This is a genomic window from Shewanella sp. OMA3-2 (assembly GCF_021513195.1).
GTDB lineage: Bacteria > Pseudomonadota > Gammaproteobacteria > Enterobacterales > Shewanellaceae > Shewanella.
Window position 1 is genome coordinate 2,682,196 of the sequence record NZ_CP090974.1, and the last position, 115,343, is coordinate 2,797,538.

The 115,343-nt window shown below is 40.6% G+C and carries 87 protein-coding genes, 4 tRNA genes and 4 pseudogenes (2 of these 95 only partly in view); 30 read left to right on the plus strand and 65 right to left on the minus strand.

Going from position 1 to position 115,343, the window contains the following annotated elements:
- Both L0B17_RS11895 and aguA read right to left on the minus strand, forming a co-directional pair.
- Positions 1-658, minus strand: partial view of an amidase gene (locus L0B17_RS11895; RefSeq protein ID WP_235085057.1) — the 5' portion only. Its footprint begins 1,049 nt before the window's first position; only the first 658 of its 1,707 coding nucleotides appear in the window; its start codon is at positions 656-658; its stop codon lies beyond the left edge, outside the window.
- 80 nt (positions 659-738) lie between these two features.
- Positions 739-1,851, minus strand: a complete 1,113-nt coding sequence (gene aguA, locus L0B17_RS11900; protein WP_235085059.1) for an agmatine deiminase — start codon at positions 1,849-1,851, stop codon at positions 739-741.
- Positions 1,852-2,306: 455 nt separating this feature from the next.
- On the opposite strand from aguA, the gene L0B17_RS11905 reads away from it, so the two are divergent.
- Complete coding sequence (locus L0B17_RS11905; protein WP_235085061.1) at positions 2,307-2,537, plus strand: hypothetical protein; 231 nt, start codon at positions 2,307-2,309, stop codon at positions 2,535-2,537.
- 74 nt (positions 2,538-2,611) lie between these two features.
- Here the strand turns inward: L0B17_RS11905 and L0B17_RS11910 are convergent, their stop codons facing one another.
- A complete protein-coding gene (locus L0B17_RS11910) occupies positions 2,612-4,003 on the minus strand; it encodes a DEAD/DEAH box helicase (protein ID WP_235085063.1) in 1,392 nt (463 codons plus the stop codon).
- A 347-nt stretch (positions 4,004-4,350) separates the two neighbouring features.
- Here L0B17_RS11910 and dmeF point away from each other — a divergent pair, with 347 nt between their 5' ends.
- Positions 4,351-5,319 carry a CDF family Co(II)/Ni(II) efflux transporter DmeF gene (gene dmeF / locus L0B17_RS11915; protein WP_235089795.1) on the plus strand — a complete coding sequence of 323 codons (969 nt, stop codon included), beginning with the start codon at positions 4,351-4,353 and terminating at the stop codon, positions 5,317-5,319.
- A gap of 146 nt (positions 5,320-5,465) precedes the next feature.
- The gene (locus tag L0B17_RS11920) at positions 5,466-5,735 is read left to right on the plus strand and encodes a MarR family winged helix-turn-helix transcriptional regulator (RefSeq protein ID WP_443019891.1); all 270 of its coding nucleotides are present in this window, start codon (positions 5,466-5,468) and stop codon (positions 5,733-5,735) included.
- A gap of 158 nt (positions 5,736-5,893) precedes the next feature.
- Here L0B17_RS11920 and L0B17_RS11925 read toward each other — a convergent pair whose 3' ends face one another.
- From L0B17_RS11925 to L0B17_RS11980, 12 genes and pseudogenes are all read right to left on the minus strand, one after another.
- Complete coding sequence (locus L0B17_RS11925) at positions 5,894-6,385, minus strand: YybH family protein (protein WP_235085066.1); 492 nt, start codon at positions 6,383-6,385, stop codon at positions 5,894-5,896.
- Between the two features lie 64 nt (positions 6,386-6,449).
- Complete coding sequence (locus L0B17_RS11930; RefSeq protein WP_235085068.1) at positions 6,450-7,370, minus strand: copper resistance D family protein; 921 nt, start codon at positions 7,368-7,370, stop codon at positions 6,450-6,452.
- A 14-nt stretch (positions 7,371-7,384) separates the two neighbouring features.
- Positions 7,385-7,807, minus strand: a complete 423-nt coding sequence (locus L0B17_RS11935; protein ID WP_235085070.1) for a copper resistance CopC family protein — start codon at positions 7,805-7,807, stop codon at positions 7,385-7,387.
- A gap of 114 nt (positions 7,808-7,921) precedes the next feature.
- A complete protein-coding gene (locus L0B17_RS11940) occupies positions 7,922-8,635 on the minus strand; it encodes a copper resistance protein B (RefSeq protein ID WP_235085072.1) in 714 nt (237 codons plus the stop codon).
- 11 nt (positions 8,636-8,646) lie between these two features.
- Positions 8,647-10,709 (minus strand): annotated as a pseudogene (locus L0B17_RS11945) (copper resistance system multicopper oxidase).
- On the minus strand, positions 10,706-11,221 hold the full coding sequence (locus tag L0B17_RS11950; RefSeq protein WP_235085074.1) for a DUF411 domain-containing protein: 516 nt from the start codon (positions 11,219-11,221) through the stop codon (positions 10,706-10,708). Before L0B17_RS11950 ends, L0B17_RS11945 begins: the two are co-directional and overlap by 4 nt.
- Before the next feature lie 137 nt (positions 11,222-11,358).
- On the minus strand, positions 11,359-11,730 hold the full coding sequence (locus L0B17_RS11955) for a hypothetical protein (protein WP_235085076.1): 372 nt from the start codon (positions 11,728-11,730) through the stop codon (positions 11,359-11,361).
- Between the two features lie 196 nt (positions 11,731-11,926).
- Positions 11,927-12,277 carry a cupredoxin domain-containing protein gene (locus L0B17_RS11960; protein ID WP_235085078.1) on the minus strand — a complete coding sequence of 117 codons (351 nt, stop codon included), beginning with the start codon at positions 12,275-12,277 and terminating at the stop codon, positions 11,927-11,929.
- Positions 12,278-12,287: 10 nt separating this feature from the next.
- Positions 12,288-14,534, minus strand: a complete 2,247-nt coding sequence (locus L0B17_RS11965) for a heavy metal translocating P-type ATPase (RefSeq protein WP_235085080.1) — start codon at positions 14,532-14,534, stop codon at positions 12,288-12,290.
- Positions 14,534-15,004, minus strand: coding sequence for a MerR family transcriptional regulator (locus L0B17_RS11970; RefSeq protein WP_235085081.1), 471 nt, complete (start codon positions 15,002-15,004; stop codon positions 14,534-14,536). Before L0B17_RS11970 ends, L0B17_RS11965 begins: the two co-directional genes overlap by 1 nt.
- A 434-nt stretch (positions 15,005-15,438) precedes the next feature.
- Positions 15,439-15,526, minus strand: a tRNA-Ser gene (locus tag L0B17_RS11975).
- 122 nt (positions 15,527-15,648) lie between these two features.
- Positions 15,649-16,272: a YchE family NAAT transporter gene (locus L0B17_RS11980; RefSeq protein WP_443019949.1), complete on the minus strand. Its 624-nt coding sequence runs from the start codon at positions 16,270-16,272 to the stop codon at positions 15,649-15,651.
- A gap of 374 nt (positions 16,273-16,646) precedes the next feature.
- Here L0B17_RS11980 and L0B17_RS11985 point away from each other — a divergent pair, with 374 nt between their 5' ends.
- The gene (locus tag L0B17_RS11985) at positions 16,647-16,802 is read left to right on the plus strand and encodes a hypothetical protein (RefSeq protein WP_235085085.1); all 156 of its coding nucleotides are present in this window, start codon (positions 16,647-16,649) and stop codon (positions 16,800-16,802) included.
- Positions 16,803-16,869: 67 nt separating this feature from the next.
- Here the strand turns inward: L0B17_RS11985 and L0B17_RS11990 are convergent, their stop codons facing one another.
- Together L0B17_RS11990 and L0B17_RS11995 are read right to left on the minus strand one after the other, a co-directional pair.
- A complete protein-coding gene (locus L0B17_RS11990) occupies positions 16,870-18,915 on the minus strand; it encodes a S9 family peptidase (RefSeq protein WP_235085087.1) in 2,046 nt (681 codons plus the stop codon).
- 127 nt (positions 18,916-19,042) lie between these two features.
- Entirely contained in the window at positions 19,043-20,590 is a 1,548-nt protein-coding gene (locus tag L0B17_RS11995) for a fumarate hydratase (protein WP_235085088.1), read from the minus strand.
- A 162-nt stretch (positions 20,591-20,752) separates the two neighbouring features.
- On the opposite strand from L0B17_RS11995, the gene pabB reads away from it, so the two are divergent.
- The gene (gene pabB, locus L0B17_RS12000; RefSeq protein WP_235085090.1) at positions 20,753-22,207 is read left to right on the plus strand and encodes an aminodeoxychorismate synthase component I; all 1,455 of its coding nucleotides are present in this window, start codon (positions 20,753-20,755) and stop codon (positions 22,205-22,207) included.
- A 91-nt stretch (positions 22,208-22,298) separates the two neighbouring features.
- Here the strand turns inward: pabB and L0B17_RS12005 are convergent, their stop codons facing one another.
- The 4 genes and pseudogenes from L0B17_RS12005 to zwf form a co-directional block, all read right to left on the minus strand.
- Entirely contained in the window at positions 22,299-22,940 is a 642-nt protein-coding gene (locus L0B17_RS12005) for a bifunctional 4-hydroxy-2-oxoglutarate aldolase/2-dehydro-3-deoxy-phosphogluconate aldolase (protein ID WP_235085092.1), read from the minus strand.
- 17 nt (positions 22,941-22,957) lie between these two features.
- A pseudogene (edd, locus tag L0B17_RS12010) lies at positions 22,958-24,783 on the minus strand (phosphogluconate dehydratase).
- Positions 24,784-24,795: 12 nt separating this feature from the next.
- The gene (gene pgl / locus L0B17_RS12015) at positions 24,796-25,494 is read right to left on the minus strand and encodes a 6-phosphogluconolactonase (RefSeq protein WP_235085093.1); all 699 of its coding nucleotides are present in this window, start codon (positions 25,492-25,494) and stop codon (positions 24,796-24,798) included.
- Positions 25,495-25,504: 10 nt separating this feature from the next.
- A complete protein-coding gene (gene zwf / locus L0B17_RS12020; RefSeq protein WP_235085095.1) occupies positions 25,505-26,974 on the minus strand; it encodes a glucose-6-phosphate dehydrogenase in 1,470 nt (489 codons plus the stop codon).
- A gap of 323 nt (positions 26,975-27,297) precedes the next feature.
- Between zwf and L0B17_RS12025 the strand changes: the two genes are divergently transcribed.
- The gene (locus tag L0B17_RS12025) at positions 27,298-28,152 is read left to right on the plus strand and encodes a MurR/RpiR family transcriptional regulator (protein ID WP_226415929.1); all 855 of its coding nucleotides are present in this window, start codon (positions 27,298-27,300) and stop codon (positions 28,150-28,152) included.
- Positions 28,153-28,472: 320 nt separating this feature from the next.
- Positions 28,473-29,912 carry a pyruvate kinase gene (gene pyk / locus L0B17_RS12030; RefSeq protein ID WP_235085096.1) on the plus strand — a complete coding sequence of 480 codons (1,440 nt, stop codon included), beginning with the start codon at positions 28,473-28,475 and terminating at the stop codon, positions 29,910-29,912.
- Between the two features lie 148 nt (positions 29,913-30,060).
- Here the strand turns inward: pyk and L0B17_RS12035 are convergent, their stop codons facing one another.
- The 4 genes from L0B17_RS12035 to L0B17_RS12050 all read right to left on the minus strand — a co-directional run bounded on the left by L0B17_RS12035 (position 30,061) and on the right by L0B17_RS12050 (position 34,282).
- Entirely contained in the window at positions 30,061-30,663 is a 603-nt protein-coding gene (locus tag L0B17_RS12035) for a GGDEF domain-containing protein (protein WP_235085098.1), read from the minus strand.
- Between the two features lie 56 nt (positions 30,664-30,719).
- On the minus strand, positions 30,720-31,031 hold the full coding sequence (locus L0B17_RS12040) for a hypothetical protein (RefSeq protein WP_235085099.1): 312 nt from the start codon (positions 31,029-31,031) through the stop codon (positions 30,720-30,722).
- A gap of 310 nt (positions 31,032-31,341) precedes the next feature.
- Complete coding sequence (locus tag L0B17_RS12045) at positions 31,342-33,618, minus strand: acyl-CoA dehydrogenase (RefSeq protein WP_235085100.1); 2,277 nt, start codon at positions 33,616-33,618, stop codon at positions 31,342-31,344.
- A gap of 22 nt (positions 33,619-33,640) precedes the next feature.
- On the minus strand, positions 33,641-34,282 hold the full coding sequence (locus tag L0B17_RS12050) for a TetR/AcrR family transcriptional regulator (RefSeq protein WP_235085102.1): 642 nt from the start codon (positions 34,280-34,282) through the stop codon (positions 33,641-33,643).
- A 193-nt stretch (positions 34,283-34,475) separates the two neighbouring features.
- Between L0B17_RS12050 and L0B17_RS12055 the strand changes: the two genes are divergently transcribed.
- Complete coding sequence (locus L0B17_RS12055) at positions 34,476-36,344, plus strand: M2 family metallopeptidase (protein WP_235085104.1); 1,869 nt, start codon at positions 34,476-34,478, stop codon at positions 36,342-36,344.
- Positions 36,345-36,433: 89 nt separating this feature from the next.
- Here the strand turns inward: L0B17_RS12055 and L0B17_RS12060 are convergent, their stop codons facing one another.
- Entirely contained in the window at positions 36,434-36,586 is a 153-nt protein-coding gene (locus L0B17_RS12060) for a Smr/MutS family protein (protein ID WP_235085105.1), read from the minus strand.
- 378 nt (positions 36,587-36,964) lie between these two features.
- Between L0B17_RS12060 and L0B17_RS12065 the strand changes: the two genes are divergently transcribed.
- Both L0B17_RS12065 and L0B17_RS12070 read left to right on the plus strand, forming a co-directional pair.
- Entirely contained in the window at positions 36,965-37,540 is a 576-nt protein-coding gene (locus L0B17_RS12065) for a DUF4440 domain-containing protein (protein ID WP_235085107.1), read from the plus strand.
- On the plus strand, positions 37,537-38,055 hold the full coding sequence (locus tag L0B17_RS12070; RefSeq protein WP_235085109.1) for a YchJ family protein: 519 nt from the start codon (positions 37,537-37,539) through the stop codon (positions 38,053-38,055). Before L0B17_RS12065 ends, L0B17_RS12070 begins: the two co-directional genes overlap by 4 nt.
- A 75-nt stretch (positions 38,056-38,130) precedes the next feature.
- On the opposite strand, the gene L0B17_RS12075 is transcribed toward L0B17_RS12070, so the two are convergent.
- The 3 genes from L0B17_RS12075 to L0B17_RS12085 all read right to left on the minus strand — a co-directional run bounded on the left by L0B17_RS12075 (position 38,131) and on the right by L0B17_RS12085 (position 41,490).
- Entirely contained in the window at positions 38,131-40,350 is a 2,220-nt protein-coding gene (locus L0B17_RS12075) for a sensor domain-containing phosphodiesterase (protein WP_235085111.1), read from the minus strand.
- A gap of 213 nt (positions 40,351-40,563) precedes the next feature.
- The gene (locus L0B17_RS12080; protein WP_235085112.1) at positions 40,564-40,851 is read right to left on the minus strand and encodes a DUF406 family protein; all 288 of its coding nucleotides are present in this window, start codon (positions 40,849-40,851) and stop codon (positions 40,564-40,566) included.
- 141 nt (positions 40,852-40,992) lie between these two features.
- Positions 40,993-41,490, minus strand: coding sequence for a VC2046/SO_2500 family protein (locus tag L0B17_RS12085; RefSeq protein WP_235085114.1), 498 nt, complete (start codon positions 41,488-41,490; stop codon positions 40,993-40,995).
- Between the two features lie 125 nt (positions 41,491-41,615).
- On the opposite strand from L0B17_RS12085, the gene L0B17_RS12090 reads away from it, so the two are divergent.
- From L0B17_RS12090 to L0B17_RS12105, 4 genes are all read left to right on the plus strand, one after another.
- Positions 41,616-41,700 (plus strand) — tRNA-Tyr (locus L0B17_RS12090).
- Positions 41,701-41,738: 38 nt separating this feature from the next.
- Positions 41,739-41,823, plus strand: a tRNA-Tyr gene (locus L0B17_RS12095).
- A 29-nt stretch (positions 41,824-41,852) separates the two neighbouring features.
- Positions 41,853-41,937, plus strand: a tRNA-Tyr gene (locus L0B17_RS12100).
- 187 nt (positions 41,938-42,124) lie between these two features.
- Positions 42,125-43,198, plus strand: coding sequence for a PLP-dependent cysteine synthase family protein (locus L0B17_RS12105; RefSeq protein WP_235085116.1), 1,074 nt, complete (start codon positions 42,125-42,127; stop codon positions 43,196-43,198).
- A gap of 42 nt (positions 43,199-43,240) precedes the next feature.
- On the opposite strand, the gene queE is transcribed toward L0B17_RS12105, so the two are convergent.
- Positions 43,241-43,909 carry a 7-carboxy-7-deazaguanine synthase QueE gene (gene queE, locus L0B17_RS12110; protein ID WP_235085118.1) on the minus strand — a complete coding sequence of 223 codons (669 nt, stop codon included), beginning with the start codon at positions 43,907-43,909 and terminating at the stop codon, positions 43,241-43,243.
- A gap of 185 nt (positions 43,910-44,094) precedes the next feature.
- Here queE and queC point away from each other — a divergent pair, with 185 nt between their 5' ends.
- A complete protein-coding gene (gene queC / locus L0B17_RS12115) occupies positions 44,095-44,808 on the plus strand; it encodes a 7-cyano-7-deazaguanine synthase QueC (RefSeq protein ID WP_235085120.1) in 714 nt (237 codons plus the stop codon).
- Positions 44,809-44,816: 8 nt separating this feature from the next.
- Positions 44,817-45,439 (plus strand): annotated as a pseudogene (rrtA, locus tag L0B17_RS12120) (rhombosortase).
- A 30-nt stretch (positions 45,440-45,469) separates the two neighbouring features.
- Here rrtA and L0B17_RS12125 read toward each other — a convergent pair.
- Complete coding sequence (locus L0B17_RS12125; RefSeq protein WP_235085121.1) at positions 45,470-46,465, minus strand: hypothetical protein; 996 nt, start codon at positions 46,463-46,465, stop codon at positions 45,470-45,472.
- A gap of 201 nt (positions 46,466-46,666) precedes the next feature.
- On the opposite strand from L0B17_RS12125, the gene trhA reads away from it, so the two are divergent.
- The 3 genes from trhA to L0B17_RS12140 all read left to right on the plus strand — a co-directional run bounded on the left by trhA (position 46,667) and on the right by L0B17_RS12140 (position 48,856).
- Positions 46,667-47,347 carry a PAQR family membrane homeostasis protein TrhA gene (gene trhA / locus L0B17_RS12130; RefSeq protein ID WP_235085122.1) on the plus strand — a complete coding sequence of 227 codons (681 nt, stop codon included), beginning with the start codon at positions 46,667-46,669 and terminating at the stop codon, positions 47,345-47,347.
- 97 nt (positions 47,348-47,444) lie between these two features.
- Complete coding sequence (locus L0B17_RS12135; RefSeq protein ID WP_235089796.1) at positions 47,445-47,816, plus strand: MGMT family protein; 372 nt, start codon at positions 47,445-47,447, stop codon at positions 47,814-47,816.
- A 26-nt stretch (positions 47,817-47,842) separates the two neighbouring features.
- Positions 47,843-48,856 carry a DUF3108 domain-containing protein gene (locus tag L0B17_RS12140; protein ID WP_235085124.1) on the plus strand — a complete coding sequence of 338 codons (1,014 nt, stop codon included), beginning with the start codon at positions 47,843-47,845 and terminating at the stop codon, positions 48,854-48,856.
- Between the two features lie 68 nt (positions 48,857-48,924).
- Here the strand turns inward: L0B17_RS12140 and L0B17_RS12145 are convergent, their stop codons facing one another.
- Positions 48,925-49,713 (minus strand): class II glutamine amidotransferase, encoded by a 789-nt coding sequence (locus tag L0B17_RS12145; RefSeq protein WP_235085126.1) that lies wholly within the window; start codon positions 49,711-49,713, stop codon positions 48,925-48,927.
- A 245-nt stretch (positions 49,714-49,958) separates the two neighbouring features.
- Here L0B17_RS12145 and fadE point away from each other — a divergent pair, with 245 nt between their 5' ends.
- Both fadE and L0B17_RS12155 read left to right on the plus strand, forming a co-directional pair.
- The gene (fadE, locus tag L0B17_RS12150) at positions 49,959-52,406 is read left to right on the plus strand and encodes an acyl-CoA dehydrogenase FadE (RefSeq protein ID WP_235085128.1); all 2,448 of its coding nucleotides are present in this window, start codon (positions 49,959-49,961) and stop codon (positions 52,404-52,406) included.
- Positions 52,407-52,475: 69 nt separating this feature from the next.
- Positions 52,476-52,907, plus strand: a complete 432-nt coding sequence (locus L0B17_RS12155; protein WP_235085129.1) for a PaaI family thioesterase — start codon at positions 52,476-52,478, stop codon at positions 52,905-52,907.
- A 99-nt stretch (positions 52,908-53,006) separates the two neighbouring features.
- On the opposite strand, the gene L0B17_RS12160 is transcribed toward L0B17_RS12155, so the two are convergent.
- The 4 genes and pseudogenes from L0B17_RS12160 to dapA all read right to left on the minus strand — a co-directional run bounded on the left by L0B17_RS12160 (position 53,007) and on the right by dapA (position 59,535).
- Positions 53,007-56,099 (minus strand): efflux RND transporter permease subunit, encoded by a 3,093-nt coding sequence (locus L0B17_RS12160; RefSeq protein ID WP_235085131.1) that lies wholly within the window; start codon positions 56,097-56,099, stop codon positions 53,007-53,009.
- Positions 56,096-57,177, minus strand: a pseudogene (locus tag L0B17_RS12165) (efflux RND transporter periplasmic adaptor subunit). Before L0B17_RS12165 ends, L0B17_RS12160 begins: the two are co-directional and overlap by 4 nt.
- Positions 57,178-57,546: 369 nt before the next feature.
- Complete coding sequence (bamC, locus tag L0B17_RS12170) at positions 57,547-58,647, minus strand: outer membrane protein assembly factor BamC (protein ID WP_235085133.1); 1,101 nt, start codon at positions 58,645-58,647, stop codon at positions 57,547-57,549.
- 3 nt (positions 58,648-58,650) lie between these two features.
- Complete coding sequence (dapA, locus tag L0B17_RS12175) at positions 58,651-59,535, minus strand: 4-hydroxy-tetrahydrodipicolinate synthase (protein WP_235085135.1); 885 nt, start codon at positions 59,533-59,535, stop codon at positions 58,651-58,653.
- Between the two features lie 349 nt (positions 59,536-59,884).
- Between dapA and L0B17_RS12180 the strand changes: the two genes are divergently transcribed.
- Together L0B17_RS12180 and bcp are read left to right on the plus strand one after the other, a co-directional pair.
- Complete coding sequence (locus tag L0B17_RS12180) at positions 59,885-60,424, plus strand: glycine cleavage system protein R (protein ID WP_235085137.1); 540 nt, start codon at positions 59,885-59,887, stop codon at positions 60,422-60,424.
- A gap of 90 nt (positions 60,425-60,514) precedes the next feature.
- Entirely contained in the window at positions 60,515-60,979 is a 465-nt protein-coding gene (bcp, locus tag L0B17_RS12185) for a thioredoxin-dependent thiol peroxidase (RefSeq protein ID WP_235085139.1), read from the plus strand.
- A 108-nt stretch (positions 60,980-61,087) separates the two neighbouring features.
- Here the strand turns inward: bcp and L0B17_RS12190 are convergent, their stop codons facing one another.
- From L0B17_RS12190 to L0B17_RS12215, 6 genes are all read right to left on the minus strand, one after another.
- Positions 61,088-63,235 (minus strand): cation:proton antiporter domain-containing protein, encoded by a 2,148-nt coding sequence (locus L0B17_RS12190; protein WP_235085141.1) that lies wholly within the window; start codon positions 63,233-63,235, stop codon positions 61,088-61,090.
- 451 nt (positions 63,236-63,686) lie between these two features.
- Complete coding sequence (gene prpF / locus L0B17_RS12195) at positions 63,687-64,859, minus strand: 2-methylaconitate cis-trans isomerase PrpF (protein WP_235085142.1); 1,173 nt, start codon at positions 64,857-64,859, stop codon at positions 63,687-63,689.
- Between the two features lie 74 nt (positions 64,860-64,933).
- Positions 64,934-67,534: a Fe/S-dependent 2-methylisocitrate dehydratase AcnD gene (acnD, locus tag L0B17_RS12200; protein ID WP_235085144.1), complete on the minus strand. Its 2,601-nt coding sequence runs from the start codon at positions 67,532-67,534 to the stop codon at positions 64,934-64,936.
- Positions 67,535-67,671: 137 nt separating this feature from the next.
- Positions 67,672-68,796 carry a bifunctional 2-methylcitrate synthase/citrate synthase gene (prpC, locus tag L0B17_RS12205; protein ID WP_235085146.1) on the minus strand — a complete coding sequence of 375 codons (1,125 nt, stop codon included), beginning with the start codon at positions 68,794-68,796 and terminating at the stop codon, positions 67,672-67,674.
- Positions 68,797-68,900: 104 nt separating this feature from the next.
- On the minus strand, positions 68,901-69,779 hold the full coding sequence (prpB, locus tag L0B17_RS12210; RefSeq protein ID WP_235085148.1) for a methylisocitrate lyase: 879 nt from the start codon (positions 69,777-69,779) through the stop codon (positions 68,901-68,903).
- A gap of 76 nt (positions 69,780-69,855) precedes the next feature.
- A complete protein-coding gene (locus tag L0B17_RS12215; protein ID WP_235085150.1) occupies positions 69,856-70,512 on the minus strand; it encodes a GntR family transcriptional regulator in 657 nt (218 codons plus the stop codon).
- Between the two features lie 506 nt (positions 70,513-71,018).
- Between L0B17_RS12215 and L0B17_RS12220 the strand changes: the two genes are divergently transcribed.
- Positions 71,019-71,768 (plus strand): SDR family oxidoreductase, encoded by a 750-nt coding sequence (locus L0B17_RS12220; protein WP_235085152.1) that lies wholly within the window; start codon positions 71,019-71,021, stop codon positions 71,766-71,768.
- Positions 71,769-71,920: 152 nt separating this feature from the next.
- Here L0B17_RS12220 and L0B17_RS12225 read toward each other — a convergent pair whose 3' ends face one another.
- The 13 genes from L0B17_RS12225 to L0B17_RS12285 form a co-directional block, all read right to left on the minus strand.
- The gene (locus L0B17_RS12225; protein ID WP_235085154.1) at positions 71,921-72,454 is read right to left on the minus strand and encodes a cell division protein ZapC; all 534 of its coding nucleotides are present in this window, start codon (positions 72,452-72,454) and stop codon (positions 71,921-71,923) included.
- Between the two features lie 170 nt (positions 72,455-72,624).
- Entirely contained in the window at positions 72,625-73,644 is a 1,020-nt protein-coding gene (gene pyrD, locus L0B17_RS12230) for a quinone-dependent dihydroorotate dehydrogenase (protein WP_235085156.1), read from the minus strand.
- Positions 73,645-73,706: 62 nt separating this feature from the next.
- Complete coding sequence (locus tag L0B17_RS12235; protein WP_235085157.1) at positions 73,707-78,551, minus strand: NAD-glutamate dehydrogenase; 4,845 nt, start codon at positions 78,549-78,551, stop codon at positions 73,707-73,709.
- Positions 78,552-78,820: 269 nt separating this feature from the next.
- Positions 78,821-81,130, minus strand: coding sequence for an efflux RND transporter permease subunit (locus L0B17_RS12240; RefSeq protein WP_235085159.1), 2,310 nt, complete (start codon positions 81,128-81,130; stop codon positions 78,821-78,823).
- A 40-nt stretch (positions 81,131-81,170) separates the two neighbouring features.
- Positions 81,171-82,178, minus strand: coding sequence for a WD40/YVTN/BNR-like repeat-containing protein (locus tag L0B17_RS12245; RefSeq protein WP_235085161.1), 1,008 nt, complete (start codon positions 82,176-82,178; stop codon positions 81,171-81,173).
- 103 nt (positions 82,179-82,281) lie between these two features.
- On the minus strand, positions 82,282-83,646 hold the full coding sequence (locus L0B17_RS12250; RefSeq protein WP_235085162.1) for a DUF1329 domain-containing protein: 1,365 nt from the start codon (positions 83,644-83,646) through the stop codon (positions 82,282-82,284).
- Positions 83,647-83,659: 13 nt separating this feature from the next.
- The gene (locus L0B17_RS12255) at positions 83,660-85,696 is read right to left on the minus strand and encodes a DUF1302 domain-containing protein (protein ID WP_235085164.1); all 2,037 of its coding nucleotides are present in this window, start codon (positions 85,694-85,696) and stop codon (positions 83,660-83,662) included.
- Between the two features lie 311 nt (positions 85,697-86,007).
- Positions 86,008-86,226 (minus strand): DUF2835 family protein, encoded by a 219-nt coding sequence (locus L0B17_RS12260; protein WP_235085165.1) that lies wholly within the window; start codon positions 86,224-86,226, stop codon positions 86,008-86,010.
- Positions 86,227-86,305: 79 nt separating this feature from the next.
- The gene (gene pepN, locus L0B17_RS12265) at positions 86,306-88,864 is read right to left on the minus strand and encodes an aminopeptidase N (protein WP_235089798.1); all 2,559 of its coding nucleotides are present in this window, start codon (positions 88,862-88,864) and stop codon (positions 86,306-86,308) included.
- Between the two features lie 73 nt (positions 88,865-88,937).
- Entirely contained in the window at positions 88,938-90,989 is a 2,052-nt protein-coding gene (gene prc, locus L0B17_RS12270; protein ID WP_235085167.1) for a carboxy terminal-processing peptidase, read from the minus strand.
- Between the two features lie 22 nt (positions 90,990-91,011).
- A complete protein-coding gene (proQ, locus tag L0B17_RS12275) occupies positions 91,012-91,635 on the minus strand; it encodes an RNA chaperone ProQ (RefSeq protein ID WP_235085169.1) in 624 nt (207 codons plus the stop codon).
- Between the two features lie 276 nt (positions 91,636-91,911).
- The gene (locus L0B17_RS12280) at positions 91,912-92,370 is read right to left on the minus strand and encodes a GAF domain-containing protein (protein WP_235085170.1); all 459 of its coding nucleotides are present in this window, start codon (positions 92,368-92,370) and stop codon (positions 91,912-91,914) included.
- 75 nt (positions 92,371-92,445) lie between these two features.
- On the minus strand, positions 92,446-92,730 hold the full coding sequence (locus L0B17_RS12285; protein WP_235085172.1) for a YebG family protein: 285 nt from the start codon (positions 92,728-92,730) through the stop codon (positions 92,446-92,448).
- A 183-nt stretch (positions 92,731-92,913) separates the two neighbouring features.
- Here L0B17_RS12285 and L0B17_RS12290 point away from each other — a divergent pair, with 183 nt between their 5' ends.
- The 4 genes from L0B17_RS12290 to can all read left to right on the plus strand — a co-directional run bounded on the left by L0B17_RS12290 (position 92,914) and on the right by can (position 97,675).
- Entirely contained in the window at positions 92,914-93,540 is a 627-nt protein-coding gene (locus L0B17_RS12290; RefSeq protein WP_235085174.1) for a paraquat-inducible protein A, read from the plus strand.
- A gap of 88 nt (positions 93,541-93,628) precedes the next feature.
- Positions 93,629-94,225 (plus strand): paraquat-inducible protein A, encoded by a 597-nt coding sequence (locus tag L0B17_RS12295; RefSeq protein ID WP_235089800.1) that lies wholly within the window; start codon positions 93,629-93,631, stop codon positions 94,223-94,225.
- Positions 94,212-96,884: a PqiB family protein gene (locus L0B17_RS12300; protein WP_235085176.1), complete on the plus strand. Its 2,673-nt coding sequence runs from the start codon at positions 94,212-94,214 to the stop codon at positions 96,882-96,884. Before L0B17_RS12295 ends, L0B17_RS12300 begins: the two co-directional genes overlap by 14 nt.
- A gap of 179 nt (positions 96,885-97,063) precedes the next feature.
- Positions 97,064-97,675, plus strand: coding sequence for a carbonate dehydratase (gene can / locus L0B17_RS12305; protein WP_235085177.1), 612 nt, complete (start codon positions 97,064-97,066; stop codon positions 97,673-97,675).
- Positions 97,676-98,007: 332 nt separating this feature from the next.
- Here can and serS read toward each other — a convergent pair whose 3' ends face one another.
- The 6 genes from serS to lrp all read right to left on the minus strand — a co-directional run bounded on the left by serS (position 98,008) and on the right by lrp (position 105,185).
- Complete coding sequence (gene serS / locus L0B17_RS12310; protein ID WP_235085179.1) at positions 98,008-99,294, minus strand: serine--tRNA ligase; 1,287 nt, start codon at positions 99,292-99,294, stop codon at positions 98,008-98,010.
- Positions 99,295-99,312: 18 nt separating this feature from the next.
- Entirely contained in the window at positions 99,313-99,687 is a 375-nt protein-coding gene (gene crcB / locus L0B17_RS12315) for a fluoride efflux transporter CrcB (RefSeq protein WP_235085180.1), read from the minus strand.
- Positions 99,680-100,957, minus strand: coding sequence for a replication-associated recombination protein A (locus L0B17_RS12320; RefSeq protein WP_443019950.1), 1,278 nt, complete (start codon positions 100,955-100,957; stop codon positions 99,680-99,682). Before L0B17_RS12320 ends, crcB begins: the two co-directional genes overlap by 8 nt.
- A 60-nt stretch (positions 100,958-101,017) precedes the next feature.
- A complete protein-coding gene (gene lolA, locus L0B17_RS12325) occupies positions 101,018-101,650 on the minus strand; it encodes an outer membrane lipoprotein chaperone LolA (protein ID WP_235089801.1) in 633 nt (210 codons plus the stop codon).
- 20 nt (positions 101,651-101,670) lie between these two features.
- Positions 101,671-104,406: a DNA translocase FtsK 4TM domain-containing protein gene (locus L0B17_RS12330; RefSeq protein WP_235085183.1), complete on the minus strand. Its 2,736-nt coding sequence runs from the start codon at positions 104,404-104,406 to the stop codon at positions 101,671-101,673.
- A 278-nt stretch (positions 104,407-104,684) separates the two neighbouring features.
- Positions 104,685-105,185, minus strand: coding sequence for a leucine-responsive transcriptional regulator Lrp (gene lrp, locus L0B17_RS12335; protein WP_235085185.1), 501 nt, complete (start codon positions 105,183-105,185; stop codon positions 104,685-104,687).
- A 218-nt stretch (positions 105,186-105,403) separates the two neighbouring features.
- On the opposite strand from lrp, the gene ald reads away from it, so the two are divergent.
- Positions 105,404-106,519 carry an alanine dehydrogenase gene (gene ald / locus L0B17_RS12340; protein ID WP_235085186.1) on the plus strand — a complete coding sequence of 372 codons (1,116 nt, stop codon included), beginning with the start codon at positions 105,404-105,406 and terminating at the stop codon, positions 106,517-106,519.
- Between the two features lie 160 nt (positions 106,520-106,679).
- Here the strand turns inward: ald and L0B17_RS12345 are convergent, their stop codons facing one another.
- The 4 genes from L0B17_RS12345 to L0B17_RS12360 form a co-directional block, all read right to left on the minus strand.
- Entirely contained in the window at positions 106,680-108,923 is a 2,244-nt protein-coding gene (locus L0B17_RS12345) for a sensor domain-containing phosphodiesterase (RefSeq protein WP_235085188.1), read from the minus strand.
- 131 nt (positions 108,924-109,054) lie between these two features.
- A complete protein-coding gene (locus L0B17_RS12350; RefSeq protein ID WP_235085190.1) occupies positions 109,055-110,269 on the minus strand; it encodes an RsmB/NOP family class I SAM-dependent RNA methyltransferase in 1,215 nt (404 codons plus the stop codon).
- Positions 110,270-110,415: 146 nt separating this feature from the next.
- Positions 110,416-111,684, minus strand: a complete 1,269-nt coding sequence (locus L0B17_RS12355) for a sugar MFS transporter (protein WP_235085192.1) — start codon at positions 111,682-111,684, stop codon at positions 110,416-110,418.
- A 108-nt stretch (positions 111,685-111,792) separates the two neighbouring features.
- The gene (locus tag L0B17_RS12360) at positions 111,793-113,448 is read right to left on the minus strand and encodes an alpha-glucosidase (RefSeq protein ID WP_235085193.1); all 1,656 of its coding nucleotides are present in this window, start codon (positions 113,446-113,448) and stop codon (positions 111,793-111,795) included.
- Positions 113,449-113,948: 500 nt separating this feature from the next.
- Here L0B17_RS12360 and L0B17_RS12365 point away from each other — a divergent pair, with 500 nt between their 5' ends.
- A protein-coding gene (locus L0B17_RS12365; RefSeq protein WP_235085195.1) for a TonB-dependent receptor crosses the window boundary here: on the plus strand, positions 113,949-115,343 show its 5' portion. It continues 1,329 nt past the right edge of the window; the window shows 1,395 of its 2,724 coding nt (coding positions 1-1,395); it begins with the start codon at positions 113,949-113,951; its stop codon lies off the right edge, out of view.

Consider the following 115,343-nt stretch of genomic DNA (forward strand, 5'->3'; position numbering starts at 1 on the left):
CATCCATGGTCGGTGTTAACGGCCAGTTGCCACGTACAGAAATCACCCCTCGTGACGGAGTATAGGCACACAGACCATTATTTGATGCTGGGCCTCGACCACTTGACCATGTCTCTTCGGCCAATCCAAAGGCTGAATAACTTGCCGCGGTACCAGTACCTGCGCCATTAGACGAACCCGAAGCAAAAGGTGCGGTAAGATAGTTTGCGTTGTATGGACTTTCTGCACGACCATAATGACCACGCTGCATACCACCATTAGCCATAGGCGGCATGTTGGTTTTGCCTATGCAGATAGCACCCGCTTTACGTAACTGCTCAACAGCAAATGCATCATATTGGGCCACCAAATCTTTAAAGGCTGGGCTGCCCGAAGCCGCCGTTAGCCCTTTAACAAGGTAACTATCTTTGGTTGTGTAAGGAATACCATCAAGTGGGCTAAGTGTTTCACCACTAGCTCGGCGCGCATCAGAAGCCTCGGCTTCTTTTAGCGCATCTTGATTACGCACCACCAATGCATTTAACTTGGTTTGTGTCGCTGGGCCGTCATAAGCATCAACTCGAGCTAGATAAGACTTCACCAGTTCAACCGCTGTAGTACGGCCTGATTCGAGTGCAGCACGCAACTCGGAAATAGAAATTTCAGTGACTTCGAACATGTGTTACGACCTCTTATTGAAAGCCAATTGCGTTGCAACAACAGTGACACAAATGGTCACTGTGTTCGTCATGGTTTTACTTACTGTCCTGAAGGGATTTGTTGGGTAATACAGTGGATGTTACCGCCACCTAATAATATTTCACGCGCAGGCACACCCACAATTTCATACTCAGGAAAAATTTCCTGCAGTTTTTGTGCGGCAATATCATCGGTTGTCGGGTCAAGTAACGGGAAAACAATGCGATTGTTGGTGATTAAAAAGTTTACATAAGAACCCGCTAAACGCTCACCCGCCGTGCGTGGTACACCGGTCCCCACCTCTACACCTTGCGCTTCTTCTTCGGTGCAATACAAAGGGCCTGGTTGTGGCATTAAATGGATTTTTAACTTACGACCTTTTGCGTCTACCGCATTTTGTAACACATCTAAGGCCGCTTTTGAGCGAGGATACTGCGGATCATTTTGATCATCAGTCCAATGTAAAATCACTTCACCAGGGCGAGCAAAACAGCACATATTATCAATGTGTCCGTCGGTTTCATCCATGTACACGCCTTCTTCCAACCAAATAAACTGCTGCACATTTAAATAATCAGACAGTAATGCTTCTATCTGTGCACGAGTCAAATCAGGGTTACGGTTACTGTTAAGTAAACACTCAGCACTGGTCATGCAAGTGCCTTCACCATCGACATGAATTGAACCACCTTCAAGAATAAGCGGCGCGCGATACCCCTCTAAACCATGTTGCGCGTTCATCTGTTGCGCCACTTGCTCGTCTTTATCCCATGGAGAGTACAAACCACCGTTATGACCGCCCCAGGCATTAAAACCCCAGTCGATACCACGGCATTCGCCCTTGGCATTTACCACGACTGTTGGGCCTGTATCACGAGCCCAGCAATCATTACTATCAATTTCAACCAAAGTAACGTGGGAAGGCATAACCGTTTTGGCCTGTACCAAAAATGCTTTAGGTACCCCCATATAAACAGGTGTAGCTGCACCTATGGCATCAGCCACCTTGGCAAACGTTGCCTGAGCATAAGCCCCTGCAGAGCGCCAGTTGTCCGGACGATATGGCCAAAGCATCCACACAGCTTGCTGCGCCGCCCATTCTGCGGGCATATGAAAACCATCTTCAGATGGCTTAGTGGTTAACTGTGTGGCATCCATATTCGCGTTTGTCATTAATTTTGTCTCCAGAAATGCTGAAAAAACATAAAAGTGTGCGCCCTAACATAGGACGACAGAAAAAATACAGTTCATACCATTCAAATAAAAATCGATTTATCGCATTTATCACGTGGATAGTTAGGCCGACTTGACCAAGTCTTCACTAGATGAGTATTAGCTTGGTTGCAATATATTGGCATATCATATCATTTAAGACGGTTTACGCTAAAGACTTGTATGTCTACCAGTTACCTAAATATAACCGTTTTTGAGTGTATCTACTGCAGCAAGATTAAGACTAATGGTCAAGAATATAACCAGAGGTAATCTTAATATTAAGGTTATTTGCCCTTCAATGTAGCTAATGACGTCATCAAATAAATGCATTTTTGGTGACAAATGTCACTGGTTAAAGCAATTGAATACAATCAATATATGAATATAAATAACAAGATCAATTAGGAAATATTATGAATACAGGTAGTTTAGCGTTACTTATCCCTATTTTAGCCATTTTAGGCAGCTTTATTGTCAGTATAATGAAACTCAGAGAGCGCCAAATACGCGCAGCCAGTGAACATGACAGCCATAATAACTCATTACTGAAGGAAGTAAGCGCACTGCGGGATCGTGTTGAAGTTTTAGAGCGGCTTGTCACAGACGATTCATATGGCTTAACACAAAAAATCAACAACGCTTAACTTATATTGGCGCAACAACTGCCTGTGTTTGTTATTGCGCCCTGTTGAATATTTAACCGTTATCGTTTTTAAGCTTAACCTTTTGGTAAGCCCCATGGATTTAACGGTAACGGCTTATTCGCATTACTTGACGATTCAGTACTTGAAACCGATGAAGACTGAGATGTCACACTATTATTATTGCGACTAGGTTCGCTACTGAAGTTAGGTGCTGAACGCCCTCTTGCCGACTCTTTACCTTTATTTAAAGCTAAGCTTACTTGAGGTGCTTTATCTTTATTGGCTTGATGACGCGCTTGAGGAACAAAGTTCAATACTGAAATAGGGATAGGTCTTTTCGGTTCAAAACCTGCTATGACTCTACGTTCAATTAGCTCACCCAAACGGCTTTCAATCATACACAGGTTCTTAAAGTCATCGTTCGATACTAACGAAATCGCTAAGCCACTTGCACCTGCTCGGCCTGTTCGGCCAATACGGTGAATATAATCGTCAGCAGGAAAAGGTAGGTCGTAGTTAACAACAACGGGCAAATCATCAATATCAATACCACGCGCTGCGACACCCGTAGCGACAAGATATTGAATATTGCCCTGTTTAAAATCAGCAAGCAGTTGTTCGCGCACAACCTGACTGCGTCCACCGTGAATACATTCAGCAATAATGTCACGTTTAGCAAGTTGACTCACAAGCTTTGCAGCACCTTGCTTAGTCTCAATAAAGATTAAGGCTTGTGGCCATTGCTGTTCTTGTATCAAATGGCTTAACAGTGCTGACTTTTTATCTTTATCAACTGTAGTCAACCATTGCTCAATTTTTGGCTTAGTGGCGACTTGCTTATTCAGAGTTATTTCAACTGCATTACGTACCGCAGTTTTGGCTAGCACTCTAACTTGATTTGACAGTGTGGCTGAAAATAATAAGTTTTGTCTGTCTTCAGGCAGCTTTGCCAAAATCTTATTAATGTCTTCAATAAAGCCCATATCAAGCATACGATCAGCTTCATCAAGCACTAACACTTCTAGCTCATCAAAATGTAATGCGCGTTGAGTATACAAGTCTAATAAACGACCTGGCGTTGCCACCACAATATCGACACCATCAAGCAATGCCGCTTTTTGCTCTTTACTGTCAATGCCACCATACATAGCCATAGCACGCAGCGACAAACCTTGCGCGTAACCTTCAATATTTTGATGCACTTGGGATACTAGTTCACGGGTGGGCGCTAATATCAGCGCACGCATTCTTTTTTTACGACCCGTTTCGCCTTTGGCTAATTTATCTAAAATGGGCAATACAAAACTGGCCGTTTTACCCGTACCGGTTTGTGCCGCCGCTATAACATTTTTACCATTAAGGATTTCAGGGATCGCTTTTTGTTGAATAGCGGTCGGTGTCTCATAACCTAACTTTGCTAGGTTAGCGACGATGCTGGGGTGTAACCCAAGAGATAAAAATGTCATAGAAAAGTGCTCGAACAAGGTGATTGGCAAGAATTGAAGTCATTATAAACAAAAAAGACGCCCAAGAACGCCTTTCTTTTAGAATATGGCGAAAGAGGCTATCGACGGATGCATTTCAACACTTAGAATGGCTAGGAAAACTGGTAAAAAATTGAAAATGATGATCTATAGGGCCGGTTGATCTTTCAAGGTTGTTTTGGCAGCGAATTGTTCGACCAGCAAAGATCAGTAGACCCTAGTGGTACAAAGATATTTTCCGTATATGTATTATTGAGTAATCACAATCATTTACCTTGATTATCAAATAATATATATTGAACCATTATTTGATAATCAAACTATTAACCATGAAAACGATTGCTGAAAAATATATCCATCAACATAACTTCGCATCTGTTAATGAACAAAATGTAAGACGAACATGGTATGTACTTATCATCACAGTCATCACCATGGTCATCGAAGTTATAGCCGGCACTGTTTATGGTTCTATGGCCTTACTCGCTGATGGCTGGCACATGGGAACTCATGCCGCAGCCTTTTGCATCACACTGTTCACCTATAGCTATGCCAAAAAGCATGCGAGTAGTAACAAGTTCTCTTTCGGTGTGGGCAAAGTTGGCGTGCTCGGCGGCTATACCAGTGCAATAGCATTAGGTATTGTCGCTATCATAATGCTAGCTGAATCTTTACATCGTCTACTATCACCTATTGAAATCCAATTTAATCAATCCATTCTTGTTGCTATCGTCGGACTCATCGTCAATATCGCCAGTATGTTTATATTGGGTCATGAACATCACGGCCATGACCACAGTGACCACCATAGTCATGAACATGAGCATAAACATGAGCATGAACATGAGCATGAGCATGAACACCATGATCATCATAGTGGTCACGATCATAATCTCAAGGCTGCTTACTTCCATGTACTTGCTGACGCATTAACCTCGGTGTTAGCCATTTGTGCACTTCTAGTCGGAAAATTCCTTGGATGGTATTGGTTAGATCCCATTATGGGCGTCGTTGGTGCGGTGATTATAACTAAATGGGCATTGGGTCTTATGAAGCAGACAAGCCCAATTCTTTTAGATGAAAACATCGACAAAGAATATCAACTAGACATCATTAACACGATTAATGATGAGCACACTAAAGTTACTGATATCCATATCTGGAAAATTAGCGCTGATCATTATTCTGCTTCAATAGCATTGTGCACAACAACAGATACCAGTGTTGAAACATTTAAACACTCTTTGAATAAGTTTGATAAGCTAAGCCACTTAACCCTCGAAGTGAATTACTGCTAAGGCCTTTTATGCATTCTTTGAATAACTTAATTATCGAGTTTTACGACAAACTGTCTTCTTGGGAGCAGTCTGTCGTTAAAGATACCAGGTATTCACTAGCGCAAGTACACACTATAGAGGTGTTAGGCTCTCATGGACCGATGAGAATGAAGGAGTTAGCAGATAGACTTGGAATTACTACAGGTACGTTAACTGTTCAGGTAGAGAAGCTGGTAAAATTTGGATTAATTACCCGCTCTCCACACGAAGACGACAGGCGCTCAATACTCGTTGGACTAACAACTGAAGGGATTGAGCTTCATACACACCATAATCGTATGCATATCCAACTGACTGAGGACATTACGCGTAACTTAGATGAAAGCTCAATTGAGGTGCTAACAGAATGTTTCGCCAAAATGAACCGGGAGTTCTAATTGCAGAGTGGAATTGACACAGAATTTGATACCAGGCCGAATTGCTTTACACACAGCCCCATATATCTCTAGATAGTATGAGTCTGTGTGATTATATTGAGAATATCCACAAGGTCACGCTATTAAATAGAGATATCGCGACCTGCAGGTTTAGATAGTTACGACCAATGCACGTGGGTTATTTTCCAACTGCCATCGCCTTGTTTGGTTAATACCAGGGTTTCCATGTTGATTGAGTCGACAACTTTGCCCTTATACTCTCCTTGAGAGTGGCTAATTGCTGTAGAAATAGCAATATCACCGGTTATGCTTACTTGATGCTCTTTTAGGGTAACGGTTAACCCTTTAAGGTATGCCATATCAGCATGTAAGTGATGGCTGGCATACTCAACCAATGAACGTTCCACTTTACCACCTTCATAAATTTGCACATTTTCAGCGAGTGATAACCTAACAATGGTTTCATTTCCGGTTTGTAAGGCATTATGAAACTGCTTAACAAGCTGGCCTGCAGCGGAATCTACGCCGATAAACTGAGCCTTTTCGACGACATGGGTTTCATCTCCATGGGCCAAACTTAAGCCACTGTACCCTGCTGATATCAGTAACATCGCGCCCGTTAGTATTACAGCTACCTGTCTATTTTTCATTATTCTTCCTTTACTTTTCATTATTACCCCTTAGTTCTATTTATCGATTAGTTCTATTTATCGATTACCCGAGACTAATAGGGCCTAACACACTAGAGAGTACTGCAGTTGTCGCTAATATAAATATGCCAACTAGCGCCTCTAACCCTATCGATTTTTGTAATGCTTTTTTAGCGTGCGATGTGGTCGCAATCGTTAACTTAGGCACTAAAACCCATTTATGCCATGCCGCTATAAGCAAAATGATAACCACCAAACTTAGCTTGATGGTGACCGCTATACCATAATTGGTACTGAGTAATTCAGTGGGACTATCAAACAACATCCACACCATTCCCATGCCTGAAAGCAACACTAGAATGACAATCACTATGCCTAAACGACCAAATGTATCCATGACATTTTTTATGACGCGGTTATCATAGACGTTGTCATTACTGTGGTCATCGGTGCTGCATAATTTCCATAATGGATAAAAAGCGCCTATCCAACTACCAATGATCAACACGTGTATCAGTATTAAGCCTTGAGCAAGTAATCCAACTTCAGTGCTGTGGCCAATAAAAGTAAACGTGACAGCCATTAACAGACAGCTGAGAATCGCTAATACCGCAGAAAACGTTTTGATATAGCGGTTCTTATGTAACCGTAAACCACTGGCCACTAGCATTAAACCAAAACCGATTAAGCGCCAAAGTACCGTTTGCCCTACCTGGGTTGGCCAAAGAAACGCATGCATCTGCGCATCAAATATTCCCATCAAGCCGCTTTCAGCAAAAGCGCCTACTTGAGCAAAATAATTGACACTCACGGCAATCAAGCCCAAAACGGCACCTAGGCCGGTATATTTTGCAACGCTAATGCTGAGATTACGTTGACCCTTAATGAGATATTGCATCAATGTGCCGCCAATAACGGCGGCAACACTCAGATAAATAACCCATTTAGATATCAACACCGATATTTCAAATACGGTTAATATCATGTTTACTCATCCATTTATTGGTGTGCAGTGTGCTCGCTAATCTCATGCTCCATTTTCATAGGCGGTGCACTGCGAGAGTTCATGCCAGAGTCGTGAAGCATAAAGCTAAAGTTGCCTTTCATCTTATGACCGTCGTCACCCATGATCATCCAGTTAACCGTGTAATTAGCTGCGCTTAATGATGGTAGGGCGAATGAAAATGCTGCTTGGCTGCTCGTGCTTGCCGGTAATGTTAGCGGTACGCTTTGCTGCTTGTCATCTTGCATTGTTAATTTGACCAAACGCACCGGAGCCGTAAAGGTCAGTTCAAGTGTTGTTGGGGCTTGACTTAGCATAGCGCCGTTAGCGGGCATTGAACTGCCCAGTCCGACATGAGCAAATGCTGAAGCACTCAGCAATAGACTTGCTACGACTAAAACGTTGTTAAATAATTTCATGATATTTCCTTTTATATTGTTTATAACGAACGAAAACGGTTCACATAAATGATTAAATATTGGCTTAGCTAACCTCTTGGCGCCAAGCCTTCAACTAAGTGTACGAACGAGGTCTTAGAACCACGCGCTAAAACCAATGACAAACTGGGTTTCTTGTGTTTCTTCCCCTTCACTTCGGGCATAATCGGCGGTATTACCCAGTTTCTGACGCCAATCGACACCGATATAGGGCGCGAACTCTCGAACAATCTCGTATCTCAATCTCAGCCCTGCACTGACGTCTGATATGCCAGAGCCAATTCCAAGTTCTGCATCGTCCTTACCAAATAAATTAACTTCTACTTCAGGTGTTAATATCCACTTTTGAGTGATTAACAGTTCATATTCCGCACTTAAACGCATGGCCGTACGGCCTTGTTCACCTATGAATAAGGCCGCGTCAATATCAAAGAAATATGGCGCTAACCCTTGAACCCCAATAACAGCCCAATTACGGGTCGGCGTCGGTTTGATATCGGTTTTAATACCGAATTGTACATCCCAGTATGGTGCGATGGGCTTACTGTAAAGAGTCTGTATTTCAAGGTCTTGCTTATCACTATTTGCATATTCACCTTCGGTTTTAAGCCACAACTTGTGCAAATCGTAACCGAGCCAGGCTTGTGCACTAAATTGGGTGGGATCGTGCGATTCCACGCCTTTTTCAAATTGATCCAGCATGACTTTTGTTAATAGAGGGTCATCATTACCGCCGGCAAACACCGCTGAGCTGGTCAATGTGGCGCCTAGGCTCAACAGCCCCAAGGCCATTAAATTCGTTTTATTCATTTGTATTGCCCTTATTTCACCACGACTTTTCTGAACATGCCTGGCATGTGGAATAACAAGTGGCAATGATATGCCCATTGCCCTTTTGCATCGGCTGTGACCAAATAACTGATCTTAGAACCTGGCTGAACTAATACCGTGTGCTTACGTGGAATAAAATCAGGGTCGCCTGTCTCTAACTCACTCCACATACCATGCAAATGCATAGGGTGAGTCATCATAGTGTCGTTCACTAAGGTGATCCGCAGTCTTTCACCGTATTCAAACTCTAATGGCGCGGCGTCCATAAATTTCACCCCATTCACAGACCACATATATCGGTTCATATTGCCGGTTAAATGCAGTTGAATTTCGCGGCTAGGTTGGCGCGTGTCGTAAGTAGGATGTAAGCCTTTAATATCGCCATAGGTTAATACTTTACGGTTGAATTGCTGTTGATGGTCACGCAGCCCAATCCGGGATCGTGTAAGCCACTTTTTGGCGCATCGGCACGCATATCCACTTGTGGGCCGAACTCAGTTTCAATGTGTTTAATTTCATTGTTACTGCCAAAGCCTGCAAGCCCTAATCCTGATACTGTCGCTTTCGCAGCGCCCATCGCCATCTTGCTGTGATCCATACCTGACATATCACCGCCGCCCATGTCCATTTTGCTATGATCCATGCCTGACATGTCACCTGCGCCCATGTCCATCTTGCTATGATCCATACCTGACATATCACCGCCGCCCATGTCCATTTTGCTATGATCCATGCCTGACATATCACCGCCGCCCATGTCCATTTTGCTATGATCCATGCCTGACATATCACCAGCGCCCATGTCCATTTTGCTATGATCCATGCCTGACATATCACCAGCGCCCATGTCCATTTTGCTATGATCCATACCATTCATGTCCATGTCACTCATGTCCATGCCCATATCACTGTGGCCAAGCACTGGCCTAGGATCCATTGGCGGAATAGGCGCATGTAAATTGGCATCTGAGGTGAGATTACCTACCGTAAAGCCGGTGCGGTCAATACTCTGCGCGAAAATACAGTAGGCATTGTCAACCTCAGGCTCAATAACCACATCGTAGGTTTCGGCGACGCCTATTCGAAATTCATCCACCAAAACGGGTTGAATGTTCTGACCATCACTGGCAACAACACTCATCTTAAGGCCCGGTATGCGCACATCAAATATGGTCATAGCAGAACTATTTATAACGCGTAAGCGTACTTTCTCACCTTGTTTAAACAACCCTTGCCAGCCCTGTTGCGGAGGGTTGCCATTCATTAAATAGGTGTAAGTTGAGCCAGTCACATCAGAAATATCGCTGTCACTCATGCGCGCGTTGTTCCACATCGAACGGGCGTTCCAGGTATTGGCTAAGCCATCTTTATTCACGTCAGAGAAAAAATCCATTATCGTACGCTCACGATAATTATAGTAATCGGCTTGTTTCTTTAATTTCGCATAAATATTTTCAGGGGCTTCGTCAGACCAATCAGACAGCATGATCACATAATCACGGTCATATATGACCGGATCGGGGCTCGCAGGATCTATCACAATAGCGCCAAATAAACCGGTTTGTTCTTGATAACCTGAATGACTGTGATACCAATAAGTGCCACTTTGCTGGACGGTAAATTGATACTCAAATGTTTCACCGGGTTTTATGCCATCAAAGCTAAAGCCAGGCACACCGTCCATTTCGGTGGGTAAAATAATACCGTGCCAGTGAATAGAACTATCATGATCGAGATTATTTTTCACTCTTAAGGTGACTGTTTCACCTTCTTTCCAACGTAATAACGGCGCGGGCAGTAATTGGTTTACCACAGTGGCCCGAGCAGATTTTCCGGTAAAATTAACCATCTTATAGTCAATTGATAAGTCGAACACTTTGCCAGAAAGCTGGCTCAACGATTGGCTTAACGCATTAGCGAAGGCATTTTTAGGGAAAGGGATCGACATCAATGCCAACATGGCGGATGCACCAAACACAAACCGGCGTCGACTGTTATTGGGTTCACTGTTTGTCGTTTGAATCATGGGTTTTATCATATATTGAGATTTCATTGCACAGACTCCTCAAGCGAGTTTACTTGGGCGTAAACTTGGCTACTGCCATCTTTTTTCAACAGTATCACTTGGTACGGCATAAATTTATCTTGGTACTCCATACCAGGGCTGCCCACAGGCATAGCGGGTACGGTTAGGCCGATAGCATCTTTAGGGGGTGTTGCTAAAAAACGACTAATGAATTTTGCAGGGATATGCCCTTCAAACACATAACCTTGTGATGACACTGCGGTATGACAAGATTGCATTGAAGCAGGAATACCCTTTGATTGTTTAAACTTATAAAGGTTGTCAATATTGTGGACATTAACACTAAAGCCACGCTCACTAATATACGTTAGCCATTTCTCACAACAGCCACAATTGGCATCTTTATAAACAGTGAGTAATGGCGCTGCAGAGTCAGGTTCCGTTGCATGGGCAGGTAACATCCCTCCCATAATTTGCAGAATAAAAACAGTGCCTATAACACCAAAAAAACGAATAGCATTGCGATATAAATCAGACATAATATTGCCTCCAAATCAAATTTCGTCACATTAAACAACGCGGTTTAATGCCAGTTTATTAACCGAAAAAGTTAAAAAATTGAAACTACATGATTGGCTAGGACAGTTAGCAAAAAAAAGGCGTAACTGTGCCTATGTTAGACAAATATGGGAGGACGGTATAAAGAAGAACGATGCTGAGGCATAATTGCTGAGGTAAACATTGTTGTAGCATTAAATAGACTGACTTCTGATTTAAGCGTTGGCATAGCCATTGTTAAAGCAACAGATAAGCATGAACCGACAGGACAATGGCAAGTTTGATCACAACAATCATCACTTATATTGTCATTGCTCTCTGCCATCATGTTCATTTGCATATTGGTTTCATGACATGCACTGCCATTACCTTTATCGGCAGCTATATTTGAGGTCGTCATAGGCATAAAGCATGGCAAAATCACAGATGCAAAAGTTTGACCGACAAACGTCAGTAAAACAAACATCATGATTAAGTGAACTTTACGCATTGAGACTCCAAAAGAAACTGTAAATAGGATAGTGAAATATAGCTTGTTAAACAAGAGTTAGTTATTTAAGGCGTTATTTAGTTCGCGCATATAACATTACAGCTTTAGCTTAATACGACACTTTCCTGATATATCACCACTGGCCTATTTTTTTATAATGGGGTTTTATTAACCCCATTAGTAACTATGGTAATACTTACTCAACAATCAACACGCCTTGATACATTTTCATCTGACAATGAAATGGATACTCCCCCTTTTCCAGGGCCGGTAAGGCTATTGTCGTTGGCTTATCCAGCGCTAAGTCCTGGCTAATTTCCAAGTCGGGTAGCAAGACTGTGGCTGAACATCCTGATTTGTCTTGGCGTAAAAAGGTTATTTTTGTTGGTGTATTAGCCGCAATCTTAATTCGTGCTGGCGAATACACACCGTCTTTAACCAGTATCGATGTGCTAGCGTCAACACTCGCACCGTTTGCCGGTTTATATAACCAAAACCACCAAATGATAAAACCGATTAATGCGATACACAGTAAATTAATTAACATGTTAAACCTCCTAGTGTTGTTTCGCTTTAAACAAACGTAAACGGTTAGCATTACTCACTACTGTTAGTGATGAAAAGGCCATCGCAGCACCGGCAATCACTGGATTAAGCAAAATTCCAAATACTGGAAAAAGCACACCCGCGGCTAAGGGAATACCGGCGATGTTGTAAATAAATGCGCCAAACAAGTTTTGTTTAATGTTGCGCAGCGTTGCTTTACTAATGGCTATCGCATCTGCTAAGCCATGAAGAGAGCCACGCATTAAGGTAATATCAGCGCTTTCTATCGCCACATCTGTGCCTGTTCCAATAGCAAAGCCGACATCGGCTAACGCTAATGCGGGGGCGTCATTAATGCCATCGCCGGTCATACCAACCACTTCATTTTGTTGCTGAAGTTCTGCCACTTTATTGGCTTTATCTTCTGGCATGACTTCTGCGAAAAAGTCATCAATACCGACTTTTTTAGCCACTGCTGCTGCGGTCGCTTTATTGTCCCCAGTTAACATAATCACTTTGATGCCACTGCGTTTCAGTCTCGCTATCGCTTCGATTGAGTCAGGCTTTATTGGATCTGATACCGCTATAATGGCCAGTAACTTCCCCGCAAGTGCCAAATACATTGGTGTTTTAGCTTCTTCTGCTAATATTTGAGCTTTTGCTTCATGAAGATCAATATCAATGTGTTTGTCATGCATCAGTTTTTTATTACCAAATAATAATATCTGGCTATCCACTTCAGCTTCGACACCTTTGCCTGAAATGGCAGTAAAGTGTTCTGTGTTAATCGCATCAACGCCTCTAGCATGTGCGCTTTCAACAATGGCTTGGGCTAATGGGTGTTCTGAGTGACTTTCAATCCCAGCGGCCAGCCCAAGTACCTGCTCTTCACTGTCGGCATTGACCAGAATAATATCGGTAACCTGCGGTTTACCTTCGGTAATAGTGCCAGTTTTATCTAATATCATGGCGGTGATTTTAGACGCGGTTTGCAATGCTTCACCGTTACGAATAAGCACCCCTGATTCAGCCGCCTTACCTACGCCGACCATGACTGACATTGGCGTTGCGAGTCCTAGCGCACAAGGACAAGCAATAATTAATATCGTTGTAGCAGACACGATGGCAAATACGCTCGATGGCTCAGGGCCAAAGTTAAACCACACCATGGCACTGACTATCGCGATAATCATAATCGCTGGCACAAAGTAAGCGGCTATGGCATCAGCTAAACGTCCAATCGGCGGCTTAGAGTTTTGCGCCCGTTTGACCATGCTAATAATGCGCGCCAGTGCGGTATCTTTACCTACTCGAGTGGCTTTAAATATGATTGAGCCTGATTTATTTAAGGTGCCAGTGACCACATCATCACCGAGTACTTTTTCAACCGGCATTGGCTCACCGGTCAACATTGATTCATCAATGGTGCTGTTACCTTCAATAACCACTCCATCTACGGGGATTTTTTCGCCTGGGCGAACTCTAACGTGATCGTTAAGTAATACATGGGCAATGTCGATATCGAGGTCTTTTCCATCACGGATAACCCGAGCTGTTTTGGCTTGCAAGCCAATGAGACGCTTAATGGCTTCTGAGGTTTTACCGCGTGCTTTAACTTCGAGTGCTAAACCAAGATTAATTAAACCAATAATCATTGCGGTCGCTTCAAAGTATACATGCCTTGCCATCTCGGGAAATAGTTGTGGAAATGCAACAATCAACATCGAGTAAACCCAAGCTGTTCCAGTTCCTAAGGCAATAAGGGTATCCATATTGGCGTTATGGTTTAAAAATGATTTCCAGGCGCCAATATAAAAATGCCGACCGGAGATCAACATAATGGCCAGAGTCATCACACCAACCAACCCCCACACCACTTGCTCTGATAGGGTTGATACCGTCATTTCGCCAATAAACAGTCCATAAACCATCAACGGAATACCGACGGACAACGCGATAAAGGTATGGCGCAATAAACTTTTATAATGTTGTAAATCAGCCTGTTCTTTCTCATTCATGGCATCTTCTGCCGACTCGGCCTGTATTTGAGTGGCGTTATAACCGGCGCTTTCTACCGCTTTGATAATCAACTCGGCAGATGCTTTACCCGTAACCAGTACCGTTCTGTCGGCAAAGTTCATCTCGGCCGAATCAACGCCTTGCACGCTGTTAATCGCTTTTTCAATTTTGCCTACACAACTGGCGCAACCTGCGCCGAGGATATTGAGTTGCATAGGTGAGTGTGTCGTATGATCCATTACTTAACCTCCGTTGGTGTTAAGTTAACCTTGTTATGCTGAGGAACACTTGCTGTAGGAAGGTTAGCTTGATGAGTGCCTTCAATCAAATGACACACCATGTTTCCTGTCGGCAGGTTATCTGGCATGGTTGACCATTGTTCTACAGCCTGTGAAAGTCGTGATCTGAGCTTCAGCATTTCATTAAATTGTTGCTCTGTTTCATCGAGCTTTTGTTTTACTAATGCCCGCACAAGGTGACATGCACTTTCACCATGATCGGTTTTTGAAAAAATCACTTTAATTTCATCAACTGAAAAATCAAGTTTACGAGCGCTTAAAATAAATTGCATACGCGACTTATCTTTGTCGTTATAGATTTTATAACCATTAACGGGTGATTTATTGGGATTAAGCAATCCACTACGAGTGTAAAATCGCACTGTGTCAGCGGTAATACCTAATTCATTAGCAAGTTGACTCACTTTCATATTGTCTCCCAAAGCTAAGATTAACCGTTACGATAGCTTGACTATAAACCTATGTGTTACACACAGGTCAAGCAAGGTTTGAATATTAAAATAATAGGCCGCATTTGAACGCCCTATTATTAGAAGATTACTGATCACAGCAAGAGCATGCACGTTCGTGTTATTGATCAATGATGTTGAGCTTAAAACGTTCATGACCTTGCTGTGGTAGATATCCTAGCCATGATGTACCACTGGGAATTTAAGTTTATCAGACACTCAATGTACCACTGGCCTGCCAGTGGTACATTCATTTTATCTGGTGGTACATTGAATGGGACTAAGATGTGTGGATGCTAAAAAACACTATTGGATGTTTAAAAGTCATTAAATTATATACTTTCAAAAATTTAGGCACAAAAAAAGACGTCCTAGGACGTCTTCGTTTGAGAATATGGCGGTGACGGAGAGATTCGAACTCTCGAAAGGTTGCCCTTTACACACTTTCCAGGCGTGCTCCTTCAGCCACTCGGACACGTCACCTTAAGATTGTTTTATAGAGTCAATCACTCTGCGGCCGCTACTTTACGCAAATGGCGATGTTGGGTCAAGTTAAAAAGCCAACCACTCTAGCGTTTGCACAAATGCTGTGCAACATTAAGTATTTAGCCCATAAGTTGAGGGAACAAGCCTTTAACACCCGCAGCAATAACTTCAATACCTAAAGATAACATTAACAACCCCATTAAACGTGTAATCACGTTGATACCGGTTTTGCCCAATAGTTTGAAAATGGCTGGAGCCATGTTAAACAATGACCAACTCAATAAACCAAAAAACAGTACTGTACCGAACATACCAACAAAATCGATTAAAGTATTGTGTTCAGCGGCAAATACGATGACTGAACTAATTGCACCAGGACCTGCCATTAAAGGCAATGCTAATGGCACAACCGCAACAGATTCCATACCCGATGACTCACGATCTTCTTCTTGATTTCGTTTAACTTCACTGATTTTACCTTGCAGCATCGACATAGCAATAATACAGATCAAACTACCGCCGGCAATTCGAAACGCTGACAGTGAAATACTGAACATGTTTAAAATATGCTGACCCGCAATAATAGTGACAAATAAGATAACCACTACGGCAAAGTTAGCCACTCTGTTAGTGTGTTTTCGTTCTAAGTCGGTCTGATGGCTGGTTAAACTGACAAAAACAGGCAGCAGACCAACAGGATTAATAATCGCTAAAAGCCCTAAAAAGAACTTGATGTAAAGCATGTAATCCAATGAGATACCCTCTAAATAGATTGTTTTTAAAGCACATAAAAAAAGAGCGCTACTGTAATGTAAGTTGTCTGTTTATAGAAGTGATATTTTCAATAAAATCACAAGTTTTTCATGGGTTTTATTGATATCCCTTAATAATCATTAATTAAGCACAATTTTGTAACTAAGCAACCACAAATGTACAACCGCAAACCATTAAAACATTGCTAACACTACAGGTGAATATTATTCAACCAAAAAATGACGTTATAATGTAATTTTACCAAAATAACTGTACTGTCAATGTGTTTTAAAATCGACATTAAGGTACAATGTTTTATATTAAAAATGATTTAAGTTTAATAGAAATATTTATAAGGATTTCTATGGCAGTGCGTAATAAAGTTTGCCAAAAAAATAATAGTCGTAAATTCAGTAGTTCGCGAAGAAGAATGACGTATTTTTTATGGATAACTAAGCCATATCAAGACAAAGAGTTTGATGCAGCTGAACTGGCTAACGCTCAAAAGAAGTCCGCTTAATTTATTACCAAGATAAAAAAAATGTGGGTCATTTCTGACACCACATCTTATTTCACATTATCTAAGCTTATTTTGCAGTCCAGCGATCCATCCAGCGGAACACATTCTGATACCATTGCTGTAAATTATCTTGATTTAAGATCCAATGATTTTCATCTGGAAACATGAGTAATTCAGATGGAATACCTTGACGTTGCATAAAGCTAAATGCGGCTAAACCTTGACCATAAGGTACACGGAAGTCTTTTTCACCGTGAATAACTAGCATAGGTGTTTTCCAGTTTTCAACATAGTTAACTGGGTTAAACTTCTCGTACAAGTCTTTGTTGTCGTGATAAGTTCCACCAAATTCATATTCTGGGAACCACAGCTCTTCTGTCACATAATACATTGAGCGCATATCAAATAAACCAGCATGGTTTATCAAACACTTGAAGCCGTCATTCCAATGACCTTGGAACCAGTTCATCATGTAGCCGCCATATGAACCACCAAGTGCACAGGCATTATTTGCATCTAACCAAGGTTGTTGCTCAGTGACTGCTGCCATGCCTTTTTTCAAATCTTCTAATGGCTTTCCGCCCCAATCCTGACTGATAGAGTCGGTAAATGCTTGGCCATAACCGGTAGAACCATGGAAATCAACCATCACCACACCATAACCGGCTCCAGCCCATAACTGAGCGTTCCAACGACCACTGAATGAGTTACCAAATGATCCCTGTGGGCCGCCGTGGACTAAATATGCTATCGGATATTTTTCACCCTCTTTGTAATTTGAAGGTTTTATCCAGTAACCATGCACAGTCTCATCATTCCAGCCTTTAAACTTAAACTGTTCAAATTCACCGAATTTAATATCAGCCAGTTTATCTTGGTTAACATGGGTTAAACGTTTTAGATTTTCACCTTCTAAGCTGATGGTGTACAAATCACCTGGTTCAACTAGTGAGGCATTTTTAAAGATGATTTTATTATTGGTGACCGCAACAATACTGTTGCTGCCATCATTATAGATTGGACGCACATCACCAAACTGCGGATTAACTTCAAATATTGATACCTGACCAACATCTTGGGCAGTGACATAAAGCGTACGTCCATCTTTGCTGAAGTTAATTGAACTTGGGCTTCTGTCCCATAAAGGAGCAACTTCTTTTTCCTGCCCGGTTACCGTATCCAGTAACATTAATCGATAGCGGTCAGCTTCAAATCCAGGTTTTGTCATCGCCAGATATGCCATATAACGGCCGTCGGCTGAATAAGTCGGCTGGGCATCCCAGGCTTTATTGGCTTCAGTTAAGTTAACCGTTTTGCCACCAGCGACAGGTACTTGCCATAAATCGTAATTAGTTGTCCAAGATTGATCTGCACTCGGCGCCTTGGCACTGTATACGATAAACTTGCCATCTGGGGTAAAGGTCACTTCTTCCATGCCTGAAAATGGCTTTGGTGGGGTTTCAGTGTCACGACCTTGGGTCACGTTAACGGCATCGGTAATTTTAGTGCCGTTAAGGTTAGCGACAAATAAGTGATTACGGGCATGATCTTCCCATGTATCCCAATGACGCACCATAAGCTGTTTGTATTCACGGCCAGTGGTTTTACGCTCTTGCTCTGCTGCAAACTTTTCTTTAGAACATACTAAGTCTTTACACTCTGGAAATACCCGCAGAGTCATCACAACTTGTTTGCCATCTTGCGACAATTTATAGCCATTAACATCAAGAGGTAAATCACTCACCTGCTGCGCTTCGCCGCCATTTAGCGGTAACTGATATAGTTGGCTACTGCCATTGCGGTCTGCTAAAAAGTAAATACTTTTACTGTCAGCAGAAAAACTGACCTCATGTTCGGTACCTGAGGCTGACGTTAGCTGCTTAGGTGTGGCTGTTTTACTGCTTAAATCCAATGAATAAAGATCTGAGCTTGCTTCACCTTGAGCATCAACCACTTTAACGCCGTAAACTAGGGTGTTGCCGTCATGTGATACCGCATATGAATGAAGTTTATTCATATTAACTAAGTGCTGAACTGTAAAAGGCTCAGCTGAATGCACTGATGTTGCCATTCCTGCGGCAACCAATGCAAAAAGCACTGAAGAAGTTTTCATATTATTGATTATCTCTTGTTATGTTTATTTATTGGCAGATTAACGAAAGCAAAACGCTCAAGCAACCTTTAAACAATAAAGACGCTTGAGCGTTTAAGTCACATTAGTTTACAGTGACAAGCTTAAATTAAGCTTTACTATTGGCAATGTTAATTTTCCAAATAGCGGGCCCGGTTTCATGGGCATTTACCCCATTAGAATCAACCGCTACTGTTACTGGCATGTCTTGAACTTCAAATTCGTATATCGCTTCCATGCCCAACTCTTCAAAGGCAACTACGCGAGATTTTTTAATCGCTTTTGACACTAGATAGGCTGCGCCGCCAACAGCCATTAAGTAAACGGCTTTGTGTTTCTTAATCGAAGCAACGGTTTCTGGTCCACGTTCAGATTTACCAATCATGCCCATTAATCCGGTTTTTTCCAGCATCATATCGGTAAACTTGTCCATACGGGTGGCTGTAGTTGGCCCCGCTGGACCGACGACTTCATCGCCAACAGGATCAACTGGACCAACGTAATAAATAAACTTACCTTTAAAGTCAACTCCAGCCGGTAAACCTTCACCTGAATCTAGTAGGGTTTGAATGCGTTTGTGCGCCGCATCACGACCGGTGAGCATTTTACCGTTCAGTAATAAGGTATCACCACTCTTCCAGGTTTCTATTTCAGCTTGAGTAATGTTGTCTAAATTCACTCTATGGGTATTCTCACCCGCTTCACGGGTGATTTCTGGCCAGTCTGCTAATGATGGTGGCACTAAATCTGCTGGGCCTGTACCGTCTAAATGAAAATGTACATGGCGAGTTGCTGCACAGTTGGGGATCATCACCACAGGCTTAGAAGCTGCATGGGTTGGCGCTGATTTAATTTTAATGTCTAAAACCGTGGTTAATCCGCCTAAACCTTGTGCGCCTATACCTAGATTGTTAGCACGTTCGAAAATATCTAAGCGCAGTTTTTCTTCAGTGGTTTCAGCGCCTTTAGCGATTAACTCATGAATATCAACCGGGTCCATTAACGATTCTTTTGCCATTACAGCCGCTTTTTCAGCTGTGCCGCCAATACCTATTCCCAACATGCCTGGTGGACACCAGCCTGCGCCCATAGTCGGCAAAGTTTTTTCTACCCAAGCAGCAATATCATCTGATGGATTTAGCATCGCCATTTTAGATTTATTTTCTGATCCGCCGCCTTTAGCCGCAATCATCACTTCAACATGATTGCCCGCAACCATATCAATATGCACAACCGATGGTGTGTTATCACGGGTGTTTTTACGGGCACCGGCAGGGTCTGCCACAATAGAGGCACGTAATGGGTTGTCTGGATTGGTGTATGCACGGCGCACACCTTCATCAACCATTTCCTGAACGGTCATGTCGGTTTTATCCCAACTCACATTCATACCAATTTTAACAAATGTGGTCACAATGCCGGTATCTTGGCAAAGTGGACGCTTACCCTCTGCAGACATACGTGAGTTAATTAAGATTTGTGCAATAGCATCTTTTGCCGCAACACTTTGCTCGCGCTGATATGCAGCATACATAGCGTCAACAAAATCTTTAGGGTGATAGTAAGAAATGTACTGTAGAGAATCTTCAATACTTTCAATAAAATCTGCCTGTTTAATCACTACAGGTGAAGATGAATTGTGGGTGTTCATAGACATAATGGGGCGCTCCAGCAGCCATGCGGCCTAACTTATTTATCGTTTTTATGTAAAGTTGATCAAATCAACGTTATTTTGGGTTTTGGTATAATTCTTTTATGGCCAATATGATACTCTTTCCATCCTTTTTGAGCTACAGCACATTTTATTTAAGGGTAATTGATGAAACCGCGTGGTGACAATGCATTAATGATTACGCCATTAACTTGGACTTATTCTAGCCAGTATTTATTTGAATTAGTCAGTCATCTACCTTGGTCAATGTTTCTCGATTCTGCTAATGCTACGCATCAAGATGCCCGTTTTGATATTATCGTTTTTAATCCTATTGCGACTCTAATCAGTCATAATAATGTGCTTTGTTTTGAACCCAGATTAGCAGATGAACATCAGCAAACGCTATCGACTCAGTTTAGTGATATTCAGCAGCGTTTTTTGAATAATCCCCAAAGCCCATTTGATAGCTTAAAATATTGTTTAACGCAGTTATATCCAATAAAACACCCTTGTATTTATCCATTTAGTGGTGGCGCATTGGGGGCACTAAGTTATGATCTTGGCCGCTCAGTTGAACACATTACAGAAAAAGCCACTAAAGACATTGATTTTAGTGAGCTCAGTATTGGCTTTTACGATCAATGCTTAGTTTATGATTATGTAAATAAGAATTGGGTTCATATTGCCTATGATGGCGCGGCGCAATCACACTCTATTGCTGCGACCATTGAGCAGTTAATACGGCTTAAATCGTTACCACCCGCATCTTGCCCAAGTGACACATTTTCATTAACGACTGATTGGCACAATCAAACAAGTAAGCAAACCTATTTAAGCCACTTTAATCGAGTCCAAGAGTATTTATTAAGTGGTGATTGCTATCAAATTAACTTAACCCAACGATTCGAAGCTCAATACCAAGGTAATGAGTGGCAAGCTTATTGTCAGTTAACGCAAGCGAATAAAGCCCCCTTCTCAGCCTTTATACGTTTGCCAAAACACACGATATTATCTATTTCTCCAGAACGCTTCATACAATTGCATGGTGATAATATTCAAACTAAGCCGATTAAAGGTACATTACCCAGAGTAGACGACACTGTTTTAGATAAACAACAAGCGGCTAAATTACAGTTATCTGAAAAAGATCGCGCTGAAAATGTCATGATAGTGGATCTGCTGCGTAATGATATTGGCAAAGTCGCAGCCCCTGGCAGTGTCGCTGTACCGCAGCTGTTTGCGATTGAAAGCTTTCCCGCTGTGCATCATTTAGTCAGCACTGTTACTGCTACTTTAGCCTCTGCTTACAGTGCAACTGATTTATTAAAAGCTTGTTTCCCTGGCGGGTCAATTACTGGCGCGCCCAAAATACGGGCAATGGAAATTATTGAAGAGTTAGAGCCTTCTAGGCGCAGTATGTATTGCGGCAGTATTGGTTATATCAGTCAAGATGGCACTATGGACACCAGTATTACCATTAGAACCTTAGTCACTGAAAATAATCGCATTTACTGTTGGGCTGGCGGTGGCGTGGTAGCAGACTCAAATGCCGAAGCAGAATATCAAGAGTGTTTTGACAAAGTCAGTAAAATACTGCCTTTACTTAAAGTTATAAGATAATAAATAGTTAGTGCTTAGTATGAGTGTTAAGTGAAAAGTTAACCACAAAAAAGCCAGCAAATCATTGCTGGCTTTTTGTTTATTAAACGGTTTACAGGCCGTTTAACGCTTCTTTACACAGCTGGGTAATACGTGCCCAATCTTCAGAGTCAACAGCATCTGTTGGTGCTATCCAACTACCGCCAATACAGTCAACATTACTTAATGCTAAGTAGTCTTTATATGTGGCTGGACTAATTCCGCCCGTAGGACAAAAACGAATATTGGCTAAAGGGCCAGAGAATGACTTAAGCGCATTCACGCCACCTGAAGCTTCTGCTGGAAAGAATTTAAAATGGGTATAACCCAATTCCATGCCTACCATAACCTCAGAAATACTCGCCACACCTGGAATTAAAGGCACTTTGCCTTTTTTAGCCGCTTTAAGTAAATCAACAGTGGCACCTGGGGTGATAATAAACTGTGATCCAGCATCAACGGCTTGCTTTAATTGAGCTTCATTTAAAATAGTACCTGCACCGATTAGCGCTTCAGGGACTTCTTTGGCAATTTTAGCTATTGCTTCAAGTGCGCAAGGGGTACGTAAAGTCACTTCTAAAACACTAATGCCACCCGCTACAAGTGCTCTTGCTAAAGGCACAGCATGCTCGATTTTATTGATAACCATTACAGGTACAATAGGACTACGCTTAAACACATCTTGTGGTTGAAGCGACCAGTTATTGTCAGACATTCGTTACTTTTCCTTAATTAGTAAATTTCGTCAATAGCACTGGTGCTTCTTGCACCGGTTTCTGGGCTGCTTAAACTGCGGCGTAAAGCACCAAACAGCTCACGACCCATGCCATAACTTGAATGATGTAAATCAACCACGCTAGCTTCGCGCGCATTGAGAACGGCTGCATCAACCAATAATGTCAATTCACCTGTATTAGCATTAACACGAATTAAATCGCCATCTTGAACTTTGGCAATCATTCCGCCATCTAGTGCTTCTGGTGTTAAATGAATAGCGGCTGGCACTTTGCCTGATGCACCAGACATACGACCGTCGGTGACTAATGCCACTTTAAAACCTTTATCCTGCAAACTGCCTAGGAAGGAGTCAGCTTATGTAGCTCAGGCATACCATTGGCTTTAGGGCCTTGACCTTTAACTACAACCACGCAATCTCGGTCTAAAGCACCGGCTTTAAATAACGCATCAATGTCATTTTGATCGTTAATTACAATCGCAGGACCTTCAACTATTCGGTTGTTATCTGGCACAGCTGAGACTTTAATCACTGCACGGCCTAAATTACCTTTGAGTAATTTAAGTCCGCCATTAGCTTGAAAAGGTGTGGCTAAATGCGTTAACACTTCTTTATCTAATGATTCGGAAATACCATCAACCCAAAGCAATTGACCATCAATCAGCTTCGGCTCTTGGGTGTATTTACGTAAGCCAAAACCAGCAACGGTATTGACATCTTCATGTAATAATCCGCCATCCAGTAATTCTTTTACGAGTAAGGCCATTCCGCCTGCTGCATGAAAGTGATTAATATCAGCATGACCATTAGGATAAACACGGGCCAGTAAAGGCACTGCATCAGATAAATCTGAGAAGTCATCCCAATTAACGATAATGCCAGCGGCGCGAGCGGCGGCAACAATGTGCATGGTTAAGTTAGTTGAACCACCTGTTGCCAGTATGCCAACGATACCGTTTACAACTGATTTTTCACAAACCACTTCACCAATTGGAGTGTACTGCGTGCCCATTTCAGTTAAACGACATATTTGCTTCGCTGCCATTTTGCTTAATACTTCACGAAGTGGATCATCAGGGTTAACAAACGATGACCCAGGCAACTGTAAACCCATGATTTCAAGCATTAATTGGTTAGAGTTAGCTGTACCATAGAAAGTACATGTACCCGCACTGTGGTAAGATGCTGATTCAGCTGCTAATAACTCATCACGACCGATTAGGCCTTGGGCAAACTTTTGGCGAACGCGGGCTTTCTCTTTATTGGGTATACCTGACTTCATTGGACCTGCCGGCACAAACATCATCGGCAAGTGGCCAAAACTTAATGCACCGATCAGTAGACCTGGTACAATTTTGTCACAAATACCCAGTAATAAAGCACCATCAAACATGTTGTGTGACAAGCCTACCGCAGTTGCCATCGCAATCACTTCACGGCTTAATAAGCTTAGCTCCATACCTGGCTGACCTTGGGTCACACCATCACACATTGCAGGAACACCCGCAGCAACTTGGGCAACACTGCCAACTTCTTCACAGGCTTGCTTTAATAGCTTAGGGTAATCTTCATAGGGTTGATGTGCTGAAAGCATGTCGTTAAACGAGGTGACAATACCTATATTAGCTTTCGTAAACTGACGTAACGAATCTTTTTCCGCAGGTTTACAAGCCGCAAAGCCATGGGCTAAGTTGCCGCAGCTTAACGCACTGCGATGAACACCTTTGGCTTTAGCCTCTTCAATTGCTGCTAAATAGTTTTTACGTGAATTTTTACTACGTTCAATAATTCTATCAGTAACCGACTGGACAACTGAGTGCATGTGACAACTCCTTTATGCGCTGTAGAACACGTCAACGGGCGTTTTATGTTGCGCTAAAACGGCTCTAATGGGCATTTTTGTTACATCATCACTCTCAAGAGCTTGATGATAAACGGCTAATTTTGCTTCACCAACCAGATGTAAATAAATCTGACGGCTGTTTAAAATGGCGTCTTTAGATAAGGTAATTCTGGCATGCGGAGCCGTAGTCGGATTAACCGCGGCGCACACCTCTTGGGTAGTTAATGCGTTATCTAATTCTGTACTACAAGGGAACCATGAACAGGTATGTCCATCGGTACCCATGCCTAAAATGACGACGTCAAATGGACGTGGAAAATTCGCTAACGACTCCCCTGCCATTGCCGCGCCGGCTTCTGGGCTAGCAAACATATTCTTAAGACCACGAAATTTAGCGTTAGCGGCCCGATTTTGTAATAAATGCTCACGCACTAAACGCTCATTCGAGTCATTTTCATCAGCTTCAACCCAACGCTCATCGGCAAGAGTGATATAGACTTCACTCCACTCTAAGGTTTTATGACTGAGTAATTGAAATAATTTCAGTGGAGTAGAACCGCCTGATACCACCAAGCTGGCTTTACCGCGATTATCTATCGCATCTTGTAATTGATTAGCAATTTTATCTGCTAAGCTCGATTCAAGACATGCAGGTGTTTCGAATGATTTAAATACGCTTTCTTTAATCATGTTACTTTCCTTATTCATCCCAAGAGCGACCATCTTTAGTGATCAAGGCAACCGAGGCTACAGGCCCCCATGTTCCAGCTGGATATGACTTAGGACGCTCGCCACTTAGCTCCCAAGATTGAATAATGCCATCAACCCACTTCCAAGCTTGTTCGACTTCATCACGGCGCACAAACAATGCTTGATTACCTAGCATAGCTTCCAGCAATAAACGTTCATAAGCATCAGCAATGCGCTCGTTTTTGAAGGTATCAGAAAAACTTAAATCTAACTTGGTGGTTTGCAAGCGCTGTTTTTGCTCCAGACCTGGGACTTTATTCATCATCTGGATCTCAACCCCTTCATGGGGTTGTAAACGAATAGTCAACTTATTCGGTGGCAAATTTCGGTAGCTTGCACGGTACAGGTTATGCGGCGGATTTTTGAAATAAACCACAATTTCACTGCTTTTGAACGGCATACGCTTACCACTGCGTAAGTAAAACGGTACGCCAGCCCAACGCCAGTTATCAATATCAACCCGTAATGCCACAAATGTTTCAGTATTAGATTTCTGATTAGCATCCTCTTCTTCCAAATAACCCGGAACAGGAGAGCCTTTCAAAAAGCCTGCACTGTATTGACCACGAACGGTATTTTCATACACATTGTCTTGATTAATTGGTCGTAGCGATTTAAGCACTTTTACTTTTTCATCGCGAATGCTGTCAGCATCTAAGTTAACTGGCGGGTCCATTGCCACAAGTGTTAACACCTGCAATAAATGGTTTTGGATCATATCGCGCATTTGACCTGCGCCGTCAAAATATCCCCAACGCCCTTCAATCCCAACTTCTTCTGCTACAGTGATCTGTACATGATCAATCGTGCGGTTGTCCCACTTAGACGAAAATAATGAATTAGCAAAACGCAGTGCAATCAAATTCTGCACCGTTTCTTTACCTAAATAATGATCGATACGGTAAACCTGATTCTCATTAAAGAACTCTGCAACTTGATCATTAATAACGTGAGACGATTCTAAATCAGTACCTATCGGTTTTTCTAACACCACACGGGTATCAGCATGAATTAATTTTTGCTCATTAAGACAGCGACAGATAGCACCAAAAATTGAAGGCGGCGTAGCAAAGTAATTCACCATCACTCGCTTTGTCGGTTCTAATAAATCATGGAATGCCGCATAACCTTCAGGCTCAGTAAAATTAGTGCCTATGTAATGACAACGGCCTAAGAAACGCCCAAGTGTCTCCGGACAAATTTCATCCTTTACAAAAGTGTTTAACGCCTTGGTGACAAGCTCGATGAATTGTTCCTGAGTAAAGGCATCTTTAGCAACACCGATAACTTTGGTGTCCTTATCTAATAACTCAGCTTTATCTAGTTGGTACAGAGAAGGTAATAGTTTACGTCTTGCAAGGTCCCCTTTGGTTCCAAACAATACAAAATCACACGCCTTCGCACTTGATGATTTGCCCATTGGTGACGACTCTCCTTTATTATTTTGTGTTTGAATCGTTCTAAACGATGAATAAAAACACACTTTTGTTGTAATATAACAACAGAATTTGATTTATGCATCTATATTTTGCAATTAATCTCTTGATAGCTATATAGTCATTTTGATACGTTATCTGCTATGATTTTCTCCACTCACAGACAGTGACAGAAGTTTTGTCAATTCAAGAACTACTGAAAATTTACTACAATTGACTTTCAGAGGTAAAAAAACAACTTAATTTCCTCTATTAAATAAACTTCTGATTTAAAATTACATTACCCTATATTGGCGGATGCATGATTATGAATACACTTGAAAAGGTTCAAAACAACCTTGCGAAATTTAGTAAGTCGGAGCGTAAGGTCGCCGAAGTTATCTTGGCTTCACCACAAACAGCTATCCATTCCAGCATTGCTACTTTAGCAAAGATGGCCGATGTCAGTGAACCTACGGTTAATCGTTTCTGCCGCCGTTTAGACACCAAGGGCTTCCCTGATTTTAAGTTACATTTAGCTCAAAGTCTTGCTAATGGCACACCTTATGTCAGTCGCCATGTTGAAGAAGATGACACCCCAGAGTCCTATACAACAAAAATATTCGAATCTTCAATGGCATCGCTTGATACCGCCCGCCAAAGCTTAGATATAGCGGCAATAAATAAAGCAGTTGATATACTCACTCAAGCTAAAACAATCTCATTTTTTGGCCTAGGCGCCTCTGCATCGGTAGCGCATGATGCCCAAAATAAGTTTTTCCGCTTCAATGTACCCGTCATCTGTTTTGATGATGTACTCATGCAACGCATGAGCTGTATTAACTGCAATGAAGGTGATGTCGTGGTGTTGATTTCACACACAGGCAGGACTAAATCACTAATAGAAATAGCCCGCATCGCTCGTGAAAATGGCGCGGCCGTCATAGGAATAACCGCCCGAAACTCCCCGCTTTCACTTGAATGCACGCTTCCTGTGACCATGGAAGTACCAGAAGACACTGATTTATACTTACCAATGGCTTCTCGTTTAGCACAGCTTGTCACCATAGATGTGCTCGCCACAGGGTTTACTTTACGCCGCGGCCCGCGTTTTCGCGATAATTTGAAGCGTGTAAAAGAAGTACTAAAAGAGTCTCGTGTAAACCGAGATATGACCATTTAAACCCTATTTGTGCTCATTATGAATGTGACTTACAACAAAATTATTAAATAATAACGGCTAAATTTAGCTGTTATTCTTTTGTTTAAAAGGCTAGAGACTGGTGTCTTTTAGCCTTTTTTTTACTAAAAATGATTTATCTGTCACAAAAAACACACATTAAACACTGACTATTTGTTGGTAACTTTACTACATTTTAAAAGAATGTCTGTTACTATATATACATCATTTTTAGTACCCAGTTTTGGCGTACTTTTAATAACCTAATTTTTTACAAAAACTTTAAATCTTTAAAACTTTCCTTTTATATAACGGAGTATGTCATGTTCCGCAGAACAAAAATCGTTACAACTTTAGGTCCAGCTACTGATCGCGATGATAATTTACGTAAAATTATTATAGCTGGCGCCAACGTGGTTCGAATGAACTTTTCACACGGTTCAGCTGAAGATCACCTAAAACGCGCCAATGATGTTCGCGCTATCGCCAAAGAGCTTGGTCTACACGTCGCCATTTTAGGCGATTTACAAGGGCCTAAAATTCGTGTTTCTACCTTTAAAGACAACATGAAAATTAAGCTGACTTTAGGGGATAAATTTATCCTTGATGCCGATTTAGGCAAAGGTGAAGGCGATCAACAGCAAGTGGGTATCGACTATAAAGAATTACCAAGAGATGTGGTGATTGGCGATATCTTAATGCTGGATGATGGTCGTGTTCAGCTTCGAGTTGACAGCGTTGAAGGTAATAAAGTTTTTACAACAGTTACTGTTGCAGGTCCTTTATCAAATAATAAAGGCATCAACAAAAAAGGGGGTGGTTTAACTGCGCCAGCATTGACTGAAAAAGACATGGCCGACATCAAAACAGCGGCATTAATCAATGTTGACTATTTAGCTGTGTCGTTCCCACGTACTGGTGCTGATTTAGATCTAGCCCGTAAATTGGCTGTTGAAGCCGGTAGTCATGCCCTTATTGTTGCTAAAGTTGAGCGTGCTGAAGCGGTTGCAACTGACGAAGCAATGGATGATGTGATCAGAGCATCAGATGTGGTCATGGTTGCCCGTGGTGACTTAGGTGTTGAAATTGGTGATGCTGCACTGGTTGCGGTTCAAAAACGTTTAATTCAACGTTCACGTCAATTGAATAAAGCAGTTATTACTGCAACTCAAATGATGGAATCAATGATTTCTAGCCCAATGCCTACCCGTGCAGAAGTGATGGACGTAGCAAACGCCGTGCTTGATGGTACTGATGCGGTGATGTTGTCTGCTGAAACTGCTGCAGGTGACTTCCCTGAAGAAACCGTTAGAGCAATGGCCAATGTCTGTCTTGGTGCTGAGTCACACCCAAGTGTGATGGTGTCTAAGCATCGTTTAGAGCAAAACTTTACTTCTATTGAAGAAACAATTGCACTGTCTACTATGTATGCAGCAAACCACCTTGAAGGTGTAAAAGCGATTATTTCATTAACAGAATCTGGTGCAACGGCAAAACTAATGTCTCGTATTAGTTCTGCATTGCCAATATTTGCCCTTTCTCGTCATCAGAAAACCTTAGCAACAATGGCATTATACCGTGGTGTACAACCTATGTATTTTGATTCAACGGCATACAGCGCCGATGAATTGGCACGTGAGGCATTAAACACTATGGTTGCTGCAGGTTACTTAAGCAGTGGTGACATGGTATTAATGACCAAAGGTGATGCAATGGAAACCATTGGCGGTACTAATACTTGTAAAGTGTTAGTCGTCGCTTAATCTTAATCGCGCGGCATTAGCCAAATTCATTTAAAACGCCAATCATATGATTGGCGTTTTTGTTATTTGGTTTGGTTTGGTTTGGTTTGGTAAACTATATAAAAAATACCGTTCGCGAACAAACCTGTGATGATGTTAACACACCAAGCTAATCATCATTATACACAGCGCAGTCACGTCCCTTTTCCTTAGCAAGATAAAGCGCCACATCAGCACGCTTTAACCAAGTATCGATTGTGGTTCCAGGCAGCCACTTAGCCACACCATATGATACAGTTATGATTTTACCATCTGGCGTTTTTAACTCCTTTTTAATCGCCGCCATAAGAGCCGTTATATAAGTAGATTGATCAGTATAATTTGGGACCAATAATACAAACTCTTCTCCACCGAATCGATAAAGTCTGTCATTTTTACCAATATGTGATGTAGTTATACGGACAAAATCTTTAAGTACTTGATCACCAACAGCATGACCGTAATTATCATTTACCTTTTTAAAGTAATCCATATCTAGAATGGCTAATAGCTGTTGAGTATCATTATTTTCAGCATCAGACAATGCAGCTTGCATACCGGTTCTCATGGCTCGTCGATTAAACGCACCAGTAAGCTCATCAACACTATTCAGCGTTTTCAGTAATAGAAACTGCTTAGCACTGTGGTTAGCATATATAAACACGCACATCGACAACATTAAAATAGTGACAGCATAGGAGTCTAGTGAGACGGAGTCCAAAATATCAGACATAGTCACAATAGAAATTCCAGCGATAATATTGAGCAATAAAGCTTCAACTGGTTTAATTAAAAAAAAGTACTGGCAAAAACAGGGTAAACCCATAGAAAGCTATCTAGCCCATTCTTAATGACAATAGCGACTACACCCATGTTGATAAATAATGCAATTGCTGCACTCACAAGCCTAATTTTTTTCGAGTGATATGCATAAGCGACTAACACTATAATACCCAGCACTAGCATCATATCAATCATTGCTGCGACGAAATTTCCTGCAAGATAACGGGTAATGACGAATGGAAAAACACCCAATATTGCTACAACACTAAGTAATAACAATAAAGACAGTTGATACTTTATCTGCAGTTGATTGATCATAGGGTTCTCATCATGAACTTATTTATATTGATACCTGTCGAATATACTTACAAGCTGTCAGTTTTATTGCTTAATAATATCGAAATCACACGCTTGTTAAATGTAAGTTATTTTACCAGTATAGGCTATACAAACTGCATTTGAATAAGACTAAGAGTGGATTCTAATACGACTGTTGTTCTCTGAATATGGCCATTTTGCGTGAGTAGAGTGACTTGCATAGGTTTATATGGTTACAGCTATAACAACACTAAAAAAAAACGCTGAACAATATCAGCGTTTTTTGATGATAAGCTAAAAAATTAAACGATTAGAGCTTTTCAAAGTCATTTACATTGATGGCGGCTAAACGTTTTTTATCCGCTTCAAGTAACTGCTGGAATTCAGCTTCGGTAATAATATCTTTCTTTAACGCCACATCAAATAACTCAAGCATAGGCAGCTTAGATTTTATATGACCACTACGTTGAGCTTTCTTAAGCTTTTTGTACAGATCTCTTGCGGCATATTTTGCAAGAAACGCATCTTCAACTTCAGCAATGCCGCTGGTATCGCCTTCAAACTCGCCACATAAGAATGTGATACGATCACGTGCTGGGCTTGGTTTAAGCATACCTTTAACCAATTCAACAGCGGCTTTATCACTTGGCGCATTGAAGTGATTACCTAATGGAAAAATAAGCACACGTAACAATATACCCGCTATTTTACTTGGGAAGTTACGTATAGCATCTTCCAATGCTTTGGCAGCAAAGTGTAAACGCTGTGACATGACATAATGAACACTTGGTAAGTCATCTTGTTGACGACCATTATCTTCATAGAACTTTAAGGTCGCTGATGCTAAATACAGCTGACTTAATACATCACCCATACGGGCAGAAATCATTTCTTTACGCTTTAAATCGCCGCCCATTATTAACATCGACAAGTCAGTCATAATCGCTAATGAAGACGATATACGATTCATATCACGATAATACTTTTGGGTTGGACCGCTGACAGGCGAAGATGAGAATCGACTACCAGTGAGTGCATTAGCAAATGAACTCAATGCATTACGAGTAGCATAACCCATATGGCCTAATAGCAGTTGATCAAAGCGATCTACCGCCGCCGTTTCATCTTCCATTCCAGCGGCTTCCATTTCGGCAAGCACATATGGATGGCAACGTGTAGCCCCTTGTCCAAAAATCATCAACGAGCGGGTTAAAATATTCGCACCCTCGACGGTAATTGAAATTGGGTTTGCCATAAACGCATGACCTAAATAATTTTTAGGTCCTAGCTGAATGCCTTTACCAGACTGAATATCCATAGCATCTTCTAACACATCACGACCAAGTTCAGTCATGTGATATTTAGCAATTGCGGTAACCACTGACGGCTTAACATTTGCATCAATACCCGTAGTGGTTAGACGGCGTGCTGCTTCTAATTGATATGTGTTGGCAATGATGCGAGCCAGCGCTTCTTGCACACCTTCAAAGTTACCAATTGGCATACCAAATTGTTGACGAACATAACTATAAGCCGTTGTTGTCTTGGTGGTAATATGGCCTGATGCGGTTGCTAAAGCGGGTAAAGAAATACCGCGACCAGCTGACAGACATTCAACTAACATTCTCCAACCTTTACCGGCATATTGTGGACCACCAATGATCCAGTCTAATGGGATAAACACATCTTTGCCGCTTGTGGTGCCGTTCATAAAGGCCATCATTAATGGATTATGACGACGTCCAATTTCAACACCTGGGTGATCAGTTGGAATAAGTGCACAGGTAATACCCAGGTTTTTCTTATCACCTAATAGTTTATCAGGATCGCGCATTTGAAATGCTAAACCTAACACAGTAGCAACAGGCGCTAGGGTAATATAACGTTTGTTCCACGTTAGACTCAGACCTAAAGTCTCTTCGCCTTCAAACTCTTGACGACACACCACACCGATATCGGGAATAGCGCCAGCATCACTGCCCGCCTCAGGACCGGTTAATGCAAAACACGGAATATCTTTACCTACAGCTAAAGACGGTAACCAACGATCTTTCTGCTCTTGAGTACCATAATGGGTTAATAGCTCGCCAGGGCCTAAAGAGTTAGGCACCATAACCGTCACCGCGGCACTTACACTGCGAGTCGCTATTTTCGCCACTATGGTTGAGTTAGCAAAAGCAGAAAACTCACGACCGCCATATTTTTTAGGAATAATTAGCGCAAAAAAGCCCTCTTCCTTAAAGTATTGCCACAGTTCAGGTGGTAAGTCTTTACGATTATGCACAATGTCATAGTCGTCAATCATAGTTAATGCAGTTTGAACTTGATTGTCTAAAAAGCTCTGTTCGTCAGCAGTTAAGGTCGGTTTTGCGTAACCATGTAATTTATTCCAATCCGGTTTACCGCGAAATAGCTCACCTTCCCACCATACATCACCCGCTTCCATAGCTTCTTTTTCAGTGCTAGATAACGGAGGAAGTACTTTTTTAAAAAACGCAAATGCAGGACGCGTAATAACTTGCATCCTGATATTTCGCACTCCGAAGAGCACTATGATTGCAATAATAAGCAATATGATGATACTCATTTTTAACCTTCTTAAGTTTTAACTAGTTGGACATTACTGGCACGGCAACACCCGCTGCCATATAGGGAATAACTTTTCTTATAATTGCTTCAATATTATTGTGTTCGCCGTAATCTGAAGCGGCAATTTCATTTAATGCATCGGCTGATGCCATAGTGAATACCATAGTGCCAAGCGTAAAGTGCAAACGCCAAAACATTTCAACCTGAGGTATGTGCGGCACGCTGGCGGTGACAGCTTGTACAAAGGTAGTCAAATATTGCCCATAATGCGTAGTGATAAACCAACGTAAATGTCCTTGGCTTTCAATATAGCCACGACCAAGCAACTGCAGGAATATAATAGTGCCGCCATTTCTCACCTTATTAAGTTCTAATAATGGTTTGATTAAGCATGAAAAAATATCATTAAGCGAGGCATGTTCTGGCGCTAGATGTAAACGCTTTATCTCATTTGCCGCAGCAGGCATAAACACGTCAAGATAACGCGCTAATACTGCTCTAATTAACTCTTTTTTGGAACCGAAATGATAATTAACCGAAGCTAAATTAACCTCAGCTTTGCTGGTGATTAAACGCAATGACGTTTCTGAAAACCCTCTCTCAGCAAACAGTTTTTCTGCTGAATCTAGAATTCTTGTTTTCGTATCAGTACGACTTGCCATCCTCTAACCCACTCTCAATTTAAACACCTGTTTAAATTAATCATTGAGCGCACAGATGTCAATTTAAATTTGGCTTATTTTCGCAGCAAAAACCGGTCCTAACGCCTTAAACAGCGCAACATTTTTAACTTATATGTAATATATAAAAAATTTATGTACACTGTTGTCCAAAATAACAATAAGGACATAACAAATGAAACGAGCTTTAAAACAACCGTCTAAAATTGCTCTTTTAATCGCATTATCACTGGGTATCACCGCATGTGGTGAACAAGATAATCTGCCCACAGTTGAATCAATACAAGATGCGAGCAAGACTCCCTCGGCTGAGATTAATTCAACAACAGCCATTGCCTTCATTAATCAAGCAGAAGCAGAGCTTGCCAACCTATCCATTGAAGCTAATCGCGCTGAATGGATATATTCTAATTTTATTACTGAAGATACCGCGGCGCTTTCTGCTGCAATGGGCGAGAAAGTCATTTCAACATCAGTGCGCTATGCAACTGAAGCTGCCAAGTTTGCCAATGTAAAACTAGACGCAGTTAACGCCCGTAAGCTAAATAGTTTACGCAGTAGCTTAGTGTTACCTGCACCACTAGACCCAGTTAAAAATGCAGAGCTGGCAAAAATCAGCTCTGAATTAAATGGGATGTACGGTAAAGGTAAGTATTGCTTTGCCGATGGAAAGTGCCTAACGCAACCTGAATTATCAAATTTAATGGCTGCTTCAAATGATCCTGCTGTACTGTTAGAAGCTTGGCAAGGCTGGCGTGAAATAGCTAAACCCATGCGGCCATTATTTCAACGTGAAGTTGAATTAGCTAATGAAGGCGCACGAGATCTAGGTTATCAAGATTTATCAGAATTATGGCGCAGCCAATATGATATGAAACCCGACGCGTTTTCTGCCGAGTTGGATAGGCTATGGGGACAAATAAAACCTTTATATGATTCACTTCATTGTTATGTTCGTGGCGAGTTGAATGAGCAATACGGGGATGATGTCGCCCCAAATACCGGTCCTATCCTGGCGCATTTATTAGGTAATATGTGGGCACAACAGTGGGGGACTATTTATGACTCAGTCGCCCCAGATAATGCCGACCCAGGTTATGATGTTACCGCGCTACTGGCGAAAAATGGCTATGATGAAGTCAAAATGGTTAAACAAGCTGAAGGTTTTTTTACTTCGCTTGGGTTTGAAGATTTACCTGACACCTTTTGGACTCGCTCGTTATTTGTACAGCCACAAGACCGTGACGTCATCTGCCACGCTTCAGCATGGGACTTAGACAATTTAGATGATCTTCGTATCAAGATGTGCATCCAAAAAACATCTGCTGACTTTAGCGTTATTCACCATGAGTTAGGTCATAACTTCTACCAAAGAGCCTATAAAGATCAACCTTTTATTTTCAAAAACTCCGCTAATGACGGATTTCATGAAGCAATTGGCGACACCATTGCATTATCTATTACCCCAAAGTATCTACAACAAATTGGCCTACTTGATACCTTACCAGATGCTGATAAAGATATTGGCTTGTTACTAAAACAAGCATTAGATAAAGTCGCCTTTATGCCATTTGGTTTAATGATAGACCAATGGCGTTGGCAGGTATTTAACGGCACTATTAAGCCAGAAAACTATAACCAAGCCTGGTGGGAGTTGCGTGAAAAATATCAAGGAGTTAAAGCTCCTATTACCAGAACCGAAATGGATTTTGACCCAGGCGCTAAATACCATGTCCCTGGTAATGTCCCGTACACCCGCTACTTTCTAGCACATGTGCTGCAATTCCAATTCCATAAAGCCCTTTGTGATATTGCACAAGATAAAGGACCAGTTCATCGCTGCAGTATTTACGGTAATAAAGAGGCTGGGGCTAAATTAAATGAAATGCTGGAAATAGGGGCTAGTCAGCCATGGCCTGAAGCATTAAATATCGTGACAGGCACTAAGCAAATGGATGCTAAGGCGGTACTTGATTACTTTGCTCCGTTACACATTTGGCTAGATAAACAAAATAGCAATGCTAACCGTCAATGTGGTTGGTAGTTATTTAAGCGATATCATGATGTGATGCGACTGAAGTAAAAACGCCAAGAATATTTGGCGTTTTTTATTTCTCTGCTTATCGACTTTACTTATCGAACGCCACTGCCTTTACCATGAATAACCAGAATATTACGCTCTCCCCGTTCAAACGCGCCAAAAATACAATTAACTAAATTTAGCCTTGCTTGAGGTAAGTAATACTCATGCACATCTAAACTGGTTTTAATATCATTAAAACCCAAGGGTAATTGTTTAAAAACGGCATCTGCATCCCATCATGCTAATGACTGACTATTTCATCTGGATTAACTGGCGAAAATTGATAAGGCATCAGCGGTAAAACAGCAAATAACTCATGCTGGTTTAATGCACCTTGCTTGGCTAATTGCCCTGCTGTTGATCAAGATGGATCAACCAAGCTTACAGCTTGTGTTTTATTGATATCCTTAATTAACGGTATGACACCAAACATCTCTTCAAAAAAATAGTACTTTATCATCTTGAAGCACATTACTTCCCTACACACTTTGTAATGATTATGTTCTATGGCGACGGTAAAGAATAATTTATAGTACCTACAATGTTGTAAAATAAATCAATTTGACGAGAAACTTGTTTTAATGAAGCTTTTAAAACCCGTAATAATGATACTAGTCTGTCTGCTTGCCACTATCGCCTCAATGCCAGGTTACAGTAATACAAATGCAGATAATGACATGCTGAACGAAAATTATACCCTCCTAGCAAAGGGGTTTTATAACCTTAATATTGAGGTTCTTAATGATATATATAGTGACAATGCTGTGTATATATCTGAAACACAAGATAAAGACATACTTTACGGTAAGCAAAATATTATTAATTTATACCGTAATTTTTTTGATAAAATTAAACGAAAAAACGCTAAAATTGAAATTGATTTTCGCGTGGCGGTTCGTCAGTTATCAGAAGACCAATCGACCGATATAGGTTATTACTTGGTTAGATTCCACCCAGGTAAAGAATCAGGCGAGCCCATCAGTGAGTTTGCCGGCAAATTTGTCACCGTCGCCAAGCGTACCGCCGAAGGCAAATGGCAAATAAATGTTGATTCTAACACTCGTTCAAAACCTGAATTTTATTACCGCGCCAAACCTATGCCTAACTGGTATTACGGTAAGCAATTTATTCAACAAGCTACAGAACAAGCTCAATGATGCTATCTGCTACCTTTAACTATAATCAACCCTGCCCATGCCTTAGCGGTATAACCTACCAAGCTTGTTGCCATGCTTATCACACACAACAACGCGTTGCTGACAGTGCCGACACATTAATGCGCTCTCGTTATTGTGCATTTGTTGTGGGTGAGTTCGACTATTTAATCAATACCCATCACCCACGATATTTGGCAGACTTAACGACAGAAAAACTATCCCAAGGTAATACATTATGGTTAGGTTTGCAGGTATTAACACATCAATTGATAGATAAAAGTCATCCGGCTTTTAATCTTACATTTATCGATACCGTACAAGCCATTGTGGTATTTAAAGCCTGGTATAAGCTTGATAAAGGCGTTGATGCTATTTTTGAAGAGTCACATTTTGTGCGACACGAAGGTAAATGGTTTTATACTCAAGGTGTGCAAATGGAGGTTGATTTACCGCGGAGGAATGATCCATGTGTGTGCCAAAGTGGTAAGAAATTTAAACAATGTTGTATCAGCTAATGCTGGCTATACATAGAATAGTAGGATTATTCAGTCGGCGCGATTTTACTCGTCGTGAGCGATTAGTACCGCCAGCTATTGTAGTGAATTTAGGACTAAATCATTAAAATCATTGACTCTAATAGCTGGGCTATATAAGTAACCTTGTGCTTGATCACACATCATTTTCTCTAAAAACTCTGCTTGCTCAACCGTTTCAACCCCTTCAGCTGTGATCGACATATTCAGCGCTTTAGCCATCGCGATTATCGCACTAACAATTTCACGGCTCTGCTTACTGGATGATATATCCATTATAAATGAACGATCTATTTTCAGCTTAGTGATAGGAAACTGTTTAAGGTACTTCATTGAACTGTAGCCAGTACCAAAATCATCAATAGCTATCCCGACACCTAAATCAGCCAGCTCATGGCAAAGGTTAATGGCATAACGAATATCGCCCATAAGTTCAGTTTCAGTAATTTCAAGAATAAGACTTCTTGGTTTAATACGATAACGATTTAACAGATCCCAAACTTGTTCAAATAAATCACCACTAAAAAACTGTCTTGCCGCGACATTAACATGCATAGTAATGCCAACATTTTTATGCTGCCACAAGTTTAATTGTTTACATGCGGTTTCTAATACCCATGAGCCAATTGCATTAATCATGCCCGACTGCTCAGCTATTTCAATAAATGCCCCTGGATATAACACCCCTTGACGAGGATGATTCCATCTAATTAATGCCTCAGCACCAACATACTGATGACTCTCAAAATCCATTAGTGGTTGATAATACAGCTCAAATTGACGACCTTTAATCGCATACTGTAAATCTTTTTCTATATTGGCATCACTTTTAAATTGTTCGAGTAATTCTTGGTTAAAAAATTGGTAATAACCGTTGGACTGCTTTTTTGCGCATTGCAATGCAATATCGGCACAGGATAAAGGTGAAAATAGATCAATTACCGAACCAATATCGACAATAGCGACAGCCGGTTTAGGCTCAACTTTTTCTCTATTTATAATCATAAAGGCTGATAAATTGTTAATGAGTTTACTCACCAATCCGTCTAATTCTTTTTCTGGCATCATTTTGGGCAATAAAATACAAAATTCATCACTGCCAATTCGAGCCACATCAATTGCTTTATGGTTTGCTGCAAAGTGCTTTAAACGCCTAGAAACCTCAATTAATAACAGATCACCTTGTACGTGTCCGTTGGTATCATTGAAACGTTTAAAACCTAATAAATCCACCAGTAATAATATACCTTCTTGGGCTTTATCCAGCTGTGGCGTAAAGTAAGACCGATTATGTAATCCAGTTAAACTACAGTGCCATGCAAGATGTTCTAACTCTGCTTTATGTTCAAATTGTGAAGAAATATCATAGCTTGACACTAGTGCATAGCGGTTACCTTGTTCTGTCATAAACCCAGTAACATGGTAATGCAACCAATAGTATTTATTATCGATACGCTTAAGTTTTATGTCGCCAACAACACTTTCATTATTGGCAATTTTATCTAACATATATTGCAGAGTATCAGGGTTATTTCTAAATATATCTAAATTCATCACGCTATGATGTTCAATATCACTGCGTAATAACCCTGTCATTTTTTGGTGAGCGAAGTTGACATAATCCACCATTAAGGTGTCAGTGTTAACAATCATAACTACATGGTCTGAATGTTCTGTCGCATTACGCAATAAATGAATTTGCTCTGATTTATCATAGGAGTGACGGGTTGCTAAAGTTAATGCGAGCTGATCAGCGCACTGAATTACAATTTGAATTTGGTCAAGCGACCATTCAAATAATGTTTTAAATTCAATAGATAACACACCTTCAATGTGGCCATTAATACGAATAGCAACATTAAGAGTACTAACAATATGATTGGTTTGATAATAATCAAATGAGTGAATTAGCTGGTCAGTCGGCAAAATATGATTCACCGCAATATAACGATGATTCTTTAGCTGTTCAAAATAGCTGAACTCTATGTCCGATTGTTTGGTATCTAGAGTATGTTTTGGGTCGTTATGGTGGGTTTGGCAATAATGAGCAATTAACCTTTTAGAGCAGGATAAGAAAGAGCTTTGTTCAGCCCTAACCTCAGCAGTTTTTGTGCTATCAAATTTTTCATCAAATAGCCAAACTGAAACTAAAGAAGCGATAAAATGTTGCTGCAATAGCTTACTAACCAGTTCAGAGGTTTTTGTAAAGTTACCCTGCTGTTTGGCGCTAGAATTTACAATGAGTTCTAAAAGGTGCTGATTTTGTTTTTGTGTCATTAGTTTCCCGAAAGACATCATACATTGTCATTCTACTGAATTATTATTAGCCCGCTATAGTCAGCAACGTGCAGATAACTCAATGCATCCCGTTGGGAGCTTTATTATAAGCTGTTTTATAACCTTTTATAATCAAAGGTTATAATAAAATTATTTTGAGTGAAGATACACTTACAATTGACAAATCGCAATACTATTTATATCCCATAATAGTTACAAACCATTTTCTAATTGGAACAGCATTTTTTCAACTGTTACCGAAAACGCCAAGATTAACTCAACTTCATAACCTAATTGATTAACCTTAACATTAACCTGATCAAATCGATTTTGTGCTTTGACAATCATATTTTGAGCATCTGCTTGAGCCGTTTCTGTTTTAAAGACTAAAACTAGCTCAGTATCATGTTCATCAATTACAGCACCTATATCGACAACACTGCCACAATCACGGCATGAGTCATTTACGTTCTGCTGTTGTTGTCTAATTTTTTTAATCATAGTTGGCCACTTAAATGTTGAGGTATAACGTAAATTTATATCTCAACATCATAAAATAATTCAATGACCATTTCCCTCACTTGGCTCACAAATCTACTTAAGGTTATTTCTATGCCATAACTAAGTATGTGCATGTGTACTTTACGCTGTGAGCTTTACCATCGTTTGACTAATCTGTCGTTGACGCTCTAATTGTTCCACAAAATGCATCTCTTCTACGGCCTCATAGTGAGTGTCTAGCCCTTCATATTTTGTACGCACCAAATGGCTACTATTACCTAATGCTTGGACCATAGCGTCATCATGTTTGCCACGTATCACTATTGCCTCAGGAGATAAGCTTTGTTGTAAGTGAAATTGACGTAAACCTTGGGAATGAAAAACAGCGCCATTATTAACATGTTCTGTCATGGAGGATAAATCATCGACTAACTTTTGTGGCTGTTGTAGTTGAAACTGTTTATAGAGCTTTTGATTAATGGTGAGGTCTTTATCAAACTGAAATTGTGCCATATCACTGCTGTCTGCTGACAACATGGCTAGCAGTAAACCAAATTCACCACGTCGCTGGTTCTCGACAGCCGCATTTAAACGACCGCCTAATTGTAATTCATTGACCAGTAGTGACTCAATCTGCATATAAAAACAACACTATTATGACTCGATGCTATTTTATCGACCAAACACACCTAAACTTTAGAAAAATATTCATTTTTAGCCTTTACATATTTTGGGTTTATGACTACTATGGCGGCCGCAATTGAGGAGGGGTTCCCGAGTGGCCAAAGGGATCAGACTGTAAATCTGACGGCTCAGCCTTCGAAGGTTCGAATCCTTCTCCCTCCACCATTTGCGATGTAATTTAGATAGACGAAAAAGAAATATGTGGAGGGGTTCCCGAGTGGCCAAAGGGATCAGACTGTAAATCTGACGGCTCAGCCTTCGAAGGTTCGAATCCTTCTCCCTCCACCATCTTTCTTATTCATTTATCTCTATTCAGTGGAGGGGTTCCCGAGTGGCCAAAGGGATCAGACTGTAAATCTGACGGCTCAGCCTTCGAAGGTTCGAATCCTTCTCCCTCCACCATTTTTACTTTATGTCACCACAGTTTGAATTAAGCTAAATTCAAAGTTAACACATCACAATTGCAATTCGTTTACCCTCAGTTTTATCTCCCAGATTAATCTTTTTACTCCTGTTCTATTTCCCGCTAGGTTTAAGTATGTTTTTTATTTAAGATTGGTCTGAATAACAATCAAAATGAGACAACAACATGCCGACTAATTGGGTTAACCAAGCCATTGCTAAGATTGATGCAGACTATCAACGTTCTGCCGATACTCACCTTATAAAACTCGATTTACCACAACTTAACGGCGTTGATATTTATCTTAAAGATGAAAGTACCCACCCTACGGGCAGCTTAAAGCATCGTTTGGCCCGTTCATTATTCTTATATTCCCTGTGTAATGGCTGGATTAATCAACATACAACCATTATTGAATCATCTTCTGGCAGTACAGCAGTATCAGAAGCGTATTTTGCACGTTTAATTGGTTTGCCGTTTATTGCTGTGATGCCCTCAACGACGGCGAAAAAGAAAATTCAACAGATTGAGTTCTATGGTGGTCAATGTCACTTTGTTGATAATAGCAGACAAATATATGCACAATCAGAACGTCTTGCTAAAGAACTAAATGGTCATTACATGGATCAATTCACTTTTGCAGAACGTGCCACAGACTGGCGAGGCAATAACAATATTGCTGACTCGATATTTATCCAAATGCAACGTGAGCCGCACCCTATTCCCCACTGGATTGTGATGAGCCCTGGCACTGGTGGTACCTCCGCCACTATTGGCCGTTATATTCGCTACCAACAATTATCGACTCAACTGTGTGTAGTTGATCCTGAAAACTCGGTTTTTTATGATTATTTTCACAGTGGCGATAAAACACTGACAGGCCAAAAAGGCAGTAAAATTGAAGGCATTGGGCGACCTAGGGTCGAACCATCCTTTATTGCTGGTGTCGTAGACGAAATGCATAAAGTCCCCGATGGAGCATCAATTGCCACTATGCAGTGGTTAGAAACCTTGATAGGTCGAAAAACGGGGGCATCAACAGGGACAAACTTATATGGTGCATTACTGTTGGCCACGCGAATGCAAAAACAAGGGCAAGTGGGCTCTATTGTGACTTTGATTTGTGATGCGGGGGAAAGATACCTAGATACTTACTATAATCCCCAATGGATTGAGAACAATATCGGTTGCTTTAAACCGTTTGAACAACAGCTCAGTGAATTTAATCAAAGTGGATTACTCAGTCCATTGGATTGCTAAATCGATTTGCCCCAAAACATATTTTGGGGCTGCCTTTATGGCTTAATCAATATCCAAGTATTTATGCATTTGAATCGACAAACGCCAGTTCCGCTCAATACATACTTTCATCGCCAATGCTGTCGCGCGTGGCTTTTGGCTAATAGGTTGTAAGCAGATAGTTTTACCTTCTACATCAATATCTTTTAGTAAATCATCAAGCTCTTCAATATGTTTATCTGTGGCGATTGGGTGTTTAATTTCATTTGCACGTGTTAATGCTTGGCTTAATACCTTGTAACCGCCCTTCATATTGATTTTAGGTGACACGGTAACCCAGGCATCTTGATGGCAAAGCACCTCAAAAGTTCCTGATGTTTCAATTTGAACGCTATAGCCTGAGCCAATTAATTGATTAGTTAGCTCAGTTAAATCATACAAGCAAGGTTCACCACCAGTAATCACCACATGTTTTGCAGTATACTTTTTACGACTAAATGCCGCTATAAGACTCATGCCGTCATGATTGGCCCAGCGGCCAATGGTGCCATCAACCGCGATGACTTGTTCAGGTGACACCTTGTTCTCAACGAGTACATCCCAAGTTTGTTTAGTGTCACACCAAGAGCACCCGACCGGACAGCCTTGTAAACGAACAAAGAGTGCGGGCACACCGGTAAAAGCCCCTTCACCTTGAATCGTTTCAAACACTTCATTAACTGGATAATTCATTTGTCACCTGCTTTATACATTAGGGCCGCATTTATAGTTTATTTCTACCTCAGTATCAAGGCTAGTGGTGTGCCAATTGGTATATATGAACCATTAACTTTGCTATTGCAGGAAACTGTAAGATAAAATACCTATAATTAATAAATTATTACCCTCTTATACTCTTTAGCATTAGGTTATTATTCATGTCTCAATCTTCATTGCCAAGCAAAGCATTAGTCGTCTTCAGTGGTGGTCAAGACTCAACCACCTGCCTTATTCAAGCGTTAACCGAATATGATGAAGTACATGGTATTACCTTTGATTATGGCCAGCGCCACAAACAAGAAATTGATGTAGCCAAAGCTCTGGCAACACAACTTAACTTAGTCAGCCATAAAGTTTTAGACACCACACTGTTAAACGAGTTAGCCATTTCAGCATTAACCCGAGATGCTATTCCAGTGTCTCACGAATTAATGAATAACGGTTTACCTAATACTTTTGTTCCCGGGCGAAATATCTTATTTCTCACGCTAGCTGGCGTATATGCTTATCAACTCGGCTGTGATGCCATTATTACGGGTGTATGTGAAACAGACTTTTCGGGCTATCCAGACTGCAGAGATGAATTTGTTAAATCAATGCAACACACTTTAGCCTTAGGCATGGATAAACCATTAAAAATCATTACCCCATTGATGTGGCTTAACAAAGCTGAAACATGGGCTTTAGCTGATAAATACAAACAATTAGATCTCGTTAAACAGCAAACACTGACTTGCTATAACGGTATCATTGGTGACGGTTGTGGCGATTGCCCATCGTGTTTATTGCGTCAACGCGGATTAAATGATTATCTACAAAATCAACAACAAGTTATGCAGTCATTGAACGCTAAAATGCAGTCATCGACATAGAGGTTAATATGGGCCAATCAACGTCATCCTTAATCAAGCCATATCACTTCACCTTGGTTATAAGTGTCATCTGTATTGTTTTATTTGCCTTGAGTATCACTAATCCTATCATTGTTGATACCAACTACTTATTCAAATTTCAACATGATGCTATTGCCAATGGACAAATTTGGCGCCTTCTTACCGGCAATTTACTCCATACTAACGTATGGCACTTAGTAATGAATTTGGCGGGATTTTGGGTGATCGTGTTTTTACACGAATTACATTACCAAAGACATACGGCTAAATTGATGCTGCTTTTTCTGTGTCTTTGTATTCTAGAAGGGCTTGGTTTATACCTCTTTTACCGGAACTAAAGGCCTATGTGGGTTTAAGTGGCTTATTACATGGTTTATTTGCCTTTGGCGCGGTAATGGATATCCGTAAAGGGTTACGTTCTGGCTATTTACTGCTAATAGGCGTAATAGCAAAGGTCGGTTATGAGCAGTATTTTGGGGCAAGTGCGGGTATATCGGCATTAATTAATGCTCGGGTGGCTACTGAATCTCATTTAGTTGGGTTAGTTGCTGGGCTAATATGCGCGATATTTTGGCTGACTATTGCTAACAAATTTCGCTACAAAAAATAACTATTAAAAGTAGTGACTAAAAACGTTATTTCATTTTGTTAGTCGATTGTTAATTTCGCTTGTCAAAGCGGTCTTCATGTCATCTGGGCCACAATATTCTGCATAGCCTAATCCTTCACCATAGGGATTAACCTGAGTGGCTAAATTGACCACACGGTAACAATAGTCACCTTGTTTAACTATTCGATTAGGATCAAGTCTATGGTTGTAAGTATGAGGCTGACTGGTATCAATTTTTGAAATTAATTCAATAAATGTCAAGTCTGGATCCATTTCACTCATCGTTCCGCTAGGCTTGTTTGTAAACGCAGATTGCGACCCTATCAAGGCTTCAAGCTCATTGATATTAATCTGTTGTAAATACTGGCTTGATGCCTGACTAATCGCATGGGTTGAAAGTACTGCCACGCTCTCAATTTCGCTATCACTTCCACTGGCCACTGCTTTATTGAAAACTTCCCCGTTAATCGTCGGGGCATTATTACTGCTGTTATCTTGATGATCTGGTGTATTAATATTTGGTGCATTGCTATCTTTAGGTTCTGCTGGAACCTGTTGTTGTAAATTAGATACTGGCAGAGCATCATTTGGTGTAATGGGTTGTATAGATGTTTCGACTTCAGTATTTGAATTTTGCTCATCATCCCCTAGTTTGTTTATATCTAGTTTGTTTATGTCTAGCTTATCAATATCGACTTTTGATTCACTTGCTTTCACCATAGCTTCATATTGTTCAGTGGTAATAATATAGCTGTTAATTTTGATCCCTTCTGGGGCTATGATTAAATTCGACTGATTCTGATCACTCGCTTGCTGCCAAAACCAGGCAATAACACAGAAAAAAACAAGGTGTACGCCAAGCGCAAGACACACCGACTTAACTAACCCTCGCCTATCTTTAATGATGACGGGCTCGCTTTCAAGCTCGGGGTTATGGTCATGGTCAATACAGATCCTAAAGATATCACTATCTCTATTTAATGATTTATTTCTTCTATCCATCTTGTTTGCTGTCTTTAAAAACATATCCATATATCATTAACTCTGCTGATTTGAATATAAATCCTTGATAAAGTTCACTCATCCCCCTAAAAAATAGTCCAAAGTATACTAAGGAAAACTTCGGCTAAAAACTGAGAGTACACGTGTACACTATTTATAGTTTTTACAGCCTAGCCCTGTTAGACTAGAAAATATCATTCGACTGTTAATTGAGTAATAATAACAATGCACGAAAAATTAGACATTCTTACTGCAGAACAAATACTTAATAATGCTCCCGATTATAGCATTAAAGAGGAATTAGCTAATGGGTTATCTCACGGATTCGGCGTTATTGCGGGTTTATTTGGCCTGGTGTTAATGTTAACCAATGCTAGAGAAGACTTGTCTACCATTCAGCTTGCGGGTGTCATTATTTATGGTATCAGTATCATAGCGTTATTTTTATCATCCACCCTGTATCACACTAGCCGTACACCTGTATGGCGAAAACGTTTTAAAATGGCTGACCACTGTACCATATATACGCTTATTGCAGGTACTTACACTCCGCTGATGTTGATTGCTTTACAAGATGATAGCGCGTTAATCATATTAACGATAATCTGGAGTATTGCATTAGGAGGAATTGTATTTAAAACTTTGTTTATTGGTCGATTCAAAGCGCTCAGTCTATTTTTATACCTATTAATGGGCTGGCTTTGCGTTACTGTCATGCAAGACCTTATTGCTAATATGTCAGAGTTAACCTTTAATCTATTGATCATAGGTGGATTATTTTATAGCTTAGGGGTAATTTTTTATGCCAATAAAAAAATTCCCTATAATCATGCCATTTGGCATATGTTTGTTCTCGGTGGGGCTTTTTCACATTTCCTGTGTGTGTATTTTCTGGTCACAAATTAATATATTTCCCTTTAAAGGTTAACTGAGCCCTTTGTATGCTGTTCAATAGCGATTTTTTGATGCAGAATCAGCGATAAAGTAATTAATATTGACTCATATGTATTCTGATTATAAGCATTCTGATGAGCATCAATGGCAAGCAAAGGATAAAATTGCTTTTGTTATCAAAATGATACCTGAAGGGAAAGTACTTCCTTATGGCAAGGTTGCCGATCTTGCTGGCTTACCTGGACGAGCAAGATATGTATCACGCGCACTCAAGCTTGCTCCATCAACCGCTAATTTACCTTGGCATAGGGTAATTAACGCTGCTGGACGAATTTCGTTTCCCCAAAACACCCTTTTATTTCAACAACAAACTGAATTATTGCGATTAGAGAACATTGAAGTGAACAATGGCAAGATTCCATTGTCCAAGTATTTATGGCAACCTGACTTAGTCACATTAGTCATGACACTTCCGTTTTAGTCGGCATCTCTTTTAGGATTAAAAACTTGCAAACTACTCTTTTAAAATCACAGTCAACTTATCAACTTCTGTCGCCATTAATGGTTTGTTTAATGATGGCCTCTTTTAGTGCAACCAGCAGTACTCTTGCAACAGATCCCATTTTAACCAGTAAAATATCGGCAACAGATAACATCCAAAATGTCGCTCAAGAGACCATTTTATTACCACTGACGCCGCACACAGCGCAGTACAAGGCTTATTATGGCAGTATTGAATTAGGTGATGCTAAATATACCCTGCCAGCTACTGATAGCGGCTATTATAATTATCTATTCGAAAGCGAAGTTGGGCTACTGATGTTGTCTGATGAACGTAAACTACAAAGTGATTTCACCCTTGAGAACGGTAAACTGACCCCCTTTAGATATGTACATGAAAGAACGGGAACAGGCAGTGATTACACCGAACAAACCGCTTTTGCTAAATCACAAAATTTTATCCATACCATTTATAAACAACAAGCGCTGAAGTTAGATTATCAGGAATTAATATTTGACCCTTTAATGGTTCAATTACAGTTTAGAATGGATGTCATAGGTAATAAAAGACCACTTAACTATAAAATGGTTAAAGAAAAAGAAGTTGATGAATATGACTTTAAAATCATTGGTAATGAAACCATCACAGTGGCTGGCGGTACTTTTGAAACAGTAAAATTTGAAGTGGTTCGTGATAGCACCAAAAGACAAACCTTTTTCTGGATGGCACCTAAGCTTGCTTATTTACCGATTAGACTAAGCCATTTCTCTAAAGGCAGTAAACAACTTGATATTCAACTTGCTACATACCATTTCGATAAACCATTAACGGATGTACCTAGTTTAGATATTGCCCATGAACACAAGATATTCAACGCCTATATGGCAGAGAAATCTCTATTAGAGCAAGGTGACACAGCTAAAAAAGTCATAACAGATGATGAGGATTTTCCTGATGTCAGCCAAGATAACATTAGCGAGAGAGAGATTTTAGAAATTAAAAAAATGGTGATTGATTAATATTTTATCCTGTAATGCCATAATGACATCACGCCAACAGCTGGCGTGATGTTTCAAGCGTAATACTTTTAAATAGCAGTATGTTCAATCCGAATATCACCGCGTCTAAATAGCCTCCAGTCACCAGCAGAAAGTACTTGCCACTGCTCATTATTAGTCAGCGGTCTAGTGGCTATCACAGTAACAATATCATTCGGGGTAGTTTCTTTTTGAAAATCAATCACAACATCGGTATCAATAAGAGTTGCTTTACCAAAGGGGGCTCGACGAGTGATATGACATAAATTGTTGGTGCAATAGGCCATTAAATCAATGCCATCGCTTAAAATCATATTAAATACCCCTAGGGTGCGGATCTCATCTGCCAGTTTAGCTATGTACTCAAACACCGCATTCATATTTTCGGGTGCCGTGTTACCAAAGCGCTGCAAGACTTGCTCAAGTATCCAACAAAATGCCATTTCACTGTCCGTATCACCAACGGCTTGAAAACGACTGGAAGTAAATTTTTGCTCATATGCACTTAGCTGACCATTATGTGCATAGGTCCAGTAGCGTCCCCATAATTCACGGGTAAATGGATGAGTATTCTCCAATGACACCCCTCCTCTATTAGCTTGTCTAATATGACTCACCACGATTTCACTTTTAATCGGGTATGACTTTATGAGTTGGGCGATATGAGATTGACTGCTTGGTCGAGCATCTTTAAAGGTACGATTACCTTTACCTTCATAAAAAGTAATACCCCAACCGTCAACATGTGGCCCAGTGACACCGCCACGTTCAGCAAGACCGGTGAAACTAAACACAATATCAGTGGGTACATTGGCACTCATAGCAAGCAATTCGCACATTTATCAAGCCTTTTCGTTACTAATTGATCAATTCTACGCTATAAAACATATTGTATCTTCTGTGATAAATCAGTGAAACAAGATTGATACATATAAATTTAAACAATTGTTTGAATAATACTTGTATTCATTGCTGCATAAGGTTAAATTTTATGTAGCACAGGTCTGACCACGGTCTATACTTGTGATTAAGATCAATAAAAACTAGCCATTCACACTGAAACTGGCTTTAAGGAGAGAGTAAAGTGACCACCCTATTTTTGATCATCGCGATGATCTTTGTGCTCGGCACAATGTCTTACCTCAGGGTATCGCTTGTCACCACCACAATAGCTGCTGCTGTTGTTTTAGGTGTTGGTAGCGCCATGGACATCGTTGGTACTATTACATGGGTTGTATTCCTTGTAATGGCATTACCTTTTAACATCAAATCATTTAGACAGAATTTTATCAGCCGTCCGCTGCTTAAAGTGTACCGCGGTATCATGCCTGAAATGTCTACTACTGAAAAAGAAGCCATTGAAGCGGGTACTACTTGGTGGGAAGCGGATTTGTTCGCTGGTAATCCTAACTGGAGTAAACTACACAACTACCCACAATCTCGCCTTACCGCAGACGAACAAGCCTTCCTAGATGGCCCTGTTGAAGAAGTGTGTAAAATGGTTAATCACCATATGGTATCGCATGAACTTGGCGATTTACCGCAAGAAGTGTGGCAATTCCTAAAAGACCATGGATTCTTTGCGATGATCATCAAAAAGAAATACGGTGGTTTAGAGTATTCTGCTTTTGCACAATCTCGCGTATTACAGAAGCTAGCCGGTGTCAGCAGCGAACTTGCATCTACAGTCGGCGTACCTAACTCATTAGGCCCTGGCGAGTTATTACAGCACTATGGTACTACAGAGCAGCAAGACCATTATTTACCTCGCTTAGCTAAAGGCTTAGAAGTGCCTTGTTTCGCACTTACCAGCCCAGAAGCTGGCAGTGACGCAGGCTCAATTCCAGATTTTGGTATTGTATGTAAAGGCGAGTTTGAAGGTGAAGAAGTACTGGGTATGAAGCTAACATGGAACAAGCGTTATATTACGCTTGCACCAGTTGCAACTGTGCTTGGCCTAGCATTTAAACTACGCGATCCAGATGGGTTATTAGGTGATAAACAAGAACTTGGTATTACCTGTGCTTTAATTCCTACTAATATTCCGGGTGTAGAAACCGGTCGCCGTCACTTCCCACTTAACTGTATGTTCCAAAATGGTCCTACACGTGGTGAAGAAGTGTTTGTGCCATTAAGCTTTATTATTGGTGGGCCAGAAATGGCTGGCCAAGGCTGGCGTATGCTGGTTGAGTGTTTATCAGTGGGTCGTGGTATTACATTACCATCGAACTCTGCCGGTGGTGTAAAAACAGCTGCCATCGCTACTGGTGCCTACGCACGTATTCGTCGTCAATTTAAATTGCCGATTGGTAAATTAGAAGGCATTGAAGAGCCAATGGCACGTTTAGGCGGCAATGCATACTTAATGGATGCAGTCACTAGCTTAACAACCACTGCTATCGATTTAGGTGAAAAGCCATCTGTTATTTCAGCCATTGTTAAATTCCACCTGACCGACAGAATGCAGAAATGTATTATCGATGCTATGGATATCCATGGCGGTAAAGGTGTATGTTTAGGCCCAAATAATTATTTAGGCCGTGGCTATCAAGCAGCTCCTATCGCGATTACGGTTGAAGGTGCGAATATTCTCACCCGTGCAATGATCATTTATGGTCAAGGGGCTATTCGTTGTCATCCTTACGTATTAACAGAAATGGAGTCGGCGTTTGACACTGATGCAGCACGAGGTTTAACCACCTTTGATGATGCAATATTTGGTCATATTGGTTTTGCTATCTCTAATTTTATTCGCAGTTTCTGGATGGGATTAACAGGTGCTCGTTTCTCTAATGCGCCTTACTCAGATAAGACTAAACGTTACTATCAACAGATGAACCGCTTCAGTGCTAACTTAGCCTTGCTGTCTGATTTAGCAATGGCGACTTTAGGTGGTAACCTTAAACGTAAAGAACGTATTTCTGCTCGTTTAGGTGACTTATTAAGCCAGTTATATCTTGTGTCAGCAACATTGAAACGTTATCAAGATGAAGGCCGTTTAACTGAAGACTTACCTTTAGTTCAGTGGGCTGTTGAAGATTCGTTGTATAAACTACAAGACTCTTTAGATGACTTACTTAACAACTTCCCTATGGGATTAGGTTATGTACTGCGTTTAGTTATTTTCCCATTCGGTCGTCCAGTTAAACGTCCTACTGATGTAATGGATCACAAAGTGGCTAAAATAATGCAAACACCTTGTGCAAGCCGTGATCGCTTAGGTAAAGGTCAGTTCTTTACTAACTGTGAAAACAACGCTGTCGGTATTCAAGAGCAAACCTTTATCGATATTTTAGCTTGTGAGCCTTTATACGATAAAGTGTGTAAAGCGGCAGGTAAACGACTCCCTTTCATGTGGCTTGATAAAATTGCTGCTGAAGGTAAAGCATTGGGTATTCTAAGTGAAGCTGAAATTGCATTACTAGAACGTGCTGAAATTGGTCGTATGAAGTCTATCAATGTTGATGATTTTGACACAGAAGAACTACGTGCCAATATCAAGGTACCCGCTAAGCAAGAAAAAGCTGCTTAACTGAGTCACTGATTAAAGTAATATTAAGGGTAAAGCCAAGCTTTACCCTTTTTTATTGAGGAAAGTTCAATGAATATACGTCAAATGACAGGCCTGCAAATCATGCAAGCCATGTTAGCGGGTGATCTGCCCGCCCCTTCAATCACCAAAACAATGCCAATGAAAGCCGTTGCCGTCAGCGAGGGAGAAATAACCTTTGAAGCAACAGCAGATGAGAGGCACCTTAATCCTATGGGTGGAGTACATGGCGGCTTTGCCGCTACAGTACTTGATTCAGCTACGGCTTGCGCGGTTCATTCTGCACTGCCAGCTGGCGCAAGCTACGCCACTATCGACTTGAATGTTAAGATGGTTAGACCTGTACCCAAAAATCAACCGGTAATTGCCGTAGGTAAGCTAGTTAATTTGAGCACCAGTTTAGCGATATCTGAAGCAAGGCTGACCGATCAGCAAGGTCGATTGCTTGCAACGGCTACTGCAAGTTGTATGGTAAGCCGTTAGGATCTGCATATAAAAAAGAGCCCGTCAAATGACGGGCTCTTTTTTATGCTCAATTGGCAGCAATACTAGGTTAAGAACCTGTGTTACCCAGTAACCAATTTACTCACGTAACTCTTGTTCTAATTGCTTAGCAACCGTATCTGGAGAATGGCTATTTTTAGCAAACAAATTATAAGCCACCGGCACTACTATTAACGTAAAAAATGTCGCCAAAGTAATACCAGATAACACCACAACACCAATCACATAACGAGTTTCTGAGCCCGCACCAACCGCCATCACTAAAGGTAATGCGCCAGCAGCTGTTGTAATCCCAGTCATCAAAATAGGCCTTAAACGTTGGGTAGATGCTTGCAATATTGCTTCACTAAATGCCACACCTCTATCGCGTAACTGGTTAGCAAACTCGACAATGAGAATACCATTTTTAGCGGCTAAGCCTACCAGCATGATAATACCAATTTGACTATAAATATTGATACTCTGCCCGGTCAACCACAACCCCAATAACGCACCTAAGGTGGCCAGCGGCACAGTTAACATGATAATCATTGGATGGATAAAGCTTTCAAATTGTGCCGCTAACACTAAAAACACAATTCCTAACGCTAACAGGAAGACAAAGTTCATTGAACTGCCTGACTCTTGATAATCTAGAGACGGCCCTTTGTAACTCACAACGACTTCAGCAGGTAAATAGGTTGCCGTTAAATCGTTAAGATAAGCAAGCGCTTCTCCCAAACTGTAATCCTCGGCTAGGTTAGCCTCAAGCGTGATTGACCTCATGCGATTATAACGATTAAGTGAGCTAGCATCTGCGAACTCTTCAATTGTCACTAGGTTAGATAGTGGAATTAATTCATTAGTGCGCGCAGAGCGTACATAAAGGTTTTCCATATCACTGGCTGTACTTTGGTTTTCTCGACTGCCTTCAATGATGACATCATATTCTTCACCATCACGCATAAAGGTAGTCACTAGCTTTGAACCTAACATAGCTTCTAGAGTACGGCCAATATGTGAAACAGATACGCCCAAATCGGCAGCTCTGACACGATCAATGATCACTCTTAGTTGAGGCTTGGTTTCCTGATAGTCATGATCTAAGCCAATTAGCTTTGGATTGTCTTTGGCTTTTTCAAGAATAATGTCACGCCATTCGGCTAATTCCTCATAGCTAGGGCCGCCAAGCACAAATTGAACTGGCTTGCCTACCCCACGACCAAATGCCTGGCGCATAATCGGAAATGCACGAATACCGGCTAAATCTGAAAGTCTGTTTCGAATATCAACAACAATTTCATTAGCGCTTCGGCGTTGGCCCCAATCTTCAAGCACAATAATCGCCATGCCATTAGAGAAATCCGTTGCGGTGCCAAACCCCCGTGGCGCTCGAATCAGCAGACGTTTAATGTCGCCACTGTCCACTAATGGCATTAAACGACCTTCAACTTCATCCATATATTCTTCAATATATTCAAAGCTTGCACCCTGTGGGCCATTCACCATTAAGAACATAGAACCGCGATCTTCTTGCGGGGCAAATTCTTGCGGCACTTTTTGCAACAGATACCCACTAATAACAAAAGAGATAAGCACTAACACACTGACAAATATTGGCTTTTCAAATGCTTTAGCAAGAGTGGTTTTATACATAGATGATAAACGGTTCATCAGTTTATCAATTTTACGCACTAGCCATGAATCTTCGCTAGAAGGTTTAAGCAGCTTAGAACACATCATTGGGCTAAGAGTTAATGCAACGAGACTTGAGAAGATAACCGCGGCGCTCATGGTTACCGCAAACTCTTTAAATAACTTGCCTAAGTCCCCTTCAAGGAAAGTAATTGGCATAAATACCGCGACGAGTACAAGGGTAGTTGCCACAACCGCAAAAGCCACTTCTCTACTGCCTAAATATGCCGCTTTTAGTGGCGAATCGCCCTCTTCTATTCTTCGGTGAATATTTTCTAGCATAACAATAGCATCATCAACGACCATACCAATAGCAAGGATCATCGCGAGTAAAGTTAATAAGTTAATTGTATAACCAAGTGCATATAGCACTATAAATGTGGCTAATAATGATACCGGAACGGTAATGGCAGGGATAAGCATTGCTCTAACACTGCCTAGGAATAAATAAATCACAATGATGACTAATATCATCGCGATAAATAATGTTTGGTAGACCTCGTCAATTGAACGCTCAATAAAAACTGAGCTGTCATAAGAACGCTTGATTTCCATACCGGCTGGTAATGTCGGATTAAGTTGATCAACAAGTGCATTTGCAGCTCGGGCAACTTCTAGCGTATTTGCCGTTGATTGCTTACTGACACCAAGCCCAATCATTGCTTCTTTATTACCACGGAACACAATCCGCTCTTCTTCACTGCCAATCTCAACTCGAGCAACATCACCTAACTTAACTAAATAACCGTCTTCGCCTTGGGTAAGCACTAAATTGGCAAAGTCTTCTGGGGTGCGATAAGCACGCTCCAATCTTACGGTGAAATGGCGGTCTTCAGACTCAATGGATCCGGCAGGAAACTCCACGTTTTCCGTTCTCAAGGCGTTTTCGATATCAGTTACTGTCAACTTTCGTGCAGCCAAAGCTTGTCTGTCTATCCATATGCGCATTGCATAGACTTTCCCACCACCTAAACGCAATGTTGACACACCATCAATGACAGAAAACCGATCAACTAAATATCGGTTGGCATAATCTGTCAACTGCAAAATATCCATTTGATCTGAGACTAAATTAAGCCACATGATCACTTCATCACTGCCATTAGCCTTATAAATTGACGGTGAGTCGGCTTCTTCGGGTAACTGCTCTAGTAAGCCTGATATTCTATCTCGTACATCATTTGTTGCCGCTTCAATATCTCGGTCAATATCAAATTCAATTGTTACGCTAGATCGTCCATCAGAGCTTGAAGAACTAATATGACGAATGCCTTCCACGCCGCTGATTTGGTCTTCAATTAATTGAGTGATTCGACTTTCGACCACAGAACTGCTGGCGCCGCGATAGCTGGTTTCAACAGATACGATTGGAGGGTCAATATTTGGATATTCACGTAAAGGTAATTTATCAAATGACACCAAGCCTAGTACGATCAGTAATATACTGATAACTGAGGCAAAAACGGGACGTTTTACCGATAAATCCGTTAAGATCATGCTGCTGTCTCCGCCGAGTTAATATTGACGAAATTAAAGTTTTCAGCTTGCTGTAATTTGACTTTATCACCAGGTCGGACTTTTAAAATGCCGCGAATAATTACCTGTTGGTTTTCTGTTAGCCCTTCAGTAATTTCAACCCAACCGCGCATCCTAACGCCTAATTTGACCGGAATTTGAATCACTTCATCTTGCTCATTAGTGCTATAGACATAATGCTTGTCTTGAATAGGAATAATGGCAGCCTCAGGTAGTAGCAGCCCTTGTCGACTTTGTTTAATCAGTTTCACCTTCATTAACATCCCGGCAGTAGTGCATAATCATCATTGGATAATACTGCCCTTACCACAACTGCACGGGTATCTGGATTAACTCGGCTATCAATGGAGGTCACGGTACCTAAGAAAATACGATCAGGAAAAGCAACTGCTTGCGCTTCCACTTGTTTACCTTGCTTTAGCTCTTGAATAAAACGCTCTGGAATAGAAAAATCGAGTTTAATTTTACTGACATCATCCAGTGTTGTAATTTGCTCACCAGTTGAGACTAGGCCACCAAGACTAACCTGACGTAACCCTAATCGCCCAGAGAATGGCGCGGTAATTCTTCTATCAATTAATGCGGATGTTGCCAGCTCAATGTCGGCTCGAGATAAATCAATTAAACTTTGTAGCCTATCACGCTCAAGCTCTGCAATCGTTTTACTGGTGACCAATGAGCTGATTCGATCAAACTCTCTAAGGTGTTCACTCAACTTAACCTTAGCGACTTTAACTTTAGCTTGCTGTTCAGCATCTTGAAGCTGGATTAATAAGTCATTTTTATTAACTAAATCACCGTCTTCAAAATTAACACTTGTGATCACTTCAGTAATTTTTGAGGTAACAATAATTGACTCGAAAGCTTTGCCCGTTCCTATTGCTTCTACTTCATCACGAATTTGCATCATTTTAGTGGTAGCAAATACCACATTAGGGATTGGCTTCTGGTGTTGAACTTTATTTTGTTTAGGCTGCATGAATTGGTAGCTATAAGCTGCAATGCCAACAACTGCGATTATTAATAATATTTTTTTCATCAGTTAACCATTCTTTATCGGGATATTGTAATCATGCAATCAACTAACACTGGATAATATTTTTATGCAGTGTCAGATAAGTGTTGAGTGGAGTAATAGTGCAAACTATTGAAAATAGATCACTCATCACTGCAATTATTTAATTAATTTTTCAGATATGAGTACTACATAAACCCAATGAGGTAAATTATTTGATAGTGATTTTACTCAGTTAGTTATTGCCTGCAAGCCGTTTTACCTTTCCTTACAAATTAGACACTTTAGACACATTTAGGAAATGAGTAATCGGGTTAACAGAACAACCTTGCTCCAAAAAAAAGATGCCAATCGGCATCTTTTTTTCAGATAATAATAACTCAATATTAGCTATTACCGAACTTTTCGATCCTCTTTCATCGCTTGATAGAGGCGCTCATAAACTTCTGCTATGGCTTCTTTTTTAAGCGGTTCATCTGTTACATCATGCAGTAGGATTTTAGTTTCATCTTTGTTATCGGTTGTGCGCAATAACAATCGATAGTTACCTTTCTCTAATGTTAATTTCTCCTCACCCCATAATGAGCTCCAGAAACCACCACTTTCTTCTAAGTTAATATAAAATAAACCTTTGCTAACATCCATATCGACGACATCGAAACCTAATTCAGGTAACACGATACGTAAGCGATCACGTGTCTTATTGAAGTCAGCTTTTGCAAGCCAATATGATTCTGCGCCTGCACCTGCTTCAACAAGATCAATTTCTATTCCTAAACTTTGCTCAATACGTGCGGCTTGCAGAGTACGTTCACGTTCAACACCCATGTATGACACGGTATTATTTAGCATATCAATGGTATAACGACGTTTATCATCGCCCGTCAAGAATATATCTTGCAGATCTTCATCAAAATACTCTTCGTGTTCAACTAGGCTAATAGCAACATCCCCCGTTCTACCGTGGGGTTTAACATTGATATCAAACTGATAACGTTGGCGCAGCAAATACACTTTATCATTGCCAAACCAACTTGTTTCTAACACGTCTTGGCTGTCTATCCAGTCGGTTTCAACAACCCCCGTATTAAAGTTTTCTGTACGCTTAGCAATGTTGTTTTTAGCTAAATAGCCATTAATAACATTAAATATCTCTTGTTTTAAGTCGGTTGAATTATCAACTGACTCAATGATAATTTTAATATTATTGCTACTTTCTTCAACATGAGTACCTTCAGCCATTGCAATAATCTGCAATGGTGGACGAATATCTAATCGCTTACCAACAATAGTGGTATCAACTTTACTACTGACATTAGGTATATCGTACTCTTTGCTGTAATTAGGTTGCTTTAATCCAGACGGGATCTTCAACAATGCGGCCGATTGAGTTTGAACATACTCTTCATTACCATTAGCTTGGCGACGATCTATAGCCGTACTACAGGCTGCAAGCGTGGTTATCAGTAATAGAGGGGTGACTTTTTTAAACATGTATTATTGCACCTTAATTTGCGCTTTTTTCATAGACTCGAGTAACAGACCATGAAACTGCTCAGAAAGTTCAGTTAATGGCAAACGAATATGTCCGTGGGTAATAAGTCCCATACGATGAACAGCCCATTTAACTGGGATAGGGTTTGCTTCACAAAATAATGAACTGTATAAGCTACGTAGTGGTTCATCTATTTCAGCAGCCAGTTGAGTATTTCCCGCCAAAGCGGCATCACACATAGCCTTAAACGCATGGGGAACAATGTTATTCGCAACCGAAATAACCCCATTACCACCTGCGAGTAAAAACTCGCGAGCAGTCGCATCATCACCACTGTATAAAATAAAATCATCGCCACATAATTGACGTAACAAAGCAACACGGCTGACATCACCAGTCGCTTCTTTTACGCCTATAATATTGCTCACAGTACATAGCTCAGCAACCGTTTCCGGTTTCATGTCTACTGCGGTACGTCCAGGAACGTTATACAGAATTTGTGGAATATCTGTACTGGCTGCAATGGCTTTATAATGTGCAATAAGGCCTTTAGGTGTTGGCTTGTTATAATAAGGTGTAACACCCAACATGGCACTGATGCCTGAATTTTGCATGCCTTTAGTCAGCTCGATGGCTTCAGCAGTTGCATTTGCGCCATTACCACCAATAATAGGCACTCGTCCGGCGGCAAATTTTACGGTTTGGTTAACAACCGCAATATGTTCTTTCATTGGTAACGTAGCTGATTCGCCAGTTGTACCAACGGCAACAATGGCATCGGTGCCTTGATTAATATGAAAATCTACCAGTCTTTCAAGACTCGCATAATCTATTGTGCCATCACTATTCATTGGTGTGATTAAGGCTACGATGCTTCCGTTTATCATCTATATTCCCCAAGTTTTCAGGATTTGCTATGTTACTGATGCTATCAACTAATGACAAGCATTAGCAGTGTTCAAATCAAAATTACCCGAAAAAGCCATTTCACCTGGATTCGGCATAAAGTAACCACATTTTATGCTTTCTAGCGCAGAGATTACACATTCTTGATCGTTTTTTTAGGTATCCACCCTTCAGCTGATTAAAATTACACCAATTACACTCGGTAATTTTTTTATTCTATCGTTTAAAGGGGGTTTGTTACGATGATATGATAATATTATCGGCTGCATAGACGTATAGTATGTTTACAGACGTCACTCGATATTTCATTCGAACAAATGAGGAAAATCCATGACCAACTATCTGGTCGTTACCGCAATGGGTACAGATCGCCCTGGTTTAGTTAGTCGCTTAGCGCGGTTAGCCAGTGATTGTGATTGTGATATCGTTGATAGCCGTATGGCGTTATTTGGTAATGAATTTACCCTAATAATGATGATTTCGGGCTCATGGCCAGCAATTACTAAAATTGAAACTATGTTACCCAGTCTTAGTGTTGAATTAGAGCTGATGACCGTGATGAAACGCACATCTAAACACGTACCGAAGAATTATGTGTCGCGTGTTGAAGTGAGCATTAGTGGTGAAGATCAACGTGGCACCATGAAAACAATTACCCAATTTTTAGCCGAACGTTCACTTGATTTGGCCGCAGTGCGTTCTCATGCAGATGATAATGAAGGCCTGCAAACACAGTCGATATTTTTAGCGATTAATATTCCTGATAAGGTCGATTTAGCTAAGCTAGAAACATCAATTTATCAATTGGCTGAAGAAATGAATCTAGAGTGCAGCATCAAGTTAATGCAGGGCACAAGTTCATCTCAATAAACATGAGTTAAACTATATTTCATTACCAAGTGTATTTTATCTGATTAATGATTAGAAATGCCGCTTCTTATTATCTGACAAGGAATAATTATGAACACCTTAAAAGCGGGTGATAAAGCGCCCTTATTTACATTGCAAAATCAATTTAACGAAGCTATTTCATTACAAGACTGTCTGGATAAAGGCCCTGTCCTGGTTTATTTCTATCCAAAAGCATCCACACCGGGTTGTACTGTTCAAGCACAAGGCTTGCGTGATATTAAGCAACAACTGGATAACTTAAATATTACTATTTTAGGCATAAGCCCAGACCCTGTTGCTAAGCTACAAAAGTTTTCAGATAAACAAGCACTCAATTTTCACTTACTAAGTGATGAAGATCATGCCGTTGCTGATGCATTTGGAGTTTGGGGCGAAAAGAAGTTTATGGGAAAAATTTATGATGGAATACATAGGCTTAGCTTTATTGTGGGTACTGAAGGTAAAGTCACTCAGTTCATCAATAAATTTAAAACTAAAGATCATCACCAAGTAGTATTAGAACTCTGTAAATAACATAAATATTAGATTGTCATCACTAACGGACAAACATGCAAAGTGATAAAAAATAAGAAGGCTTAGTATTAACTAAGCCTTTTTTTCAAGATTTATACCATTAAAATACTATGACTTTAACGGCTGTTCTTTTTTATCTAAAGACTCACCTTCATCTGTAGCTAAGGTATCGTTAAGCACCTCATCATTCGATAATTGAATGTGTAAAGTCTCAGACTCTTTCTCAATTCTAGCCTCTTCAATCAAAGTAGCCTGCTCTTCTTCAAGTAACTTAGCTTTCTCTTGTTCCTCAAACAGAGTCAATTCTTCTTCTTTACGACGTGCTTTCTCGATTGCACGTTGCTCAGCCTCTTCAGCTTCACGGATAGCGCGTGCCTCAGCAGCCGCTTTTGCTTCTTCTTCCGCTTTTATCTTAGCTAAACGAGCCGCTTCCTCATCTAACGCACGCTGAATGATTGCTTGTTCCTGTGCTTCTTGAGGTAACAAGCTAATTAACTCAATACCTATAGGTAACTTTTGAGTCTCAGCTGTAATGACTTTCAACTTAGCCTCTTTAGTTATATAAACCAAAGGTATAGCTGTTTCGCCATAACGCTCATAAAACTTTTCATAACTGAAGTTTTCGGTAATATTAGTGACTTTGAGTACTGCACCTTTGGCCATTAAACTGGCTATTTTGGCATAGCTTATTCCTTCGCCAAATAAGCATAACCGCTGTAAGTAAGACTCTGACAGTTGATGGCGACCGCTGCCAACATTAGCTTCACTATTATTAAGACCGTACACTTTTTCTGAGCCAAATAAATCTTGGAAGTAGAAACTGACTAATGGGTTCAGCTGACGATAAGGAGACATGACTAGCACTCTGCCTATACCGCTTAAGTCCATATAATTAGATGCATGTTCAGATGCAGGGTTACCAAAGTAGACCGGAATATTTTCCATACGTGCTTGACGAATACTGTCCCAGTTACTGTCTGCTAAGATAACTTTAATGTTTTTAGCTAATAGCTGGGTGGCTAATTCTCGAGCAAATTTAGATGCACCAAAAATAAGTAAACCTTGATTTGAATCTTCTTTAACCCCCAAAAATTTTGCCCAAGGACCTGCGGTTAAACTTTGAATAACAACGGTACCAATAATGATAAAAAACACTAATGGCACAATTGAACTTGCACCGTGTACACCTAACTCTTCTAATTTAATTGCAAACAGTGATGAAATTGCCGCCGCAACAATACCGCGGGGAGCAACCCAACTCAAAAACCACTTATCTTTTGAGGTCAAATTGGTGCCTAATGCCGAAGTCCAAATACTTAAAGGACGCGCAATAAACATTACCACGAACAGCACACCAAAAGCGCCTATCCCCAGTCCTAGCATAGCGTTAGAGTTTAATCGGGCTGCAAGCAAAATAAACAGTGCTGAAATAAGCAGAACGGTTAAGGTTTCTTTAAATTCTAGAATATCGGCGATGTCTACACCGCGCATGTTGGCAAGCCAAATACCCATTACAGTAACGGTTAATAGTCCTGATTCATGTTGTAATAAGTTTGAACCGACGAATACGCCTAACATTATTGTTAATACAGCCGTGTTACGCAGATAATGTGGAAAGACGTTATTTCTTAATGCGACACCAATAAAGTAACCCGCGGCAGCACCGATACCAAAACCAAGCACTAAAGTAAGGCCTAATGCATAAAGTACGTGTGTTGTGGGATCAGCCGTAACGGCGACATATTCGTAAACTAGAACGGCAAATAACGCACCTATGGGGTCAATAACAATACCTTCCCAGCGTAAAATGCTGGCTAATTTAGCCTTAGGTTTTACCGTGCGCAGCATAGGTACAATTACCGTTGGCCCGGTAACTACAACTAAGGCGCCAAATAGAAATGCTACTGGCCAATCGAATCCCATCAAAAAATGCGCAGCAGGCGTAATGCATGCCCAAGTAATCAGTGCGCCTATAGTCACAAGATTAGTCACCATGCGGCTGTTATCTTTAATCTCTTTGAAATTGAGCGTCAACGCCCCTTCAAAAAGAATCACCGCGACGCCCAATGAAATGATAGGGAACAATAGATCACCAAAAATCTCATCTGGATTAAGAATATTCAATCCTGGTCCGAGTAACAATCCACATAGTAATAGCGGCAAAATTGCAGGTAATCTTAATTTCCAGCCTGCCCATTGACACAAAAGCGACAATACACCGATTAATGCCAGCATACCCGTGATGTGTTCAACCATAATATTTTCCTTTTCTTATTCTCAGTACAAGATTTCAAGTACTGACTAATCTTTAGTTGCCTAACAGTTTTTCCGCTAAGGATTGACCTATAGGGGCAATCAAAGTCTGATAAACCTATTTAACCTCACCAAGCTATTACTAAAGTGTGACCACAGTAATCACGCTGGCTAAAAAACCATCGCTTACAAATGAGGTGATTGCCATACTTATCCGCTAAGTTAATGATATTAAGGTAATAAAAATTTCTATCGAGACAGAACATCAACATATAAATTTATGCATATAAAATACTAATTTCTAGCTGTGATCAAGTCATTTTTAGATCTAAATTATAATTGATATTTTTTGATGAAAAATAAAACAACATATTGATTATAAATCGTTTTTAAATAATAAAGCCTAAGACAGTGCTTAGGCTTTGAAACAAGATAATGATCTAAACTAGAAAAGTTAGTCTTGAGGTATACGCACCTTTCCTTCCATTAACACTCTAGCACTGCGGCTCATTATCGCTTTAGTTACAAGCCAATCACCTTTAATCAACTTAGCTTCCGCCCCAACCCGCAAAGTACCTGATGGATGACCAAAGGTAACAGATTGGCGCTCAATACCGCCAGCGGCAAGATTAACTAATGTACCTGGTATAGCTGCTGCGGTACCAATAGCTACCGCAGCGGTACCCATCATGGCATGGTGTAGTTTACCCATTGATAGCGCTCTAACCGATAAATCGATTTCTGCAGCATTTATGGCTTTACCACTTGAACTAACATAATCCGCTGTAGGTGCTACAAAGGCCACTTTAGGTGTATGTTGGCGAATTTTAGCTTCATCTAGATGGCTGATTAATCCCATTTTTAATGCACCATAGGCTCGAATAATTTCAAACTTTTCTAATGCTGCAGTGTCATTATTAATTGCATCTTGTAATTCTAGTCCAGTATAACCAATTTCTGCTGCATTCAAAAAAATGGTCGGAATACCAGCATTAATCATGGTAGCGTTAAATGTACCTATATTTGGTACAACTAATTCATCCACCACATTACCTGTAGGGAACATCGCCCCTTCACCATCGGCGGGATCAATAAATTCAACTTGCACTTCAGCGGCTGGAAACGTCACACCATCCAGCTCGAAATCTCCCGTTTCTTGAACGTCACCATTAGTCATAGGTACGTGAGCAATAATCGTTTTATTAATATTTGCTTGCCATATACGCACAACCGTAATGCCATTATCAACCACGCGGTTAGCATCGATTAATCCATTACTTATCGCAAATGAACCGACTGCCGCAGTTAAATTGCCGCAATTACCACTCCAGTCGATAAAAGGTTTATCTATCGCCACTTGGCCAAACAAGTAATCCACATCATGATCAGGCTGGGTACTTTTTGATAAAAGCACAACTTTACTGGTACTTGAGGTCGCCCCGCCCATACCGTCAGTATGTTTACCATAGGGATCTGGACTGCCAATCACTCTGAGTAAGATTGCATCACGTTCTGCGCCAGCCACTTGCGCTGCTAGGGGTAAGTCAGAGATATTAAAAAAGACTCCCTTGCTAGTGCCGCCACGCATGTAGGTTGCAGATATTTTTAGTTGTGGTTTAAATGTCATATTTTATCCTTAAAAAAGGCGGTGATGGCAACCCCATACACCGCCTAAATCTGATGATTGATTATCGTTGTACGCTACAATGACTGCGCAGAACTTGACTCTAGAAAGTCCTGTGCAAAGCGTTGTAATACGCCACCGGCTTCATAAATTGACAACTCTTCAGCCGTGTCGACGCGACATTTTACCGCGATAGTCACTTGCTCACCGTTTTTACGGGTCATGATGACATCAAGCATAGCACCCGGTTTACGATCACCAACCACATCATAGGTTTCAGTTCCATCTATCTGATAAGTATGGCGGTTATGACCTGAAGTAAATTCAAGCGGTAACACCCCCATACCGACTAAGTTAGTACGGTGAATGCGCTCAAAACCTTCAGCAACAATCACTTCAACGCCAGCTAGACGTACGCCTTTTGCCGCCCAGTCACGTGACGAGCCTTGACCATAATCAGCACCAGCTATAATAATCAGTGGCTGCTTACGTTCCATATAGGTTTCAATCGCTTCCCACATGCGAATCACTTGGCCTTCTGGCTCAAGGCGCGCGAGCGATCCTTGCTTAACCTTGCCGTTTTCCTGCACCATTTCGTTAAATAGTTTAGGGTTAGCAAACGTAGCACGTTGGGCTGTTAAGTGATCACCTCGGTGAGTGGCATAAGAGTTAAAATCAGCTTCTGGCAAGCCCATTTTGTGTAAATAAGCCCCCGCGGCACTGTCTAACATAATCGCGTTTGATGGTGATAAATGATCGGTGGTGATGTTGTCACCTAATACCGCTAAAGCACGCATACCTTTCATGGTACGCTCTCCTGCTAAGGCACCATCCCAATAAGGCGGACGACGGATATAAGTACTTTGCGGACGCCAGTCATATTGTGGATTTACGTGACTACCATATTCGACTTTTATATCAAACATCGGCTCGTAGACTTTGCGGAATTGCTCAGGCTTAACGCTTGCTTTAACAACTGCATCGATTTCTTCATCGGTTGGCCAAATGTCTTTTAATGTGACAGCTTGACCTTGGTTATCGATACCTAAGATGTCTTTTTCAATATCAAAACGAATCGTACCGGCAATGGCGTAAGCGATAACCAAAGGTGGTGATGCTAAAAATGCTTGTTTAGCATAAGGATGAATACGGCCATCAAAATTACGGTTGCCGGATAATACTGCTGTGGCGTATAAGTCGCGATCAATCACTTCTTGTTGAATAACCGGATCAAGTGCACCGCTCATGCCGTTACACGTAGTACAGGCAAACCCAACAATACCAAAGCCTAAGTTTTCAAGTTCTGGTAATAAACCCGCTTCTTCTAGATACAACTGCACCGCTTTCGAGCCAGGTGCCAGTGATGACTTCACCCAAGGCTTGCGTAATAAACCACGGGCATTAGCATTACGCGCTAATAAGCCAGCCGCTATCATATTGCGTGGATTACTGGTGTTAGTACAACTGGTAATCGCGGCGATAATCACAGCACCATCGGGCATTTTGCCGGGTTCGTTTTCAACCACGCCACTAATGCCGCGAGCTGCTAGCTCAGAGGTTGGCACGCGACTATGCGGGTTTGATGGCCCTGCAATGTTACGGCCCACTGAAGATAAGTCAAAGTGCAGCACTCGTTCATACACAGCATGAGTAAGTGTGTCAGCCCATAAACCCGCTTGCTTGGCATAGGTTTCAACTAATTTTACTTGCGCGTCTTCTCTACCGGTTAATGTCAGATAATCAATGGTTTGCTTATCGATGTAGAACATCGCTGCGGTAGCGCCGTATTCTGGCGTCATGTTTGTAATCGTGGCGCGATCGCCAAGGGTTAAATGGGTAGTACCTTCACCATAAAACTCAAGATACGATGACACCACTTTTTGCGCACGTAGGTATTCCGTTAACGCCAATACAATATCGGTCGCGGTAATGCCAGGTTGCGGTTTACCCGTTACTTCAACACCCACAATTTCAGGTAAACGCATATAAGATGCACGACCTAACATCACGCTTTCAGCTTCTAAGCCGCCCACACCAATGGCAATAACGCCTAATGCATCAACATGGGGCGTATGACTGTCGGTGCCGACTAAGGTGTCAGGAAACGCCACACCATTCTGCGCATGCACCACTGGCGACATACGCTCTAAGTTAATTTGATGCATAATACCGTTACCCGGTTGGATAACATCAACATTTTTAAATGCCGTTTTAGTCCAGTTGATAAAGTGAAACCTGTCTTCATTACGGCGGTCTTCAATCGAGCGGTTTTTCTCAAACGCATCTTTATCAAAACCAGCATGTTCTACCGCAAGTGAGTGATCAACAATCAATTGCGTTGGCACTACTGGGTTAACTTTTGAAGGGTCGCCACCTTTTTCAGCAATCGCATCACGCAGGCCCGCTAAGTCGACTAATGCGGTTTGGCCTAAAATATCATGACAAACTACACGGGCTGGGTACCAAGGGAAGTCTAGGTCACTTTTGCGCTCAATCAACTGCTTTAACGAATCGGTGAGCATTTCTGGTGAACAGCGACGAACTAAGTTTTCGGCAAAAACACGAGAACAATAAGGCAGCTTTGCATAAGCACCTGCTTCAATAGCATCAACCGCTTCTTGGGTATCAAAGTAGTCTAAAGTTGTGCCGGGTAAAGGTTTACGATAATCAGTATTCATAACAAAATCCACGGTAGATGAGGTGATCGGTTTTAAAAAATGCTAATAATAAATCACAATGCACTAAGCATAACCGAGTAATAATAAGCATTAATCGTAACGAGCCGAACCATCATAAGATGACTCGGCCAGTAACATTAACGTTGGCTGATAGGCACCACTTTACGTGGCTCGCTGCCAACATAATCAGCACTTGGACGAATAATACGGTTGTTAGAACGTTGCTCCATCACATGTGCAGCCCAGCCAGTTAAACGTGAACACACAAAAATTGGCGTAAATAACTTAGTTGGAATGCCCATAAAATGATAAGCAGAGGCATGGAAGAAATCTGCATTACAGAATAACTTTTTGCTGTCCCACATAAACTCTTCACAGGCGACAGAAATGTCATATAAAGACGTATCACCATTTTCATGGGCTAACTTTTCTGACCAAGCTTTAATAATGACATTACGAGGATCTGAATCACGGTAAATAGCATGACCAAAGCCCATAATTTTTTCTTTACGTTCAAGCATTCCGGCCATTTGCACTTTAGCATCAGCAGGCGAGCTGAACTTTTGGATCATGTCCATAGCAGCTTCGTTAGCACCGCCGTGAAGTGGGCCACGTAAAGAACCTATTGCACCAGTGACACACGAATACATATCCGACAAGGTTGAGGCACAAACGCGCGCGGTAAAGGTTGAGGCGTTAAATTCATGCTCTGCATAAAGAATTAATGATACGTCCATTACTTTACGGTGTTGAGCAGACGGTGTTGTGCCGTTTAATAATTTAAGGAAGTGACCGCCAAGTGAGTCTTCATCGGTAGTACAGTCAATTTCTACACCTTCATGGCTGTAGCGATACCAGTAGCACATAATCGCCGGGAACGCAGCAAGCAAGCGGTTCGACGCTTTGTGTTGCTGAGTAAAATCAACTTCAGGTTCAAGGTTACCTAAAAATGAGCAACCCGTTCGCATCACATCCATCGGATGGGCATCAGCAGGAATAAGCTTTAATACCGCTTTCAAAGCATCAGGTAAATCACGCTGCGCTGTTAATTCTATTTTATACGCACTTAATTGTGCTTGAGTAGGTAATTCACCGTTAAACAATAAATAAGCGACTTCTTCAAAGGTGGCGTTGTCGGCTAAATCCGCGACATCATAACCACAATAAGTCAGCCCTGAACCTGATTTACCAACTGTACATAATTTTGTTTCACCAGCACTTTGACCGCGTAATCCTGCGCCTGATAATTTCTTGTCTACCATGATATCTTCCTTCTTATGCTTTTCGCGATTTGGCCATGCTAAACCGCGATTGTAGGGTATTTTATTTTAGTCGTAAAAGTGGCTTACACTCTTATACTGAATGATTATTTGTTTTTACCTTCAGCAAACAGGCTATCTAATTTCTGTTCATAATCGTGGTAACCTAAATAGTCATATAGATCCATGCGCGTTTGCATAGTATCAACAACCGCTTTTTGGTCGCCATCGGTTAAAATTGCATTGTAAACATTTTCAGCCGCTTTATTCATCGCACGGAATGCACTCAATGGGTATAACACCATTGCTGCGCCCCACTCGCCTAATTGTTGCTTATTCCATAATTCAGTTTGGCCAAACTCAGTAATGTTAGCCAAAATAGGCACATCTAATGCTTCAGCAAAGGCGCGATAATGTTCTTCTGTTTTAATTGCTTCGGCAAAAATACCGTCTGCACCGGCTGCCACGTAAGCTTTAGCACGCTCGATAGCGGCCTCTAACCCTTCTTGCGCAAACGAGTCAGTACGCGCCATGATGAAAAAATCAGGGTCAGTACGCGCATCAACCGCTGCTTTAATGCGATCAACCATTTCGTCTACTGGAACAATTTCTTTATTTGGACGATGACCACAACGTTTCTGTGCCACCTGATCTTCCATGTGCACAGCCGCTGCACCGGCTTTTTCCATGTCACGGATAGTTTTAGCGATATTAAATGCGCCGCCCCAACCTGTATCAATGTCTACCAACAAAGGTAAATCACACGCTGAGGTAATACGTTGCACATCTACTAATACATCATTTAATGATGTCATGCCTAAGTCAGGTAAGCCATAAGAAGCGTTGGCAACCCCCCCACCAGATAAGTAAATGGCCTGATGACCAATTTGTTTAGCCATCATTGCAGAATAGGCATTAATTGTACCCACGATTTGCAATGGTTTATTCGCTACCAATGCCTGACGAAATTTTTTACCTGCGCTCATATTCGTTCCTTGTGTCTTGATTAAAAATGTTAAAATCAGCTAATCGATTATCGGTCATCAAAATAGCCCGATATGATTAGTTCAACTTGGCTTCAATATTATTTTTGGAATACATAATGTGTCGACGCATCAAGATTTCAGCGAGTTCTGCGTCACGATTAGCTATGGCCTTCACAATATGTTTATGCTCATCATATGCGGTTGTCACTCTTGGGCCAGCCATACCTAATTGCACTCGGTACATGCGAACTAGGTGATAAATACCGTCAAATAACATACTAATGAGATGCTTATTTTTACTGCCTAAAATTATTCGGTAATGAAAATCAACATCACCCGCTTCTTGATAATAGGATTGACCGTCTTTCACTTCATCAAAGTGAGTTTGTAATAGCCCCATTAAGTCTTCTATTTCATCATGGGTCATATTTATAGCCGCTAATCTAGCCGCCATACCTTCCAGTGACTCACGTACTTGATAAAGCTCTTTTAAGCCTTCAGGGCTAAGGGCAACAACCCGAGCGCCGACATTAGCTTTACGCTCAACAATGTGACAAGCCTCAAGCCGGTTAATGGCCTCGCGAATAACTGCACGACTCACTGCATACTTTGTCGACAATTCTGTTTCACTGAGTTTTGAACCCGCCACAATTCGGCCTTCAACTATGTCATCCCGAAGCAAAATAAAGGTTTTATCTGCCGCTGTGACTGGCTTTTCATTGGCAAACATCATGTTGTCAAACTCAATTTAATAATGGTATGTCGACAATATAGCAGATTTAGAGCAGTAAACAACCTAAAAACACCAAAATTGTCGACAACAGTAAAAGTGATTTGTAAATTGGTAATCACATTATATCTGCCTAATATGTCATGGATTAATGACCGATTTGTTAGGTCAACAAAATTTTTGTTACATATCTACAGGCACACTCTATCGCTTTAAACGAATATGATGGCCTTCTGTTCTGACAAAGGGAGCGTTATAGTCGACTTAGTTATTCCAACTTAGGGCAGTTGATCTTTCATGGTCAAATTTTGTGCGAGTTAAACTGTTTTGTTGTTTATATAAGAGTGCGGCGCAAGGTGTGATGCCTAGCCTTTTAAGCGAATATCTAGCAATAAACTGATTATGAACAAAAAGCAAAATAGGTTATCCGCACCTTTAGGGCATAATTTTTAGCGACTTTTACTGCGTTATCCATTGTTTATGCAGAATGAATAATAATAGGAACCATCATGTACAGAACCAATATCCTTATCACAGGAGCAAGCTCTGGCCTCGGCCTTGGAATGGCGAAAAAATTTGCCGAAAATAACCACAACCTTGCACTATGTGCTCGCAGAATCGACTTATTAACTTTGTTAAAAGAACAATTATTAGCAATTAACCCAAATATCACTGTGTATATTTATCCGCTGGATGTAAATGATCATCAGGCCGTTTTTACTGTGTTCAAGCAATGCCAACACGATATGGGTACAATTGACAGGATTATAGTAAACGCAGGAATGGGTAAAGGAGCTTCGATTGGAACCGGTTTTTTCAAAGCCAACCTAGAAACCGCACAAACTAATTTTATTGCAGCTATTGCTCAATGCGAAGCCGCTATGGAGATATTTAGACAACAGAATAATGGTCATTTAGTGACAATATCGTCAATCAGCGCAGTCAGAGGGTTTAGACGAGCCATGACAGTATATGCGGCGACTAAGGCTGGATTAACCTCTTTATCAGAAGGTATAAGAATCGATGTGATGCACACACCGATAAAGATCACCTGTGTTCACCCTGGTTTTATTCGAACAGAAATCAACGAAAAAGTAAAAACAGTGCCCTTCAGAGTCGATTTAGAAACAGGCTGCAAAGCGATAGTTAAAGCAATCAATAAAGAGCACGCTAATGTTTATGTCCCTTCTTATCCTTGGGCACTATTACATTGGATATTGCGTATCGCGCCACTAAGCTTTATTAGAAAAATGAGTTAATCGTAAATTGCAGTTTAGCTTTAACAAAATTAAACGCTTAAAAATAACCCAGCCAAACTTTTCAATTTGGCTGGGTTATTTTTAATTTGGGAGGTAACTACACTAGAATATTGGCAAACACAGATTGTTGGTTAGCATATTGATCTGTTGTATTAGGCCGCAACAACCTGTTTGATTTTACGTAAAGGATGTAAACGATTATGAATAACTTTAATGATATCAAACTGATTCAGCGACTTAACATCTGACAAAACACAGTGATTAGACAATAACATTACTGTAGCGGCTTGCAAGCCATCTTCAACAACTAATACTAATACGTTAACGCCATTACAATTAAGTTGAAATATCTTACCTATATCGCAATAGACACATTCATCACTGGCTTGAAAAAACCAAGATTTAGGCATTTGAGGTTGTAATAAAAAATGAGCGGCGGTTGCATTAAGTGCTGTTTGTACTATGCCAGCATCAGAGATATGCAACACTTTAGGTAAAATTTCAAGCAAGCGAATATAGAACTTAGCATGTTCTACGCTAAATTCCATCATTCCTAACGCATCAGGAATAAGTTGTTTTGTTTTATATGGGGTTAAGAACTCCATCTCGGAACCTAAAGATACGCTTAGTTGCTGATATCTTGTGCTAAATTCCCAATGCCAGTCCTTATTTGGCATTAATAACATGATGCAATTTCACCTAAAAATTGAATACAAGTCGATAATAGATGATTTTTCAAACAATATCAAAATTTATTTAAAAATTATTACTGATATTTCATTACGTTAGAACAAATTGCGATCGCATAGCAGCGATCGCGGCATGATTTTTGATCTTACCAATTGATCGTTTGAGGCTATTTTGTACGATAAGCCTTAGCTATTTCAGATACTAGCTGAGGTCCTTGATAGATAAAACCACTGTATATCTGAACTAAAGTAGCGCCCGCAGTGAATTTATCGTTTGCATCCTGTGCTGAATTAATCCCGCCGACACCAATGATCGGGATCTGGCCTTGCAAACATCCCGCAAGTGTCTTGATCACTTTAGTAGAAAGATCGGTTAATGGCTTACCACTCAATCCTCCCATTTCTTGTGCGTGCTCAAGACCAGCTACCGCATCTCGCCCTAAGGTGGTATTAGTGGCAATAACACCATCAAATTTATTTTTAATCAGTGAATCAGCAATAGATTGAATTTCATCATCGGTTAAATCTGGCGCTATTTTCAATGCAACTGGCACATATTTACCGTATTTTTGTGCTAATTCTGTTTGTTTAGCTTTAATCGCACTTAATAAATCATCTAACAGTTCACCATATTGCAGTGTACGTAAACCAGGCGTATTAGGGGATGAAATGTTTACCGCAATATAAGCACTATGCTGGTACACTTTATCCATACAAATAAGATAATCATCTTTACCCTGCTCTACCGGAGTGTCTTTATTTTTACCGATATTTACACCGACTAAAACATCAGATTTTTTCGCCATCAAGTTTCGTACAAGATTATCAACACCTTTATTGTTGAATCCCATCCGGTTAATGATCCCCTCTGACGGTTTAAGGCGAAACAAACGTGGTTTATCATTACCCGATTGTGGACGAGGCGTTACTGTACCTACTTCTACATGACCAAAACCCATGGCATGAAACGCATCAATCGACTCGCCGTCTTTATCTAATCCAGCCGCTAATCCCACAGGATTTGGAAAAGTAATCCCCATACATTCAACGGGCGTTTTTGAGATATTTTGACGATAAAAGCAATTAAGCGGTGTGTTACCGGTTATTTTCAAACTTCCTATGGCCACATTGTGAGCCACTTCAGGATCTATCTGAAACATTACTTTCTGTGCGAGTTTATAAAACATGTTTTCTCCTAGGCCTAAAAAAAGCCCCGGCAATCGCCAGGGCTAGTTCACATTATAAAGAATTATTTCTGACCTTCACAATGCAAAATCAGCAAGTTAAGTTCACGTAGCGCAACGGAGAACTTAGCAAACTCATGTGTTTGAGATACTTTAAAGTCAGCTAACATATGATACCAACGTTGAAGTAAGGTTTTATTACTCTTAATCCATTGATTAATCACAACATCTGCATCGCAAGTATCGCTACAAGTACGCAGTACCGCTGAGCTTAATGCACGTTGCTGCCAGTCCAACTCTTCACGGAAAGCTGCACGTGCTAATGCTTGCCAATGGTTTGCCACTGGTTGTGCACTAATTTGTTCTAAGAACCAATGCAGTTCAACTTTTGCGCCTAGCTTAAAGTAGGTAGCCGACACTAAGTCGAGTGATTTATTCTCAATTTCAGCAATTTGTGCAATATCGAGTGCCGAGAATAATGTGCTCATTTTAGCAACAACGGTTGCGACTGACATTGGCACATTTTCTTTTGTAAGCGAGTTAATCTCTGCAGATATCGCTTTAACTTCGGCTGCTATCATATATTGATCAACGTTGTCTTTAAGCTTTTCAAATACTGGCTTAAAGAATTCAACTGTCTGTTCAATATTATGATTACGGTTACGATGACGGATAAACCAGCGACAAGCGCGACGCATATTACGACGTAATTGGTGCAGCATCTCACCCTGTACAACCGCAGGTATAACACCATTTAAATCCGTAATTGATTTAGTTAACTCATCTAAACCAAAGACTTCACGTGCCATAGTGTAACAAATAGCCGCTTCAGCAACTGTGGCGCCAGTCTCATCTTGCATACGTTGTACAAAATTGAAGCCCATGTCATTAACTAATTCATTGGCTAATGATGTGGCAATAATTTCGCCCCGTAGAGGATGCTGGACCATCTTATGGGTATATTTAGCTTGAAGTTTTTTCGGGAAGTAAGCCACTAGTAATTTACTTAAGAAACTATCTTCAGTAATTTCAGGGGTAACTAACTGTTCTTTAAGTACCATTTTTGCATAGGCTACTAAAACTGCCAATTCTGGGCGAGTTAAAGCACGACCATTAGCTAAACGATCAGCTAAGTCATCATCCGTTGGCAAGAATTCAAGGGCACGGTCTAATTTACCCTCTTTTTCTAAATACTGGATGAAACGGATCTGTTCTTTAAGCTGAGAAACACCATGAACTTGAGTCACAGAAATTGTACGTGTTTGATCTTTACAATCCTGCAGTACAATTTCGCTGACCTCATCAGTCATCTCTTCGAGTATACGGTTACGTTGCTTAACGGTTAACTCACCTTCTGCAACTAAAGTATTCAAGAAAATCTTGATATTTACTTCATTATCAGAGCAGTCAACACCACCAACGTTATCGACGAAATCACAGTTAATACGGCCACCATTAGCAGCATATTCTATACGCCCTAATTGAGTACAACCTAAATTACCGCCCTCACCGACAATTTTGACCCGCATTTCATTACCATTTACACGTAATGCATCATTAGCGCGATCACCGACTTCAGCATGGGTTTCTTTACTTGATTTAACGTAAGTACCAATGCCACCGTTCCACATCAAATCAACTGGCATTTTAAGCAGTTCTTTTAATAATTCGAGTGGGTTCATGGTGTCTTTATCGGTAGACAACATGGTTTTCATTTCAGGCGTCAATTTTAATGACTTGGCAGAACGCAAGAAAACCCCGCCGCCTTTAGAGATTAGCTTGGCGTTATAATCTTCCCAACTTGAGCGTGGGAGTTCGAATAAACGCTTACGCTCAATATAGCTTTCAGCTACATTTGGATTAGGGTCAATGAAAATATGCATATGGTTAAATGCGGCAACTAACTTGGTGTGCTCCGATAACAACATACCGTTACCAAACACGTCACCAGCCATGTCACCTATACCTAAACAGGTAAAGTCCGTAGTTTGACAATCGATGCCTATTTCACGGAAGTGACGTTTAACCGATTCCCAACCACCCCTTGCAGTGATACCCATTTTCTTATGGTCGTAACCATTACTACCACCAGAAGCAAATGCATCGCCTAGCCAGAAATCGTATTCAATCGCAATTGAGTTAGCAATGTCCGAGAATGTCGCCGTGCCTTTATCAGCTGCTACAACCAAATAGGAATCATCTTCATCATGACGCACAACATCAATTGGTGGAACAACCTCACCATTGATAATATTGTCAGTAATATCTAACAAACCTCGGATGAATAAACGGTAACATTCTTGTCCTTCAGTAAAGAATGCTTCACGTCCACCTTCAGTTGGCAGTTGTTTACAGACAAAGCCACCTTTTGCACCTACAGGAACAATGACGGTGTTTTTAACTTGCTGTGCTTTGACTAAACCTAACACTTCAGTGCGGAAATCTTCACGTCTATCAGACCAACGTAAACCACCACGGGCCACTTTACCATAACGTAAATGCACGCCTTCAATTCTTGGCGAGTAAACAAATATTTCGAATTTCGGTAATGGTTTTGGCATTTCCGGAATTAAATGAGGTGAAAATTTAAATGAGGTATAGGCCTTATAATCACCTTTAGCATCGGTTTGATAAAAGTTGGTACGTAAGGTAGCGTTAATTAAATCTAAATAACGACGAATAATACGATCATCATCTAGGCTTGATACATCATCTAATTGTTTATCTATTTGCTCGACGAATTTGCTTAATGTGCGTGTTTTAAGTTTTGGATTAAACTTACGGATAAACATTTTAACAAGCAAGTCAGCAATTTTTGGATAACGACTGAAAGTTTCTTCAATATAAGACTGACTAAATGTTGCATCAATTTGGCGCATATATTTTGCATATGCACGTAAAATTGACACTTCACGACCGTTTAAACCTGTAGATAACACCATACGGTTAAAACCATCATCTTCCAGTTTTTTCTGCCATACAAATGACAAAGCATTCTGGAAACGTTCTTGACTATCAGCTAAGTTATCAATCGCTGCACCCTGAACCGTCATTAAGAAATCAAGGATCCAGAATGTATGTCCGTCATTCGTTTTTACTTCGTACGGGCGCTCATTAATCACACGCAAACCAAAGTTTTCAAGCATTGGCAGTACATCTGATAAGTGAATAGGTTCATCTTTATGAAACAGCTTTAAACGCACCTTGTTGTTATTCAATGCCGTTTCTTGCGGCTGATAGAACAACATTCCCAACTTATGCTCATCATCTAAGGCTTCAAGATGTTGAAGATCAACAACTGCAGAGCTTGGTAATACATCGTCTTTATAACTTTGTGGAAAAGCATTGAGGTAGCGTTTAGTAAACCCAGTACCAGTTTGCTCACCTAACTCGTTATTAAGTGCAGAGTGTAATTTATCATCCCATGAGCGCGCAGCTTCAATAAGGTTGTGTTCAATCGCAGCCACATCTACTTCCATATTATTATTGTCGACTTTAATAATGTAATGCGTACGAGCAAGAGTAGACTCTGAGAAATATGTCGTAAACTCTACATCTTCATTACTATTAAAATGCTGGGCAAGAATGCGTTGGGTATCTTGGCGGAATTTAGTGTTATAACGGTCTTTAGACACATACACTAAACACGATAAGAATCGACCAAAACCATCTTTTCGCACAAACAGCTTCAACTTGTCACGGTCTTGCATTTGCAGTACACCGTGTGCCATATGTGAAAGCTCTTCCACTTTCGCTTGGATCAGCTCATCGCGAGGCAAGTTCTCAAGAATATTCATTAGGGCTTTATAGTCATGTGAACGCGGTGCTAGACCTGATTGATCTAATATACGTTGGACTTTTTCAGCCAGTAATGGAATTTCACGAGGGCTACGGTTATAAAGATTAGATGCATATAGACCGATGTAACGGTCTTCACCAATCACATTACCTTTCTTATCAAATCTTTTTACGCCGACATAATCGACATAAGCTGGGCGGTGAACTCGGCTTTTAGCAGAGCTTTTTGTAAGCACAAGTAAACTTGAATCAAGTGCTTCACGACGCGCACTTTCAGACAAGGTCGACAACAATAAACCGCGATCACTTGTCGCGGTTTTTGAACGACTCATTAAACCCAAACTGCTTTCTAAGTCAGGGACGAGTTCAACATCACCTTCGACACGTTTTAGATCGTAATAACGGTAACCTAAAAGTGTAAAGTGATGATTATTCAAATAAGTAAGAAAGTTAACCGCCTCTTCTAACTCTGATTTATCTCCAGGAAAAGGCCGATTAGGTAATTGTTTAATTGTGTCAGAAAGCTTAGCTGACATTTCTTCCCAATCCACGACCGATGCAACAACATCAGCTAGCACTGATTTAATTTCTTTTTCTATTGCTTTGATGTCTGCATCGCTATTTTGTTTATCAATCTCGATTAAGAATACGGCGATATTATCACTGGCTTTAGGTGCGTTATTGACAAACGTTACTTGAGTAACGGCTTTAGTGTCACGTACCACGGCTAATGGGGTATGTAACATCACATGGGCAGTGATCCCCATGCGGTTGAGTGCCATAGATAATGAATCTACTAAGAATGGCATATCGGGTTGAATGACTTCAATCACACTATGGGTTGACTGCCAACCATGTTTTGATTGAGTCGGATTGAACACGCGAATGTGGGTATCCCCTGTCGCAGTTTTATTAAGCGCATTCCAAAGACTCACTACTGCCCCATATAAATCACTGTCATTTCGGACATTGAGGTCGTCTCTTGACATATGGGCGTAGAGGCATTGGGCAAATTGCTCAACTTGTTTTGCTTGTGAATTAGGGATTTTTGAATGAATCAAATTAACTACATTCTCTAATAGTACAGAAGGCATTACATCTTTAAAGGCCATGTTGCAGATTCCTTAAGCGTCTATGGCAGCGCTTTTATCATTTATGGATGCTTCAGCTTGTTTGACTTAGAAACACAATTTCTAAGATCTGATGCAGAGCTTAGTACTAAATTGCTGCTATATCGAGGAAAATTTTAGTGGTACATCCTCTGAATATACAGTTTCGTAAGTGTTTTGTTGTTTAATATGCAATTAAACTCGATGTTTTAGATTAACTATGCAAAAAAAAATGGAGGGCAAAGCCCTCCATTTAATTTAAGTTATTGTTTTTACTTTCTTTTAGGCCAAAATAGCGCGGAAAGTGCTGGCAGAATAATAATGGCTCCTAACATATTCACTAAAAACATAAAGGTTAACAAAATACCCATGTCCATCTGGAATTTAAGGGCAGAAAAGAACCAAGTGCTCACACCTATGGCTAATGTTAAGCCAGTAAAGATCACTGCGCTTCCTCGCTCAACTAAGGCTTCAAAATAAGCCTGTTGTACCGGCATGCCGTTAGTCAGTTTATTTGACATAGTGGAAAGAATGTAAATTCCGTAATCGACACCAATACCAACACCTAATGCTATTACCGGTAAAGTACTTACCGCGAGGCCAATATCCAATAATGTCATCAAGGCTTGTGCAAGGGTTGATACCACATAAAGTGGAATAATAACGGCAATCGTTGCTTTAAGTGATTTAAAGCTGATTAAACATAGGAAGAACACTGCACCATAGACATAAATCATCATAGGCAGCTGTGCTTCGCTAACCGCTTCATTAGTCGCAGCCATCACACCTACAGGACCAGACGCTAATTTGAATTGTAATTTATCGCTGTTTAGTTCTGCAGCAACTTGTTTGACTTTATTAACAACCACTTCAATCGTTTCAGCTTTGTGATCTTTTAAGAAAAGATACACAGGCATAACGGAACAATCACCATTTAATAGTCCTGATGTCGTTGGCACTTGCCCTACCGCTTGCACTAGACTCGCTGTGGTGCGAGGCAATATTTGCCATTTAGGATTACCTTCATTAAAACCTGAGTTCACAGCTTTCGCAATCGATGCCAAACTCGCTGTAGACTCGACTCCAGGAGTATTAGCAACCATCCATTCAAATTGATCAATTTGATTGAGCAATGAATGATAAGTACACGCTTCTGGTGCCGCTTCAACAATAATGGTCATCACATCAGTAGTAATAGAAAAGTGATCTGTAATGAAAAAGGTATCAAGGTTATAGCGTGAATCTTGATGCAGCGCTGGAGCCCCACCTTTCAAGTCACCAATTTTCATCTGGGTTGCTTGCATAAAACCAACCCCATAAAGTATTGCTGTCAAACTTAATACAACAACCGCGTATTTTGGCGTTGCAAACTTAGACAAGCTACGCCATAGGTTTTCTACTTTAGCTTTATGCTCTGGGTTTTCTTGTGCATTAGATAAATTGGTATAAGAGATAACCAAAGGTAGCAAAATTAAGTTTGTTAAAATAATCACTGCCACGCCTAAAGAGGCAGAAATAGCTAACTCACGAATAATGCCAATATCGATGGCTAATAATGTTAGAAAACCTACCGTATCTGACAATAATGCAATACCGCCTGGCACTAATAAGCTTCTAAATGCTGATGCTGCAGCGGCTTTTGTTGCTTGTCCATCCAGCACTCTGCGACGCACAGCGTTAATCATTTGAACGCCATGACTCACACCAATAGCAAACACTAAAAACGGCACCAAAATCGACATTGGGTCTAAACCAAAGCCAACAACAGTAAGCAGCCCTAGCTGCCAAATAACCGCCATTAAACTACACAGCAATGGCAACACAGTTAACACGATTGATTTAGAAAACAGGTAAACCATCACTGCAGTAATTGCGATAGCAATTAAGAAAAACAGCAAAACCCCTTTGGCACCATCGGCAACATCACCCGCCATTTTGGCAAAGCCGATAATGTGAATTTTAATCTTTTCATTTTCAAATTGGCCACGCAACTGTTGCTCTAACTGCTGTGCAAACGCAATAGTATCGAGTGGTTTCCCCGTTTCCGGGTCAAAATCCATTAATTGAGCAGATACAATTGCAGCTGAATAATCATTTGCAATTAAGCGACCAACAATACCTGCTTTTTCAATGTTATCGCGAACAGTATTAAGGCCATACTCATCGGTTTGAAAGTCAGCCGGAATAACAGGACCGCCCGCAAAACCGTCTTCAACCACTTCAGTAAAGCGGGTTGAGGGCGAATAAAGTGATTTAACTTGTGAACGCTCAACACCGTTTATAAAGAACAACTCATCGTGCACCTTTTTAAGGGCTTCAAAGAATTCTGGATTAAATATATTACCGCTGGTGTCTTCAACCGCCACCATAATTCCATTTGCACCACCAAAATCTTTTTGATGTTTGGTATAGGTTTGCATATAAGTGTGCTGAAGCGGAATATTCTTACTAAAAGCCGCATCCATTTTAAGCTGGCTTGCTTGGTATCCTAAAAATACCGTAATAAAAATAAATGAAATAATAACCCACATCCGATTACGGAATAGGTGGGTCTCAAAACTATTGACCAGTTTTTCTAACATCGTGTCGGCCCTATTATTGTTGTTTTTGTCTTAATAAATATTATTTAGGCAGCTGAAATAGCCCTTTAGAGCCCGCAAACCAAATATCACCCTGTTTGCTTTTCGCAACTGATACAATGTTCTCACCTTGACGACGAGCGACTATTTCTGCTTTTCCATCATCAACTTTCAACACAATCCCTGCATTTCCCACAAGGTATAAATCACCATCATTAACTAACGCACCATTAATCGATGATTCAACAGGCAATTCAATTTGTTGCCAGGTATCTAAATCTGTTGATGATTGAAATACATGACCGCGTAAGCCCATTACATAAACGTTATTATCAACCGTGATGGCATTAAACATTGAACCGTCATAATCAAAGTCTACACGCTCAAATGAATGCCCCATGTCAGTTGACACAGCAACTAACCCTAACTCGCCAACCAACAACAAACGCTGTTCATCTAAGTGAATTATTCGATTAAAATGAGGTAGCAAAGCTGCTCTTTCTGATAAATAAAGCTGTTGATCTTGCTCTTTTAAATCGTTCAAATAAGACACATCTTCTTCAAACAATAATTCTTGATGAAACTCATCTTGCCAGGTTTTACCGCCATCTTCAGTACGATAAAATAAACCATATGCCCCGATAGCGATACCGTGTTGTTCAGAGAAAAAACGAACGTCTAAAAAAGGCTTTTCTAACTCGGTCGATTGCATCTGTAAAGACCATGTCATTCCACCATCATTGGTATGAATAATAGTCGCATCGTGACCAACAGCCCAGCCTAATGTATCGTTCAGAAAAAAAGCTTTCGTCAATTGGGTTACAACAGGTGTAGGTACTTGCTGCCATTGCTTATCAAATACTAAGACATGCCCACGCTGACCAACAGCGAGTAACTTATCGCCTGCATTAACAACATCTGTTATTAAAGATGTTTGTGCAAGCGGTTGAATTTGAACTGTTAAAGGATCAAGTTGTGCATTGACCGAAGCAGTATATAAACATGCACTTAATCCTATCGCGACAGCACTGCGAAGCATGCTAACCTTCATACAAACTTCCTTAAATTTAGGGGCGCAAAGCGCCCCTTTTATTTAAAAACTAATAATTAACATCTAGAATTTAACCAACTAATATTCAACAAACTAGTCTAAATTAACGAATACCCGCACGACGAAGTGCATCAGGAGTAAAGTTAGACTCTGATAAGTTTGCATCAAAGTTATACATACGGCCTTCATTGTCTAAACCCATCGCTAGATAACGGCGAGATTGAAGGTCATGGAATATTTCTAAAGTACTCCACATTGTAGGCACTTCATAATAGTTAATCGTATGTGCGGTACCAACACGGTACAACTCGTCACGATTATCATACATATCAGTTAACGATACCTGCCAAGAATCTTCATCGATATAGAAAACACGGGTTTTATAAATATGACGCATGCCTTCTTTCAACGTAGCCTTCACTTCCCATACACGATGTTTTTCCCAACGTGCGTATTCAGGATTGATATGACCAGGTTTTAAAATTTGATCATACTTAAGCTCATTAGAATGAAGCTTATAATCGTTGTAAGGAATAAAGATTTCTTTTTTACCGACTAACTCCCAGTTATAACGCACTGGTGAGCCGTTAAACATGTCGAAATCATCCGTTGTTCTTAAGCCATCAGATACAGTACCCGGTGTATCAAAAGCAACGTTAGGTGCTTTACGCACACGACGTTGTCCAGTGTTATAAGTCCAAGCCTGACGCGGTAATGCTTCTTGATCCATAGTTTCTTTTACAAGTAATGCAGTACCAGCAAGACGCGCTGGCTGTGTTACTACTTGTTTGAAATAGAACAAAGTATTGGTTTCTTTTAACTTATCTAAAGTAATTTCTGGACGAGTATATTCAAAACGTATTTCTTCAGCATTTTCTACAAGCGTGTATGAGCCACTTGAGGTCGGCGCTGCTTGACTGCGGTATGTTTCTACATCAACACCACGATAACGCAGTATGTGGTTCCAAATGACCTCTAGACCATCTTTTGGTAACGGGAATGGCACGCCAATTGTCGCGCCAGAGATACCATTTCCTTGAGCAACTAATTCAGCAGAGGTCGCATTCACTTTAATCGCATCATAAACATATTGCGGAACTGATGCTGTACGGCGCGTTTCATAGACATTCATTTGATATGTATCTGGATACAATTCAAATAACTTGTTTTGACCTGGTGTTAAAAACGCTTGGTACTGTGCCTTATTGGCATTGGTTACCGTAAACAATACTTTATCATTTGGAAAAGGATTTAAATGATGCATTCCCTTTTCATAGCCAGCAACCGGCTTTGTAATACCGCCATCCCAAGCGGGAATAGAGCCATCAGCATTAGCTGCTTTTTCTGCCCCCATAGGCGTTAAGCTTGTGCCTAATTTAGCAGCATCAGCTTCTGATACTTTCGCCATCGCAACAGGAGCACCAAGTGCAAAAATAACTGCTGCCGATAATATCGTCAGTTTCTTCATTGTTATTATCCTTTTAAATCGAATACTTGACGTTGAACGAGACATAATCTCGATCTTCCATCGCATTAGTTGTCCCTACACCACCAAAGAAGCTGTTGTAAGAGAAATCTACACCCCAACGATTCTGATATTCAAAGTTTAGCCCTAATGCAACAGACTTTTTACCTTCTGTGAATAAAAACATTGGGTCAGGTGTAATACCATCAACATCATGAGAGAAAATAATACGCGGCGCCATGTTTACACCAGCGAATACGTTGTTAAAGTCCGCTTTAGCAACTAAACGATAACCCCAAGCAAAATCTGTTGGGAATGGGTTAGTTTCAGGACCATTATGCACCGCTTGGATAATACCTGGCATAGCAGGATTACCACCAGAACGAGAAGTACCAGGACCGTTTAAGCGTAACTCATCAAAACCAGGCATGTCATGAATCCAAACACCGCCAATTTCGGCTAGCATAGTCAAATTATCGGTACCTAGTGTAGGACCAAATAAGTGAGTGAATGTCATTTGTGCTTGTGTAGTGTCTAATTGAATAAAGCCATCAACTGTTGCACCAGGCTCAGCAACATCCATCTGTGAAATACCGTCTAAATCAGGACGAATTCCCGCATTAGCTAACTGCTGTGGCATTGCTGCAAAAAGTAATTCTACATCATCTATTTGAAGCGGCTCATCTACACGATGCGCAATTTCACCTGCAACTGATGTATCACCGACTAAAGTGTTAAAGCTGAAACCGTATAATTGAATATCTTCTGGGTAAACAATTTGTGCTTTAGTAAAGGTTTCCATGCTTAGCAATAATTCACGGTCAATATTACCTTGACTCGCCGCTAACTTAGCATAATCACCACCTATACCTGCTGCGGTAAAGTTAGACGCTGTGCCACTAATAAGTGGGCGACGACTGTGGTAATTCATGTAATAGAAACCAAACTCAGTTTCAGCTAACTCAGGTGCATAATAACCAAGCTTTATACCATACTGACCATCATCGCTTGGTGTAGCCTCATCTTGAACTAAAGCGACTTTAGTTGAATAAGCTGTCATTGCAGAAGCCATTGCTGGGTTAAAATTTGTCGCAGCAGCATTAGCATACAATGCCTGGTATTCAGATATTAAAAAGTCTAGGTTGATATCGGGGTTAGAGTTAAACCCTAATTGTGCATTTTGATTATAGCCACCAAAACCTGCAAAATCGTTTGTAGCGAAGTTAGAGCCAGGTGTAGGTACCCAAATTGGTTCCCATTGGTACTGGTAAAATGCTTCAACGTTTAAGTACTCACTTAACCCTAAAGAAGCCCAAACCATACCCTGCGGACGGAAAGCTTCTTTAAGTTCAGCACCTGGTGCATTTAAGATGTTTAAATCAACTGGGTTTATGACACCAATACCATGTGGTATTAATGTACTCTCACCCCAAGACACAACCTGATTACCCACTCGGACTGTTAATGGATTTTGACCATCGTTTAAGTCCCAGTTGGCGTAGACAAAAGCATCTAATAAGCGTACATCTTTACATTGTACTTCTGACGCTCGGTCGTCTGCACACGGGTCAAAAGTATTACCTGTTAATGGATCATTAAAATCATAGCTACCATCATTTAGTTTGCGGTCATAGAAATACATACCACGAACAAACAGACCATAATTTTCATATTTCAGGGATAACTCGTGCAACCCTTTTACAATTTCAGAGGTGGTATCACCCTGCGAGTAAAGTAAGTTACTTAAATCGTTATTGCTTGAATAGGAACCTGGCTCAGCCCAGATTTCAGCGGATGTGTATTTAGTGTTACCAAATGCAGAATAACCAGACCAATCAAATTGTGGTTGATTAACCTTACCAATTTGACCTTCCCAATCACGTTCACCGACACGCCAGCTAGCACCGACAGTCCAGGTTGAATCGAAAGTACCTTCAACATCACCCCAGTCAAATGAGGCGGCAGAAGCACTTTGACTCATTCCTAAACACAAAGCCGACATTACCCCCAAAGTAATTGCCGACTTGTTAAATTTTTTCTTAACAATATTCATTTTAGCTTATCTCCGTAACCTGCTGGAATCGTTGTTATAGGAATTTAAACCAACATCTTGTTAGCCCACAGGCAACACCATTGTTACAGTATTTAACCTTGTTGAGCAAGGCCAAAATAAAGAAAATATATAATAAAATTAACGTGGTTAACGATAATACCACAACTAGAATGAGTGCTATATTTGAATTGAGTTTAGGGAACTAGAAATGAGCTGATGACAAATAATTAAAAACATTTTATTTCAGTAGTTTATTTAAAATTCGCTCGACAGCTGAACATCAAAATCAATAAATCAAACGTTTGAAGTAATTACTCTAACCTGACTAATGACTTATATCTGCCTTGACTGTCTAACTCCAGTTTAAATTGGCCGTTAATGCCATTTAGCGTCAAAAAAGGTCTAAAATATTTAGCGTTAATTTGCAAGTGCCGACCTTTAACATCAGTTAAAGCAACAGAATCACTATAACCTTGATAATACGAAGAAAACTTTCTATAGCTAATATAAATAGTAAAATAAAACTCCATTAGCGTCTCCCTATATTATCTTGATAAACGAGATTAAAAAGAAGGGAGAGCAAAACCTCCCTTCCGTTTTATTTAACGTTTAATTTAGTGCTTTATTCACCTTTTCATAAAGATCTTTAGATAAATTAGGCAGATTCTGTAATGTTACTAATGACTGTTTCATCATTTGTTTTCTACCATCATCATATTTTGAAAATTGGATCAAGGGCGTGATCATCCTTGAGGCAATCTGCGGATTAGTCTTATTCAACTTAATTAAAATATCCGTTAAAAAAGCATAACCTGCGCCATCTTTGCGGTGGAATTGGTAAGTATTACCAGAAACAAAAGTACCAATTAACGAGCGAACGCGGTTAGGGTTACTAAAGCTGAAACTGCTATGATGTGTTAGGTGCTTAATCGCATCAATCACATCGTCGGTATTGGATAATGCCTGCAACATAAACCATTTATCCATCACTAATGGTGTCGTGTGCCAGGTGGATTCAAATTTTTCTAACAAATCAGCTAAACAATCAAACTGCCCCACTGTTGCCGCTTTAAGCGCTGCTAGGCTGTCGGTCATGTTAGTTGAGTGATTAAATTGCTCAATCACTAACGGTTCGTATTCTTGAGACACACTGGCAAGTAATAGCAAAGCAACATTCTTAAATGCACGTTCTGAAGCATTATCAATAACAGAAAGTTGCCTGTATCTTGCTAATAACTCATCTTGGCAAGCTGATGCGACTTCCTCAATAACAAATTCTCTAGCCAGCTGTAACGCATCTAAATCGACGCTATCGACTTGCTCTATTAAAGAAGATGCTGAAGGTAAATTTAATATTTCGGCAACCAAAGCATGATCGAGCGTTGAGTCTAAAATAACGCCTCGAAACGCCTCTATCACACTAGGATTAACAGACATAACTTGTTTGTCTGTTAATTGTGCCACATTATCCCAAACAGACTGGCTAAATAATTGAACTGAAGCTTCCCAGCGCGCCACTTCGCTTGAAGCAAAGCGCATTATATGGACCAATTGTTTAACATTAAATGCATATTGTAATTTCACTGGTGCAGAGAAATCTTGCAAGAGAGAGGCTACTGGTTTTTCACTAAATCCTTCAAAGACAAATTGCTGAGAAGATTTTTTTATATCCAGCACTTGATTGACAACTGACTCGCCATCGAGATTAATTAACTCTATGCTAAAAGGAATATGTAAAGTTTGACCTTTTACGCCTTGGCTATGGACAGATTGTTTAACCGTTAACGTATAGGATCCAGTTGCACTATCAAATGCATCCTCAACAACAACGACAGGGGTACCTGCTTGGGTATACCAACGGCGGAATAATTGTAAGTCTTTACCACTGGCCTCTTCCATTGCATTGACAAAATCATCACAGGTGACAGCCTGGCCATCATGACGCTCAAAATAACACTTCATTCCAGCTTGAAAACCTTGCTCGCCCAGAATGGTATGCATCATTCTAATCACTTCAGCACCTTTATTATAAACAGTCACTGTGTAGAAGTTATTCATTTCTATGACTGATTCAGGTCGAATAGGATGAGACATTGGCCCAGAATCTTCAGCAAATTGCTGGTTCTTCATCACTTTAATGGCATGAATACGATTAACCGCACGTGAACCAATATCAGAACTGAACTCTTGGTCACGAAAAACAGTTAATCCTTCTTTAAGGCTTAACTGAAACCAATCTCTGCACGTTACTCGATTCCTGGTCCAATTATGAAAATACTCATGTCCTACTACGGATTCGATACCGTGATAATCTTCATCAGTAGCACTTGCTTTGTCTGCAAGCACATATTTTGTGTTGAAAACATTCAGACCTTTATTTTCCATTGCGCCCATGTTGAAAAAATCAACAGCAACAATCATATAAATATCAAGGTCGTACTCTAATCCAAACCTGTCTTCGTCCCACTTCATTGATTTTTTAAGTGATTCCATCGCGTGACTAGACTTATGTAAATTGCCTTTATCGACAAATACCTGCAACTTTACATCACGACCAGATTGAGTCATAAAATGATCTTCAAGCATATCAAAATCACCTGCGACCAATGCAAATAAATAGCTTGGCTTAGGAAAAGGATCTTGCCAGCGGACAAAATGACGGCCTGAACGCGGCATTTCACCAGTGTCGATTAGGTTGCCATTACTTAGAAGGTAAGGAAATTTAGCTTTGTCGGCTTCGACACGCACTGTATAGGTGGCAAGAACATCAGGGCGATCTAAGAAGTAAGTAATGCGTCTAAAACCCTCGGCTTCGCATTGTGTGCAATAGGCGCCATCAGACATATATAAGCCTTCAAGGCTAGAATTAGCTTCGGGATCTAATGCGGTAATAATCTCTAATTCAAACTCTGCTTCATTAGTCACAATCACTAATTGGCTTTCAGTTTGGCGATACTCACATGCTTTGCCATTTAATTTAACTGAAACCAGATTAAGTTGTTCACCATCCAATATTAAATCTAATTGGTGTGAGCTAGTTCGGGAGATCTTACTCAGTGCTATGACCTTAGTATTTTCACCATCTAAAATCACATTCAGATCGATATGACTTATAGTAAAAGTCGGTGCGGTATAATCTTTTAAATGCTTAACCTGAGTTTCAGACATCATATTCCCTTGCATAATTTATATTTTTATAACAAAAAACGCGCAAATGCGCGTTTTTAATGTATCTTTTAACTTAAAGAGTTGGCGCTTTAGCAATCTTTTTAGCGTCTACCATATCCAGCATAATTAACGCTGTTTCATCTAGAAATGGATCTGGCACTTTAGCATCTTTGTCGTCTTCGATATCATCTAAAGACTTAACAACCGCTAAGCCATCACTAGCTCTTCGCTTATTTGTCCTGTCTAATGCACGTTTATCGTCGTCTTCACGTGACTTAATCCGCTCACTTTCAACTAACGAAATGGTCTTATCTTTATGATGCTTTTTAAACTCTGCAATATCTTCATAAATATAACCAAACTCGACATCAGTGCTAATTCGTTGCTTGTGCTTAGTATCCAGTTGGGTAACTAACTGCGGGAATATGTATCCTAATGTACCGTATTGCGCTACTGGCACCTTATCCCAAGGCAAAGCATTTTTCTCTTCAGACTCACCATACTCGCCAGCATCTAAAGCACTGGGGAACAAAATATCAGGCGTGACCCCCTTAAGTTGAGTGCTGCCACCATTAATACGATAAAACTTAGCAATAGTGTACTGCACATGACCGATAGGCTTATCATACATATCATAGATACGACCTAGGCTTTTATGCTGTTGAACCGTGCCTTTACCAAAGGTAGACTCACCAACAATCAGCGCACGTTCATAATCTTGTAACGCTGCGGCGAAAATTTCTGATGCAGATGCACTATAGCGGTCAACCATAACTGATAGCGGGCCGTTATAAGTATTTTGACCATCATTGTCACTATTTTGGTTTACTCGACCGTTTGCATCACGAATTTGGACAACAGGTCCTGTATCGATAAACAACCCAGTAAGTAATGTTGCTTCAGTGAGTGCTCCACCGCCATTACCGCGTAAGTCAATAATCACACCTTCGACTTGAGCCTCTTTCAATGTTGCTAATTCTTTAGCAACATCTTCAGATAGGTTCATATAAAAACCAGGGATTTGAATAACGCCTACCTTACGATGAGCAAACTCACCTTCGGTTGGCTCAATCACTTTAGAATTGGCTGCACGATCTTCTAAACGAATTTTGTCTCGAATAATGGTCACATCAAAAGGCTTTGCATTGGCGCCACCTTTTTTAGGCAATATTTGCAGCACAACCTCACTGCCCTTAGGGCCTTTGATGAGTTCGACTACATCGTCTAAACGCCAACCGATAACATCGACAATCTCTTTATCTTTCTGGCCAACACCAACAATTTTATCTTCGGGTGACAGCTTTTCACTTAATGCTGCTGGGCCACCGGCAACTAGACTCTTAATCACAGTGTAGTCATCGTCCATTTGTAAAACGGCACCAATTCCCTCAAGGCTTAGATTCATTTCCATTTGGAAGCGTTCAGCATTGCGTGGTGACAAATAACTAGTGTGTGGTTCAACGGTTCTAGCAAACGCATTCATAACAGTTTGAAAAACATCTTCGCTATTAGTTTGGCTTAGACGTTTAATTGCATTGTCGTATCGCTTGGTTAAGATTTCAACAATCTCATCCCATTTTTTGCCCGTTAACTTAAGATTTAACGCATCATATTTGACACGTTGACGCCATAACTCATTCAGTTCAGCTTCATCTTTTGGCCATACTGCATCTTTACGATCGAATTCATAAGCATCACCTTCTTTAGTAAAGTCGAATTCTGTTTGTAAAAGAGTTAACGCATAAGCAAAACGCTCGTAACGGCGAGTCTGTAATAAATCAAACATCTTATATGCTGGCGAAATGTCGCCGGCTTTTACCATGTCATCAAACTGGCTTTTATATTGATCAAAATTATTAATATCTGCTTGAGTCAATACATTACGACGATAATCGAGTTGCTCTAAGAATCGTAAGTATATTTGTTCTGAAAAAGCATCATCCAGGTCAAAACGATGGTAATGCGCACGGGTGAACAAGTTTGTCACTCGTTTACTCGCTGCCTGATGTTGAGGCTCTTGGGCTAGTTTGGGTAACTCGCTGATTTGAATCGTTGGTGAAATTGCCCATGCAGAAAATCCGACGAATGCACAAGCAATTGACGCGGCCAATGTAAGTTTTCGCATCAACAAGTTACTCCTTTAAATTTTATAATAGTATGTGGGCTACACGTACTTTGATGCTCAAGCCAGAATCTAACTGAACATGAACATCTTCTTTCTTAATATCGGTAATCGTTCCAGCAACTGGAGATGCACCTAACTTAACGTTTACACGTTGATTGGTGGATAAATCTTCCATTTTCGCAGGTACTAGATGAACAACCGGCGCAGCCACTTTAGCTGGACGTTCCTTTTTAGCCTCTGGACGAGCTTTAGGGGCCACTTTTTTAGCAGGCTTTTTTGCTGCAGGCTTAGGTGCTTGAGCTTGACGCTTTGCTTTGGCTTTATCTTGGCTTTCTTTCAACGTGGCTTGAGCATGATCAATATGCTCTTGCTCTAAAGCACCACATTCGTTGCCGTCTAAATCAACGCGTTGCACCCCAACTTTAACACCTTTAAGGTATCTCCAGCTGCTAGTGTAACGACGTAAAGCAACACGAAGTTGTGTTTTACTGACTCTAGAATCATCAGCTAACCGTTCAGCCAAATCTTGAAATAAACCAATTTTTAATGGCTTTGTGTCGCCTTCTGCAATAAAACATGCTGGAAAGGTTTCATATAAAAACGCTAAAATTGCGTTGGTGTCGGTCAACTTGTCTGTTGATTCCATTTTTACTTCCACGTTAAATAAGGGGACTAAATCGGCAGATATTAATAAGCCTGTAGTCGTTCATCTTTTGCTAAGTATTTCAGTTTACTGACACTTAACCTACAAATTAGCACTAACAGCCGTTGTGCTAAAGCCTCTGAAACAAACTCTAACAAATTTTCAGCTATTTACACTAGCCTCTATTTGGCTTTTCACTGATATGTGAAAGCACAAGCAGGCTATTATAAAGCTCACGGCAGCGATTGCGACAATCATTTACTATTTTTTGTCTGCTATTTAATCAAATAGGCAAGTTTCAAACTGTTTTACCAGTAATTCAATCCCATCTTGATCATCTTGGTCAAAACGATTGAGTAATGGACTGTCTATATCAAGTACCGCTATAACCTTACCATTTTGACGAACGGGTACAACGATTTCTGAATTACTGGCAGAGTCACAGGCTATATGGCCTTCAAACTGATGCACATCTGCAACTCTTTGGGTCTGATTTAGTGCAGCTGCCGTACCACAAACTCCTTTGCCCAAGGGTATTCTTGTGCAGGCTACTTTACCTTGAAACGGGCCAAGCACGAGTTGTTCACCTTTAGTGATATAAAAGCCTGCCCAGTTTAAATCATCCAGATTATCATTTATTAATGCTGAAAAATTTGCCATTGCAGCAACAATATCATCCTCACCTGCCATTAAGGCTTCAACTTGACGAGTTAACGTTTGGTAAAACTCAACTTTCATTGTAATTCCTTGATCCCAAAATACTACTTTAACTAACTTAGCGCATAGGTTAGCAGTAGTTTTTACTATTTGAAATTAATCTTGTTTAACGCTCTTTTTCTTTGGCTTAGTTTCTGCTGGGGAAGTCGCTTTAACAACACCACGAAGTAAATTAGCTAATTCATCTTTATTGTTCGCTAAATAGAAAGCGAGTTGTTCACAAGTACTGTCATCTAACTTAGCATCAGAAGCGGCTAAAAATGGCACTAAATTATCGACGACATCAAGCATTTTGTCGTAAGCATCAGCTTCTTTCTTCGATGTGAAAGTCATTTTTTCAACCCCTTCTCTTACCACGACAAATTGGGTAATCACTGCCATGAGCATATCTCCACTGTTTTTATATACAGTACCAAGATTGACATAGTTAAAGGGTAATACGCAATAGTCACCTACAGAATAATTGACTTGTTTTATAGTTTTGTTCGATATTACTCATTAAATCTTTAAATGTCGTATAATATAAGCCACTTACTCGTGAGGAAACGTTAAATAATAAATATAATGCCAGAGCCTAAGCTATATAAAGCAGTCATACTTTGTCGCTCATGCGATTTAGTTATCCGTAAACGCGCATTGCCTTCAAATGTTAGGGCGCTGTGCCCGCGCTGCGATACTGCGCTTTATGACACGCCTTATTTCTCTATCAACGGTCTTTTAGCTTTATGTATTACCTCACTCATTTTATTTTTGCCTGCTAACTTATTACCTGTACTGGAAATTAACTTTTTAGGCAGCATTCGTACCACTACTGTTTTTGAATCCGCTATAGCTGTATGGGGACAGGGATACTGGATCGTAGGTTTGGCTGTGATAGCCTCTGCAGTTGCCGCTCCTGCATTATTAGTCTTATCAATTCTATTACAAGTGTTGATCGTAAAATTTAATTTAACCTCTTCTTTTTGGCAGCAAACGTTCCGCATTCTCCTCAAAAATCATGGCCTACTTTCTCAACTGACTATGCTCGAAATTTATGTGATTAGTTTTTTAGTATCTGCATTTCAACTGTCTGATTTTTCTGATGTTTACTTTGGAATGGGAACATTAAGCTTTTCATTATTATTTTTATCAATTCTATTTTTACAGCGTGAATATAATCTTGAACATATGTGGGAGTTTGTAAATGACTGATATTAATCAAGTCACTCCGACCCCCTTACCTCAAGCAGAACTTGAACCAGATAATCAATTAACCTCATTAGCGCCTCAGGGCCAGAAAATGGGGGTGTGTTTATGTCTAGTGTGTAAAAAGGTAAATCCAACAACTGAACAAAACTGTAGCCGCTGCCATTCACGACTCAGCCCCCGTAATTATGCTAGCATCCAACAAAGTTGGGCTTTATTAGTTACGGCAACCATTTTGCTGATCTTAGCGAACATTTACCCAATCACCCTATTAACTAATCGTGGTGTAGTGACTAACGACACAATATTCAGCGGTATTACTCACCTTGTGCATCTAGGTCTTTATCCGATTGCCATTATTGTTTTTACTGCCAGTATTCTTGTACCTTGGCTTAAAATATTCGGATTAGGACTGTATTTAAGTGCCATCAGTTTTAATATACCGATTTCAAAACGAAAAATGATGATCGGTTTTCACATTATTGAATGGATTGGTCGCTGGTCAATGTTAGACCTATTTGTTATTTCACTCACTGTCGCATTAGTGAATATGGGACAGCTATTAGATGCCAAACCCGCCCCCGCGGCAACGGCATTCGCATTGGTAATATTACTGACACAACTCGCAGCAAAAGTGCTGGACACTCGCTTACTTTGGGACCGTTTGGAAACTCATAATGACGCAAATTGAATCGCCGAAAGTTGTAAAGAAAAAACTATTTTCTCCAATCTGGTTACTCCCTATTGTTGCTTTAATCCTTGGCGCTTGGCTGGGCATTAAAAGCATTAAAGAATCAGGTGTTGAAATAAACATTCACTTCCCGAGTGCCGCAGGTATTGATATAGGTAAAACCTTGGTTAAATATCAAGGGTTAGCCGTCGGTAAAGTCACCGATGTCAGCATTGATGAAGATCTTAAAGGCGTTAATGTAAAAGTCATTATGGATTATCGAGCAGATCCTTTTTTGAACAAAAACACCCAGTTTTGGTTAGTTAAACCCAAAGCAAGTATTACTGGTGTTGAAGGGCTTGAAACACTATTTTCGGGCAATTACATTGCTATTCAACCTGGTGATGGTAAATCACGCACTAATTTTGAAGCACAACGAGAAGCACCTGCAATTACGCCTGGCAGCGAAGGCATGATTATTGAGCTCCATACCGATAAATTAGGTTCTATTGATGTAGGTTCATCTATTTTTTATCGGCAAATACCTGTTGGTAGTATTGTAGGTTATCGATTATCAGGTAGCGAAAATGTCATTATTAGCGCCTTTATTCAGGAACAATATGCACATTTAGTCCATTCAGACTCTCGCTTTTGGAATGCTTCAGGACTCAGTATTGATGCTTCATTATCAGGAGTCAAAATAAACACCGAAAGCCTTGCTTCAATTTTAGCGGGCGGCATTAGCTTTAATACTGGCAGTGAAGTCACTCAAGCTAAAAATGGTGATATTTTTAACCTATTCAAAGATGAAGAACATGCTAATGGCGGTTTAGTGTTTAATTTACACATCCAGCATGCTGAAGATATTGGCGAGAACGCCAGTCTAGTTTACAGAGGCATTACGGTTGGTAAAGTTGAAAAACGGGCTTTAACTGATACTGGAGTCACATTACAGGCAGCAATTGAGTTGCAATATAGCTCATTATTAGCCGCCGATTCTCGATTTTGGATCGCTGGAGCTGATATTTCTCTTGCAGGCGTTAAAAATCTATCACGCTTAGTTACAGGTAATGTGATTAATATTTTACCCGGTACTTCCTCTGCGGCAATACCATCAAGTTATCCGCTTGAGACTCAAGCCCCTGATCTGCTTCAACAGCAAAAGTTATTAATAAACTTAACTTCAGATACGCACACAGGTATGAGTATTGGTGCCCAGGTCAGATATAAACAGCTGCCAATAGGTACAATTATTTCAACCCAATTAACCGAAGATTTTAGTTCGGTTAAGTATCAGGCTGAAATTTATCCTGAATTTAAATCACTTATCACTCAAGGCAGTTATTTTGTGAGCGAGCAAGCAATCAAATTAGATGCATCCTTAGGTGGGGTTAAATTTGAAACACGAGATTTAACCACCCTCCTTAAAGGGGCGGTAACATTAATCCCCAGCCATGCTAAGGAAACTGCCAAGTCAGGTAGCTCATTTACCATCTATAATAGTATCGATACAGCGCAGCAATTATTTGCAGAACAAAAAAAGCTCAAACTGACTGTGATTAGTCAAGATGGCGCAGGCTTAAGTGAAGGCGCGCCCATCTATTACAAAAAAATGCCTATCGGTAATATTGTAAAAGTAGCATGGCAAGCTAAAGAAGATTTATTTGTGCTGCATTTGTCTATTGACCCACAGTTTAAGCAATTACTGCAACCCAAAACGGTATTCTGGCGTAACGATGCCGTAACTGTAAATGCCAATTTATCAGGTGTGAAAATTGACGTAGCGCCGCTTGCTGGTGCAATTAAAGGCAGTATTTCACTCGGCTTTGTTGATGATGAGTTGTTTCAGTCAATTGATAGAAAAACCTTATCTACACAGGCTAATATAACCGTTAACAATCAACTTTTTGACAATCAACATTTAGCCTTAACCCAGGCCAAGCCTATTACAGTCATTATACCAGCCGAGGCCAAAATTGAGCCTAACTCTCCTATCCGTTTCCGCGGTCATCAAATTGGTGAAGTGAAACAGGTTAAGTTAGCTAAAGACTTATCTCAACAGCATGCTACTGCTTATTTATATGGAGAATATGCTAAGCACTTTAGTAAACAAGACGCTGAATACTTTGTTGTTGAAGCACAAGTCTCACTTGCAGGTATAAAAAATGTCGATACGCTAATTACGGGCGCCTACATTGGTGTATTACCTGGTTCATCTGATATCACTAGCAAGCAATTTGAAGCCAAAATGGCCGCTCGCTATGATGCCAATCGCCCTAAAGATGCAGTTAGCTTCACCTTAATAGATAATCAATTGGGTTCAATAAAAGTCGGCACACCTCTATTTTTTAGAGGCATAGCCATAGGTCAAATAGATGCTTATGAGCTATCAAGTACAGGTCAACAAGTCATAATGTCTGCTCATATTCGTCATGAGTATGCACACCTGGTTAATACTAGTAGTCAATTTTGGGATGCGTCTGGGATTAAGCTTGAAGTAGGTATTTTTTCAGGGGCACAAATTGAAACCGGTTCACTTGAAACTCTCCTCTCAGGGGGGATTTCTGTGGCCACTCAGGACATCACTACGGATATAAATAAGATTTCATCGTCAAGTGAGTTTTTGCTGCAAAATCGCATGGATAAAGAATGGCAAGACTGGCGTCCTGCGCAAAACTAGTTTTATAAAGCGAAGTAATTATTTTACTTCGCTTTATTTTAAAATTAACAATTCTATCAATCAAGCAGATGATTGGTTAATTGGATAGACCAGATCAATGTATTTTACTGATATACTCGCCATGAAAATGCATATAGGCATTAAGCATATTTATGATAAACACGGATCAGTGACAATTTATGAAACTGTTAAAACCTTTATTTGATAATAATCGCCGCTGGGCTGAGCGTATTAATCAAGAAGATCCAACCTTTTTCCACAAACTCGCCAAACAGCAGAACCCTGAATATCTCTGGATTGGTTGTTCCGATAGCCGCGTCCCATCCAATCAAATTATTGATTTGATGCCAGGTGAAGTCTTCGTTCATCGTAATATTGCCAATATGGTTATCCATACTGATTTAAACTGTTTATCCGTCTTACAATATGCGGTAGACGTTTTAAAGGTTAAACATATTATGGTCGTTGGGCATTATGGTTGTGGTGGCGTAAAAGCTGCGATGCAAAATCAACGCCTGGGTTTAATTGATAACTGGTTAAGCCATTTACGTGATATCCATCGTATACATCAAGATGAATTAACAAACTTAAATGAAACTGCACGGTTTAACCGACTTTGCGAGTTAAATGTTATTGAGCAAGTGTCTAACGTCACCACATCAACAATCGTACAGGAAGCTTGGGATAGAGGCCAAAACGTCTCAGTTCATGGTTGGATTTATGGTATAAATAATGGATTATTAACCGATTTAGATGTGACGGTTGATCGTGATACCATGCTACAAACCTAGTTTAGATTTCCCAATTAACCTTTTAGTAATACGATTATTATAAATAACTTTATATTGATTTATCTCATTTAAATATGAACGTAAATAACAAAAAAGCCTCTTTGATTTTATCAAAGAGGCTTTTTTGTTTGGACTTTAAAACTTAATGCCATTTTCAATAAAAATGAACAGGGCTTGAACAAATTGCAACATAACTAGTGCACCGAAAAACAACATTACTAGCGAGTAAATTCTATTTTTATTATTACGCCTAGGCGCCATAGTCGTACTTTCCCAAGCACTTCTCCTTAATAACCATTTCAGTAATGATTATTAAGGATTAATGGTATCAATTAACCGATAACCTCTAAACCGCCCATATATGGACGTAACACTGTAGGTACTGTAATCGTGCCATCAGCATTTTGATAGTTTTCTAAAACAGCCACTAAGGTACGACCAACGGCTAAACCTGAACCGTTTAACGTATGCAGTAATGCAGGCTTATTGTCTACTTTGCTACGGTATCTTGCTTGCATACGTCGTGCTTGGAAGTCTTTCATGTTTGAACAAGAAGAAATTTCACGATAAGTATTTTGAGCAGGTAACCAAACTTCAATATCAAATGTTTTACTTGAACCAAAGCCCATATCACCAGTACATAACAACATAGTACGGTGCGGTAAGTTTAATAATTGCAATACCTTCTCTGCATGCGCTGTAATTTCATCAAGTGCTTGCATTGAATTATCTGGGTGCACAATTTGCACTAATTCTACTTTATCGAATTGATGTTGACGGATCAAACCACGTGTGTCGCGCCCGTAAGATCCCGCTTCACTTCTGAAACACTGTGTTAACGCGGTCATTTTCATTGGCAGTTCACTTTCATCAACAATCATATCGCGCACATAATTGGTTAATGGCACTTCTGCTGTTGGAATAAGTGATAAACTTTGTGCTTCTTCCGTTGCCGGTTTAGTGTGAAATAAATCTTCACCAAACTTAGGTAACTGACCAGTGCCTAATAGACTATCTTCATTCACTAATAACGGGACATATGTTTCAATATAGCCGTGTTCATTAGTGTGTAGGTCTAGCATAAATTGACCTAAAGCACGATTTAAACGGGCAATTTGACCACGCATGATAATAAAACGTGAACCCGTTATTTTAACTGCACTTTTAAAATCTAACCCGCCTAATGACTCGCCTAAATCAATGTGATCTTTTACCTCAAAGTCAAATATCTTAGGTGTACCCCAACGTCTTACTTCAAGGTTATCGTTCTCATCTGCACCTTGTGGAACAGCATCATCAGGTAAATTGGGTAAACTCATCGCAATTAAGTTTAACTCTTGCAATAACGCGGTTAATTCTGTTTTTTTAGCATCTAACTGAGCACCTAAATCACCTACTTGCGCCATAATCGAACTGGTATCTTCACCACGAGCTTTGGCTTGGCCTATCGACTTAGAAATCGCATTACGAGAAGCTTGTAGCTCTTCTGTTTCGACTTGTAGCGTTTTACGCTTGTCTTCTAAGGTGGATAAGTGTTTTACATCTAAAGTAAAACCTCGGGCAGCCAAACGCTCAGCTGTGACTTCAAGTTCGTTACGCAAAAATTTTGGATCTAGCATGTTGTTAGTTCTTTTTAGTTAAACGCGTGAAAAAATCAATTGCTGACCTAAATACACCATGAATAAGCACAGTGATACATTCAGCAACACATTAAGCATACTTTTAAACCATAAACCTTGTTGCATTAGCAATAAAGTTTCAACAGAAAAAGTAGAAAAGGTAGTTAATGCTCCAAGTAAGCCAACACCTACGAGCGACTTTACTTCAGGGCTTAAATGGCTCAGTTGCCCTAAAGCATAAACTATCCCCATTAGAAACGATCCTAATACATTGACCAACAGTGTACCAAAAGGAAAACTGCTTCCAAATACTTGGATCATAAAAATTGAAATAAGATAACGCAAAACCGCACCAATTGACCCGCCTAAGGCAACAAACAGAATATTAGTCATAACGTTTGTGCTCACTTTGGCGATTACGTTGCTCAAGATTGGCTAATTTATCTTGTATGCGCTTTTCAAAACCGCGATCGGTTGGTTGATAAAAGTGACTGTTATTCAAAGATTCTGGGAAATAACTCTCTCCTGCCGCAAATGCACCAGGTTCATCATGGGCATAGCGGTATTCTTGACCATAGCCTATATCTTTCATCAATTGAGTGGGAGCATTACGTAAATGATTGGGTACTGGCTCATGTCCGGTTTGCTTAGCAAGCTCTCTGGCCTGCTTAAAAGCGGTATAAACAGCATTACTTTTAGGCGCGCTGGCTAAATAAAGTACCGCTTGTGCAATAGCACGCTCGCCTTCAGCGGGGCCTAAACGATGAAAACAGTCCCACGCATTTAATGCTACCGTCATGGCCATAGGATCTGCATTACCAATATCTTCAGATGCAATAGCTAATAGACGCCTAGCAACATATAAAGGGTCACCACCGCCCTCTAGAATACGGCAAAACCAATATAAAGCCGCATCTGGCGCAGAACCTCGAACCGATTTATGTACCGCGGAAATTAAATCGTAAAACTGATCGCCATTTTTGTCATAACCCGCCACTTGATGACCGGCTACTTGGGTTAGCATATCAAGACTAAACTCGCCTCTATCTGCGACCAGATCGCTCATTAACTCGATTAAATTTAGCGCTTTTCGAGCATCACCATCACATATCTGCGCCAGTGATTTAGCGACGATGCTTGGCAATACCAACTGTCTTTTACCGAGACCACGCTCATTATCCATTAACGCTTGTTGTGCTATTTGCATAATTTCATCATCGGATAACCGATTAATGAGATAAACGCGCGCACGCGATAATAAAGCATTATTGATTTCAAAAGAGGGGTTTTCAGTGGTTGCGCCAATAAAAATAACCGTACCATCTTCAATAAAAGGCAAGAATGCATCTTGCTGACTTTTATTGAATCTATGTACTTCATCAACAAACAACAAGGTGCGTTGTCCACGACTTTGGGCAACCGCTTTGGCTTGTTCTATTGCTGCACGAATGTCTTTTACACCCGATGTTACCGCAGAAATACGTTCAACATGGGCATTAGCATAATAGGCAATAATCTCAGCTAAGGTAGTTTTACCCGTTCCGGGAGGGCCCCACAGCAACATAGAATGAGCACGATTAGCCTCTAAGGCTTTACGTAATGGTTGTCCATCACCTAATAGATGTTTTTGACCTATGTATTCGCTAATTTCACGCGGCCGCATTCTTGCCGCAAGCGGGCGAAAGTCAGGGGCGAAATCAAAGCCGAGATTTGCCACCTTAAGTTATTGGATCTGCTTTAAACGTTGATCGTCAATATCAACATTTTCAGGAATAGCAAACTTAAATAACTTTTGTTCAGATGGCGAAACAGGACGTTGTTCAGTCAACATAAACTGACTTAAATTACCTTGTTCATCGGTTAAATCAAATGCCGACAGTTGTTTACCATTAAAACAAACAGCAACCGCGACAACATTACCACGAGCTTCTTTAGGAGAAATATCAAAACACGCAGCTTTGTGAGGCGTCTGAGTCACATTATATTGCGACCAAGTTGTTTCATCACGGTGAACTAAAAGCGCAATCGGTGAAGCATCGACCGCTTGTGATACATCCATCACGGTGACTTCTTCAGCAAATGGGTTATATATCCACACACTGAGGCCATCGGCTACAATCAAGGATTCATCAGGTTCAGTTAAGTGCCAATAAAACTTATTCGGATACGACAAAGCAAATATACCGCTACCAGATTGAATAAGCTTCTTGTTTACATCTGTCACTTTTTGTTCAAACTTAGCATGTAAGTTATCGATTTTCGCCAACTTGGCTCGCAGTGCATTAGCATCATCAGCTGCTACTGTTTGGCTAGCTAATAAAGCTATTACTGTCATTGAAAACATGGTCGTGCGCATAAATAGCATACAAATTCCTACTAATTTCTTGGTGGCGGTGGTGCCAATACTTCACGATTGCCGTTATGCCCTTGCGAGCTAACAATCCCTTGCGCTTCCATTGATTCAATAATGCGTGCAGCACGGTTATAACCTATCTTAAATTTACGTTGTACACTTGAAATAGAGCCTCGTCGAGTTTCAGTGACAAACGCAACTGCATCATCATAAAGTGCATCTAACTCATCATCTGAGTCACCGGTTTCACCAGGTAGCAACACTTGCTCTCCATCTGAAATACCGTTTAAAATTTCTTGAACATATTGCGGCTTACCACGCTCGCACCAATCGGCGACCACTTTATGGACTTCATGGTCATCAATAAAAGCACCATGAACGCGATTGGGTACACTGGTGCCTGGCGGTAGATATAACATGTCGCCCATACCTAACAAGGTTTCAGCACCTTGTTGGTCTAAAATGGTTCTTGAATCTATACGAGAAGATACTTGGAACGCAATTCGTGTCGGTATATTAGCTTTAATCAAACCAGTAATAACATCTACCGATGGACGTTGGGTGGCCAAAATAAGATGAATACCCGCTGCGCGTGCTTTTTGGGCGATACGGGCAATAAGCTCTTCCACTTTTTTACCCACTATCATGATCATGTCAGCAAACTCATCTACCACCACTACAATTGCAGGTAATTTATCTAATGGTGGCGCTTCATCTAACATGCTTTCAGACTGCTTCCAAAGAGGATCGGGAATATATTCCCCTCTTGCTGCGGCTTCTTTAATTTTGATATTGTAACCTTTAAGGTTACGCACCCCTAAAGCAGACATCAGTTTATAACGACGTTCCATCTCACCAACACACCAACGCAGCGCATTAGCGGCCTCTTTCATATCGGTAACCACTTCGCATAATAAATGAGGAATACCTTCATAAACCGATAATTCCAACATTTTAGGGTCGATCATAATAAAGCGCACATCGTCAGGACCAGACTTATACAACAAGCTGGTGATCATGACGTTTACACCGACTGATTTACCTGAGCCTGTAGTCCCTGCAACCAATAAATGTGGCATTTTACCTAAATCGACAATAACAGGTTCACCGGAAATATCTTGGCCTAACACCATAGACAAGGTCGACTTACTGTCTCTAAAGGCATCGCTGTCTAAAACATCACGCATATAAACCGTTTCACGGAACTTGTTAGGCAGCTCTATACCGACATAAGCTTTACCCGGAATAACTTCAACAACGCGAACGTTTTCTGACAATAATGAGCGCGCTAAATCCTTTGACAAGTTAGTAATTTTTGATGCTTTCACCCCAGGAGCTAGCTCAAGTTCAAAACGCGTAACCACAGGACCAGGATAAACCCCGACAACGTTAGCAATAATATTAAAATCAGCTAATTTCATTTCAACCAAGCGGGCAACTTGCTCTAACTCTTCTTCACTGATGGGGTTTTTCTTTCTATCGGGTACATCTAATAAACTGATGCTAGGCAATGGTGTCATCGGTTTTTTTGCATGCTGAACTGTTTGACCATCAATAAGCACAATACCATCGACAATTTTTGCTTCTTTTTTAGGTTGCTGTTGAGCAACTAACGCGCCAGTAGAATGCACTTGCTCAAACTCAAACTCGTCGCGTGAGTCATCTATGTCATCAAGATCATCATCTAAATCATCAATAGCTGAAAAACTTGGGGTTCTTACTTCATCATCTTCAGACCAAGAGGTAAAAGACGGATCTAAATCATTAATGTCCTGTTGAAACATTTTTGGCTCTAGACGTTCATCATCGTCATCTTCATCTATTTCAGAGTCAACTTGAGGTTCGAGCGGCTCTGGTTTTACTTTACGGCTAAAAATACTGCGCTTTTTCTCTACTATTGATGTAGAACGATCTTCTTCAACAGATGACTTGTTAGCATCAAGCTTGCTAGGTGTTGGTTGATTTGATTCTGAGTGTGGTTTATCTGTTTTTAGTAAACTTTGAATATTACGCAATGGCGAAGCTTTCTTCTCGTCAACATTGGCATTGAATGAATGTGATAACTCGTCATCAAAACCACTTTCACGGCGTTGTCTAAATTTATCAACAACGGACATAAAACCACGGGTATCTTCGGTTTCACGTTCACGTTTGAATACCTGTGGTAACTGCCATATTTTTTTGGCTAACCAAATCACACCACGACCAAGTAACTCAATAATCGTTAACCAACTAATGCCCGTAGCAAGGGTAAAACCCGCACCAATAAAACACAGCAATAATAACGTGGTTCCCAGTATATTAAAGTACGGTAGCATGGCCTGGCTAATAACATCACCTGCAACTCCACCAGCCGAAAAGACATAAATATCATCGACATTCATGCTCACCATGGCTGCTAGCGCCAGTACCATTAACATAAAACCAATAATGCGCAGACCCACGGAGAAGTAATCGACCTCAAGCAATCTATGAGCGCGATTAAAAAAGAACCAACCAGTAGCCGCTATGATGACCGGAATCGAGTATGCAATAAAACCAAAAAAATAAAATAAAACGTCTGCAGTCCATGCGCCTACAGCACCGGTCCAGTTTTGTATTTTACCTTGAAAATGCGATTGGCTCCAACCCGGATCATTAGGGCTAAAGCTAGATAACGCCAGCAAAATATATGTGGCTATCATACAGCAAAATATTAAACCGCCTTCAAGCAGTCGCTGTACTCCACTGAGTGTTTTTAAATTGTTTCCCTGAGTCAACGGAGTCATCCATAAAAAATGAGAGAGATTAATATTACAGAATATAACAGAATTAGTCTGTGTTATCAGTGATTATGCACTGAGTACAGCATAAGCTCAATTGAATGTGAATAGGATTTAATCGCTTAAATTAAGGAATAATTAACAATGGGCAAATAACGAACAGAATTAACCAATGTGATGATTAATTCTGTCATAGTACCCGCCTACTGCCTCATTAATCAACCGCACCTAAGACTGACCAATAGTGTGTCTTCGGCATTATGTAGGAATCAGCATCACTCAACCAGCAAGTTAAGTGCAACTTTATTGGTTTGCTTTACTTCTTCCATGACCACATATGTACGGGTATCAGAAACTGAAGGTAATTTAAGGAGCGTTTCGCCAAGTAAACGACGATATGCCGACATATCCGGCACCCTCGTTTTGAGCAAGTAATCAAAATCCCCGGACACTAAATGACATTCCTGAACATCATCAAGCAACTGAACCGCACGATTAAAACGGTCAAAAATATCAGGGGTATCACGATTTAAGGTAATTTCTACAAATACCAATAAAGAGGCCCCCAAATAGTGGGGATTAACTATTGCTGTATAGCCGTTTATATACCCTTGCTTTTCAAGACGCTTAACTCTTTCTAAGCAAGGGGTTGGGCTAAGGCCCACTCTTTTAGAAAGTTCGACATTTGAAATACGACCATCCATTTGGAGTTCGTTCAAAATGTTTCTATCAATTCGGTCTAAATCTTTGATTGAATAATTTTTATTATTGGCCATATTTTAAACTCCAAAACAACACAAAAACGACATTTGTATCTAATTTGTAACAAAAAAAAGCATGATTAACTACTTAAGCAGTACTATACTAGACAACCTTAGAACAATCACGTTCTAGGAAAATAATTAATAATAAAATTACTCGTCAATCCTACGAATAATAAATAATAAAATGGCTCGCTTATCATGCGAGTTCAATTCTAATCGAGGCTCAAAATATGATTATTGGTGTACCAACAGAAATCAAAAACCATGAATACCGCGTTGGCATGGTTCCCTCAAGTGTTCGCGAATTGACGATTAAAGGTCATGATGTTTTTGTTCAATCTGATGCTGGTATGGGTATTGGCTTTACTGATCAAGATTATTCTGATGCAGGTGCGACAATTTTAGCCACCGCTGCAGACGTTTTTGCTAAATCAGACATGATTGTAAAAGTAAAAGAGCCGCAAGCGATTGAACGAGCCATGTTACGTCACGACCAAATTTTATTTACTTATTTACACCTTGCACCAGATTTAGCACAAACTGAAGATTTAGTTAAAAGTGGCGCTGTATGTATTGCCTATGAAACCGTTACCGATGAGCGTGGTGGCTTGCCTTTACTGGCGCCAATGTCTGAAGTCGCTGGTCGCATGTCTATTCAAGCCGGTGCTCGTGCGCTAGAGAAATCACTTGGTGGCCGTGGCATGTTACTGGGTGGAGTACCTGGTGTAGAGCCAGCTAAAGTTGTGATTATTGGTGGTGGCATGGTTGGAACCAATGCTGCACAAATGGCTGTTGGTATGGGGGCCGATGTAGTTGTTCTTGACCGCAGCATTGATGCTCTACGACGCTTAAATGTGCAGTTTGGCTCAGCAGTCAAAGCGATTTACTCAACTGCAGATGCGATTGAACGTCATGTGCTTGAAGCGGATTTAGTGATTGGCGGTGTATTAGTGCCAGGCGCTGCGGCACCTAAACTTATCACCAAAGACATGGTCAAGCGTATGAAGCCAGGCAGTGCTATTGTAGACGTTGCTATTGACCAAGGTGGGTGTGTAGAAACCTCTCATGCAACAACCCACCAAGACCCTACTTATATCGTTGATGATGTGGTTCACTATTGTGTTGCTAACATGCCTGGCGCGGTTGCTCGCACCTCAACGTTTGCACTAAATAACGCCACCCTGCCTTATATCATTAAGTTAGCTAACCAAGGATATAAGCAAGCATTATTAAACGACAAACACTTCCTCAATGGCTTAAACGTCATGCATGGCAAGATTGTATGTAAAGAAGTGGCTGAAGCTCTTTCACTTCCCTTTACCGACCCAAAAAGTTTACTTGCTTAAAAAGCTTAAACATATAAATTAAAATACCGCTAAATAGCGGTATTTTTTTGTCTATAAAAATGGGTTCTAAAAATTATACTGCGTTCCATCTGAGTCATCAGATAAAAATCTATTTGATCCAGTTTAAAAAAAGCTTACTGATCCGATGCCAGGTTGCCCATTATTGGCGTAATATCAAATGAAGGAAATCAGCTTTAGGCATAGGTTTATAGAAGAAATAGCCCTGCACTGCGGGGATATTCAGCTGGTTAACAAAGTCTAACTGACTCTGAGTTTCAACCCCTTCTGCTACCACTGTCAAATCAAGCGCCTTACTCATGCTCACAATAGCCTCGACTAACGCCTTATGTCTAGGGTCAGTCTCAAGCTGTTGTATAAATGACTTATCAATTTTAATTTGATCAACGGGGAAGTTAACTAAGTATGACAAGGATGAATAACCCGTACCAAAATCATCTATTGAAATCTGTATCCCTCTTTGACGTAGTGTAGAGAGTACTTCACACACTTCAGATTGCTGTTTCATCATCAGTGATTCTGTAATTTCTAAGGTGATCATCTCATAAGGAAACACATCAATATTGTGTGTTTGAACGACACTATCAAAAAACTGTAAAAATCGCTTTTGAAGCTCAGCTGACCAAAACTCTAATGTGGAAACATTAATCGATATTGGAATAATTAAGTTATGCTTCTTTAACTCCATGGCGGTAATAACCGCTTCAGTTTTAACCCACTCACCAATTTCAACAATCAAACCTGATTGTTCGGCAATAGGAATAAATTCAGCAGGCGAAATGTACTTGTCATTATGACACCAACGCAATAACGCCTCTACTTTAATCACTTTGCCACTCAGTGGCTCAACTATGGGTTGATAATATAATTCGAACTCATTTTTGCTAATCGCTTTTTTTAAATAAAAATGCAATTGCGCCGTGCGCTCGGCTTCTAATTGTATTTCCTGGTTAAAAAACTGGTGACAATTGCGGCCTATCGCTTTGGCATTATACATAGCTTGGCTAGCACAATTGAGCATAAGTTCCACGCTGGTTGCATCACTAGGGAATGACGCGAACCCGCTACTCAGAGTTAGCGATATAAATTGATTACAAATAATCATTTCTTTCCCTATCGCCTCTGCCAGTCTTTGAGCAAACTCTGATAACTTATCTGAGCTTTGGTGACCAGGTAATACGATCGCAAATTCATCAGCAGCGATTCGGCAAGGTAAACTATTCTCAGGAATAACTTCCAGCAGCCGTTTACCTACTCGGCACAAGACTTCATCACCATTATCAGCCCCTAAGGAATCATTAATTTGCTTAAAATGGTCTAAATCTAGGATCATCAAACTGAACTGTGATTGACCGTGCGCAGCGCTACTTTGGCTGATTAATGTTTGTAATTTTTTAAATAAATACTTTCGATTAGCTAACCCAGTAAGTTGATCATAATGATTTTGAAAGTCGATTAATTTTTCAGCTATTTTTCTAGCCGAGATATCGGTAATCATCCAAGCATAACAATTTTGCTGTGTTAACGAATCACAAACAACAGTAACAACCAGCTCAATATCGATAATATCATCAGCGGCTTTAAAGCCTTTTAATTCTCCAACCCAAGAAAGTCCACGGTTAATGAAGGAGAATAACTCATCAACAAGTGCTTGCTCTGAATATTGTAAATAAGCCTTAATATCAAAGGTCTTATTTTTATGGTCATAAAGGGAGGTTGAGCTAATAAAGCTTGGATTTGCAGATAAAACAGCATTTTGTTCGTTAGTGATAACTAATGCTATGGGTAAATTTTCAAAAATTTTTCGGCTCAAACGCTGTAAATGTAAACCTCGACTACGCTCAATAGCTAAACTTGCTAACCTGGCCGCCTCTTGAATTAAGTTTAAATCTTGCTCAGTGGGTGATTTTACTGTGTCGTAGTACATAGCAAATGTACCTAATACACAATTTTCGGTATCAAAAATAGGCTCTGACCAACAGGATTTCAACCCTGCTTTAAGAGGTAAAGACTTATAATCAACCCAATTTGGATCTGTTTCAATATCTTCAACTATCACCCTTTGTTGTAAATGCGCAGCAGTACCGCATGAACCAACGTTAGGACCAATAAAGATACCATTAATGGCATCATTATATTCGCTCGGTAGATTAGGCGCCGCACCGGACAATAACCTTTTGCCATCATCACTGAGTAATAACACGGATGCACGGGTGCCCACTTTTTGGGCTTCGATTAACAGCACCAAAGCCTGTAAAATTTCACCTAAAGACACGCCTTCAAGCACCATATTTAAAATAGTGCTATAACGTTCAATGCTGGACTTGTATTGTGCGGTTAATACTAACTCGGACACAAGCTTGGTATCTGGTCGACCTAAATCCATGTCACTCCATATAGACAATAATTACTAGGCAAAAATTTCATCTACTACCTACTAGATTATGCACTATACTCAATATGATCAACTCTAGTCTTAAATATATTAGCCTCTAATGAGAACTATTCCACTACTCACTATTCTGAGTCTCGGCTCATTCTGGCCATATAAAAACCATCAAAGCCATGTTCTGCAACTAAAATCGTTTCATCATCTATCAAGCTAAAATGGGGGTTATCAGCTAGAAAACGATCAACTTGATTACGATTTTCATCAGGCATAATTGAACATGTTGCATAAATCAACATCCCCCCCACCTTTACCATCCGGCTGTAACTGTCAATAATTTGCTTTTGCAGTTCAATCAATATCGGTAAACGCTCGGCTGTATCGCGCCATTTTGAATCAGGGTTACGTTTTAGCACCCCAAGCCCTGAACAAGGCACATCAAGTAATACTCGGTCCGCAGTCAGCTTTAACCGTTTAATGGTTTTAGAGCTAGCAATAATGCGGGTTTCAACATTATGCGCACCGGCTCTTTTAGCACGGGTTTTAAGGTTATCAAGTTTCCATTGCTCAATATCCATCGCTAATAATCGCCCTTTACCTTGCATTTGTGCGGCAATATGCAAGGTTTTACCTCCTGCACCAGCACAGGCATCAACCACACGCATCCCTGGTTTAGCATCAACTGCAGCGGCAACAAGTTGAGATCCTGCATCTTGTTGCTCAAATAAACCTAATTTGAAACATTCGGTTCGAAACAAGGCCGAATCAGATATCACCTCTAGTGCACTGTCAACACGCTCAACTATTTGAGTATCTACACCTTCTTTGGTTAGCTTTTCCATCAAGGTTTCACGATCACACTTTAAGGTGTTCACTCGAATATAACGCTTAGGGGCTTGCATTAATGCCGCGCGTTCAGCGGGCCATTTTTCACCTAATTGTTCATGACCTAAAATATCTAACCATTCTGGGCAGCCATCCCATAAAGTGGGTATCGCTTTAGCTGCTTCAATATTGGCTCTCAATGTCGCTTCATCAACTTGCAATGAATATTGCATTTTAGGTAAGGCTAAATCATGGAACAGATGCCAGCCATTAAGTAATTTAGAGCCCAAACGCTCAAATTCATCCTGTTCAATGTCTACAATAAAACAGTACAGATTTAAGCGACGTAAAATATCACCTGTCACAACAGTTATACGCGCCTGCTCAGCAGGTTCAAGCTGTAGACCAGAGAAGTTATGTGAATAGGCACGATCTAATGGCTTGCCCTGGTTTAAAACCATGGTTAACACATTTAACACCAGCTCAGAAGAACTGCCAGATAAAGAATAAGTCAGCATAACACTCTCAATTTAGACACAATGGATAAACAGAAACACAATTGCGCCGATCATAGGTATTTACGTCACTGATAGCAATAAAAAAGCGACCTAAATGGTCGCTTTACATAGTCATATGGCTTGTTAGCTACTGAATGTAACCTAAATTACAATTTTGAGCCTTTTGCGCCATAAAACAAGATAAACCCATAACATATTACAGGTAAAATAAACGCTGGCTGTAAGCCCATACTGTCAGCCATCACACCTTGTAATAATGGGATGATTGCGCCACCAACAATGGCCAAGCATAGAATACCTGAGCCCTGTGAAGTATGTGGACCTAAATCACGTAACGCTAGACTGAAAATAGTAGGAAACATAATTGAGTTAAATAGTCCGACCGCTAAAATAGACCACATGGCAATCATGCCTTCAGTATTCATAGCCACTAACACTAAAGCAGCTGCCATTAATGAATTGAATGCTAACACGGTTCCCGCTGGAATTTTTTGCATTACCGCAGAGCCAATAAAGCGCCCTATCATTGCCCCACCCCAGTAATAAGCAATATAGTTAGCTGCATCAGCTTCTTTTAATCCGGCAATGTTTTCTTCACCTAAAAAGCTGACTAAAAAGCTGCCAATTGAGACTTCTGCACCCACATAAACAAAAATACCCACTGCACCTAAAACAAGGTGTAACGATTGAACAGCACTGGTTTTACCGTTGTGACTAATTTTACCGCCAACATCAGCAGGTTCATTATGTTCAACAATTTTTGGTAACGTGATTTTGGCAAAGATAGCCGCAAGCAATGCCAACATAGCCGCCAAAATTAAATAAGGTAATTTTACCACTTCAGCTTCTGCCTGAGCATGGCTTAAGTCACCCGTTGCACCTGACGCAACGGATAAAATTAATACCGCACCAAAAAATGGCGCCACTGTAGTCCCTAATGCATTAAATGCTTGGGTTAAATTGAGTCGACTTGATGCGGTTTCAGCACTGCCTAATGCATTAACATAAGGGTTGGCTGCAACTTGTAAAATGGTGATGCCTGAAGCAAGTACAAATAGCGCGCCTAAAAATAGCCCATATACCGCAAGCGCAGCTGCAGGATAAAACAATAAACAACCAATACTGGCAATGACTAGCCCAGTGACTATGCCTTTTTGATACCCTAGTTTTTTAACCAACATACCCGCTGGAAGTGACACTAGAAAATAGGCACCAAAGAAGCAAAATTGAATTAACATGGCTTCTGCATAACTCAGTGAAAATACCGATTTCAGATGAGGAATAAGAATATCGTTCAAGCAAGTAATAAACCCCCACATAAAAAACAATGAGGTTAATGACACGAGTGCAAAACGGTAACTGCCATTGCCACCCGACGCAGAGGTATTTGTTGCACCTGATATTGTTGAAGCCATAATTAAGGTCTCTTATTTATTGTTGTTATTGTGACACTTAAAGCGTGTTAAGTGCGGTTGTAAACTAAAACGCCATTAATCAAAGAGGTTAATGGCACAATCTTATACTTATGATAAATCAGCGAAGAAACTAGCAAACGGCGGCAGTTTTATCTGCTTAGATTTATCAATCTCTCCTGCAAGTAATCCATGCTCACTGTGGATATCACCTAGCGTCACTGAACTTGGCGCATCTGAACTTAGTACCCAAGCACCTAAGTCAAAATAAGCTGTTTCAGCGGTTAAATTGAATAACACCAGCATGGCTTTATCGCTATTGTATCGTTTAAACGCTAACACTGCCGGCGGGGCATCAATAAACTCAATATCCCCTTCTATCAATACAGCCTGATTTTTACGCCACGCTAAGAAATGACGGTAGCTATGCAATACTGAGTGTGGATCCATTTCTTGCACATCAACTGCTTGATTAGCATGTTCAGCAGGAATAGGTAACCAAGGCTGCCCTTGAGTAAAACCTGCCTGAGTCGCTGTTTTCTCCCAAGGGATTGGCGTTCGACATCCATCGCGGCCTTTAAACATTGGCCAAAATGCAATCCCAAATGGGTCTTGCAGTTGTTCAAACTCGATGGGGGCTTCTGTTAAACCTAACTCTTCACCTTGATAACTACAAATACTGCCACGTAATGAACACAGCATACCGTTAAGCATTTTGACTAAGTCGGTATTGGTTTCACCTTTGCCCCAACGAGACGCTACACGTTGTACATCATGGTTACCAATGGCCCAACATGGCCAGCCGTCACCAATACTGGCTTCTAATTCTTCCACTGTTTGACGAATGTAGGCTGCGCTAAAATCATCGGTTAATAGCTCAAAGCTATAAGCCATGTGTAAACGATCATCACCTTGAGTATATTCAGCCATAGTCGCTAATGAGTCTTCAGAAGAGACTTCACCTAAGGTCACTGCGCCTGGGTAGCGATTAATTAATCCACGTAACTGTTCAATAAAGCCTACGGTTTGCGGACGAGTATTATTATAGTAATGATATTGATAAGCGTACGGATTGTCTTCACTAAAACCTCTTCCCTGACGCTGGTCTTTAGGTTTTGCGGGATTATCACGCAGTTGCTCGTCGTGATAACAAAACGTAATCGCATCTAGGCGGAAGCCGTCAACGCCTTTTTTAAGCCAAAATTCGACGTTATCTAATACCGCTTGGCGTAAATCGTCGCAATGAAAGTTTAAGTCTGGTTGGCTTTTTAAGAAGTTATGTAAATAATATTGCTGACGACGAGGCTCCCATTCCCAAGCACAGCCACCAAAGATAGCCAGCCAGTTATTGGGGGCGCTACCATCGTCTTTAGGATCGGCCCATGCATACCAGTCGGCTTTAGGGTTGGTTCTGCTTTGACGACTTTCTTCAAACCATGCATGTTGATCAGAGGTATGACTGAGTACCTGATCGATAATAATCTTAATATCTAAACGATGAGCTTTGCTAATTAACTCATCAAAGTCAGCCATAGTACCGAACATAGGGTCGATATCGCGATAATCGCTAATATCGTAACCAAAGTCTTTCATCGGTGATTTAAAAAAAGGCGAAATCCAAATTGCATCTACGTTCAGACTAGAAATGTAGTCAAGTTTAGCAATGATCCCCTGTAAGTCACCCACGCCATCATCGTTCGAATCCATCAAACTGCGTGGATAAACTTGGTAAATTATTCCGCCGCGCCACCAGGTTACTTGACCCATTACATTCCCTCTAAATGATGCTTAACATCGACCCACTATTCCAATGCTGTTAAACACATGTTGCGACGTTATAACACGTCATCGTGATATTGTTGTTGCATTGAGGATACGTGAATAGGGAAATGCGGTTCAATAGACCTGCATACGTATGCATAAAAATACTTTCAAAATAATTGCTTTTAAAATAGCAATATCACAAACGTATACATACACTTAAGCAATAGAACTCCTATCTTGCTCACGTTAATAAAATGTAAAGCAACCACAACTTTATTACGACAAAGCTTTTGAATACGTATGCATAATATTGTCGGCCAAACAACCCTAGGAGTAGTATCGTCACTGTTGTGCAACAATTTGGTCATAACTTCAGCATTTACTGCAGTCAAATAAGCAGGCTGATACAAAAACACAATAAAGACTGTAACCAAAATCAAAAAGATTGCTAATACTTGAACTCGATAAATCAAGGTTAAGCCGTCGCAAAAGGGGAACGATGAATGTTGCTATTTAAACCAAGCCTACTCACATTAGCGTTAGTCGCTGCAGGAGCAAGCATTAGTGCTTATGCTGCTGACGATGTGAATGCCGCTGTCTCTGCCGATGAAAATATCGAAGTGGTAAAAGTCACTGGTATTCGCCGCAGTTTACAAGAATCACAATCACTAAAAATGTCATCTTCTTCTATCGTAGAAGCTATTTCTGCTGAAGACATTGGTAAATTGCCGGATGTGTCAATCGCTGAGTCACTAGCCCGTTTACCTGGTGTATCTGCACAGCGTCTTGATGGACGCGCTAACGTTATCTCTATTCGCGGTATGGGCCCAGATTTCACCACGGCAACACTAAACGGACGCGAACAAGCCTCTGTGAACGATAACCGTGGTGTTGAGTTTGACCAATATCCATCAGAATTATTAAACCGAGTCGTTGTATATAAAACACCTGACGCCTCTGTGATGGCTCAAGCCATTGGCGGCACGGTTGACATGCAAACTATTAGTCCATTAGCACACGGTGAGCAAACTTTTGCCATTGGTATGCGTGGCGAAATGAATGACCTAGGCGCACTTAATAGTGGCTCAGAAGACAAAGGTTATCGCGGCAGTATCTCTTATATCGACCAATTTGCTGATGATACTATCGGTATTGCGTTAGGCTATGCGCGTATGCAATCGCCTAACCAAGAAGAACGCTGGCAAGCATGGGGTTACCCAGAAAATGCTGCTGGTGATAGCGTATTAGGCGGTGCTAAACCATTTGTACGTTCAAGTGAACTTGAGCGTGATGGTGTGTTAGCTGTTTTTGAATATGCACCAAATGATTTTTTCCATTCAGTGGTAGACGTTTACTACTCTAAATTCACCGATGACCAACGTTTACGTGGTATTGAAATTCCTGCAGCTTGGGGCGCTAACGGCGGTGTTGAAGCGACTAAAACGGAAGACGGCTTAGTCACTGAAGGCGTGATTCGTGGCGCTGAAGTTGTGGTGCGTAACGATGTCAACAAGCGTGATGCTGAATCATTGTCAATTGGTTGGAATAATAAGTTCCAAGTTAATAACAATTGGTCTGTTGAGGCTGATATTGGTTTATCTAAAGCTGACCGTACCGACATTGGTATGGAAAGTTACAGTGGTACAGGCCGTGGCACTGGTGTTGGCGCAGTTGATGACTTAGGCTTTATGAATAATGGCAATGGTGGTTATGAATTTAGCCACAGCCTAAATTATGCAGATCCTAGCGTAATTAGACTTGGCGACTCACTTGGTTGGGGCAGTCCACTGGGTCCTAATACTCAAGATGGTTTTATCAATAAACCTGAAATTGAAGATGAATTACAGTCTTTTCGTTTAAGTGCTGAGTATGTCTTTGATAGCGGCGCATTTCGCAGC

Bases quoted from the DNA above. Each gene is read 5' to 3' on its own strand.
- aguA (WP_235085059.1), bottom strand. From the start codon at position 1,851: ATGACAAACGCGAATATGGATGCCACACAGTTAACCACTAAGCCATCT.
- queC (WP_235085120.1), top strand. From the start codon at position 44,095: ATGTCTCAATCTTCATTGCCAAGCAAAGCATTAGTCGTCTTCAGTGGT.
- L0B17_RS12240 (WP_235085159.1), bottom strand. From the start codon at position 81,130: ATGTTAGAAAAACTGGTCAATAGTTTTGAGACCCACCTATTCCGTAAT.
- prc (WP_235085167.1), bottom strand. From the start codon at position 90,989: ATGCGAAAACTTACATTGGCCGCGTCAATTGCTTGTGCATTCGTCGGA.
- L0B17_RS11960 (WP_235085078.1), bottom strand. From the start codon at position 12,277: ATGTTAATTAATTTACTGTGTATCGCATTAATCGGTTTTATCATTTGG.
- L0B17_RS11940 (WP_235085072.1), bottom strand. From the start codon at position 8,635: ATGAATAAAACGAATTTAATGGCCTTGGGGCTGTTGAGCCTAGGCGCC.
- L0B17_RS12360 (WP_235085193.1), bottom strand. From the start codon at position 113,448: ATGGGTCAAGTAACCTGGTGGCGCGGCGGAATAATTTACCAAGTTTAT.
- can (WP_235085177.1), top strand. From the start codon at position 97,064: ATGAAACTGTTAAAACCTTTATTTGATAATAATCGCCGCTGGGCTGAG.
- L0B17_RS12225 (WP_235085154.1), bottom strand. From the start codon at position 72,454: ATGTTATTAATGCCAAATAAGGACTGGCATTGGGAATTTAGCACAAGA.
- L0B17_RS12285 (WP_235085172.1), bottom strand. From the start codon at position 92,730: ATGGCAGTGATTACCCAATTTGTCGTGGTAAGAGAAGGGGTTGAAAAA.
- L0B17_RS12040 (WP_235085099.1), bottom strand. From the start codon at position 31,031: ATGATCAATCAACTGCAGATAAAGTATCAACTGTCTTTATTGTTATTA.
- L0B17_RS11955 (WP_235085076.1), bottom strand. From the start codon at position 11,730: ATGCGTAAAGTTCACTTAATCATGATGTTTGTTTTACTGACGTTTGTC.
- L0B17_RS12135 (WP_235089796.1), top strand. From the start codon at position 47,445: ATGTATTCTGATTATAAGCATTCTGATGAGCATCAATGGCAAGCAAAG.
- L0B17_RS12300 (WP_235085176.1), top strand. From the start codon at position 94,212: ATGACGCAAATTGAATCGCCGAAAGTTGTAAAGAAAAAACTATTTTCT.
- L0B17_RS12255 (WP_235085164.1), bottom strand. From the start codon at position 85,696: ATGAATATTGTTAAGAAAAAATTTAACAAGTCGGCAATTACTTTGGGG.
- L0B17_RS12295 (WP_235089800.1), top strand. From the start codon at position 93,629: ATGGGGGTGTGTTTATGTCTAGTGTGTAAAAAGGTAAATCCAACAACT.
- L0B17_RS11920 (WP_443019891.1), top strand. From the start codon at position 5,466: ATGAAGGAGTTAGCAGATAGACTTGGAATTACTACAGGTACGTTAACT.
- pgl (WP_235085093.1), bottom strand. From the start codon at position 25,494: ATGATTAAAGAAAGCGTATTTAAATCATTCGAAACACCTGCATGTCTT.
- serS (WP_235085179.1), bottom strand. From the start codon at position 99,294: ATGCTAGATCCAAAATTTTTGCGTAACGAACTTGAAGTCACAGCTGAG.
- bcp (WP_235085139.1), top strand. From the start codon at position 60,515: ATGAACACCTTAAAAGCGGGTGATAAAGCGCCCTTATTTACATTGCAA.
- L0B17_RS12080 (WP_235085112.1), bottom strand. From the start codon at position 40,851: ATGATTAAAAAAATTAGACAACAACAGCAGAACGTAAATGACTCATGC.
- ald (WP_235085186.1), top strand. From the start codon at position 105,404: ATGATTATTGGTGTACCAACAGAAATCAAAAACCATGAATACCGCGTT.
- L0B17_RS11985 (WP_235085085.1), top strand. From the start codon at position 16,647: ATGGCAGTGCGTAATAAAGTTTGCCAAAAAAATAATAGTCGTAAATTC.
- L0B17_RS11970 (WP_235085081.1), bottom strand. From the start codon at position 15,004: ATGAAAGTGAGTCAACTTGCTAATGAATTAGGTATTACCGCTGACACA.
- lolA (WP_235089801.1), bottom strand. From the start codon at position 101,650: ATGCGCACGACCATGTTTTCAATGACAGTAATAGCTTTATTAGCTAGC.
- L0B17_RS12085 (WP_235085114.1), bottom strand. From the start codon at position 41,490: ATGCAGATTGAGTCACTACTGGTCAATGAATTACAATTAGGCGGTCGT.
- L0B17_RS12045 (WP_235085100.1), bottom strand. From the start codon at position 33,618: ATGAGTATCATCATATTGCTTATTATTGCAATCATAGTGCTCTTCGGA.
- L0B17_RS12260 (WP_235085165.1), bottom strand. From the start codon at position 86,226: ATGGAGTTTTATTTTACTATTTATATTAGCTATAGAAAGTTTTCTTCG.
- L0B17_RS12160 (WP_235085131.1), bottom strand. From the start codon at position 56,099: ATGATCTTAACGGATTTATCGGTAAAACGTCCCGTTTTTGCCTCAGTT.
- L0B17_RS12035 (WP_235085098.1), bottom strand. From the start codon at position 30,663: ATGTCTGATATTTTGGACTCCGTCTCACTAGACTCCTATGCTGTCACT.
- trhA (WP_235085122.1), top strand. From the start codon at position 46,667: ATGCACGAAAAATTAGACATTCTTACTGCAGAACAAATACTTAATAAT.
- pyk (WP_235085096.1), top strand. From the start codon at position 28,473: ATGTTCCGCAGAACAAAAATCGTTACAACTTTAGGTCCAGCTACTGAT.
- L0B17_RS12345 (WP_235085188.1), bottom strand. From the start codon at position 108,923: ATGGATTTAGGTCGACCAGATACCAAGCTTGTGTCCGAGTTAGTATTA.
- dapA (WP_235085135.1), bottom strand. From the start codon at position 59,535: ATGATAAACGGAAGCATCGTAGCCTTAATCACACCAATGAATAGTGAT.
- L0B17_RS11935 (WP_235085070.1), bottom strand. From the start codon at position 7,807: ATGAAATTATTTAACAACGTTTTAGTCGTAGCAAGTCTATTGCTGAGT.
- prpB (WP_235085148.1), bottom strand. From the start codon at position 69,779: ATGAGCGCAGGTAAAAAATTTCGTCAGGCATTGGTAGCGAATAAACCA.
- L0B17_RS11905 (WP_235085061.1), top strand. From the start codon at position 2,307: ATGAATACAGGTAGTTTAGCGTTACTTATCCCTATTTTAGCCATTTTA.
- L0B17_RS12290 (WP_235085174.1), top strand. From the start codon at position 92,914: ATGCCAGAGCCTAAGCTATATAAAGCAGTCATACTTTGTCGCTCATGC.
- dmeF (WP_235089795.1), top strand. From the start codon at position 4,351: ATGAAAACGATTGCTGAAAAATATATCCATCAACATAACTTCGCATCT.
- pyrD (WP_235085156.1), bottom strand. From the start codon at position 73,644: ATGTTTTATAAACTCGCACAGAAAGTAATGTTTCAGATAGATCCTGAA.
- pepN (WP_235089798.1), bottom strand. From the start codon at position 88,864: ATGTCTGAAACTCAGGTTAAGCATTTAAAAGATTATACCGCACCGACT.
- L0B17_RS12025 (WP_226415929.1), top strand. From the start codon at position 27,298: ATGAATACACTTGAAAAGGTTCAAAACAACCTTGCGAAATTTAGTAAG.
- L0B17_RS11910 (WP_235085063.1), bottom strand. From the start codon at position 4,003: ATGACATTTTTATCTCTTGGGTTACACCCCAGCATCGTCGCTAACCTA.
- L0B17_RS11980 (WP_443019949.1), bottom strand. From the start codon at position 16,272: ATGCTTTACATCAAGTTCTTTTTAGGGCTTTTAGCGATTATTAATCCT.
- L0B17_RS12245 (WP_235085161.1), bottom strand. From the start codon at position 82,178: ATGAAGGTTAGCATGCTTCGCAGTGCTGTCGCGATAGGATTAAGTGCA.
- L0B17_RS12280 (WP_235085170.1), bottom strand. From the start codon at position 92,370: ATGAAAGTTGAGTTTTACCAAACGTTAACTCGTCAAGTTGAAGCCTTA.
- L0B17_RS12155 (WP_235085129.1), top strand. From the start codon at position 52,476: ATGAATATACGTCAAATGACAGGCCTGCAAATCATGCAAGCCATGTTA.
- L0B17_RS12190 (WP_235085141.1), bottom strand. From the start codon at position 63,235: ATGGTTGAACACATCACGGGTATGCTGGCATTAATCGGTGTATTGTCG.
- L0B17_RS12055 (WP_235085104.1), top strand. From the start codon at position 34,476: ATGAAACGAGCTTTAAAACAACCGTCTAAAATTGCTCTTTTAATCGCA.
- L0B17_RS11950 (WP_235085074.1), bottom strand. From the start codon at position 11,221: ATGTCTGATTTATATCGCAATGCTATTCGTTTTTTTGGTGTTATAGGC.
- L0B17_RS12065 (WP_235085107.1), top strand. From the start codon at position 36,965: ATGAAGCTTTTAAAACCCGTAATAATGATACTAGTCTGTCTGCTTGCC.
- L0B17_RS12105 (WP_235085116.1), top strand. From the start codon at position 42,125: ATGCCGACTAATTGGGTTAACCAAGCCATTGCTAAGATTGATGCAGAC.
- L0B17_RS12320 (WP_443019950.1), bottom strand. From the start codon at position 100,957: ATGCGGCCGCGTGAAATTAGCGAATACATAGGTCAAAAACATCTATTA.
- L0B17_RS12350 (WP_235085190.1), bottom strand. From the start codon at position 110,269: ATGCTGACTTATTCTTTATCTGGCAGTTCTTCTGAGCTGGTGTTAAAT.
- zwf (WP_235085095.1), bottom strand. From the start codon at position 26,974: ATGGGCAAATCATCAAGTGCGAAGGCGTGTGATTTTGTATTGTTTGGA.
- L0B17_RS12145 (WP_235085126.1), bottom strand. From the start codon at position 49,713: ATGTGCGAATTGCTTGCTATGAGTGCCAATGTACCCACTGATATTGTG.
- L0B17_RS12005 (WP_235085092.1), bottom strand. From the start codon at position 22,940: ATGTCTGACAATAACTGGTCGCTTCAACCACAAGATGTGTTTAAGCGT.
- queE (WP_235085118.1), bottom strand. From the start codon at position 43,909: ATGAATTATCCAGTTAATGAAGTGTTTGAAACGATTCAAGGTGAAGGG.
- L0B17_RS12220 (WP_235085152.1), top strand. From the start codon at position 71,019: ATGTACAGAACCAATATCCTTATCACAGGAGCAAGCTCTGGCCTCGGC.
- pabB (WP_235085090.1), top strand. From the start codon at position 20,753: ATGAAACCGCGTGGTGACAATGCATTAATGATTACGCCATTAACTTGG.
- L0B17_RS12215 (WP_235085150.1), bottom strand. From the start codon at position 70,512: ATGATGTTTGCCAATGAAAAGCCAGTCACAGCGGCAGATAAAACCTTT.
- L0B17_RS12180 (WP_235085137.1), top strand. From the start codon at position 59,885: ATGACCAACTATCTGGTCGTTACCGCAATGGGTACAGATCGCCCTGGT.
- proQ (WP_235085169.1), bottom strand. From the start codon at position 91,635: ATGGAATCAACAGACAAGTTGACCGACACCAACGCAATTTTAGCGTTT.
- L0B17_RS11965 (WP_235085080.1), bottom strand. From the start codon at position 14,534: ATGGATCATACGACACACTCACCTATGCAACTCAATATCCTCGGCGCA.
- L0B17_RS12125 (WP_235085121.1), bottom strand. From the start codon at position 46,465: ATGTTTTTAAAGACAGCAAACAAGATGGATAGAAGAAATAAATCATTA.
- L0B17_RS12075 (WP_235085111.1), bottom strand. From the start codon at position 40,350: ATGACACAAAAACAAAATCAGCACCTTTTAGAACTCATTGTAAATTCT.
- L0B17_RS12250 (WP_235085162.1), bottom strand. From the start codon at position 83,646: ATGAAGAAACTGACGATATTATCGGCAGCAGTTATTTTTGCACTTGGT.
- L0B17_RS11990 (WP_235085087.1), bottom strand. From the start codon at position 18,915: ATGAAAACTTCTTCAGTGCTTTTTGCATTGGTTGCCGCAGGAATGGCA.
- L0B17_RS11930 (WP_235085068.1), bottom strand. From the start codon at position 7,370: ATGATATTAACCGTATTTGAAATATCGGTGTTGATATCTAAATGGGTT.
- L0B17_RS12050 (WP_235085102.1), bottom strand. From the start codon at position 34,282: ATGGCAAGTCGTACTGATACGAAAACAAGAATTCTAGATTCAGCAGAA.
- acnD (WP_235085144.1), bottom strand. From the start codon at position 67,534: ATGAATACTGATTATCGTAAACCTTTACCCGGCACAACTTTAGACTAC.
- bamC (WP_235085133.1), bottom strand. From the start codon at position 58,647: ATGTTTAAAAAAGTCACCCCTCTATTACTGATAACCACGCTTGCAGCC.
- lrp (WP_235085185.1), bottom strand. From the start codon at position 105,185: ATGGCCAATAATAAAAATTATTCAATCAAAGATTTAGACCGAATTGAT.
- prpC (WP_235085146.1), bottom strand. From the start codon at position 68,796: ATGGTAGACAAGAAATTATCAGGCGCAGGATTACGCGGTCAAAGTGCT.
- L0B17_RS11925 (WP_235085066.1), bottom strand. From the start codon at position 6,385: ATGAAAAATAGACAGGTAGCTGTAATACTAACGGGCGCGATGTTACTG.
- L0B17_RS11995 (WP_235085088.1), bottom strand. From the start codon at position 20,590: ATGTCTATGAACACCCACAATTCATCTTCACCTGTAGTGATTAAACAG.
- L0B17_RS12070 (WP_235085109.1), top strand. From the start codon at position 37,537: ATGATGCTATCTGCTACCTTTAACTATAATCAACCCTGCCCATGCCTT.
- crcB (WP_235085180.1), bottom strand. From the start codon at position 99,687: ATGACTAATATTCTGTTTGTTGCCTTAGGCGGGTCAATTGGTGCGGTT.
- prpF (WP_235085142.1), bottom strand. From the start codon at position 64,859: ATGACATTTAAACCACAACTAAAAATATCTGCAACCTACATGCGTGGC.
- L0B17_RS12235 (WP_235085157.1), bottom strand. From the start codon at position 78,551: ATGGCCTTTAAAGATGTAATGCCTTCTGTACTATTAGAGAATGTAGTT.
- L0B17_RS12355 (WP_235085192.1), bottom strand. From the start codon at position 111,684: ATGGCTTCAACAATATCAGGTGCAACAAATACCTCTGCGTCGGGTGGC.